Below are 109,870 nucleotides of genomic sequence, written 5' to 3' on the forward strand. Positions count from 1 at the left end.
ATCGACGACCGGGGCCAGACGATCATTCACCACAGGAATCAGGCACGATTGAACAGCGGGCACGGCTCTCTCACGATCATGGGACTTCGACAATCTCATGATCAACAGAGACCGTGCCCGCCCTGCAACCAGCCCACACGACTTTGCCGGAACCCTGCCCTCCCAAGGGGGGCGTCCCTGTTCCAGTTTACCGAGGTCAGCGGGCCGGAGACGGTGAGTACGGAATCTGTGGACAACTCGCGAATGGCGAGGGTGCCTGTGGATAAGTCAGGTGTAAGGGTGATGGCGCCGCGATCCGGGAGGGCCAAGGGATAAGTCGAATGGCGGCGCGTGGTGTCGGGGAGGGTCAGGCGGCGGCGATGCTGCCGCCGCCGTCGACGCGGAGGACTTGGCCGGTGATGTAGCTCGCCTCGGGGGTGAGGAGGAAGCGGATGGCGTGGGCGATTTCCTCGGGGCGGCCGAGGCGGCCGGCGGGGAGCTTTTGCAGGAAGCGGGCCTCGCGGTCGGAGCCAGTGGGGGTGTCGCGGCGGAAGAGCTCGGTTTCGGTGGGGCCGGGGGCGACGGCGTTGACCGTGATGCCGGTGTCGCCGAGTTCGCCGGCCCAGATGGCGGTGGCGGTTTCGAGCGCGGCTTTCGCGCCGCCGTAGGTGGTGCGGTGGGGGGTGCCCAGGGTGACCATGCTGGTGACGTTGACGATGCGCCCGTGGCCGGCCGCCAGCATGCCGGGCAGAACCGCCTGGGTCACCTGCACCGCGGTGCGGAAGTTGAGGTCGAAGGCGCGGTCGACGTCGTCGAGGTCGATCGAGCCGAGGGGGGCCAGGGTGGCGAAGCCGACGTTGTTCACCACGGCGTCGACGGGACCGTCGGCGAGGACTGTGTCGAGAGTGTGCGCGGTGGCGGCGCGGTCGCCGAGGTCGACGGCGTGGAAGGTGCCCGGGAAATCGCCCGGAGCGGAGCGCGCCAGTCCGATGGGGTGGTGGCCCTCGGCGGCCAGCCGGTCGGCGACCGTGCGGCCGATGCCCTTGGACGCCCCGGTGATCAGCACTCGCATTTCTGGTGACTCCTCCTGCTGGATTTTGTCCATGACGGTAATGTTCTTGCCGAGAAGCGACCAATGCCGTGAGTGTTATGGCGGTATGGCTCGGCGATCATGGCAGGAGATTTCATGACGACGTTGCAGCAGCTCAAGGTGCTCTTGGCCGTGGCCGACCACGGCGGCTTCACGGCCGCCGGTGAGCACCTGGGCATGGCGCAGCCCGCGGTGAGCCGGTCGGTGGCCGCGCTCGAGGGCGAGCTGGGCGCGCCGCTGCTCACGCGCCAGCGCACGGGCGTCGCTTTGACCGAAGCCGGTGAACGTGCCGTGCGGCGAGCCCGCGTGGCCGTGCGGCAGGTCGACCTCCTGCGCGCGGAGGTCGCCGAGGTGGCGGGGCAGATCACCGGCACGCTGCGCATCGCGAGCCTGCCCACCGCCACGGGAACGCGGCTGCCCGCCGAGCTGCGGGTGTTCACCGAGCGCCACCCGCTCGTCGCGGTGCGGCTGATCGAGGGCGTGGACCAAGAGGTGCGCGACTGGCTCGACCTGGGTGTCGCCGACGCGGCCGTGGTCACGCTGCCCGCGCCCGGGCTGCACACCGTGCTGCTCGACAGCCACGAGATGTGCGCCGTGCTGCCGGTCGGCCACCCGTTGGCCGAGCAGGACGAGGTGTCCTACGCGGAGCTCGCGCAGGAGCCATTCGTTCGCTCCACCGGCGGCTGCGCGCAGGTGTTCACCGCCGCCGCGGAGCGAGTCGGCGTGAAGCTCGAGGCGGACTTCGAGGCGCGCGAGATGTCGGCGGTGCTGGAGATGGTGCGGGCGCGCCTCGGTGTGAGCATCCTGCCGTCCGTGGGCGTGCCCCGGCTCGACGGCACCGTGCTGCGGCCGCTGGTTCCGCGGACCGAGCGCAGGGTCGCGGTGGCGGTGAGCGCGAGTGCGTCTCCGGCCGCGCGGGCGTTCCTGGCGCAGCTGGCCGAGCGGGCCTGACGTCCATTGTGGAGGGTCTCCTTCAGGTGGCGGTTGAGGGTGTGACGCGGTCGGCAGCCCGCTCGTCGACGTGAGGGTGTGCCGTCGGTGGCGGTGCCGGCCCCGCTGCACGGGACTTCGTCGGCCGCCGAGGCGACGGCGCCTCGACCACTGCGCTTGGCCCCGTTGCCGAGACGCCAGCCGCGTCGAGCCTTGTCCGTGAACCGCGCCACCGCCGAGTGGACGCGGCTCGCTGCGGCACGGCAAGGGTTGTGAACGCGAGCACGAGTTTGCGGCTCAGTGCACCGAGCACCGCAACAGGCCACACGCGTCTTCGAGAGCGGGCGGAGGTGAGGTGTGCTCTCCACAGCGTGGCAACCACACCGTCCACAATGGTCGAGACGGGAACAGGGGAACGAGGTGAAAGATCCATGTCCTCAAGCTACCCACTCGACTCGAACACATGCACGATATCGATTGGGTGAATCAACCCGCGCGCCGCAGCTCGCGAAAAATTCGTTCCGCCGCCACCGATGAGTTCGCTCGCCCCCGCCGGTAGGTACGGGTGTCGAGCCACCCGGCCGACGACGGAAACCGGATGAAGGAGTCCACCATGGGCGACCTGATCGTGATCGAGTTCGTGACACTGGACGGCGTGGTCGAGGACCCGGACGGGTCGGGTGGCACCCCCACCGGCGGCTGGGCCTTCCGCCACGGCCCGGAGGCCGTGGCCGGCGACAAGTTCGAGCTCGGCCCCCTGCTCGACACCGGCGTGATGCTGTTCGGCCGCACCACCTGGGAGCTGTTCGGCAAGATCTGGTCCAACCGCACCGACCCGTTCTCGGCGAAGCTCAACGCCATCCCGAAACTCGTCGCGTCGCAAACGCTCACCAGCACCGACGCGTGGCGGAACTCCTCACTGCTCAAGGGCGACGTGGCCGACGAGGTCCGCCGCCGCAAGGCCGAGCAGGACGTGATCGTGACCGGCAGCCTCAGCCTCGTCCACGCGCTGGGCGACCTCGTCGACGAGTACCGCCTGATGGTCTTCCCCACCGTCGCCGGCAGCGGTCGGCGCCTGTTTCCCGAGCAGGAAGCCCGGGATCTGCGCCTCACGTCGGTGGAACAGAAGGGCGCTGCGGCTCTGCTGCGGTACCGCCAGGCCGGCTGAGCTCAGCTGCGCACCGGAAACCCGGCAATCCCGTCGAGGATCACGGTGAGTGCCGGTAGCGACGCACAACCGTTGTCGCACACTACTTTTCCGGGCACGAGGTCTTGCCTGGCCGAACCCGTACAGCGATCAAAGTCTCACCCGGAACCCGCGGGTCGTCTGACGCTTTTGCCGGCACCCGGTGATCCTCGAAGATGGCGGCATGTCACGACGTGAGCTCGTGGTGCTCGGGTCGGCGAGCCAGACGCCGACCCGGCACCGCAACCACAACGGATACCTCCTGCGCTTCGACACCGACGGCGTGCTGTTCGACCCCGGGGAGGGCACGCAGCGGCAGATGACCCACGCCGGCGTCGCCGCCGCCGAGCTCACGCGCATCTGCATCACCCACTTCCACGGCGACCACAGCCTCGGCCTCTCGGCGGTGCTGCAACGCCTCTCGCTCGACGCCGTGCCGAGGCCCGTGCGCTGCCACTACCCGGCGTCCGGCCAGGCCTTTTTCGACCGCCTCCGCTACTCGACCGTCTACCACGAGCGCGCCGAGGTCGTCCCCGCGCCGGTGGATTCGCAGGACTGGACCGACGGCCCGATCTCCGCCCATCCCCTCGACCACCGCATCGACTGCTTCGGCTACCGCTACACCGAACCCGACGGCATCCGCATGCTCCCCGACCGCCTGAAGGCCGCCGGCGTCCACGGCCCCGACATCAGCCGTCTGCAACGCGAAGGCACCCTCTCGATCAACGGCCGCACCGTGCGCCTCGACGACGTGAGCGAGCGCCGCCCCGGCCAGGTCGTCGCCTTCGTCATGGACACCCGCCCCTGCGCCGGCGCCCTGGCCTGCGCCCGCGACGCCGACCTCCTCGTCGCCGAATCCACCTTCCGCGCCGCCGACGCCGACATCGCCACCCGCTACGGCCACCTCACCAGCACCGACGCCGCGCGCCTCGCCGCGGAGGCGGGGGTGCGCAAGCTGGTGCTCACGCACTTCTCGCAGCGTTATCCGTACGAGGAGGCGGATGCGTTCGGTGAGGAGGCCGCGGACGTGTTCGCCGGGGAGATCCACGTGGCCAGGGACTTCGATGTGATCCCGTTGCCTCGGCGCCGCTGAGCTGATGTTCGCCCTTGATGATGGTGCCGGCGCTGAGGGTGACCGGAGCGACGCCCGCGTAGGCGACCAGATGCCCGGAGGACTTGAACGCGGAGGCGTCACCGATCTCCAGCAGGGACGCGGGCTGTGGTCCTGGCCCCGATGCCGGGCATCGACATCAGGACCCGGCCAGAGGGTGCCCATCGAGCATCCCCTCGACCTGCTCGGCGACGGGTTTGCGTTGCTGAAGCACGCTTTTCAGGCTGTTCGCGAACCGGGGCAGCACGGTGTCTGCGGCGGCGGTGCCCGGGACGGGGGCGGGTTTGCTCATCGAGAGCGGTGCGTGTGCGGCGGCCGGCTTTGGCGATGCCGGCCGGTCAGCCGCAGCTGGAAGGATTTCCAGCACCGCGGAATGATCTTGGTCCGGTGGCGGGCTGGATGCCGGTGAGCGGGCCGCGTGGCCGGCTGGCTGGTCGACCACGACCAGCAGTGTTGTGCGAGGGGCGAGCTTGGCGAACAGCGCCCGCAGCTTCGGTTCGGTCCCCCGCCAGACCACACTGGTCCCCCAAACCCCGCCCCGGCGTGTCAACCCCATCCTCACCACCCCACCCCCACCTCCATGACAAACTTCCCCCCGATGTACACCCCCTCCGATCTCGCCGATCTCCTCGAGTGTGAACACCGGAGCGTCCTCAACCAGGCGCGAGCGGCCGGCCTCCCCGGCGCGCCGGAGCCGACGTCCAAGCCCGACCAGCTCGCCGTCAAGCACGGGCGTGCGCACGAGGAAGCCGCGCTGACCCGGCTTCGAAATGAACGCAAGGTCGTCGAGATCGACGAGCGGGATCCGGCCGTCGCCGCGAAGGCCACGGAGGAAGCGCTGCGGGCGGGGGCGCCGGTTGTCTACCAAGCGGTGTTCCACGACGACGAGTTCAGCGGCCGCGCCGATTTCCTGCTGCGCGACGACGAAGGCCGCTACGAGGTGTACGACACCAAGCTCGCGCGGCACGCCAAGCCGTCGGCCGTGGTGCAGCTCACGGCGTACGCGGATGCCCTGCGACGCAAGGGCTGGCCGACCGGGCCGAACATGCACCTGATGCTCGGCGACGGCACGACGAAAACCCTGCGCGTCGACGATTTTCTTCCGTTGCTGGACCGCCTCCGGTCAAGGCTGCAAGCGCGGCCCGCGCGGCTGCCGCTGCAGCTGTGGGCCGACGAGCGGCCGGCGTGCGGTGCGTGCAGCTTCGCGCAGCACTGCGCGACGGCGCGTGAGGCGGACCGTGACCTGTCTCTCGTCGCGGGCATGCGCGGGGATCAGCGGCGCAAGCTCGTGACGGCCGGCCTCGCCACGATCGACAAGCTCGCCGCCGCCGGGCCGGACGATCGGCCGCGCGACATGTCGGCCACCACGTACACCACGTTGCGGGCGCAGGCCGCCATCCAGGTGCGCCAGGACGAAACGGGCGAGCTGGCCTACGAGGTCATCGACCCCGTCGCGCTCGCCGAGCTGCCGGAGCCCAACGCCGGCGACGTCTTCTTCGACATGGAGGGCGACCCGTACGCGCTGGCGGGCACCGGGCTCGAGTACCTTTTCGGCGCCGTCACGCCGGATCAGCGCTTCATCCCCTTCTGGGCCCACAACCGCGCGCAGGAGAAGCGTGCGTTCGAGGAGTTCGTCGACTTCGCCCGCATGCGCCTGGCCGAGCACCCCGGCGCCCACATCTACCACTACGCGCCCTACGAGGTCACCGCCGTGAAGCGCCTCGCCGCGGTGCACGGCACGCGCGAGGAGGAAGTGGACGAGCTGCTGCGCGGCGGCGCGCTCGTGGACCTCTACGCCGTGGTGCGCAAGGCGTTGCGGGTCGGCCAGCGCTCGTACTCGATCAAGTACCTCGAGCCGCTCTACATGCCCGCCGCGCGCGAAGGCGATGTGAAGACGGCGGCGTCCAGCATCGAGGCCTACGAGGACTACCTCACGCTCACCGCCGCCGGCGAGACCGAGCGCGCGGCCGAAGTGCTCGACGGCATCGGCGAATACAACGAGTACGACTGCGTGTCCACCCTGCGGCTGCTCGAGTTCCTGCACGAAGTTCGCGAAGACGAAGGCATCGAGCTCGCCACGCCGGAGCCGGAGTCCGAAGTGGACGCGCTGCTGCGTGAGTCCGAGGAGGACGTTGCCGCACAGCGGCGGGCCGAGCGCGCGGCCGCCATGGCGGCGCTGGTCGATCCGCTCCTCGACGGTCTCCCCGACGATCCGGCCGACTTCACGCCCGACGACCACGCCCGCGCGCTGCTCGCCGCGTCCGTCGGCTACCACCGGCGCGAGACGAACCCGGCGTGGTGGGAGTTCTTCCGCCAGCTGGCCGCACCGCTCGGCGACCTGGAGGTCGACACGACGTGCGCCGTGCCCGTCGCGGTGTCGGCGGGTGAGTGGGTGCCCCCGTCCGGGCGGCTGCGCACGGCGAAGCGCACGCTCGTCGTCGCGTGTGACCCGGACCGGCCCCACCCGTTCGCGCCCGGCGACGACGTACGGCTGCGCTACGGCGCCGAAGCACGCGACGCGAAGGTGGTGGCATCGTCGGCCGTGGAGCTGACGCTGGAGGAGAGCAGCGCGCCCGACGCGACGTCGAACGACCGCCCGGCCGCGGTGCTGCCCGGCAGCCCGGTGCGGCCGTCGCCGAAGGACGAGGCCGTCGCGGAGCTCGCGCGCCTGGTCGGCGAATCGCTGCCGACGCTGCCGCAGCACCCGGGAGTCGACCTGCTGCGCCGCGAGGCGCCGCGTCTGCGGACCGGCGGGGCGCTGCCCGCCGCCGGCGCCGACCTGGTCGAGACGGTCATCGAGGCCGTCGATGCGCTCGACGGTTCGGTGCTCGCCGTGCAAGGTCCGCCGGGCGCGGGGAAGACGTACCTCGCGGGCAAGCTGATCGCGCACCTCGTGCGCTCCGGCAAGACGGTGGGGGTCACCTCCACCAGCCACAAGGCCGTGGAGAACGTGCTCTCGGCCGCGCTGGGCAACGATCCTTCGCTGGCGTGCGCCAAGCGTGCGAAGCGGACGCCGGATCCCGAGGCGCCGTGGGAACAGCCGAAGAACAACAACGCGCTCGTGCGCTGGCGCGAGGAACACGACACCGGGCACCTCGTGGGCGGCACGGCGTGGACGTTCGCCAACGCCGCCGTGCGCGCGGAACCGTTCGACGTGCTCGTGATCGACGAGGCCGGCCAGTTCGCCCTGGCCGACGCGCTGGCCGTGTCGACCTGCGCCAGGAACGTGGTGCTGCTCGGTGATCCGCAGCAGCTGCCGCAGGTGGTGCAGGGCACACACCCGGCGGGCGCGGAGGCGTCGGCGCTGGGGCACCTGATCGGCGGCGCCGACATCATGCCGCCCCACCTGGGCTACTTCCTCGACCAGACGCGGCGCATGCACCCGGACGTCTGCGCGCCCGTGTCCCGGTTGTCGTACGCTGGGCTGCTGCACTCGCACCCGTCGGCTTCGCGATCGGTCGACGGGTTCGCGTCGGGGCTGTACCTGGCGTCGGTGGAGCACCGCGGCAACACGACGCGTTCGGTGGAAGAGGCGGCCGAGGTCGTTTCGGTGATCTCGGCGCTGCACGGTCGAACGTGGGAGGGTCGCCCGCTCACCGACGCCGACTTCCTCGTGGTGGCGCCCTACAACCTCCAGGCCCGGGTGGTCACGCGCGCGCTGGCCGACGCCGGGTTCGGCGACGTCCGCGTGGGCACGGTCGACCGGTTCCAGGGCCAGGAGGCGCCGGTGGTGGTCACGACGATGACCTCGTCCTCGGCCGTCGACCTGCCGCGTGGGCTGGATTTCCTGCTCTCGCGCAACCGGCTCAACGTCGCGCTCTCTCGGGCGCAGTCCGTGGCGGTGCTGGTGTGCTCACCGCACCTGCTCGAGGCCGACATCCGCACCGTGGAACAAATGCGGCTGGTGTCCGGGATGCTCGGGCTGCTGCAGGACGCGCAGCCCTGGCCGGGCTCCGGATAAGGTCGTGCCCCCGTCCCGTCGCTGCGGAGGGGAGTCGCGCGGGCCGGGAGCGGGGGCACTGGTTCCCGCCTCTGCGCCGCGCCGGTGGGGGGATCGGCGGGGCGGGCGGGAGCTCTTCTTGTCGGTGCAGTGTCGTCGGTACGGGGGCCGCCTCTCGGCGAGTGGCACGACCCGGCGTCTTGCGACGGCCCGGGAAGGCAGTGGGTGAGGCCCGGGGGCACCGCCGTACCGACATCAGGTACAACGTCTGGGTCACGCCGATGTTCCGGCTTCCCCTGTGACGCGGATCGCCGCCTTTCATGATCCATTGTGGACAGTGGGATGCCCCCGCTCCCGCCGCGGCAGTGGGTTCCGGCGGCAGGAGCAGGGAGCACATGAGCCCACCCCGCGCGGCCTCGGGGGCAATTGCGGCGCAGCGGGGTGGGGTGGCTGGGGATGGGTGGCCGGTGCGGGGGTCGCCTCTCGGCGAAGTGGCACGACCCGGGGTCTCGCGACGGTCCGGGAGGGCAGTGGGTGGAGCCCGGGGACACCACCGCACCGGCAAGAGAGACAACTCTTCGTTCGGAGGCGATATTCCCTGTCCCGCACGAAGATCGAAGCTTCAAGATCCACAGTAGAGGGTGCTCCCGCTCCCGGCGCCGCCGGCTGGGGGCCCGGCGGGCGAGAGCAGGAGCACTGGCGCCCGTCCCGTGCCGCGTTGGGGGGAGCGCAGGGCAGCGGGGCGGGTGGTCCAGGGCGCCGGCACGGGGGTCGCCTCTCGGCGAGTGGCGCGACCCGGGGCCGGCGAACCGGCTGTCCGGGAGGGCGAGGTGTGAGGCCCGGGGACCCCTCCGTACCGACAGTGTGTACAACGCCAGGGGGCCGCGAATGTTCCGGCGGGTCCGAGTGACGTGGGTCGCGACCGTTCGGGTGACCTGCGTGCCGGTTCGGGAATTTTTCGGGGCCGGGTAAGCGGACTGGGTCGCGGGAGGAGAGGCCGGGGATCGTCGATGTCGCGTCGGTGCGCATCCGGACGCGGACGGTGTGGTGGCCTGGAAAGCGCCCCACGCCGTCCGTCAAGCGCCTGGCTCGTGGCCTGGCGGGTCCTTTTCGGACTCGTCCGAGCTCCCACCTCCGAGCGCCGTTGATCGAGGGGTGAGTTGAGTGGCCCCCTGGGCGCGGAAGGGGGACTACCAGGGGGCCTGGCCCGCTCGCCCGGTCGGGGGAATGTCGAGGCTGAGCGGGTTGTCGGAGACACTAGCGGTAGAAGTTGATCTAGGGGCAGTCCACGAAACGGTGAACTGGGCCCGGCGATCACCTACTCCCCGTGATCATCTCTGGTCGGGCCGGTTCGGCTCGCCGAACCACGCCGTGAGGGCCTCGCGCAGGGTGGCCGGGTCGGCCGGTGCGGCGGCGGACGCGGCCCACGCGACGTGGGCGTCCGGCCGGATGAGAAGGGCGTCGGCGGGGCGGAGGTCGGCCTTGCCGGGGTGGATTTCGACGTGGGGGGACCAGTTCTCGGCGACCGCGCGGAGGTCCGGGCGGTCGCCGAGGTCGAGGAACACCGGCCGAGCCTGGTGCAGCAGCGCGGAAAGACTGGTGGGGCCGTCGGCGGTGGTCAGGGCGAAGTCGGCGGCGAAGGTGCCCGCCAGGGCGTGGTCCGAGCCCGGCATCGGGTAGCGCAGGTCGGCGCCGCCGATGATCGCGGCGAGGCGGCGCGCCGGTTGTTCGTCGGACAGGAGCTCCTGGAACAGCGTGCGCAGCGCGTCGGCGGCGGGGTCGTGCCCGCGGCGCAGGGCGGCCTGCGCGCTGGTCTGCAGGAGCGCGCGGGCGCCGGCCGGGTGGCGTTCGGAGTGGTAGGTGTCGAGCAGGCCGGCGGGCGCCCGGCCGGTCACGGCCGCGGCGAGTTTCCACGCCAGGTTGACCGAGTCGAGCATCCCGAGGTTCAGCGACGCGCCCGAGGAGGCCAGCAGGTGCGCCGCATCACCGGCGAGGAAGACGCGTCCGGTGCGGTAGCGGTCCACCTGCCGGCCCTGCCACTGGTAACGCGACAGCCGTCGCACTTCGCCGAGGGGCAAGGGAGCGCCGAGCACGCGTGTGACGCTCCCCTGGAACTCGGCCTCGGTCATGGGGGAGTCGTCGTAGGTGGTCGACTCGTTCTCGACGGTGTTGATCATCAGGTGGTCCGAACCGATCGCCCCGAAGGAGAAGACGCCGGCCTCGGTGCGCGTGTAGCCGGGCTGTACCGGGCCCACGCCGGGCACGTCGAGGCCGCCGTCGGTTCGTCGCGGCGCAGTCGCTTCGACGAGCCGGTTCACCTCCGGGTACGTGGTGCCCGGGAAGTCCAGGCCCAGCAGGTCGCGGACCCGGCTGCGGCCGCCGTCGCAGCCGACGACGTAGCGCCCCGCGAGCCGGTACGGCCCGTCGGGACCGTGCACGTCCACGGTCACCGAGTCCGCGTCCTGGCGCAGGCCCACCACCTCGTGGCCCTCGCGGACCTGCGCGCCGAGCTCGGCCGCGTACTCGGCGAGGGTGCGTTCGAGCACCGGCTGCGGGATGGCGAGCGCGCAGAACGCCGGCTCGCTCAGGTGTGACAGGTCCAGGTGCACCCCGCCGAACGGCAGGCTCGGCGCCCGGTGCACCGCGGTCGCGGCGGCTTCAAGCCTTGCCAGCACGCCGCGGTGGCGCAGCAGGTCGAGGATCTGGCCGCCGAGCCCGTTGGCGCGCGGTACTTCGCGCCGCTTCGGCTGCCGTTCCAGCACCACCGGCGCCACACCGGCCAGCCGCAGCTCGGCCGCCAGGACCAGCCCGGCCGCGCCGGCGCCGACGATGATCACGTCTTGCATCGAGTTTCCCCCGGTTTCGGTCACGGCCGCAGATTCTGCGGCATGCCGGGGGTCTTGCGGCAAGCCCCGGGGTGCGCTATAGCTTGGGAGTGGGAGGACGACTCCGTCTTCTTTGGACGGAAGTCGCTCAGTCGGAGCCGCTCACGCCACTCGCGCCTCGACGCCGGCCTGGCGACAGCGCGCCGACGTGTCTTCGGGTGCCTCGGCATGGGTGACCTGCTCCGCAATAGTCGAGCACGAACATGTCGAAGCGACAGCGCCGCCAACGCGGCTTCATCGATGGCGCCGCCCATCGAGCTGTCATTCGCCGCCTCCGACGCCACTTTCCGCAGATCTCGGACGTCTCCAGCTCGCCGTTTCAGCCTGCCGACGGCGACACCGCCATCGCGCCTGAGCGGCCCGAGGATGCGTTCGTGCCGGGGTTGCCTCGGGCGGTTGCCGAGCCCGTGCGTTGTGATGGCGAACATGTTCGTCACGACCTTGTTCGTCACGAACATGTTCGTTACCGTGGTGTCATGACCGCACCACGCAGCCGCCGGGAGCGCCCGGCCAAGCCGGCCCTGACCAGGGCCGGGATCATCTCCGCCGCGCTCGCGATCCTGCGTGCGGAAGGCCTGTCCCGGCTCACGATGCGCCGGCTCGCGCAGGAGCTCGACACGGGCGCGGCGTCGCTGTATGTCTACGTCCGCAACACCGTGGAGCTGCACGCCGCGGTGCTCGACGAGCTGCTCGGCGAGGTCGAGCCGCCGCCGTCGACCGGTGCGTGGGCGCGGCGGCTGGAAGCGGTGCTCGGCTCGTACACGGCGGTGCTGTTCCGCTACCCCGGGCTGGCGCAGTCGGCGCTCGTCGCCCGGCCACGCGGCGATCACTACCTGCGGCTCGTGGACACGCTGCTGGCGTTGCTGGCTGAGGGCGACGTGCCTCGCGCGCAGGCTGCGTGGGGCGTCGACCTGCTGCTGCAGCTGGCCACGGCGACCGCGGCCGAGCACGCCGACGAGCGCCCCGAAGACGGCGAAGAGTGGCAGGCCCTCGCGGCCGTGATCCGCGCGGCGCCGCCCGAGCACTATCCGCACGTGGCCGCGGCCGGGCCCGAGCTGCTGTCCGGGGCGCCCGGCGAGCGGTTGTCCTGGGCGTTCCGCGCGGTGATCGCCGGAATCGCCCACACCCCGCGAACCTGAAGGAGAAGCCATGCAGATCACCATCGTCGGAGGCGGCCTCGGCGGGCTCACGCTCGCGGCCGTGCTCCACCGCAACGGCATCCAGGCCACCGTGCTGGACCTCGACACGTCGGCGTCGGCCCGCACGCAGGGCGGGATGCTCGACATCCACGAGGAAACCGGCCAGGCCGCATTGCGCGCGGCGGGGCTGTACGAGGCGTTCCTGCCACTGATCCACCCGGGCGGGGAGGCCACGCGCGTGCTCGACCGGCACGCGGTGGTGCGACTGTCCGAAGAGGACGACGGCACGGGCGGCCGGCCGGAGGTCGAGCGCGGTGCGTTGCGTGATCTGCTGCTGTCGTCACTGCCCGAGGGCACCGTTCGCTGGGACGCCAAGGTGGTCTCGGCCCGCCCACTGGGTGACGGGCGTCACGAGATCGCAATGGCCGACGGCACTTCTTCAGTGACGGACGTGCTCGTCGGGGCCGACGGCGCCTGGTCCCGGATCCGGCCGCTGGTGTCGGGCGAGGTGCCCGCGTACACCGGGCATTCGTTCGTGGAGCTGGACCTGCTCGACGTGGCCACGCGGCACCCGGAGGCCGCGGCGCTCGTCGGCGGGGGCATGTTCCTCGCGCTGGGGCCGGGGAAGGGGATTCTGGGGCACCGGGAGCCGGATGGCAGCGTGCACCTGTACGTCGCCCTCCAGATATCCGAATCCGCCGACTTCTCGTTGCGCGCTCAGTTCGCCGACTGGGCACCGGAACTGCGCGCCCTGATCGAGGCGGCCGACACCGCGCCCGTGCTCCGCCCGATCCACGCTTTGCCGGTCGGCCACGACTGGTCACGCGTGCCCGGCGTCACCTTGATCGGCGACGCGGCGCACGTGATGTCCCCCTTCGCCGGCGAGGGCGCCAACCTGGCCATGATCGACGGCGCCGACCTGGCCTCGGCTCTGGTTACCTCCGGTGGCGACGTCGAGGCAGCGCTGGCGCGGTACGAGGAGGCGATGTTCCCGCGCAGCTCGGAAGCCGCGCGGGGTTCGGCGGAGAACCTGGCGACGTCCTTCGCGGCCGACGCACCTGACGGCCTGCTGGCGGTTTTCGCGGGTCACTGAAGTTGCGTCGACTCTTGCCGTGAAGATCGTTGGGCTTGCCGGTTCTCGCGGGATGCGGAGCTGTGGTGGGGCGGTGCTGCTGGTGGCCCCGGTGGTCGACTCGGTGGGCAACGGTCTGTTCCAGCCGCTGTCGGTGCAGTTCTTCGCGAGGCTGACCACGGTTCCGCTGGCGCTCATCGACATCCTCCTCAACGCCCCGAACGCCCTTGCGCTGCCGATACTCCTGATCGTGGGCAGGGTGGCCGACCGGATCGGGCCGTGGGTGCTGGGCGGTCGACCACCGGCCACTCGCATCGCGGCTACAACTTAAGGATTACGCGGGTCGAGCCGTCGAGCCGATTCGCAGCCGCCGCGACCCTCGCATACTGGGCACATCGCGTCCGAAGTGGACCGACGAACCAGGGAGAGGACCGATGATCACCCCCACCGCGTTGGCCGCCGTCGCTCAGGACGGGCACCATGCCGCGAACATCGCCGTCGTCGGGGGGATCATTGCGTTGATCCTGATCCCGGTTGTCTTCTTCCTCGGCGCGCTGATCAGCGTGCTCGGCAGTCCGCTCGGCGGCGGGATGAAGCTGGTGTGGATCGTGTTCGCGTTCTGTGCGCCGTTCCTGGGGCCGCTGCTGTGGTTCCTCGTGGGGCGACGCAGCGCGGAAGCGTACCGATGAATCCATAGTGGACCAAGAGGCGGCGGACGGGCCCGAAAACCCGTCCGCCGCTTGCGGTCAGCTCACCTGCAGGTCGACGCAGGAGTAGAACGCGTTGGTCGTGTCGGCGATGTTCCAGATGGCCAGCACGGTCTGGCGGCCCGTGCGGTTGCCCAGGTTCACCGAGTGCGACACGGTGGCGGGCGGCACCTCGTTGTTGCCGCTGAAGCTCGCGATGCGGGTGTTGCCGATGTAGTACTCGTACGTGCTGGTCTTGTGCCGGGCGGTGAACGTCCAGTTGAACGTGACCGTGCGGCCCGTCGCGGTGGCGCGCCAGGGCTTGCTGTTGTCGTTGAGCTCGGCGAAGCGCGCGACGCCGCCGTTGCAGGTGCGCTGGCCCTTCTGGCCCTCCACGCTCTGCGGTTCCCACTTGATGTCGCCGCAGGACACGATGTTCTGCGCGCACTGCGCCTGCCGGCTCGCCGGGGCGTTGACGTAGCCGTGGGCGCTGGCCGTGCCCACGGGTCCGACCAGCACGATCACGGGCGCGATGGCGGCACCGGCCAGTGCGGCCACGAGCTTGCGGTTCGTTTTCATACCGGGCTCCTTCGAGCAGCTGGGCCCGCTCCCGGTTCACGGGCGCGTTCGAGCGACCGCGGGGGAGGTGCGCGGGCGGAAGGGGAGTGTGGTCTAGACCATAAGGCGATTCGGACGTTTCGGTCAAGAGATCGCAAACTTATGGAGTAATGAGCCGATCGACGTCAGGCCTAGTGCATACTGTATGCAATTTGGTACTCTGTGCTCGACCTCTTCAGCCGAGCACGGAGGCCCCTGCCGCGATGTACACCGTCACCGACCCGGCCACGGGTGAACTGATCGAGCAGATCGAGAACGCCACCGACGACCAGGTGCGCGACGCGATCGCCCGCGTCCACCGCGGTTACCTGGCGTGGCGGGAACGCCCGATCGCCGAACGCGCCGAGATCGTGGCGCGCGCGGCCGAGCTGTTCGCCGAACGATCCGACGAGCTCGCCGCCATCATGACCCAGGAGATGGGCAAACGCATCAACGAGGGCCGCGGCGAGGTCGGCATCGTCGTCGACATCTTCAGCTACTACGCCGAACACGGCCCGGCGCTGATCGCCGACGAGCCGCTCAAGATCAAGGGCGGCGACGCCGTCATCCGCAAGGAGCCCATCGGTGCGCTGCTGGGCGTGATGCCGTGGAACTTCCCCATGTACCAGGTCGCGCGCTTCGTGGCGCCGAACCTGGTGCTCGGCAACACGATCCTGCTGAAGCACGCGTCGATCTGCCCTCGCTCGGCCGTCGCGATCGAGTCGGTGCTGCGTGACGCCGGCGTCCCCGAAGACGCGTACGTGAACGTCTGGGCCTCCTCCCGCCAGGTGCCCTCGATCCTCGCCGACCCGCGCATCGTCGGCGTCTCCCTGACCGGCAGCGAACAGGCGGGCGTCTCCGTCGCCGCCGAGGCGGGTCGCAACCTGAAACGCTGCGTCCTCGAACTGGGCGGCTCGGACCCCCTCATCGTCCTCGACACCGACGACCTCGACGCGACGGTGAACACCGTCGCGACGGCCCGGTTGCGCAACTGCGGGCAGTCCTGCAACGCGCCCAAGCGGATCATCGTCGTCGGGGATCTGTACGAGTCCTTTGTGGAGAAGCTGACCGCGCGCGTGGCGTCGTACTACCTGCCGGGCGACCCCTCGGACCCCGCCACGACTTTGCCGCCGCTCGCTTCCGTGGCGGCCGCGGACGAGGTCGCGGACCAGGTCACCGCCGCCGTGGCCCAGGGCGCGGTGCTCCGCACGGGCGGCCACCGCGTCGACGGGCCAGGTGCGTACCTGGAGGCCACGGTCCTCACCGGCGTGACGCCCGAGATGGACGCCTACCGGGACGAGATCTTCGGGCCGGTCTTCCTGCTCTTCCCGGCCGCCACCGACGACGAAGCCATCTCCATCGCGAACGATTCGCCGTTCGGCCTGGGCGCCAGCGTCTTCGGCACCGACCCCGCCCGCATGCGCGCCGTGGCCAACCGGATCGAGTCGGGGATGGTGTACTTCAACAAATCCGGCGGGTCGCAGGCCGACCTGCCGTTCGGCGGGATCAAACGCTCGGGGATGGGACGGGAGCTGGGTCCGTTGGGGATCGAGGAGTTCATGAACAAGAAATCCATACGCCTCTGACCCTAGGTCTTGCCTTGTTTGGCCTTCTCAGGCCGTAAGCGGCAGGTGCTCGGCCACACCCGAAACGGCGAACGCGGAAGACGCCGGCCGTTGCAACCGGCGCCGATGCTGTCGTAGAGGGTCACTGCGGCGCCAACAACGAACCCAGCCAACCCGCCAACACCGTCTGAGTCTCGGCACGCACCGCTGCCGGGTCCGAAGCCGCGGCGATCATCCGCGCCGCCTCCATCACGGCGCTCAGCACCAGCTGGGCCAAGGTGCGCACGGGCAGGTCCACGATCAACCCGGCCTCGTGCGCCGAAGTCAGCGACGAAACCAGCAACCCCAGCCCGTACTCGCCCTCGATCTCGCGCCAGACGTCCCAGCCCAGCACCGCGGGGGCGTCGGTCAAGGAGATCCGCTGGACCTCCGGCCGCAGGCACGCGTCCAAGAACACGCCCAGCGCCGCGGTCATACCGATGAGAGGCGAAGCGTCCGACATCGCCGCCGAGACCTCCGCCGTCAGTTCGCGTTCGAGTTCCTCCACGACGGCGCGGAACAAGCCCAGTTTGTCGCCGAAGTGGTGGTACAGGGCGCCGCGGGTGACGCCGGCGGTGCGGGTGATCTCCTCGGCCGGCACGTCGTGGTAGCCGCGGGTGCCGAAAAGCCCGCGGGCGGCCGCGACGAGGGCCGCGCGGGTGGCGTCGGAGCGTTCCTGCTGGGTGCGTCTCACCCGGCCTAATCTGCCATGACCCGCGCGAACTCGACGATGTGCCCGGCCAGCACCTCGGGCTGGTCCTCGGGCACGAAGGTGTACGAGTCGGCGATCTCCACCACGCGTGCGTGGGGGAGCAGCTCCGCCAGGCGGTACGCGAAGCGCACGGGGAACAGCTTGTCTTCCGTCGCCCAGGCCAGCAGCACGGGCCGGTCGAACGTGCGCAGCTGCTCGGCCGCGGCCAGGGTCAACGCGGGGGAAACGGTCCGCAACAGCTTGCGCAGGTCCCGCCGGACGCCGGGGGATCGGTGCAGGCGCAGCAGGTACGACGAAGCCACCGCGGGGTCCAGCGGCTTCTTCACCACCCAGCCGAACAGCACCGGCAACGGCCACAGCGCCCGCACCCGCAGCAGCTGGCCCAACAACGCCATCGAGCCCGGCACGCGCGCAGCCACGGGCAGCGGCTTGAAGATCGGCGGGAAGAAGTACTCGAAGCTGTCCGACGGCGTCAACACCACCCGCCCGACGCGCGCCGGATGACGCGCGAGCAGGAGCTGTGTGATGGCGCCGCCGGTGTCGTTGGCCACCAGGGTCACGTCGTGCAGGTCGAGGACCTCGAGGAAGTCGCCCAGCAGGGTGGCCACGCCGGGCACGCTCAGGTCGGCGTCGGAGCGCATCGGTAGCTCGTGCGCGCCCAAGGGCAGATCCGGGGCCAGGCAACGGAAACCCGCGTCCGCCAGCAATGGCACCACCTTTCGCCACAAGAGGGCGTTGGTGAGCACGCCGTGCACGAAGACCACGGGCCGGCCCGTGCCGCGTTCGTGGTAACGCACCTCGCCCTGCGGCAGGCAAATGCGGTGGTCCGATCCGAGTGAGGTAGTCATATGAGCCACGATACATACATACAGTCTGTATGTAAACGAGGACAAAAGACTGGGCCCGCCGCACGAGGAGGTGCAGCGGGCCCAGGGGGATGGGTCAGGAAAGCTCGGCCGCCAGCTGGGCCACTCCCCAACGGAGGTCCTCTTCGGACACCACGAGCGGCGGCGCCAGCCGGATGGTGCTGCCATGGGCGTCCTTCGCCAGCACGCCACGGCGAAGCAGGCCTTCGCACACGTCCCGGCCCGTGCGGCCGCGCACGTCGATTCCCGCCCACAGACCACGCACGCGCACCGCTTCGACGGCGGACGAGGGCAACGAAGCAAGCAAACCAGCGAACACCTGGCCCAGCTCCGCGGCCCGCCGCTGCGGCTCACCGGTCTTCAGCTTCCGCACCACCGCCGTCGCCACCGCGCACGCGAGCGGGTTGCCGCCGAAGGTGCTGCCGTGCTCGCCGGGCCGGAACACGCCGAGCACCTCGCGGCGGGACACCACGGCCGACACCGGCAGGAGACCACCGCCCAACGCCTTGCCCAGCACGTACACGTCCGGCACCACGCCCTCGTGGTCGCACGCGAACGTGCGCCCGGTGCGCCCGAGCCCCGACTGGATCTCGTCGGCCACGAAGAGCACGTTGGACTCGGTGCACAGCGCCCGGACCTCGGCCAGGTACCCGTCGGGCGGCAGCACGACGCCGCCCTCACCCTGGATCGGTTCGATGAGCACGGCCACGGTGTCCTCGTCCACCGCGGCACGCAGCGCGGCCGCGTCGCCGAAGGGCACGCGCACGAAGCCCGGCGTGAACGGCCCGTGGTCGGCGGTGGCCTCGGGGTCGTCGGAGAACCCGACGATGGTCACCGTGCGCCCGTGGAAGTTGCCGCCCGCCACCACGATCTTCGCGCGCCCGGCCGGCACGCCCTTCACGCGGTAGCCCCACTTGCGCGCCGTTTTGATGGCCGTCTCCACGGCCTCGGCGCCGGTGTTCATCGGCAGCACCATCTCCATGCCGCACAGCTCGGCCAGCTCGGACGCGAACTCACCCAGCCGGTCGTGGTGGAACGCGCGGCTGGTCAGGGTCAGCCGGTCGAGCTGGGCGTGGGCGACGGCCAGCAGCTCGTCGTCGCCGTGGCCGAAGTTCAGGGCGCTGTAGCCGGCCAGCAGGTCGAGGTACCGCCGGCCTTCGACGTCGGTGACCCACGCGCCCTTGCCTTCCGTGAGCACCACGGGCAGCGGGTGGTAGTTGTGGGCCAGTGCGGCTTCGGCGCGTTCGATCTCTTCGCCGGTGATGGACATTTCGCTCCGCTTCAACAAGAAATCAGACGAGGGTCCCGGCCGGCTGCGAGGCCGCCGGTTCGGGTTCGGGCTCCGGGGCCGGCCGGTCCGGGCGGCGCTTGGGCTTCTTCGGCCGGTCGAGCAGCTCCGCGAGACGCGAGAGCCCGAAGTTGATGACGATGTAGATGACCGCGGTGAACGCGTAGGTCTGCAGGAAGTTGGCGTTGTACTCGCCGATCACCTGGCCGTCGCGCAGCAGCTCGGGGTAGCCGACGACGTAACCGAGGCTGGATTCCTTCAACGTGCGGATCACCTGGGTGACGAGCGCCGGGCGCAGCGACCGGAACACCTGGGGCAGCACGACCAGCACCATCGTCTGCCCGCGCCGCAGGCCGATCGCGGCCGCCGCGTCGAACTGGCCGCGGTCGAGCGAGTTCACACCCGCGCGAACGATTTCGGCGAACACGGCCCCGGCGTGCAGCACGATCGGGATGGTCAGGACCCAGAACGGCGGCAGGTTCGCCCCGAACATGGGCAGGCCGATGAGGAAGAAGTACACGAGCAGGATCAGCGGGATCGCGCGGAACAGCTCGATCAGGCCGGCGCACGGGATCGACAGCCACTTGTGCGTGGACAGCCGGCCGAGGCCGATCAGGGTGCCGAACACCAGCGAGATCGCGGCACCGGTCAGGCCGACCTCCAACGTGGTCAGCAGGCCTTGCAGCAGGTAACGGATGTTGGACCACTCGACGAGCGGTTCCCACAGGCGCGCGGTGAGCTGCTGCACGTGGGCGAGCTGGGCGATGGCACCGGCCACGATGCCGATCAGCGCGAGGACGGCCACGATGGTGGCGATCTTCAGCCGCTTCTGGCCGCGGGGACCGAGTTCGTCGAAAAGGGCAGGGGAGCGCGACTTCATCGTCGGATGCGAACCTTCCGTTCGACGACGCCGGTCAGCTGGCCGATCGTCAGGGTGATCAGGAGGTAGCCGATGACCGCGGCGATGAAAGTCGGGATCGGCTGGGCGAAGTCGAGGTTGAACTGGCGGGCCGAACCGGTGAGCTCCTGCACGCCGACGGCCGCGCCGAGTGCCGAACCGAGGCACACGTTGATCAGGATGTTGCCCAGCGGCTGCACCATCGACCGGAACGCCTGCGGCAGCACGACCTGCCGCAGGACGCCCGAGAAGGTGAGGCCGATGGCGCGGGCGGCCTCGATCTGGCCGAGTGGCACGCCGGCGATGCCGGAGCGGACCGTCTCGCAGATGTAGGCGCCGAAGTACAGGCCCAGCCCCAGCACGACCGACCCGAAGAGCGGGACGGTCGCGCCGAGGTAGGGCAGGCCGAAGACCACCATGACCATCACGAGCAGCATCGGCGAGTTGCGCAGGCAGTGCACGTAGAACCCGGCGGCCGCCCGCAGCGGCCCGATCGGGCTGACGCGGCAGACACCCAGCAGGGTGCCGATCACCAGCGCCAGCGGAAACGCGATCGCGGCCAGCTCGAGGGTCGTCAGCAGACCGGTCAGCAGCTCACCGAGGTGCGCGAAGAGCACGGACATGGGGTCTCCGATTTCGGGGTGCGGCTCAGACGCCGGGGACGGAGCCGAGCTTCGGCGGGGCGGGCGGCGCGGTCTTCAGCAGCTTGCCGACGGTGCCCTGCCAGAGCTTGGTCCAGGTGCCGTCGGTCTCGATCTTCTGCAGGAACTCGTCCACGACCTGCTTGAACACCGGGTCGTCCTTGGGCTCGCCGATGCCGAAGGGGTTGGAGCTGAAGGTCGCGTCGAGCAGTTTCACGTCCGAGCGCGTCTGGATCGCCCCGAGCAGCGACGCGTTGTTCAGCGTCACGGCCTCGGCGCGGCCCTGCTCCACGGCCGCGATGCACTGCGCGGTGGTGTCGAACAGCACCGGCTTCGCGGTGGGCACCTCGGTGACCAGAGCGGTCTTCGCCGCGCCGGACTCCGTCGCCACGTTCTTGCCCGCCAGGTCCTTGGCGGTCTTGATGGTGGTGTTGTCGGCCTTCACCACGATGCCGCTGGCGGCCATGTAGTACGGGCCGGAGAAGTTCACGAGCTTCGCGCGCTCGGGCGTCATCGTGTACGTCTGGATCGCGACGTCGATGGTGTGGTTGCCGAGCAGGCCCTCGCGGGTGTCGGAGCCACCGCTCTGCATCTTCGCCGAAGGCTTGCCCAGCAGGTACTTCGCGAGCAGGTCGGCCATGCCGGCGTCGAAGCCGGAGATCTTGCCGGTGGCCGGGTCGAGCTGCGAGAAGCCGAGCGTGTTGCGGCTGCCGGCCCACACGAGCTGGCCGCGCTGGCGGATCTTGTCCAGCACCGGGGAGCTGGGCAGGTTCTGGCCCACCGGGCCGGCCGCGACGGCGTCGTCCTGGCTGATCATCTTGGCGACATCGGCGGCCGCCGGCTTGGCGGCGGCACCACCCGGAGCCGTTGCCGGGGCACTGCCGCACGCGGCGAGCAGCGCACCCGTGACGACCACCGCGCCGACGGCGGCGGTGATTCTGGTCAGCTTCATTGCTTTCTCCTTGTCACGGTGGGGAATTTCAGTGCTGGAGGGGACTAGTGCTGGAGGACTTTGGACAGGAAGTCCCGCGCCCGGGCCGTGCCGGTGCGGTCGAAGAACTCTTCGGGGGTGCCTTGTTCGGCGATGCGGCCTTCGCTCATGAAGACCACGCGGTGGGCCGCGCGGCGCGCGAAGCCCATTTCATGCGTGACCACGACCATCGTGGTGCCCTCGGCCGCGAGTGAGGTCATCACGTCGAGCACCTCGCTCACCATCTCGGGGTCGAGCGCGCTGGTCGGTTCGTCGAACAGCACGATCTTGGGGTTCATCGCGAGCGCCCTGGCGATGGCGACGCGCTGCTGCTGGCCGCCCGAGAGCTCGGCGGGCAGCTTGTCGGCCTGGTCGGCCACCCCGACGCGGTCGAGCAGCCGCCGGGCGGTCGCTTCGGCTTCACGCCGGGAAATCCCGCGCACGCGGATCGGCCCGAGTGTCACGTTCTCGAGCACGCTGCGGTGCGCGAAGAGGTTGAACGACTGGAAGACCATGCCGACGTCGGCCCTCAGCCGCGCCAGCTCCTTGCCCTCGGCGGGCAGGGGTTTGCCGTCGAGGGTGATGGTGCCGGAGTTGATCTTCTCGAGCCGGTTGATGCAGCGGCACAGCGTCGACTTGCCCGACCCGGAGGGGCCGAGGATCACCACGACCTCACCCTGGTGGATGTCGAGGTCGACGTCGTGCAGCACCTGCACTTCGCCGTAGCTCTTGTTGACACCGCGCAGGCTGGCGAGCACGGGTCCGGTCATCATTGACCTCCGGGGCCGTCGTAGAGCTGCCAGGGCAGCAGTTCGTAGTCGTTCTCACAGGGGTTGCCGATCGCCACGCGGTACTCGCCGCTGGTCAGGTCGACCAGGCTCGAGGCGATCGTCTTGTAGCGCTTGAGCGGCGGCACGCGGTCGTCCACGTGGGCGCAGACGCCGTCGGGGTGTCCGGTGTGGTCGCTCATCGTCTGCGCGACGACCTTGCGCACCTCGGCCGAGCCGGACGCGGTGCGCGCGGCTTTGAGTCCACGCTCGATCACCTGCACGCGGTAGAGCGAGTCGACCGGCGAGAGGCGGTAGACGTCCTTGAGGGGACCGGGCAGACCGTACTGGTAGTGGTTGCCGTGCACCAGGATCCCGTCTTCCGGGGTGCCCCAGCCGTGCACGAGCGGTGTGGTCTCGAGGTCGACGGCGACGCCGCCGCGGTGGGTCACGAGCAGGTTGGTCGCGATGTGCTGGCGCACGTCGAACGGCACCTGCAGTGCGGCCTTGAGGTGGTCGTTGTCGAGGATCATGCGGCGCAGCACGGGTTGCGGGAGCCCGAGTGGTGTGCCGAAGCGGCCGCCGAGCCCGTTGGCGTTGAGCGCGATGCCGGCGGAATTGGCGCCGTGGCGGCCGATCTGGCCCGCTTCGACCTGCATGATGATCGTGGGCTTGGGCGGCTGCACGATCCGCACCAGCACCACCGAGTCCTGTGTGCCCTCGCGCCAGTCCCAGTTCTGTCCACAGTAGACGTGGCCGTCGCCGGTGGCTTCGGGCAGCAGGGCGAAGGAGGAGCAGCCGTCGGCAGGGGCTTCCGGGTTGAAACCGCTCTCGCTGTTGCGCACGATCTCGCCGCGGGCGTTGAGCGCCAGGATTTCGTCGGGGTGCACCCCGGCGCCGTCGGCGATCGCGTCCATCTCCTCGAGCAGGTGCGGCGCGACGGCGGTGATCGGTTCGCGCCAGCGCCGGGCCGAGGCCAACACGTCCGTCCACTCCAGACCCGAAGCGAGCCGGAACGCCTCGCGGTAGTAGGCGATCGACGTGCGGATCTCCGCCCTGGCGGCCTCTCCGTAGGCGAGCCCCCGTTCACGGGGGCCACCTTCGATCTGGACCAACCGGACTGCCATGAATACCTCTTTCCCGGTGCTGGCGATTCGTTGAGGGTTTGCGCTACATTCATCAGGAACTTGTAGTGGCAGCTACGGATAAGATAGACCGTGCTACGAAGTTGTCAACACCTGTCGTCGTTACTACATGGTTACGGCGGGCAGGACGGTCCCACGCCATGCCAAGGAGATCCGCTCCATGACGAGCCCCCAAGCGACGCCCGACTCCGCGCGAGTCCTCGACCCCACGGAGTTCTACTACGGCGGTCCGACGCCGTTTTTCGCGCTGCAGAGCGACCAGCGCTTCTCGTACTGCCTCTACGTGCCCAGCGCCCACCGCACTTCCGAGACGCCGCTGCCGCTGCTCGTCCTGATGCACGGCACCCAGCGCACCGCGGAGCGCTACCGCAACGAGTACCGCGAGTTCGCCGAGAAGAACGACACCGTGGTGCTGGCGCCGCTGTTCCCGGCCGGCATCGCGCAGCCCGGTGACCTGCACGGCTTCAAGCGCCTGAGCTTCGAGGGCATCCGCTACGACCTCGTGCTGCTCGACATGATCGCCGAGGTCGGTGCCCGCTTCCGCGTGGATGCCGAGCACTTCTACCTGCACGGCTTTTCCGGCGGCGGCCAGTTCGCGCACCGCTTCGCCTACCTGCACGCCGACCGCCTGGCCGCGCTGTCGATCGGCGCGCCGGGCCGCGTCACGCGGATCGACCCGGACGTGCCTTGGTGGCTCGGCACCGCCGACGTGCGCGAACTGTTCGGCACCGACGTGCAGCTGGAGACGCTGCGCAAGCTGCCGGTGCAGATGATCGTGGGCGGCGCGGACACCGACACCTGGGAGATCGCGGAGCCCGGCATCGACGCCGGCGGGGACACGCGGATCGAGCGGCTCACCACGTTGTACAAGAATTTCGAGAGCAACGGCATCGACGTGCGCTTCGACGTGGTGCCGGGGGTGGCTCACCGGGGGATGCTGATCCAGCCGGTGGTGCAGGAGTTCATCGCCGGCGAGCTGGGGCGCCGACCGTAGCGTGGCGTGTTCACGGGGCCGGCCGCACGGTGGCGGCCTTCCCGTGGGCACGGGGAATCGAGGGTGGGGAATGGACGACGACGGACAGTCGCTGCGCGCGCGGATCTCGCGGTGCCTGCCGAAGATGTCGCGGGCCGAACGGACGGTCGCGGAGTACCTGCGCGACCACGGCCGCTACGCGATCTTCGCGACGGCCGAGCAGATCGGCGTCGCGACGGGCACCAGCGACGCGACCGTGGTGCGCACCGCGAAATCACTGGGGTTCGCGGGGTTGATGGACCTTCGGCGCAGCCTCGCGCGCGAGGTCGCGCTGGAGACCAGCCCCTCGCACCGGCTGCTCACCGAGCTGCCCGACCGCGCGACCGCCGGCGACGCCGTGGTGGACAAGGTCTTCACCGACGCGACAGAGCGCCTGGCCGCCACCTGGCGGCTCGTGCAGTCCGAGGAGTTCCTGCACGCCGTGGACCTGCTCGACGGGGCGCGTGAGGTCCTCGCCTTCGGGCTGGGGCCTTCGGGGCTGCTCGCGCGGTACCTGTGCATGCGACTGGCGCGCATGGGCCGCCGCGCCCGCGCCACGGGCGCCACGGGCTTCCAGCTGGCCGACGACCTGCTCGCCCTGTGTTCCGAAGACGTCGTGGTGCTCTACATCCCCGGCCGCATCCTCGGGGAGATCGAGGTGCTGCTCGACCACGCCGTGGAGGTCGGGGCGCGCGTGGTGCTCGTGTCCAGCTCCCTGGGGCCGCTGTACGGGCCGCGGGTGGACGTGTCGCTCACGGCCCCGCAGAGCGCCAGCAACTTCACCGGGGAGATGCTGAGCGCCGAGGTCCTCACCGACGCGTTGGTGCTGCGCCTGGCCTCCCGCGACGAGAACCGCGCGACGAAGACTTCGGAGCTGCTGACTTCGCTGCGGTCGGATTTGATCAACGGTGATCTGCGGGCGCCGCGGTTGCCGCGTGGTGATGGGGTGGCTTAGGCGGGGGTTGTTGGTTTCTCGGCGCCAGTGTTGCTCGGGTGCCGGCGAGTGGTGCGTGGCCGGGTCGGGTGGGGGGCCGCGGGTGGGCGGCGCAGGCTGTCCCGGCAAGCGCGGCGGCCGGCGGTAGGCGGCGCGCTCCGCGGTTACCGCCGGGAAGACGGCGGCTTAGACCGGCCCCGTCGTTTTCTCCACGCCGACCGTGCTCAGATGCCGGCGCAAGTACTCCGCCGCCTCCGTGGTGTGGCCGGCGAGGAGGAGGTCGGCGATCTCCACGTGCTCGCGGCAGCGCACGGCCGCCCGGTCGCGCGGCAGGGTGCGGCGGTACTCGATCAGGCGGCGCAGGTTGTCCACCCGGCGCAGCGAGTCGATGAAAAACGTGTTGTGGCTGCACGCCACCACGGCCTCGTGGAAGGCACGGTTGCGCGCGAACAGTTCGGTGTTGGCCACGGAAAGCGCGGCACCCGAGGCGAGCTCCAGCTGTTGCGCGCGCACGGCTTCGATGGCCGCCCGGTCCACGGCGAAGCCGGGTTCCAGCACGGCCGCGGGCTCCAGCGCGAGCCGGAAGCGGTAGCTGTCCTCATAGGACTCCTGCGACGTCAGCATCGGCTGGAACTCCCAGCCGTAGCCGGGCAGGCGCTCGATCCAGCCCTCGGCGGAGATGCGCCGCAGGACGGCCGTGACCTGGGCCGGGGTGAGGGCGTAGCGGCGGGCGAGCTCGCTCTCGCTCACGCGGTCGGGCAGCTCGCCGTCGAGGCGGTCGGACGCGATGCGCAGGTACTGCTCTTCGTCCTCGGCTTCGGCCTCGACGGTGAGCTCCGTGACCGCGCGCGCCACGGTGTGGCCGCCGCCGGGCTCGGCGACGGCCACCACCCCTTCGTCCGCGAGCAGGCGCAGCGCAGCGCGCACGGGTGAGCGCGAAACTCGCAGGTGCGCGGCCAGCGTGCGTTCCACCAGCCGCGTGCCCGGCTCGGCCGCCGTCTCGCGGATGTAGCCCACGATGCGGGCCGCGACCTGCCGGGTGAGCGGGGTCGGGGTCTGTTCCACCGCTCCAGGCTAGCCCCGGTGCTCGGCATCCACCCGGGTGGTCGTGCCGGTGGCGACGATCGTGCGCGTGGCCTCCACCGAGGCGTAGGTCCACAGGATCCGCATCGGCTCGGTGGCCGAGGCGTTGCGGAACCGGTGCGGCACGCCCGCGTCCACGTACGTGGTGTCCCAAGTGGACAGGTGGTGCTCGGCACCGTCGATCTCCACGATCGCCTCGCCCTGCAGGATCACCACGCTCTCGGGGCAGTTGTGCGTGTGCAGCGGGATGCCCGCGCCGCCGTCGAAGAGCGTCTGGCCGTTGAGGAACACCTCGGCGCCCAAGGTCTTGCTCACCAGCGGGATCGTGCGCGCGCCGCCGCCGCGGTCGGCCGCCGTCAGCTCGGCCGGGCGCAGCACCACCGAAGCGAAGGGTTTCATCGCGTTCCTCCGAACACCACAGTCTTCACGTTCACGAACTCGCGGATCCCGTCCGCGCCCAGCTCCCGGCCGTAACCGGACTTCTTGATGCCGCCGAACGGCAGCCGCGGGTCGGAGGCGACCATGCTGTTCACGAACACCGCCCCGGCCTGCAGGTCCCGCGCGAACCGCTGCGCGCGCTCGGAAGACCGCGTCCACACGGCCGCGCCGAGGCCGAACTCGGTGTCGTTGGCCAGCGCCAGGGCCTCGTCATCCCCCGAGACACGCACGATGGCCGCGACGGGGCCGAACGTCTCCTCGTCGAACGCCGCCATGCCCGGCTTCACGTGGTCGAGCACCGTCGGCGCGTAGAAGTACCCCGGTCCGGCCACGGGCTCGCCGCCGGTCCGCAGCACGCCACCGGCGGCGACGGTGCGGCGCACCTGGTCGTCGAGCCCGGCCCGCAGGTCCTCGCGCGCGAGCGGCCCGACGGTGGTGCCGGCCTCGGCCGGATCGCCCACGGTCAGCCGCTCGACCGCCGCGGTGAACGCGGAAGCGAACTCGTCGGCCACGGCCTCGGCCACGATGAACCGCTTGGCGTTGACGCAGCTCTGGCCGTTGTTCAGGAACCGCGCGCGCACGGCCGTCTCGGCGGCGGCCGGCACATCGGCGTCGGCGAGGACCACGAACGGGTCGGATCCGCCGAGCTCCAGCACCTGCTTCTTCAACGCCGCCCCGGCCTGGCTCGCCACGAGCGCACCGACCCGGGTCGAACCCGTGAGCGTGACGGCGGCGATGCGGTCGTCGGCGATGAGCTTGGCGACCTCGCCGACGTCGACGAGCAGCGCGCGCACCAGCCCCGCGGGCGCGGAAGCCTTGCGGAACACGTCCTCGATGGCGAGCGCGCAGCCCGGCACGTTGGTGGCGTGCTTGAGGATCGCGCCGTTGCCCGCGGCCAGCGCCGGGGCGGCGAACCGGAAGAACTGCCAGAACGGGTAGTTCCACGGCATCACGGCCAGCACCACGCCCAGCGGTTCGGCCACCACGGACGCCTCCGCGAGCACCGGGCGTTCGGCCAGGTACTCCGCGGCGTGCTCGGCGTAGTGGTCGCAGTTGAGCGCGCACTTGTCGATCTCGGCCTCGGCCTCGGCGAGCGGCTTGCCCATCTCCGCGGTGATCAGCCGCGCGTATTCGGCGCGCCCGGCACGCAGCACCGAAGCCAGTTCGCGAAGCAGCTCCACGCGCTCGGCAAGCGGTTTCTCACGCCACCGTGCCTGCGCGGCAACGGCGGAATCCAGTGCGGCGTCGACTTCTTCGGCCGAGTGCAGGTCGTATGTGGACAGTGCCTTGCCCGTCGCCGGGTTCACGGACTCGATCATCGCGTGGCCACTCCCAGTTCGTCGATCGATGCGGCGACCGCGCCGGCGAACGCCTCGGTGCCGAGCGTGCCGCCGACGTCGGCCGTGCGGGTGGCCGGGTTGTCGAGCACCGAATCCACCGCGCGGGTCACGAGGTCCGCCCCCGCCACGAGCGCTTCGTTGTCGTCTCGGCGCCCGCGCCAGTCGAGCAGCATCGCGGCGGACAGGATGAGCGAAGCCGGGTTCGCCACGCCCCGGCCCGCGATGTCGGGCGCGGAACCGTGCTGCGCCTGGCCGACGCAGATGTCGTGCCCGGCGTTGATGGAGCCGCCGAGCCCGAGGCTGCCCGACAGCTCGGAAGCCTCGTCGGACAGAATGTCGCCGAACATGTTGGTGGTCACCAGCACGTCGAAGCGCTGCGGGTCGCGGATCAGCAGCGCCGAGGCGGCGTCCACGATCAGCTCTTCCAGCTGCACGTCGGGGAACTCCTGCGCGACCGCGCGCACCTCGCGCAGGAAGAGGCCGTCGGACAGCTTCAGCACGTTGGCCTTGTGCACCGCGGTCACCTTGCCGCGGCGCCCGCGCGCGAGCTCGAACGCGGCCCGAGCGACGCGAGCGGAGCCCCGCGCGGTCACCTTGCGCACGGACAGCGCGAGATCGGGATCGGGCATGAACTCGCCGGAGCCGGCGAACATGTTGCGGTCGGAGTAGAACCCCTCGGTGTTCTCGCGCACGATCACGAGGTCCATCGGCTTGCGCAGGATGCTCAGGCCCTCCCGCGAGCGGCACGGCCGCACGTTGGCGAACAGCTCGAACGTGGTCCGCAGCGCGGCCGAGGGGTTGATGCCGCCCTGTTCGCGCGGGGGGTACTCGTAGTGCGACACCGGGCCGAGGAGGGTGCCGTCGACCTCGGGCACGCGCTCGAGAACGGCCTCGGGCAGCGTCGTGCCATCGGTCGCGAGCGAGGCCAGGCCGATGTCGCGCACCTCGAAGCTCAGGCCGAGCCCGAGCCGCCGGTCCGCGGCCCCGAGCACGTCCAAGGTCGCCGCCGTGATCTCGGGGCCGATGCCGTCGCCGGGGAGGACAAGGACTTTCACGAACACTCCTTCCGCCTGCGGATGTTCCGACTCTGGTTTTTCACTCTATCAATATACCATCTATGTAGTGGATGCTTCAGTCTTCACATTCGTTGTAGGATCAGCTACCTTTCACCGCCGAAGAGCCTCCCCGCCTGTCCGGCTCAGGTCCCCCCGATCGAGGAGATGGCTGACAATGTCGTTGCTGCTCACCCAGGCCGTGTCCGCGGCCGAAGCGAATCCGACCCCCGAGGTATGGCGGGTCATCACGAAGATGGCGTACTTCGCCGGTCTGATCGGGTCGATCGGCGGCTGCATGCTGTACCTGATCGTGCTGCGCCCGGTGCTGCGCCGCCCGTCGGTCGACCCCGCCGACCGCGCTGTGCTGCAGCGCCGGGCCGGTGTCTACTACGGCATCGTCGGCACGTGGTTCCTGGTGGCGCTCTACTTCCAGATCGCGGGCAAGGGCGCCCGGGTGAAGGGCAAGGAGATCCCGTTCGGAGACGCGCTTTCGCCCGCCGCGATCGGCCGCTTCGTGTCGGTGCCGGGCAAGAAGGGCGACTGGATCTCCAGCGGCACCGAGGCGTTGATCCAGTACTCCCTGTGGGGTGTCGCCGCGATCCTGCTGATGCTGGCGTTCTCGCCCAAGCTGCGGGAGAAGCTCGGCCTGCTCACGCTGGCGTCGCTCATCGTGAACTTCATCGCCTACCAGGTCACGCTGCTGCCGACCAACTTCTCCAAGGCCACCGGCGACACCATCGGCAATTCGCTGCTCGACCACCTGCACGTCTTCTCCATCTCGACGTGGGTCGGCGGCATCGCGGGCCTGGTGATCCTGGCCTTCTCGCGCAAGAAGCTCAGCCGCGGCGCGGGCGACACGTTCGCGCAGATCTGGACGCGGTTCTCGACGCTGGCGATGGTCGCCGTCGGCTGCATCCTCGTGACCGGCCTGTACCTGGCCTATTCGCTGATCGGCAGCCCGTCGGAGCTGTTCACCACGAGCTTCGGGCGCTTCCTCGTCATCAAGGTCTCGCTGGTCCTCACGATGATCTGCATCGGTGCGGCCAACGAGTTCGTGATGATGCCGCGCATCGCCCGCGCTCGGGCGGCCGGCGCCGAGGGTTCGGTGTTCCGCCTGGCGTTGCGCGTGTTCCCGGTGCTGGTGACGGTGGAGGTCGTGCTCGCGATCGGGGTGCTGTTCGTGCTCTCGTTCCTCACCGGCTCGGCGCGCGCCGAGGCCGGTGACATCGCCGACCCGACGTTGAGCGGCAGCGTGATCGGCATCGGCGTGGTGCTGGCGATCCTGATCGCGGTTTCCTTTGTCACCACCGCGAAGGTGTCCGACCGGCTGTCGCGCTCGGCGGCGCGGGCCGACGAGGTCGAGCAGCGCGAGACGGTGGCCGCCGAGAGCTGAGCGGCACGCGGGCCCTGGCGTCGTGCTACGTCAGGGCTTTGCCGTTCCTGCGCATGAAGTCACGCAGCGCCGCGAACGCGGGCTTGGGTGAGTAGTCGTCGCGCAGGAGCCCGAAGCCGCTCGTCCACCCGGCGTCGCTGCGGCTGTCGCGCAGACCGAAGAACTCATACGCCGCAACGCCGACGTCGGAGTCCACGATGGCCTCGGCGAAAATATCCGGCAGGAGATCACTCGCTGTCACTCTCTACCACACCAGGCCGCTCCCTGGTTGTCAGAAACTCATGCAGGCCGCGGCGCACGATGGTCATCGGGACTTCCACGCCGGCGGGCACTTCGCTGTGGTTGCCCATGTAGGTGTAGGCGACCATCGCGTTCGGGTCGCCGTCGCCGACCGTCCAGCCACCTTCCGTTCGTGACGTGTATCCGATGAAGCCCTTCTCCTGACTGAGTCCGACCTCAAGGGCAGGCGAGCGCCGCACCCCGGAAAGTGCAACTTGGATCATCGGCGGGGCGACGTGGTCGGCGGTCTCGCTGATGATGCGGTCGAGAAGCTCGTCCAGTTCAGCCGCAGTGGTCACCCGGATGACGACGTTGCCGTCATCATCTTTTGGCGTCTGGTCGTACCAGATGTCGAGCGCTACCACTGCTCGCCTCCTTCAAACGTTGTCTTGTAGTCATCGGGACCGTACACGGTGACGCTGTACCCCTCCGGCAACAGCACGGGTAGCAAGGAATCGCAGCCCAACGGGCCGAGGCAAGGCCGATTGTTCAGCACGAGCTCGGCATGCCGCTGACCGTTCTGAATCATCGACGTTGCCACCTTTGCTTCGACGTGCGTCGTGATGACCGGTTTTCTGTTCGGCGGAAGCCCCGCAGCTTGAAGCCGCTTCCACGCTGCGTCCGCTTGGGCATCTTCGCCACTCACTGTCCGCTGTACATTGCCCTGAGCATCACGCCATTGACCGTGTGTCTTCTTGTTCTCCGGGTTGGGCTTTGGGACCGATAGCGGAAGCTCAGCCTGCTGCCTGGTTACCAATCCCTGAAGAGCTTCTCCGAGCAGCCCAAGAGCTTGTTCGGCCTCTTGCGCGTGCGCGTCCCGCAACGCTTGGGCGAGCGCTTGTTGCGCCTCTTGGAGCGATGATTCGGCCTGGTTCAAACTTGCGGGTGGAAGGACGGTAAGGATGCTGTTCACAGTTTGCCGAAGCTCGTCAACTGACACGTCACCCCCAAGTGAAGATCGTCCGCGGCAAGAGAAGCACCCTCTGGCTTGCGGGACCAGAGCCCACTACCTGCTCTCGCGGCTGAACCACGACGTCGAGTGGCTCGAGCGCACGGCCGCGCGCATCGGCGGGGGTGAGCTCGCCTGGCCTCAGTGAGTGGTCAGCTCGATCGTGCGGTCGGTGTGCGCGGCCAGCAGCGGATCGTGGCTGGCCACGAGCACGGCGGCACCCGCGTCGGCCGCGGTGCGCAAGCGCGCGAGCACGACCTCGGCGTGGGTGCGGTCCTGGTGTGACGTCGGTTCGTCGGCCAGGACGAGCGCCGGTGCGGTCGCCAGCGCACGCCCGACGGCGGCGCGCTGCTGCTCGCCGCGCGAGATCTCCGTGGGCAGGCGGTCGGCGAACTTGGCGAGGTCGAGCGTTTCCAGCAGCTTCGCCAGGTCGGCCCCGGTGTCGGTGGTGCGGGCGGCGAAGGCGAGGTTTTCGGTGACGGTCAGCTCGTCGAACAACCCGATCGACTGCGGCACGAAACCCAGGTGCTGCCAAGGCATCCGCGCCATCGCGACGGTGGGCAGCGGCGGGCCGGGCGTGACCGCGCCGGTGTCCGGGGTCTCCCAGCCGCCGGCGATCATCAGCAGGGTGCTCTTCCCGGAACCCGACGGGCCGGTCAGCGCGACGAGCTCACCCGCGTGCAGCTCGAAGCTGATCGGGCGCAGCACCTGCGTCCCGCGGTAGCTCTTCGACACGTCGGCGAGCGTCAGCGCGGGCGGCGTGGGCAGTGTGGTCATCGGATGCGTCCGTCCACGAGTTCCACCACGTCGTCGGCCACGGAGACCAGCTCCGGGTCGTGGGTCGCGACCACCACGGCGTGCCCGAGCGAGGCCAGCCGCCGCACGGCGCCGCCGACGAGGTGGGCCGAGGCGCGGTCGAGCTGCGCCGTCGGCTCGTCGGCGAGCAGCGCCGCCGGGTCGCCCGCGGCGGCGAAGGCGAGCGCGACGCGTTGCTGCTCGCCGCCGGAGAGGCCGCTGGGTTTGCTGGCGCCGCGGTGTCCGAGCCCGAGCGTCGCGAGCAGTTCACCCGACGGGCGGCCGGCGCCCCGCAACCGGGCGGCGAGCTCGAGGTGCTCGTCGACGGTCAGGTAACCGAGCAGGTTGTCCACGGGGTTCTGGAAGACGTAGCCCAGCCGCCGCCGGCGCAACCCGCGGCGCCCGCGCGCGGACAACGCGGTCGCGTCGACGCCGTCGATCTCCACCCGGCCCCGCTCGGGCCGTTCCAGGCAGGCGAGGATCCGCAGCAGCGTCGACTTCCCGGAGCCCGACGGCCCGACCAGCGCGGTCACCCGGCCCCGCGCCGCGGACACCGAAACCTCTTGCAGCGCCACGACTTCGTGTGTCGCGGTCTGGTAGGTCTGGTGCACGTCCTCGCAGCGCAGCGCCTCAGTTGGTGTCACGCAGGACCTCCGACGGTCGGGCGCGCGAAACCGCGCGCTGGGCGGCGAGCGTGGCGAGTACGGCGGCCAGCAGCGTCGCGGCGGCGAGGCTCGCGGTGAGTGACCACGGCGTGGAGATCAGCGTGCCCGGTGCGGCGGCCGGGTCGAGGTCGTAACCGGTGCTCGTCACGGCCACCGCGATCACCGCGAACCCGAGGCCCGCGGCGAAGCCCGTGGCCAGCAGGCCGCCGACCTCGTACAGCAGCGCCCGCCAGTGTGCCCGGGGCCCGATGTCCATGCGCCGCAGCAACAAGTACGCGCTGCGCCGTGCCCGCGCCCGCGAGTTCAAGTACAGCAACAGTCCCACGAGCACGATCGTGCCCGCCAGCACGGAAATCGCGGTGAGGAACTGGAAGGTGTAGGCGATCGCCGCGTAGACGCCGTTGCCGGTCACGTCGTGGGCCTCGCTCAGGGTGCCGACCGGCACGTGGCCGGCCGACAGCGCAGGCACGATCCGCGCCGGGTCGCCGCGCAGCCACAGCTCGTGGTGCAGGTTCTCGCCGGCGAGCTTCGCCAGCACGTCGCGGCGCACGAACATCAGCGGGAACCCGGCGCTCTTGCCGGGCAGCTGCGCGACGCTCGTGACCGAGAACCTGACCGTCTGCCCGTTGATCTCCACGTTCGTCGGGCCGTTCGTGCCGGGAATCCCGGCCAGAACACCGGAAGGTGCGCCGGGTGCGCCGAGCCCGGCGATCAGGTCGTCGAGTGTCGGGCCGGGCAACGCGTTGTCCCAGAAGGCGGTCTCGGTGAACGTCGCCGGGTCGACGCCGATCACGTTCACGGTGGTGTGGGCGATCGCGGCGGAGTCGTAGCGGTCGGTGAAGCTCGTCGTGAACCCGGGGGGCGGCTGCGCGGGCCCGGTCAGGTCGACGACGACGTCGGTGCCGACCACGAGCTGGCCCTCGGCGTGCAGCGTGCGGTCGACCGACTCGGTGACCGTCGTTGCATACACCGACAGCGCGATCGGGATGGCCGTCGCGGCGATGAGCACGGCCGCGGCCGCCGGCGCGGACGCGAGCCGCCGCCACGAAAGGAAGGCCACGGCCCGGGCGAGCGACACCGGCCGCACGCGCACCACCGTGAACCGCACGACCCGCGCGGCCAGCAGCGCCAGCCCGATGACCAGCAGCAGCGGCACCACGATCAGCCGCGGCGGGATCCGCGCGACGCTGCCCGCCGCGCCCGCGCCCGCTTCGGGATCGTCGCCGAGCACGAAGTAGCAGACGAGCGCCGCACCGAGCGGCAGCAGCTCCCACGGCCAGTTGCGGCGGCGGGTGGTGCGCGCGTCGAACAACGCGGTGATCCGGCGGCCGCTCGCCAGCGCGATCGTGCCCAGCGTGACCAGCAGCCCGGCGGCCGCGCCGAGCAGGGACGCCGTTACGGCGCCCGGGGTGACGAGCGGGCTCGGGCCCAGCTCCGCCACGAGGTACCGCGCGACGAACCAGCCCACGGCGCTGCCGAGCACCACGATCGTGCCGACCTCCAGCACCGCCTTCCCGACCAGCGCGGCCGGCCCTACGCCGCGGGAGGACAGCACTGCCAGCTCCGCGCGGCGCCGGTCCACCCAGAACGACCCGGCGGCGGCCGCGATCACGAGCCCGGCCAGCGCGCCCACCGCGCCCATCGGCACGACGGTGGTGGCCAGCTGCGCCGTGACCTGATCGGCGCGGGTCACCATGCCGCCCAGGGAAGACGTGTATTCGGTGCTGCGGCTGAACGCCTGTCCCAGCGGGTCGGCGGGGTTCTCGGTGCGGGCCCGCACGTGCTCCAGCCCGGCCACCACGGGCGGGGCGCTCGCGGTGGTCATCCCCGTGGTGTCGACGGAGCTCTCCACCAGGTTCTGCACGCCGGAAAACGGCGTGGCGATGCGGAAGAAGTCATCCGGTGTCACCAGCGCCACCGGGTACGTGCCGGTGTTGGCGAGCGGGCTGCCGCGGTAGATGCCGACGAGGCTGCACCAGTACTGCTGGTCGGGCAGCGAACGCAGGTCGCGGTAGATCCCGGCGACGCGCATCGTCGAGGTGCTGCCGCCGTCGGGTGAGCTGGCTTTGCCACTCGGCCGCAAGTCGTTGCGCGACCCGCCGCGGACCGTCACGAGGTCGCCGGCGTGCAGGTTCTTGAGTGCCGCGAACTGGTCCGGCAGCCAGACACCCGGACCGCTGCTGCGTTGGATCACCTCCACGTGGTCGAGGAAATCGGTGCGCGAGACCAGGTTGACGACGGTCTGCTCCGGGTGTACCGGGCTGCGCGTCGCGGTCTCCACGCCCGCGCCCGACACCAGCGTGGACACCGGCGGCGACGCTTTCGGCACCTGCGTGCTGGCCTGGCTCGCGAGCTTCGCGCGCGTGTCGTAGAGCGATCGGCCGACCTGCTCGCTCTCGCCGGGATCACTTCGCTGCATCGGCAGCCCGCCCTGCCACTGCGCGCCGACGGCCCACTCGCAAGCCAGCGAAGTCTGTTGCTGCAGCGTCGCGTTGCCCGCGGCCGAAAGGAACAGCGCGACGGCTGCGGCGGGCAGCGCCACGAGCACCGCGGCCGCCGCGACGGCGATCACCACCGCCGGGTTGCGCCACCCCGTCCACACGGCACGCGACCACGGCGTGGCCAACCCCCTCCTCGGCATGCCGAGGAGTTTCACACAAGCGCTCGTGCCTGGGCGGGCGCCGAGATCGATTCGAGACGGCACGCTGGCCGACCGCACCCGAGCGACGACGGGGTGTGGCGGAATCCCGCTCAGCGGGCCGGTTCGGGGTGCGCGTGCCCGTCGGGGGCGCAGCGCGAGCAGACGCCGGTGCGGATCGGGGAGTCCTCACCCGTGCCGAGGATGTCGAGCCGGCCGCAGTTCGAGCACAGCAGGTGACCGTGGGCGGGCCCGGTCAGCTCGTAGCGCTGCGCGACGCCGACGGTGTCGAAGCGCCGGACGAGCCCGGCGGAAACGCCGGTGGCGAGCACGTCGTGCACCGCCCGCGTGGACGCGAACCGGAGGCGGTGGCGCACGTGGGGGAGCAGCTCGGCAACCGTGGTGTGCGGCTGCTCGGCGAGGGTTTCGAGCACGACCTGGCGGGCGGTGGTCACGCGCAGGCCGGCCCGGCGCAGGCGGGCGCCGGCGTCGAGGTGGCCGTGTTGGGGAACCGCGGGAGTCGTGGGCACACGACCTTTGTAGTCCCCAGAGTTGATGGAGTCAATTGTCTGAGGCAGTCAAGTGTGGCCCTGGCCGGGATGTCGCCCCAGGTGGAGTGCTGTTCAGGATGGTCGGCTGTGAGCTACTGCACGCCAGAGTTGATGCAGTCCATTCTGGGGTACGCTGCCGGAATGGACGGATTCGGGGTGCGGTTGCGCGACAAGGGCCTGCGCAACACGCCGCAGCGGCGCGCGGTGCTGGCCGCCGTCGAGCGGCACCCGCACTCCACGGCAGCCGAGCTCGCCGTGGCTCTCGAAGCCGACGGCGCCGCCGGCGGGCTTTCCCGCCAGGGCCTGTACAACGTCCTCGAAGACCTCATCGCCGCCGACCTCCTGCGTTCGCTGGAGCCCGCGGGCTCACCCGCGCGCTTCGAACCGCAGCGGCACGACAACCACCACCACCTCGTGTGCCGCGGCTGCGGCGCGATCCAGGACGTGCCGTGCGCCGTCGGCGCCCCGCCGTGCCTGCACCCGGTCACCGCGCCCGGCTTCCGCGTCGACGAGGCCGAGGTGACGTGGTGGGGCATGTGCGACGCGTGCGCTGCGCATTCGCCCGTACGGGACTGAAGGCCGCCGGGCCGGACGCCGCAATTCGGCGCCGGCCCGGTGGTGGTTTTCAGGTAACCCGGGTTCCTGGGATTCCGGCGGTCACCAGTTGATCGGCTGCTCGTTGCCGGCGTAAATGTCGCAGCTCTGGAAGTCCGGGTCGGCCTGGGCGCGGTTCTTGAGGTCGTTCGCCGTGTTCCGGAGCGAATCGGCGGTGGCGTTGTCGCCGTTCTGCTGAGCCGTCGTGGCTTCATTCATCAACCGGAGGTACTGTTCGTGCTCGTCGTTATAGCGTTGAAGGGCTGCGGAGCAGTCGACGACCTGACTCGGTGCCGCACTGGTCGCTGGGCTCGCCTGGGCCACTCCGCCGAAGGCCAGGCTGCCGCCGATGGCGGCGGCCGCGATGCTCAACGTGACTGCCCTGGAGAACATTTTCTTCGACATAACCATGCTTTCGTCCGTGTGAGGAGCTCGCTGTCCCGGTTTTCGGGACAGCGGATGAGGGCACCGGAAACTCCCTGCACTTCCGGTTACTTTCTCACCATTCAATGCTGCATCATGTTGATCAACCTTTCCACGCGTCGGAAGATCAACTTTCATCGCGATCGGTTCAGCGCTGTGGCCGACGCCACGAAGATCAACAGCCGGGCCGGCCGCTAGTCCTCCGGGTGCGCCCGCAGGTGCCGGCGCAACGTCTCGTCGCTGCCCAGGCCACTGCGCCGGGCCGCGGCTGCCACGGTCTCGCCGCTCAGCACCAGTGCGACGGCCGCTTCCCGGCGCACCGCGGCGACGTAGGTGGCCGGTGTCTGGCCCGTGCCTTCCTTGAACAGCCGCGAGAGGTGGCGGGTGCTGAGGCCGGCCCGCTGGGCCATGCTCGTGAGGCAGTGGTTGCCGGCCGGATCGGCGGCCACCTCGTCGCACAGGGTGCGGACGAGGTCGCGGCGGGGCCGGGGGGTGCGGGCCGGCACGGAAAGCTGGGGCTGGGCGCCGCGGCGGCGCATGAACACCACCAGCTCGCGCGCGATCTCGTGGGCCAGCACGTCGCCGGCGTCCTCCTCGACCAGCGCGAGCGCGAGGTCGATGCCGGAGCTGACGCCGGCGGAGGTGAGCACGCGGCCGTCGCGCACGTAGATGGCCTCGGCGTCGACCTCGACGGCCGGATACCGGTCCTGCAGCGTGTCGGCGTGGCGCCAGTGGGTGGTGGCGCGGCGGCCGTCGAGCATCCCCGCGGCGCCGAGCGCGAAGGCGCCCGCGCACACCGACGTGACGCGCCGCGCGCCGCGGGACAGGTGGCGGATCGCGGTGAGCAGCTCGTCGTCGGCGCCGGGTTTCACCAGGCACTCGCCACCGGGCACCACGAGCGTGTCGACGGCGGACACGTCGGCCGCCGCGCGGTCGACGCCCAGGCGCAGACCACTCGACGTGGTGATGTCGCGGCCGTCGGGGGAACACACGGTCACCACGTACCCGGTGCCCAGCTCGGCGGCGACGTCGAAGACTTCCAGCGGGCCGGTGACGTCGAGCAGCCGGACGCCGTCGAACACGAGCACGGCGACCGGGACACGCGGTGTCGACAGGCCCACCCTGGGAATCTACGACGGCCCCCGGTCATGGGAAAGGGCCGGATGTGTGGGCTGCGTGTCCGCTGTCGTTCGGTTACGCGGTGTTAGCTTCGTGGTCGACGCGAAGGCGGTGTCCGGGATGAAGCTGCAGCACGGTCTCGGTGGTCTCGAGGGCCTCGAAGGGTTCCCGTTGGACTACGAGAAGCGGGTTTTCGTCGAAGACTGGGAGAAGCGCATCTTCGGCATCCACGCGGCGATGATGGGGTTGAGCGCCTCACTGCGCGAATCCGTCGCCGGCTACGACCTCGACGCGGTGCCCACCACGTTCCGCACCACGTGGACGTGGGCGCACCTGCGTTCGGGCGCCGAGGCGATGCACCCGTTCGAGTACTTCAAGTTCCGCTACTACGAGAAGTGGCTGGGGAGGAGCTCGACGCCGCCACGCAGCGTTTCCGCGAGCAGCCGCAGGCCGAGCTGCCGCAAGCGCAGGCCGACGAGGTCGACGACCAGGTGCTCGACTACCTGCGTCGCGGTGACACCCCGAGGCGCGGCCCGGCGACCCCGGCGTTCGCGGTGGGCGACGAGGTCGTGGTGAAGAACCCGCCGGCCACCGACCACACCCGGCTGCCCGGCTACCTGCGAGGGCACCGCGGCCGCGTGGAGCGGGTGTTCGAGGGCAACTACTCGTACTTCGTGTCGACCGGCGGAGACGGGCTCGGGGAGCCGATGGCGGTGTACATCGTGCGGTTCGAGCCCGGCGAGCTGTGGGGCGAGGAAACCGAACGCGCGGCCGGCCCGCTGTACGCGGAGCTGTACGAGACCTACCTGACCAGGGATGGCAACCGATGAGCGAACTGTTCTCCTACCCCGCGGACCGCGAGGAGGCGAGCGCCGCGCAGGTGAAGGCGCTCGAAGCGCTGCTGATCGAGAAGGGCGTGATCACCGGGTCCACTGTGGACAAGGTGCTCGGCTACTTCGAGTCGGAGATGACACCGCTCAACGGCAAGAAGATCGTGGCGCGCGCGTGGGTCGACCCGCAGTTCGCGCGGCTGCTGGCCACGGACACCCCGCGGGCGATCGCGCAGCTCGACCTGCCCGAGGGCATGGCCGGCGCCGAGGGCGAGCACATCGCGGCCGTGATCAACGAGCCCGGCGTGCACAACCTGGTGATCTGCTCGCTGTGCTCGTGCTTCCCGTGGCCGGTGCTGGGCCTGCCGCCCTACTGGTACAAGGACCCGGTGTTCCGCGCTCGCGCGGCGCGCGAGCCGCGAGTTGTGCTGGGCGAGCTGGGGGTGGAGCTCGACGACGACACCGAGGTGCGCGTGTGGGACTCGAGCGGGCATTCGCGGTGGTTCGTCGTGCCCGCGCGGCCCGCGGGCACCGAGGGCTGGAGCGAGGAACAGCTCGCGGAACTCGTGACGACCGAGTCGATGATCGGCGTCGCCCTCGCGAGTCAGGCGGTGTGAAGTGATCGACATCGGCACGCTGGACTACGACGAGTCCGGCCACGTCAAGTTCCACTCGTCCTGCTCCACCGACCTCGGCCAGCCCGTGTTCGACGCCGAGTGGCAGCGCCGCGCGTTCGGCCTCGCGGTGGCCCTGTCGGAGTTCGGCCACTACGCGTGGGAGGACTTCCAGCGCGAGCTCGTCGCGGCCATCGGCTCCTGGCAGTCGGCACCCGAGGACACGAAGGGCCGCTGGGAGTACTACCGGCACTGGGTCACCGCGCTCGACACCGTCGTGCGCCGCCACGGTTTGCTCGAAGACGGCTACGTCAACCCCGAGGACCGTGACTGACCGTTCGCCTAGACTCCCTCTTCACCGGTCAGCGGGACCCCGCCGCCGGACGACGCGGAGGAGGCGGCAGGGTTGGTCAGCCGGGCCGAGAAGAACGAATCGCACCCCGACCTGGGCGTCCTCGCGGGCCGGCTGCTGTTCGCCGTGCAGCGCGAACTCTTCACCTCGCTCGCCGCCCAGGGCTTCTCCGACCTCCACCCCCGCCACGGCGCCGTGATGGCCTACCTCGACCCCGAGGGCGTGCGCGCCACCGAGCTCTCCCGCCTTTCGGGCCAGCACAAACAGGTCATCGGCACCATGATCGACGAACTGGAGTCCCTCGGCTACGTCCAGCGCCGCCCCGACCCCGTCGACCGCCGCGCCAAGCTCATCTGCCCCACCGAACGCGGCCTCGCCGAGATGCGCGCCGCCGACCGCATCATGGCGGCCATGCAGGAACGCCACGCCCGGAGGTTGGGGCGTGAGGTGTACACGCAGTTCAAGACGATTCTGCTGGATGTGGTGGAGCACCAGCGCAAACGCGGTGGTTGAGGGCTAACCGCGCAACGCGTCCTGCAACGCGGCCAACCCCACCGGACCCACCCCCAACGCATCGTGATGCCACTGCCGCAACGAGAACTCCGGGCGGGAAGCCGCTTCGGCGCGCGCGGCCAGCCACGAGCGTTCCCCCAGCTTGTACGCGATCGCCTGCCCCGGCCAGCCGAAGTAGCGGACGACTTCCGCGTGGACGCGGTGTTCCGCCGCGAGGCCGCGTTCGTGGAGGACGCGGCAGGCGGTGTCGAAGTCCCAGCGGGAGCCGTCGGGCAGCGGGAGGTCCAAGTGGGCACCGATGTCGATCACCACGCGGGCGGCGCGCATGGCGGAACCCGCGAGCATACCCAGGCGGGTGCCGGGCTCGGTGTACCAGCCGAGTTCGTCCGCGAGGCGTTCGGCGTAGAGGGCCCAGCCCTCGGCGTGGCCGCTGACCGAGTGCACGCGCGCGAAGCGGCTGACGCGGTCGGCGGCGAGCTTCGCGGTGCCGATCTGCAGGTGGTGGCCCGGCACACCCTCGTGGAACACGGTGGTCAGCTCGGACCAGACGGCGAAGCGCGAGCGCCCGCCCAGCGGCCACCACGTGCGGCCCGGGCGGGAACCGTCTTCGCTGGGGCCGGTGTAGTAGGGCGCGCCGGACGCCGAGCCGTGGGCGAGGGTCACGTCGATCGCGCGCAGGGGCTCCGGGATGTCGAAGTGCGCGGTGGCGTCGGCCATCGCGCGGTCGTGGGCGGCGCGCAGCCAGTCCACATAGGCCGGTTCACCGTCCACGAAGTACTGTTCGTCGAGCAGAGCCATGGCCTCGGCCACGGAAGCGCCCGCACGCACCTGGGCCGCCTCCGCCGCGAGCTCCTGCTCGATGCGCGCCAGCTCCGCCCAGCCCCACTCGTACGCCTCGGCGAGGTCGATGTCCGCACCCAGGCTCAGCCGCGCGCCGGCCGCGTACCGTTGCGCGCCGACGCCCTCGACGGAGGTCGCACGCGGGGCGTAGTCCTCGCGCAGGAAACGGGCCAGTTCGGCGTAACCGCGGTGGGCGGCGTCGGCGGCCGAGCGCAGGTCGGCCGCCAGCGGGCCGTCGCCGTAGGCCGCCACGAGCGACTCGTGCACGCCGGCGAACCGGTCGGCCTGCGAAGCGGCTTCCAGGGCCTGCCGGCGCGCCGCGACGAGACCGCGGTCGAGACCCGCGCGCAGTGACGTCTGCCAGGCCGCCAGCATCGTCTCGACCCCGGCCAGGCGCACGCCGATCACGTGCCAGTCGTCGTCGCCGGTGCGCGGGAGCATGTCCACGGTGTCGCGCAACGAAGTCAGCACGCCGAACTGCGCCTTGACCGTGCGCAGCGGCTCGCCGAGGTCGTGCCACGCGAGCTGCGCCTCGAGCCGTTCCTTCAGGTGCGCGCCGGCGATGCGGTCCTCGGCCGACTCGGGAGCGAGCGTGGCCAGGGTCGCGAGCGTCCGGCGCGCGAGGTCGGCGCGCGCCTCGAAACCGTCGGGGGAGAAGTCGGTGAGCGTGGCGGGATCGGGGGTGGTGATCCCGCGCATCGTCGCCGCCACGGGGTCGAGGGCGGCTTCCGCGGTCACGTGCTCGTCGGAGAGCTGGAAGATCGGCGTCACGCCGTTCACGCTATACCCGCTGAGCGAAGCCGGTGTGAACTCCGGGAAGTCACACTGCAGGGCGAGCTGTTGGCGAGAACACCGGTGACCACTAGAATCCCGCCATGCACTCCGTGGTGATCCTCGCCCTGGACAAGGTCGTGCCCTTCGACCTGGCCACGCCCATCGAGGTGTTCACGCGCACGCGCCTGGCCGACGGCCGCGCCGCCTACCGCGTGCGCGTCTGCGGGCCAGCGCCGGTGATCGAGGCCGGCGCGTTCACGATCCAGCCGCACCACGGCCTCGAAGCGCTCGCCGAAGCGGACACGATCATCGTGCCCGGGCGCGACGAGCTCGAAGACGTGCCGGCCGACGTGATCGCCGCCCTGCGCACGGCCGCCGCGAAGGGCACGCGCATCGCCTCGATCTGTTCCGGCGCGTTCGTCCTCGCCGCCACCGGCCTGCTCGACGGCCGACGCGCCACCACGCACTGGGCCGCCGCGCCGGAGCTCGCCGCGCGGCACCCGGAGATCGAGGTCGACGCCGACGTCCTCTACGTCGACAACGGCACCATCCTCACCTCGGCGGGCGCCGCCGCCGGGCTCGACCTCTGCCTGCACCTGATCCGCCGCGACCACGGCTCCGCGGTGGCCGCCGACGCCGCGCGCCTTTCGGTGATGCCGCTCGAACGCGAGGGCGGCCAGGCGCAGTTCATCGTCCACGACCAGCCGCCCACGCCCCGCGGCTCCTTGCTGGAGCCGGTGCTGCGCTGGCTCGACGAGAACTGCGCGAAAGACCTCACGCTCGACGACATCGCCGCCCACGCCGGCATGAGCGGCCGCACGCTCAACCGCCGCTTCCGCGAGCAGACCGGCACCAGCCCGTTGCAGTGGCTGCTGCGCGCCCGCATCCGCCGGGCGCAGCACCTGCTGGAAGCCACCGACCACGGCGTCGACCGCATCGCGGGCGAGGTCGGGTTCGGCTCGCCGACCTCGTTTCGCGACCGCTTCAAGCGCGTGGTCGGCACGAGCCCGCAGGCCTATCGCGGCAATTTCCGGTGAAGGGCCGCCGGGAAAGCGGCCCTCCACCGGCCGATCAAGCGTGCAGCAGCCCGGTCAGCTCGGACAGATCGCCCAGACCGGCCAGCCCGTAGGTGAGCTCCGTGATCCGATCCGCCGCCGACTCGGTGACCACCCGCGTGGCGTTCAGCCGGAACTTCGTCGCCAGCTCCTCGGCCGACAGCGGGTTCTCCGGTCCGCCGCGGTTCACGTCCACGCGCTCTTCCAGCTCCGTCCCGTCGGTCAGCCGCGCGCGCAGCACGGCCGGGAACTGGTGCGGGAAGATCTCGTCGCAGCGCTCGTCCGGGACACAGTGGACCTTCGCCGCCAGCGCGAGCCGCTCGGGGCTCGCGGCGGCCTTGTCGGTGAAGTCCTCGTGGAACACGCCGAGCCCGCCGCCGCCGAGGAACGCCGCCGCGACCGTGTAAGGACCGGAAAACGCCGCGTGGTAACCGGACTTCGGGTGGACCTTGTCCTCACGCGGCTCGGCGATGGTGCGCAGCACGGCCGTCGGCGCGCCGAGCTCCAACCGGGCAACGGTGGCCGGATCCACGCCGCGGGCCCGCAGCCGGCGTGCGGCGTCGATGCCCGCGTGCGTGAAGTGGTTGCAGGGATACGGTTTGAAGAAGATCCCCGGCAGTTCCCACTGGGTGCCGAGCCCGTCGACGATCGCGTCCACGTGAGCCTGGTCACCGCAGAACGCCTGCAGGAACCCGAACCGGCCCTCCAGCACGGTCGGCGGACCCGTGATGCCGTGGCGCGCCATGCCGGCGGCGGTCACCGCGGCGTGCGCGGCCCAGCCGCAGTGCACGCGCTTCACAGTGCCGCCCGTGCGGTTGGCCTCCAGCAGACCGGAGCCCATGCTGGCCGCGATGCCGAGGGCGTCGGCGATGCCGGATTCGTCCACATCGGACAACATGGCCGCCGAAGCCGCCGCACCGAGCGCGCCGCAGATGGCGGTGGCGTGCAGGCCGTGCTCGAAGAACACCGAGTTGCCGAGTTCCTCGTCGTAGCCCGCCATCCCGAGGCGCACGGTGATCTCGACCCCGACGCCGATCGCGTCGAGCAGCTGCGCGCCCGTGGCACCGCGCGACTCCGCGACGGCCAGCGCGGCCGGCACGACCGAGGCCGACGGGTGCAGCACCGAGGGCAGGTGCGTGTCGTCGAAGTCGAGTGAATGCGCGAGTGTGCCGTTGAGCAGGGCCGCACTCGGGTCGGGCAGCTTCTCCCCGAGCCCGATGGCCGTGGCCCGGCCGGACCCGCCCCACTCCCGCACCAGCGCGCCGACCGCCTGGGCCGGCCGCTCGGAGGTGGCGGCGAGACTGTTGCCCAGCACGTCGAGCACGCGCCGCGCGGCGTCGTCGCGCAGCTCGGCGGGCAATCCCTTGGCCCGCACCGAAGCGGCGAACTCGGCGACGCGCCCGACGATGGTCTGCGTCATGCCGACACCGCCGCGAGCGGTCGGACGGGGGAGCCGGTGCCGCCGACGATCCGCAACGGCGCCAGCACGAACACGAACTCCGACAGCCCTTCTTCGGCCACGGCTTCGAGGTTCAGGTGTTCCATGATGAAGATCCCCGACTGCACCAGGAGGATCCGGTGCACCGGCAGCACAGCGTGGCCGGCACCGGCCGGGATCTGCTCGTAGGCGGTGGTGTCCGCGCCCGTCGCGGCGATCTTGCGCTCCGCCAGCCACTCGGCCGCCGACGTCGCGGCACCCGGCACACCCGTGTCCTTGCCCAGGTACGCCGTGGTGTCTCCGAAGTTGCGCGCCCAGCCGGTGCGGATCAGCGCGACGTCACCGGGACCCGGCTCGGTACCCGCGTGCTTCGCCGCGGCGTCCAGGTCCTCGGCCGTGACGCCGTAACCCGGTTCCAGTGTGGGGACGCCGTGAACTGCGGCGACGTCCAGCAGCACCGCGCGGCGCAGCAGACCGGGCAGGTGCTCGGCGCCGTGAGAACGGAACACCCCGCCCTGCTGGGCCTCGGCCGCGTCGATGCCGCCGTGCAGCTCGCCGTCGTGGCTGACGTGCGAAAGCGCGTCGATGTGGGTGCCGACGTGCCCGCCGGTCACGATGATCTCGTTGGCGGCCGATCCGCCGTCCGGCCGGCGCATGTCGCCGTGGCGGCGGATCAGGGTCATCCGGAACCCGGGATGGTTCGGCGAGCAGGGCATCCCGGTGAAGAACGGCTGACCGAGCTCGATCAGCCGGACCCCGCCGGAAACCGCCGCCAGCAACGGATCCTGGGTACGTGTCATGAGTGCGTGCCTTCCTCACTGTGCTTTTTTCCCGACTCCGCGCTCTCCAGCACCCGCCGGGCGCGGGCCACGATCGCGGCGTCGACGAACTGTCCGTGGTCATCGATCCAGGCGCCCTCGCCCGAAGCCTCGAGCCGGCCGAGCAGCTCACGCGCCCACGCCGTCTCGGCCGGATCGGGTGCGCACACCTCGTGCACCACGGGAATCTGGGCCGGGTGGATCACCGACCGGCCGAAGAACCCGGCGCGGCGGCCCGCTTCGGTGCTCGCGCGCAACCCGTCGAGGTCACGCACGGCCGTCCACACGCTCTGCACCGGGCTCGGCAGCCCGGCCGCTCGCGCGGCCACGACGACGCGTGATCGCGGCCACACCAACGCGTCCCCGCCCGCCACCCGCAGGTCCGCGGCGAGATCGGCTTCCCCGAGGGAGATCCCGGCGACCAGCGGGTGCGCGGTGGCCAGCACCAGCGCGTTCTCCACCCCCAGCGCCGATTCCAGAGTCGGGTACAGCGGAACCCCGAGCAGGTCGGCGACGCGCCGCAGCTCGTCGTGGTCCTCGGCCTTGGGCACCCGCACCCCGGCGGGCTTGGCGTCCGAAGCCGCCAGCGCGGCGAGATCCGCCTCGCCGGCGTCGGTCCCGGGGGCGTTGATGCGCACGAAGAACGACGCACCTTCGGCCAGCGTCTTCACCATCGTCCGGCGGGCCTCGTCCTTGGCCGCCACCGCGACGGCGTCCTCCAGGTCCACGATCACGGCGTCGGCCGGGCCCGCGAGTGCCTTGGCGATCCGGTCGGGCCGGTCGCCGGGCACGTACAGCCAGGAGCGGATCACTTGATCACGCCTTTTTCGCGCAACGAAGCCAGTTCCGGCTCCCCGAAGCCGTAGCGGCCGAGGACCTCCGCGGTGTGCGCGCCGAGCGGCGCGCCGGCCGACGTGATCGCGCCGGGTGTCTCGGAGAGGCGGAACAGCACGTTCTGCATCTTCACCGGGCCGAGCTCCTCGTCGTCGACGGTCGTGATGCTGCCGAGTGCCGCGAACTGCGGGTCGGTCATCACGTCGGCGGCTGTGTAGATCGGGGCGACGGCGGCCTGGGCTTCCTCGAACGCCTTCACCACGTCGTCGCGGTCGCGCTCGGCGATCCAGGAACCCACGGCATCGTCGAGTTCGTCGGCGTGCTTCGCGCGCTCGGCACCGCTGGCGAACCACGGCTCGTCGACCAGCTCGGGGCGTCCGACCAGGCGCATCACGCGTTCGGCGATCGACTGGGCGCTCGTGGAGATCGCGACCCAGCTGCCGTCGCGGGTGCGGTAGGTGTTGCGTGGCGCGTTGTTCGTGGACCGGTTGCCGGTGCGCGGCTGCAGGGTGCCGAGCTGGTCGTAGGCGATGATCTGCGGCCCGAGCAGCGTGAGGATCGGCTCGATGATGGCCAGGTCCACGACCTGGCCGCGGCCGGTCTGCTCACGGGCCCGCAGCGCCGTCATCACGGCGAACGCCGTGGTCAGCGCGGCGATGCCGTCGGCGAGACCGAACGGCGGCAGGGTGGGCGGGCCGTCGGGCTCGCCGGTGATGGCGGCGAACCCGCTCATCGCCTCGGCGAGCGTGCCGAAGCCCGGGCGCTTGGCGTACGGGCCGACCTGGCCGAACCCGGTCACGCGCGTGAGCACCAGGCCGGGGTTGATCCTGCTCAGCTCGTCGTAACCGAGGCCCCAGCGCTCGAGCGTGCCCGGCCGGAAGTTCTCCACGACGACGTCGGCGTCGGCCACCAGCTTGCGGAAGACCTCCTGGCCCTCGGGGGAGCCGAGGTAGAGCGTCATGGCCTTCTTGCCGCGGCCGAGCATCTTCCACCACAGGCCGACGCCGTCACGCTGCGCGCCGTGGCTGCGAACCGGGTCGCCGTTCGGGTGCTCGATCTTGATCACCTCGGCGCCGTAGTCACCCAGCAGCGTCGCGGCCAGCGGGCCGGCGAACAGGGTGGCGGTGTCGAGAACCCGGATCCCGGACAAAGGGCCCGTCATGCGGCCTACCTGCCTTTCTCGTCCGGCGGCCCGAGGATTTCGCTCATCGTTTCGCCGGGAGGAACAACTGTGAACGCGATGTTTCCAGCCCGCGTCGAGGACTGGTTACCAAATTCGCACTGATCACAACGTTCCGTCAAGCTATGCGCAGATATTGACCTGACGTGGAGGCCGGTGTCACGATGTCCGGCAACAATCCCGGTGTTTCTTCTAGCGGAACGCCGAAGCTGTCAGCGGGAAGAGGCTTCCATTGGGAAGAGGTGACATGTCCGCGCGAAAGCTCACCGCCGTGCTCAGCGCGTGCGCCCTGTTCGCGGCGGCCGGGTGCGGAGGTTCGGCCCCGGCCGGGGCCGGTGGCGCGGCCGCGGGCCGGGACGAGGGCCCGGTGAAGATCGGGGCCCTGCACCCGGTCAGCGGATCGAACGCGGCCGATGGGCTGCAGATGCGCCGCGGCGCGCAGATGGCGGTCGACGCGATCAACGCGGCCGGCGGCATCAAGTCGCTCGGCGGCCGCAAGGTCGAGCTGATCACGGGAGACACGCAGGGCAAGGCCGACATCGGCCAGAGCGAGGCCCAGCGGCTGATCTCCGCCGGTGCCGTGAGCCTCGTCGGCACCTACCAGAGCGCGGTGAGCACCAACGTCGCCGTCGTCGCGGAACGCAACCGGGTCCCGTTCGTCATGGACGTGACCGCTTCGGACGCGATCTTCGGCCACGGCTACCGGTACTCGTTCCGCGTGCAGCCCGGTAGCAAGGCGATCGCCACCGCTGCCGCCCAGTACCTCAAGGAGGTTTCGGAGCAGGCCGGGAAACCGGTGCACAAGGTGGCGTTCCTGCACGAGCAGAGCGATTTCGGCAGCGGCGCGGCCGACGCGTTCAACGCCGCGGCGCAGCAGCTCGGCATGGCCGTCGGGCCGAACATCAGCTACGACGCCACCACCGTCAGCGACCTCACGGCCCAGATCACGCAGGTCAAGGCCTCGGGTGCCGACGTGCTGGCCATCGCGGGCTACTACCGCGACAGCTTGCTGGCCGCGAAGGCCATCGACTCGGTGAAACCCGCGCTCAACGCGGTGTGGGGTGTCTCCGACGGCGCCTTCGACCAGCCGAAGTTCGTGACCGACGCCGGCAAGCTCGGCGCGCTCTACTTCAGCGCCAACTACCACTACGACGCCACCAACGCAAAGACCGTCGCGTTGCGTGCCCAGTACCAGCGCCAGTTCGGAGACCCGATGCGCACCGGCGCAGTGCTGTCCTACGACGCGGTCGACGTGATCGCACAAGCGGTCGAGAAGGCCGCGAGCACCGATCCGGAGAAGGTCCGCGACGCGATCGCCGCGTCGCAAGTCGCGCCACTGACCGTGGGCCACGGGCCGATCTCCTTCGCCGCCAACGGCGACAACCGCAATGCGTTCCCCGTCCTGATGCAGGTTCAGGACGGTCAGGTCAAGCAGGTCTTCCCCCCGGACAAAGCCGAATCCCGGCCCGACTACACGGTGAACTGGCGGCCATGAGCGAACTCTCCCCCGGGGCGGCACTCGCCCCCGAATTCTCCCCTCCGGACGACACCAGAGCTCAGCAGCGCAAGGCTTTCCTCGGCCGTGCCGGCGTGGTGGCCGTGGTGCTCGTGATCGCGATCGTCGTCGCGCTCCTGCAGTCGGGCAGCGGCCTGGTGGTGTGGCAGTCGGTGGTCACCGGCATCCTCACCGGCGGGCTCTACGGCCTGATCGCGATGGGGCTGACGCTGATCTTCGGCGTGCTCGACATCGTGAACTTCGCCCACGGTGCACTGCTGGCCGTCGCGATGTTCATCTCCTTCGGCATGATCCAGGGCACGGGCATGCACCCGTACCTCACGCTGATCGTGGCGGTGCCCGCGTTGTTCCTCATCGGCGCCGCCGTGCACCGCGGCCTGCTCTCGGGGTCCGCGAGCAAGACGCTGGAGAACCAGCTGCTCATCACGCTCGGTCTCTCACTGCTGCTGGAAAACCTGCTGCTGATGTTCTTCGGCGCCGAACCCAAGAGCATCTCGCTGCCGGGCGACTTCCAGCTGTCGGTGCTGGGCGCGGTCATCGCGGGTTCGCGGCTGTACGCGTTCCTCGGTGCGATCCTGCTCGGTGCCGTGCTGTTCTGGCTGTTGCGCCGCACCCGCCTGGGCACGGCGATCCGCGCGGTCGCGGCCCACGGCCCGGGTGCGGAACTCGTCGGCATCAACGTGAAGCGCATCCACACCGTCACCTTCGCGATCGGCACGGCCTGCGCCGGCGCCGCCGCGGCGCTGGCGGGACCGCTCGTGACTGTGACCCCGACGCTGGGCGAGCAGTTCAACATCACCGCGTTCGTGGTGGTGGTGCTCGGCGGGATGGGCAACGTCGTGGGCGCGCTCGTCGGCGGCCTGCTGATCGGGCTCGTCGAGCAGCTCACCACGATCTACCTCGGTGGCCAGAGCTCGCTGCTCGGCGTGTTCGTGGTGTTCGTGCTCGTGCTGTTCCTCCGTCCGCAGGGCCTGTTCGGGAGGCGAGCATGACTGCCATCACCATTGCGCCGCCGGCGTCGAAAGAGACCGTCAAGGCGCCCCCGCTGCGTCCGCAGAACCGGCAGTACGCGATCCTCGCGCTGCTCGTGCTCATCGCGATCCCGCTGCCGCTGATCCTGCCGGCGGCGCAGGGCGCCGTGGCCGTGCGCATCCTGATCTTCCTGCTCATGGCCGTGGGCTGGAACATCATGAGCGGCTTCGGCGGGATGTTCAGCTTCGGCCACGCCGCGTACTTCGGGCTCGGCGCCTACACCAGCGCGTACCTGCTGGTGAAGCAGAACGTGTCGCCGTGGATCGGGATGCTGGCCGGGATGGCGGTGGCCGCCGCGGTCGCCGTGCTGATCGGGTACTTCTCGTTCCGCTACAAGCTGCAGGGCGCGTATTTCGCGCTGGCGACCTTCGCGTTCGCGGAGATGCTGCGGCTGATCGTCACGAGCAGCGCGTTCGCCAACAAGTCGGTGGGCTTCAGCGTGCCGCTGATCCAGGGCTCGTCGCTGTGGAAGATCCAGTTCCCGGCCGACTCACCCGCGTACTTCTGGGTGGCGCTCGTGCTGGCCGGGGCCGCGGTCGCCGTGAGCATCGGGTTCCTGCACTCGCGCGCCGGCCGCTACGTCACCGCGATCCGCGACGACGAGCTGGCGGCTTCGTCGCTCGGTGCGCCCGTGATGCGGCACAAGCTGATGACCGTGGCGCTCTCGGCCGCGATCACCGCCGTGGCCGGTGCGTTTTACACGCAGTACTACCTGTTCGTGAACCCCGATCTCGGGTTCGGTTCCGCGATCTCGATCCAGGCGATCGTGCCCGTGGTCATCGGCGGCATCGGCACGATCTGGGGTCCGGTGGTGGGCGCGATCATCGTCGGCTCGCTCACCGACGTCACCGCGACGCTGCTGCGCACCCCGCCCGGGTTCCTCGGGTTCCTGCAGGGCCGCAGCGGCCTCGACGTCGTGCTGTACGCCGTGCTGCTGATCCTCATCGTGCGACTGCTGCCGAAGGGCATCGTCGGAACGCTGGCTGCGAGGTGGCGGCGATGAACCTGGTTCAGGTCGAGGGTGTCGGCAAGTCCTTCCGCGGCTTGCACGCACTGTCCGATGTGGACTTCGAGGTGGCGGAGGGGGAGATCCTCGGCATCATCGGGCCCAACGGCGCGGGCAAGACCACGCTGTTCAACGTGGTGTCGGGCGCGCTGCGGCCCGACACCGGCCGCGTGCACCTCGAAGGCGCCGACGTGACGGGCAGCTCGCCGGACCGCATCGCGAGGGCCGGCATGGTGCGCACGTTTCAGCTGATGCGGCCGTTCTCGAGCATGACCGTGCTGGAGAACGTGAGCCTCGCCGCCCAGCACCACCGCTTCGCGGCGAAGGACCTGCGCAAACACGCGCTCGACGTCGTCGAGCGCGTGGGGCTCGGGCCGTGGGCGCACCGTCCGGCGCCGGACCTGCCCACCGCGGGCCTCAAGCGTCTGGAGCTGGCCCGCACGCTCGCGATGCGGCCGAAGGTGCTGCTGCTCGACGAGGTCCTCGCCGGGCTCGTGCCGGCCGAGCGTGAGCCCGTGCTCGACCTGCTCGCCACGCTGCGCGAGCAGGAAGGCGTGACGCTGGTGTTCATCGAGCACATCATGGCCGCGGTGATGCGCCTGGCCGATCGTGTGCTCGTGCTCGACCAGGGCCGCGTGCTCGCCGTCGGCTCGCCCGAAGAGGTCACCAGCGACCCCCGGGTGATCGACGCCTACCTCGGGGAGGAGCCGACCCGTGCTGAAGCTTGACAAGGTCTGCGCCGGTTACGGGCGCATGCGCATCCTGCACGACGTGGACCTGGAGTTGCGGCAAGGCGAGATCGTGGCGCTCGTCGGGGCCAACGGCGCCGGCAAGACGACCACCCTGCGCAGCATCTGCGGCCAGCTGAAACCGATGTCGGGCACCATCACGCTCGACGGTTCGCCGACCGCGGGCCGGCGGCCCGACCAGCTCGTGCGCGACGGTCTCGTGCACGTGCCCGAGGACCGCGCGCTGTTCGGCACGCTCACCGTGGAGGAGAACCTCCGCATGGGCGCGTGGACCCGCACCGCGGCGCAGGCCGCGCAGTCGCTGAAGGAGGTCTACGACCTGTTCCCGGTGCTCGCCGAGCGCCGGTCGACGGTCGCGCAGACGTTCAGCGGCGGGCAGCAGCAGATGCTCGCGATCGCGCGGGCGCTGATGGCCGGGCCGCGGCTGCTGATGCTCGACGAACCGTCGACCGGGCTGTCGCCGAAGCTCACGTGGACGATGCTGGAGGCGGTGCAACGGATCCGCGACGCCGGCGTGGCGGTGCTGCTGGTGGAGCAGAACGCCAAGCAGGCGCTGGCCATCGCCGACCGGGCGTACGTTCTGGAGAGCGGGTCGAGCGTGCTGAGCGGAACGGGCACGGAGCTCGCGAACGACAACCGTGTCAGGAAGGCGTACTTGGGACTGTGAGTACCGAACAGGCCGCCGAATCCGCCACAGCCACCGCGGCGCTCGGCGCATGGGTGTCCGAAGTGGACGTCGCGTCCGTGCCGGCCGCCGTCCTCGACCGGCTCGCCCTCGTGCTGCTCGACGTCGTCGGAGTCACGGCGGTCGGGGCTCGCCTGCCCGAACAGCGGGCGCTCGTCACCGCGTGGCGGGCGCCCGCCGGGGCGGCGCCGTTGATCGGAGCCGGGCGGCTGGTCACGACGGACGCCGCCGCGTGGCTCAACGCGATGGCGCTCGTCTCGCTCGAACTCGACGAGGGGAACAAGTACGCCAAGGGCCACCCCGCGGCCCACGGGTTCCCCGCGGTGCTCGCGCTGGCCGCCGAGCTGGACAGCACGGGCGCCGACACCGCCGCGGCACTGCTGGCCGCGTACGAGGTGGCGTCGCGCTTCGGCCGCGCGACCTCGTTGCGGCCAGGCGCGCACCCGCACGGCAGCTGGGGTGTGCCCGGCGCCGCGGCCGGGTGCGCGCGGCTGCTGGGCCTCGCGCCCGGCGCGGCCGCGGCGGCCATCGACACCGCGGCCGGTATGGCGATCGCCGGGCACTTCGACTCGGCCACGCAGGGCAACCCGGTGCGCAACGCATGGCTGGGTGCTTCGGCGATGTCGGGGCTCGCCGCCGTGCGGATGGCGTCGGCGGGTCTTGCGCGGACGACCGGCACGGCCGCGCTGTCGCTGGGCACGGTGCTCGGCTCGTTCGACCCGGCCGAGCTGACCACTGACCTCGGCACGAGGTGGGACATCACCCGGGGCTACTTCAAGCGCCACGCGTCGTGCTCGTTCACCCACCCGGCGGCCGACGCCGTGCTCCAGCTGCGAGGTCTGCCGGAGTTCCGGTCCGAGGACATTACGAAGATCGTTGTGGAGAGCCATGTGCTGGGCGCCGGACTGTCCGGAGTGGACTGGTCCAACCGGCTCTCGGCAATGTTCTCCACGCCGTTCGTGGTGGCGACGGCCGCGCTGACCGGCGAGGTCGGGCCGGGTTCGCCCGTCGACGAGCCCGCCGTGCGCGCGCTGGCCCGGCGCGTGCGGCTGGTGGAAGCCCCCGACCTCACCGCGCGCCTGCCCGACGAGCGTGCGACCCGCGTGCAGGTTTCCTTCGACGACGGCGCCACGCTCACGAGCGAGGTGCCCAACCCGGTCGGCGACGCCGACCACCACCCGCTGACCGAGCCGGACGTGCTCGGCCTGCTCAACACGTGGCTGCCGCGGCAGCCCGCACTCGTGGACCGGGCCGCGGCCCTGGGCCACGACCTGCCCGGCCTGCCCCGCGTCGGCGCGGCGCTGCGCGAACTGGCCGGGACCGACGAGAAGGAGCTGAACTGATGCGTGCCCTCGCGGTGACGCCCATCCACCTGCCGCCCGAAGAGCTCATCCGGCGTCAGGACCGCTACGACCGGCTCTCGCCGCCGGGCCTCGAGATCGAGCTGCGCAACGTCGGCCCGGCCGCACCGGCCACTTTGGACACCGCCGCGTCGATGCGGGAGTCCGAGCGGGAAGTCGCCGCGGTGCTGAAGGAGGCCGACGGGTTCGACCTCGCGTTCCCGGACTGCGTGCTGGACCCGGCGGTGCCCGACGCCGTCGCCGAGCCGGCTCTGCCGGTGCACGGCATCCTCAAGCTGTCGGCGACGCACCTGGCCGGCAAGGGCGTGCGGTTCGGTGCGGTCGTGCGCAACGAGGCCATCCGGGACGAGTTCGCGCTCCGGATCTCCGCCTACGGGCTGGGGGAGTACCTCGCCGGGATCCGCGTGCTCGACCTGCCGTTCTCCGCGATCGCCGAGACCGAGGTGTGGAACGCCGCGCTGGGCGAGGCCGTGCGGGAGCTCGCCGACCTGGGTGCGACGGCGGTGATCAACGGCTGCTCGGCCGTCGACGTCGAGCAGGCCGATCTGGCCGCGCGGGTCGTCGACCCGACGGAGCTGGCGATGCGGCTGCTGGCCGTCGAGGCGCAGCGGTGAGCGACGGACCGGACCTCGTCGTCGCCGGTGCCGGCGGTGGGCTCGCGGGTGCGCTGCGGGCGGCCGAGCTGGGGCTGAGCGTGCTCGTCGTCGAGGCGAGTGAGCACTTCCGGCGGGGCAACAACACGTCGATGTCCACGGCCATGTTCCCGGGCGCGGGTTCGCGCTGGCAGGCGGAAGCGGGCGTCGAGGACTCTCCGGAGCAGTTCGTGGCCGACATCATGGCCAAGACGAAGGGCCAGGCCGATCCCCGCTTGGCCCGCACGCTGGCGGAGGTGAGCGCGCCGCTCGTCGAGTGGCTCGCCGATTCGGCCGGGCTGCCGCTCGACCTGGTCACGGACTTCAACTACCCCGGCCACGCCGTCACGCGCTGCCACTCGATCCCCGGCCGCCACGGCTCTGGCGTGATCGACCACCTCGCGCGCCGCGTCACCGAGCACGAGAACATCGAGCTTCTGGTACCCGGCAAGCTCATCGAGGTGCTGTCCGGTCCGGACGGTGTGCGTGCGGTCGTGGTGCGCTATCCGGACGGGATCGAGGAAGAAATTCCGACACGCGCGGTGCTGCTGGCCACCAACGGTTTCGGCGCCGACAAGGACCTCGTGGCCCAGCACCTGCCCGAGATCTCGGGCGCACTGTACCAGGGCAGCGACCAGTCGCTCGGCGACGCGCTGCGCATCGGCGAAAAGCTCGGTGCCGCCACGGGTTTCCTCGACGCGTACCAGGGCCACGGCGCGGTCGCGGCCAACGCGGGCACCCTCGTCGGCTGGGCGACGATCATCCACGGCGCGTTCCTCGTCGACCTCGGCGGCCGCCGGTTCGGCGACGAGACGCGCGGCTACTCCGAGTACGCCGCGGAGCTGGCGGCCCGTCCCGGCGCGACTGGCTGGATCGTGCTCGACGAGACCGTTTTCGAGCAGTGCCAGCCGTTCCAGGACTTCCGGGACACGGTCGCCTCGGGCGCACTGGTGTGGGCCGACGACGCGGCCGGCCTAGCCGGGGTCACGGGTCTTCCGGCGGAGGCGCTCACAGACGAAATTTCTGTCGTCGGCGCGATCGCTCGCGGTGAGCGTGCCGACGAGTTCGGCCGGATCAACTGGGAACGCCCACTCTCGGGTCGGCTTGCCGCGGTGCGCGTCGTGCCCGCCCTGTTCCACACCCAGGGTGGCTTGCTGGTCGACGAAAACGCGGCTGTGCTCGACGCGCGGGGTGACGTGATCCGCGGCCTGTACGCCGCCGGCGGCGCGGCCGCGAGCATCTCCGGCCACGGCGCCGCGGGTTATCTGCCGGGCAACGGCCTGCTGCCCGCGTTCGGCCTCGCCTACTTGGCGGCGACCGACGTCGCTCGCCGCCACCACTGATTGTTGTTGCACCGCACGGAGGAGAAGAATGGCAACCACGGAACTGCTCGTGAAGAACGTCCGGGTCGTCCGGCCCGACGACCCCGAGGGGTCGCAGCCGGAGCTGCTGGACATCGCCGTCGCGGACGGCAAGATCACGCGGGTGGCGCCGAACCTGCCCGAGGACGACGCCGCCCGGGTGGTCGACGGCCGCGGCCTGCTGGCGTTCCCCGGCGTCGTCGACGCGCACCAGCACTGGGGCATCTACAACGAACTCGCCACCGACACCCGCACCGAAAGCCGCGCGAGCGCCCAGGGCGGCGTGACGACGTCGCTCACCTACATGCGCACGGGCCAGTACTACCTCAACAAGGGCGGCAGCTACCGCGACTTCTTCCCCGAGGTCCTCTTGGCTTCACAGGGCAACGCGTACGTGGACTACGCGTTCCACCTCGCACCGATGAGCTCCGCGCACATCTCGGAGATCCCGTACCTCGTCGAGGAACACGGCGTCACGTCGTTCAAGATCTTCATGTTCTACGGAAGCCACGGCCTGCACGGCCGCTCGACCAGCCAGAGCGACTTCCTCATGATCCCGCCCGACGAGCGCTACGACATCGCGCACTTCGAGTTCGTGATGCGCGGTGTGCAGAACGCACGCGAGATCCTCACCGAGTACGCTCCGCACCTGTCACTCTCGCTGCACTGCGAGACGGCCGAGATCATGACCGCGTACACGAAACTGGTCGAGCAGGACGGTTCCCTTTCGGGCCTGCGCGCCTACAGTGCTTCCCGGCCGCCGCACTCCGAGGGGCTCGCCGTCACCATCGCGTCGTACCTCGCGCACGAGACCGGCCTGCCGAACATCAACTTGCTGCACCTGTCTTCGGAAAAGGCACTCTCGGCGGCCTTGACGATGGCCTCGGCCTTCCCCCACATCGACTTCCGCCGCGAAGTCACCATCGGCCACCTCCTCGCCGACGTCGACACCGCGTCCGGCATCGGCGGCAAGGTCAACCCACCGCTGCGCGAACGCGAAGACGTCGAAGCGCTCTGGCGCCACGTCCTCGCCGGCGAAGTCGACTGGGTCGTCTCCGATCACGCCTGCTGCCGCGACGAACTCAAATTCGGCTCCGACCGCGACGACGTCTTCCTCGCCAAATCCGGCTTCGGCGGCGCCGAGTACCTGCTCCCGGGCCTGGTCGGCGAGGGCACAAAACGCGGCCTTTCCCTGCAGCGCATCGCCCAGCTGACCTCCACCAACCCGGCCCGCCGCTACGGCCTCCTCACCAAGGGCACCATCGCCGAAGGCTACGACGCCGACCTCGCCCTGGTCGACCCGAACGTCGACTGGACCGTCCACGCCGCCGATTCGGAGTCCACCCAGGAATACACGCCGTTCGAAGGCTTCCCCATGACCGCCCAAGTCACCGACACCTTCGTCCGCGGCCACCACGTCTACGCCGACGGCAAAATCACCGGCACCCCCATCGGCCACTACCTCAAACGCGGCCGCTGACAACAACGGGTGGGCCTTCCGCATCCGCGGAAGACCCACCCGTCAAAGCACTCTGTCCCCGCAGACCAACCCAAGTCGGCTTTTCCCACTCACCAACCCAAGCGAGCTCACCACCGGAACTACAGCCAGACCCACCCCCGCACCCCGATCCGAAGCCTTCACACACTCCAGCTTCGGGGTGCTAATCCCTCGCGACACGCCCTGCGAGGAACACAAGAACTCACCGAGCATCCCCACCAGACTCCCTCAACCACTCCCAACTCCCCCTGATCTCCACCGCAGCCTCCCGCACCAACCTCCGATATCTCCCCACAACCTCTGGAGTGAACCGATACTCCGGCCCACAAACACTGATCGCCCCATGTACCTCCCCATCCGGCCCGAACAACGGCGCCGCCACCGACCCGGCCCCAGGCTGCCGTTCCCCCAACGACACGGCCACCCCCTCCCGAGCCGTCTCCGCCAAGGCCACCTTCAACTCATCCGCGCGGGTGATCGTCTTCTCCGTCAAAGCCGACAACTGCTTCCCCAACAAGACCTCCCGCCGATCCTCCGGCAAAAACGCGAGGATCACCTTTCCCGATGACCCGGCGTGCAACGGAAACCGACGTCCGATCTCGACAGTCATCTTGATCTCCCGAGGACTCTCGAACTGATCAAGATAAACCCGCTCATCCCCGACGAGCCCGGAAAGCGTCGTGGTCTCCCCAGTCTCATCCCTCAACCGCCGCAACACCGGTGTGGCGACCGTCCGCGCGTCGAACCGACGCAACGCACTCGCTCCCAACGCCACCGCCGCCGGCCCCAGCCGATACCCGGCCACCCCCGGATCCGTCGCCAACATCTCCCGGGACACCAGCGATTGCAGGATCCGGTGCACGACGGCCTTGGCCAGCCCGAGCTCCCGGCTGATCGCACTGACCCCCAGATACCGGGGCCCACCCGTGAACAGCAACAGCACATCGGCGACCCGCGCGGCAGCCTCCGTGCCTGCGTTGTCAGTCGAAGCTGCGGGCTTGCGCCCGGCGGTACCCTGGGTGCTCAAACTGGTAATCCTCGAAATCCTGAGTCATGTTCCGCTGGTAGGAACGCGGCGGAATGCCACGCTTGCCTTCACTTTACCGTTTCCGAGGCTTTTTCGGGACCTCTCCGTTCCGGTCAGCGATACGAACTACCGCAGTACCCGCGCCAGCGCTTCCACCGCACTGACCGGATCCGCACCGGCCGGGATGAACACCACCTGACCGGCCCCGGCCTCCGCCAGCTCGCGCAGGCGGGCCCGCACCCGAGCCGGCTTCCCGATCAGGGCCAGCCGGTCCACCCACTCATCCGGCAACGCGGCCGCGAATTCCTCTCGCGACCCAGCCGCCTTACGCAGCTGCGCGAGCTCCCCGGCGAACGGCAACGGTACGAGGTGCGGCGCCCAATCCGGCTCGCCGATCGCGCTCAACGCCCGCCGCGCCCACCGTCGCGCCCGCTCGGGGGAGTCGTCGACCGCCCCGACGTTGTAGGCCACCAGCTCGTGCCGAGCCCCCACGATCTCCCGCACCGCCCGCAAGTACTCCGGTGTCACGGGCTCGGCCAGGATCGTCCCGTCCGCCACCTCCGCCGCGAGCGCCAGCGATTTCGGCCCCCGCACCCCGGCGTACAACGGCGGCACCACTTTGGGTGGGCTCTCCAGCTGCACGTCCCTCAGCCGCACCGCGGCACCGTCGAAACTCACGCGCTCGCCACCGAGGATCGCCCGCACCGTGGTGAAGTACTCCCGCAGCAACGTCAACGGACTCGCCGGCCACGCCCCGACCTGCCGCAGCCACCCCGGCATCCCGTGTCCGATGCCGACACTCAACCGTCCGGGAAACATCCCCGCCAGCGTCGCCAGCTCCATCCCGGCGAACGCGACATTGCGTGCCGCTGCCGGCAACACCCCGATCCCGACGCGGATCCGCTCGGTTCGCGCCAGCGCCACCGCCGCCTGCGCGATGCCCCCGCGGAAGAAGCAGTCCTCGACCAGCCACAGCTCGTCGAACCCGAGGCGCTCGGCCCGTTGCGCGTACGAGGCGAACTGCGTGACGTCGAGATCCGGCGGCGCGACGAGACCGATCTGCACAGTGGTTCCTCCCGGACGCATCTCCTTGCGGGGCACCAAGAAGATACTGTCGTCAGGACGGTTCGTCGGCCGGTGGCTCGTCGGGCCAGTCCAGCCCGGTCTCGGTGATCAGGGTGTCGAAGATCGGCGTGTCCGGCTGGGTCATCTCGGCGCCACCACGTCGATGATCGCGTCGGACCGGACCCACTCCGGCAGGGCGTCGTGCGTGCCGTCGGCCTGCACGGGGACCCAGGTGACGTCGGTGTCGGTGTCGAGCACGGGCGGGCCGGTCACGATGCCGCGCCGGCACAGGCGTTGCGGGCCGGGCTTGCGCTTGCCCGGCAGGTAGGTGACGCGGTGGCCGCGCACCAGTGGTTCTTCGTTCACGGTTCCCCTCCTCGTGGTGTTCCCCTGCTTCCCCTCAGGCCGGAAGTTCGTCGTTCACCTCCGTGAGCCCGGCCGTCACGACCCGGCACGGCGCGCAGGTCGCGACGTGCCCGCCGATCACAGTCGAGCGCCGCCGCGACAGCCCACCGCGCACCCACGCACCCAGGTTGCGGCGCGCTTCGGCGCAGTTCGGATCTTCCGCGTGCGGCACCTGCACCTGCAGGTACGCCTGGCGCAGGCCCTCCCGTGCCCGCCCGGCGAGCACGGCGGCGCCGTTCGGCGAGACGCCCAGCAGCAGCGCGGCTTCCGCGGTCGAATCCCCCTCCGCGGTGGTGCGCCACAGGACCGTTCGCCACCGGCCGGGCAACGTGCAGTAGGCCGACCAGACCAGGTCGACCTCGGATCGCAGCAGCGCCTCTTCCTCGGCCACCGACCGCGCACCGGCCGGCTCGGGCACCGTCTCGCACAGGTCCACGCGGTTGTGGTGCCGGCTCCAGCGCGCGGCGAGGTTCCGCATCGTGACGATCAGGTACGGCCGGGCGTCCTCACGCGGCCCGCCGCCCGCTCGCACGATGGTGATCACCCGGGTGAACGCCTCCGCGACGAGGTCTTCGCACTCCGCCGGCTGGTGGCGCCAGCGCGCGGCGGTGCGTCGCATCGGCTCGACGTGGCGGCGGAAGAGCGCCCCGCTCGCGCGAAGATCACCGGCGCGCACGGCCGCGAGCAGCACCGGGTCGGGCAGCTCGTCGTCCCCGGAATCGCTCACCGCGCCAGTCCCCACCGCGTTTCCCCAGGTCGTGTGGACACTCTTCGTGTTCAATTGCGTGCTCTACGGGCACCCAAAGTAACAGGTACAGAAGTGTACCCGACAACTCGCCGAGCGCTACACTTCCCGCCGATGACCTCCCCGCGCACCCCCCAGAAGGCAGACGGCCGGGCCGCGCGCTGGGCGGGCCAGCGGGAACGCCGCCGCCGCGAGTTCGTGGAGGCCGGCCTGCGCGCCATCGCGCGGCACGGCCCGGACGTGTCCACCGAGCAGATCGCCGAAGAAGCGGGCGTCGCGCGCACCCGCCTGTACAAGCACTTCGCCGACGCCACCGACTTGCAGTGCGCCATCGCTGACCGCGCGGGCGAACTGATCACCGCCGAGTTCACCCCACTGTGGGACCCGCCCGGCACCCCCATGCAGATGATCCGCGGCGCGATCGGCGCCCACACCCGCTGGCTGGCCGACCACGCCCACCTCTACCACTACCTGACGCGCCACTCGCTCTCCGGCCGCCCCGGCGCCCGCGACGTGGTCGCCGACGTGAAGACCGCCATCGCCCGCCAGCTGACCGTGCTGTTCGAGCACTACCTCGCCGCGTACGCCATGGACACCCGCGTGGCCGAGACCATCGCCTTCGCCCTGGTCGGCCTCGTCGAATCCAGCACCGCCCGCTGGCTCGAAAACCCCCGCGGCCTCGACCAGGCCGCCCTGGCCACCCTCCTGGCCCGCTGGACCTGGCACATCCTCGACGACGCCCTGCGCGCCGGCGGCATCACCCTCGACCCGGACGGGCCCCTGCCGCCGGGCCCACCGCCGGCTGCTCCGGGTGTCCTCTGACGACCGCGCCGACTTCCATGGCGTTCCTGCCCGGCTCCGCGCTCGAACCACTGCGGCGCGTGGGGCTCGACCCCATGCCGTCGCGGGGGAGCGCCGGGCAGATGTGCCGATCAGCAAGCTCGACTTGCCGTTGGGCATGAACGGGTGGCTCGTGACCGGAGAGGGCGTTCCGATGCCGGACGACGAGTGAGTCCGTTGTGGACTCGCGCGGTGTTCGGTCCAGCCGCCGGAGCGCGACCAGCGATCACCTGACCCCCTCGCCTTGCCCAGCGTGAACGCCAGAATCTGCGCCGTTCACGCCAACCGCTTCCGCCAGTCCACCTCCACCCGGATCCGCTCATCCGGCGACCCGTCCCACGTCACCGAAAGATCCTGCGCCCGCAACGCCTCGACCACCGCCTGCCCCACCTGCGCCGTCCCCTGCGCCGTCCCCTCCGCCGTCCCCGACGCGGCCCGTACGACAGCATCAGCTCTCCACCCTCTGCGACCTGAGCCGTGTCCTGGCTGTGGAAGAACACGAACCCCCGATCCCCGGGAGCGGCTTCCGCGCCGATCTCCGTCAGCCCGCAGTTCTGGCAGCACGTGAAGTCCGCCCGCGCGACCACGCCACTCGCGGACAGGGCCGAAAACGCGGCCAGCACCCGATCGGCATCCGTGATCGCCGGCCAGGTGCGTTGCTCGTCGAGCCGCTCCTGCCACAGCCGGTCGACGATGGCCCGCGCCTGATCCAGCGACACCGCGCCCGGGTCGAGGTACTCCGTGATCCCGACCGCCACGTCTTCGGGCGTGCTGAAGCCACCGTGTACCAGTGTCCGCGCGAAGTCCTCGGCGTTGGCCAGCGTGTCGGCAGTAACAGTGTCGTCGGCAACGGCGTCGGCAACAACGGCGTCGGCAACAACAGCGTCGGCGGCCGGGTTCTTGCGCTTGCGTCCCCACATGGCGCACATGCTGCCACCCACCACCGACAGAATCGCCCGGACTTCCCTGCCCCCGAACCGCTCAGCCGTGCAGCCGCCGGTACCCCGTCGGCGTCGTGCCCACCTCGCGGCGGAAGATCACGCGGAAGTTCGCCGCCGTGCCGAAACCCGTGGCCGAGGCGATGCGTTCCACCGGCCAGTCGGAGGTTTCCAGCAGCCGCCGCGCGCTGAGGATGCGGTGGCTCACGACCCAGCGCATCGGCGACATGCCGGTCTCCAGCTCGAAGCGCCGGATGAACGTGCGGCGTGGCAGGTTGGCGCGCTCGGCCATGCGCCCGACCGTGATCGGGTCGCCGATGTGCGCCATGACCCAGCTGCGCGTGTCCGACAGGTTCGTGCGCGGCGCCGTGAGCACGTCGACGTACTGCGGCTGCGCGCCGTCGCGGGCGGGGGAGGCGACGATCTCCTTGCCCGCCGCGTAGGCGGCCGCCTCGCCGAAATCGGCGCGGATGAGGTGCAGGCACGCGTCGATGCCCGCGCCGGCACCCGCGGACGTGAGGATTTTTCCGTCCTCCACGAACAGCTGGTTCTCGAGCACCCGCACCGACGGGTACCGCGCGCGCAACGCGGCGAGGTAACGCCAGTGCGTGGTCGCGTTGCGGCCGTCGAGCACGCCGCTCTCCGCGAGCGCGAACGCGCCGGTGCAGATCGCCACCACGCGCGCGCCCCGATCGGCGGCCAGCCGGATCGCGTCGAGGAAGTCCTCGTCCAGCGGTGCTTCCGGTTCGTCGTACCCGGGCACGATCACGATGTCGGCGTCCGGCACCTCGGCCAGCGAGTGCGTGGGCGTGATGCCCAGCGGTGACCCCGTGGTCGCCTCGGCACCGCACACGAGCACGCGGTATCCGGACTGCCCACCGAGGATGTGCGCGGGAATGCTGAAGTCGAGCCCCATCACCCGGGGCACGGCGAGCAACGCGACGACCAGCTGCGCAGGCGACACGGCCTTCTCCTCGAAATCTGAAACCCTGCCGCCAGGCTACCCCGCCGTGGCACGATCCTTGCCCAATCTGGCATCGAACCGGCTGGTGAGGCGGGTGCGCGCGCTCGTAGTGTTCGGTCTTGATCACGTGCCGGAAGGGAAAACTCATGACCAAGCCGACCGAGCGGTCCACGGAGAACTTCGGGGTGCCGTGGGAGAGCGCCTACGGTTACGTCCAGGCCGTGCAACACGGCGACACCATCTACGTGTCCGGCCAGCTGTCGCACGAGGGCGACCGGCTCGTGGCGCCCGCGTCCGTGAACGCCGACGGTGCCGTCACGGACTTCTCGGCCATGGAAGAGCAGATGCGCCGCTCGTACGTGAACGCGGCCGAACTGCTCGGCCGCTTCGGTGCCACGCTCGCCGACGTCGTCGAGGAAGTGCTCTACGTGCTCGACATCGACGCGGCCTTCGCCGTGGCGGGTCCCGTGCGCAAGGCGGCCTACGGACGGGAAGACCCGCAGGTCGCCAGCACCTTGGTCGGCACGCCGCGGCTCGCCTTCCCCGAGCAGCTCGTGGAGATCAAGCTGATCGCCCGGGTCTGACGCGTCCGCTCAGTCTTTGTCCGAAGTGGACGCCTGGTCGAGCTGCAGCTGCTTCGCGGCCGTCCATCGAGGCGGCATGGCGCCGATTGCGCCGCGCGCATCACCGGGTTCGCGTGGTCGCCCGCCGCCGCGGCGCGGGCTTCTTCTCCAGCGCCGGCCAGAGCACGGAAACGACGGCCTCGGGGATCTCCGTTGTGGCTTCCCCGCGGTAGAACGCGGCGAAGTAGCTGCCGAAGCACATCGTCGCGATGGTGTGCTTGTCGATGTCGTCGCGCACGGCCCCGCGGTCCTGCAGCTGGGTCAGCACGCTCTCCACGAGCTCGATGCGCGGCTCGACCGAATGCTTGCGCAGGATGTCGAGCAGTTCGGGGGTGCGGATCGCCTCGCCCGCGAAGTTGGCCATGAGCACCATGGCGTCGGGGTTGAAGTACGCCGGGTCGAGCCGGCGCACCGCCTCCGTGAGCGCCTCGCGCGGCTCGAGCCCGCCGAGGTCGAACGCGTACATGTCGCGCTGCTTGCGGAACCCGTAGTCGAGCGCGTCGACGACCAGCTCGAACTTCGTGGCCCACCGCCGGTACAGCGTGGGGCGGCTGACTTTCGCGTCGGTGGCGATGTCGCCGATCGTCATGCGGGAATAGCCGTCGAGCACGAGCCGGCGGCGGGTCGCGAGGATGATCGCCTCGTCGAGGGCGGCGTCGCGCGGGCGCCCACCCGGCCGCGGTCCGTCTTCGGTGCCGGCCGGCTCGACGTGCTCGTCCGCTGCCGCTTCGCGTGCCCGTGCCATGGCTCCACCTCGCCGAGAGTGCCGTCGCGCGGAGCATATCGGATCTGTTACACGACGGTGTTGTCATCCGGGCATTACGGCTGGTCGCCGTAACGGATGTTTCGTTACAGCTCTTGACTGTAATTGAACGCGGTCGTACGGTCGAAGAACCACAGCGGACCGAACGGAGTCGACGATGACCACGCCCCAGCAGCTGATCGACCGCAGCATCCCGTTTCTCGACGAGGTCAAGAACCGCACAGCGGGTGGGGAACTGGAGACCTGGCTCAACACCCGCTACGGCCCGGACAGTGAGCTCTACCGGGACCTCGCCCGCATGATCACCGAGGGCGTCGAGGCCGGCTGGGCCGCGAACATCGAGGTCGAAGGCCGGAAGTACCGGCGCAGCCGCATCGCCGACCCGGCGGACGTGCTCAACTACTTCAGCATCACGGCTGTGTACATGGACAGCGTCGAGCCCTTCCGTGGTCAGTACCACCAGCACCCGTACGGCGAGCTCAACCTCGTCGTGCCGCTCGACGAGGGCGCGCAGCTGATGGGGCCCAATGGCTGGTGCTCCAAGGGCTGGACGGCGCCTGGCCCCGGCAGCCACCACTACCCGGAGGTCAGGGGCGGCGCGCTGATCGCGTTGTTCTACCTGCCCGCGGGGCGGATCTCCTACGACATCCAGCCGCCCGCGGCCTGAGCCGGGAGCCCCGCGCCATGAACCCGGCGTCCACGATCGAGGAAGCGATGGCGACGCGGCGCAGCTGCCGGGCGTTCCTGCCGACGCCCGTGCCGCGCGCGGAGGTCGAGCGGCTGCTCGCGCTGGCGTCGTCCTCGGCCAGCAATTCCAACAGCCAGCCGTGGCAGGTCCACGTGCTCACGGGTGCCGCCAAACGCGCGCTGACGGCGGACCTGTTGTGCGCACACGACGAAGGCCGTCGCGCCATCGGTGAATTCCCTTACCAGCCGGCGGCGGACGCCTGGCCCGAGCCGTTCCGCACGCGCCGCCACCGCTTCGGTGAGGGCCTGTACTCCGAGACGCTCGGCATCGCACCCGACGACGCCGCCGGCCGCCGCGGCCACCACCGGCGCAACTACGACTTCTTCGGCGCCCCGGTGGGGCTCGTGCTCACCGTGAGCCGGGCCCCGCTGCACGGCGCCCTGGTCGACGCCGGCCTGTTCCTCCAGGGCCTCATGCTCGCCGCCCGCGGCGCCGGCCTGCACACTTGCGCACAAGCTTCGTTCATCGATTACCACCCGGTGTTGCGCCGCCACCTCACGATCCCTGACGACCACCTCGTCGTGTGCGGAATCGCGCTCGGGTATGCCGATGACGCACACCGGCTTGGTGGACATCGCACAACCCGCGAGCCGGTGGCGTCGTTCACCACGTTCTACGACTCCGCCGTGGCCCACCAGGGGGAGCCGGCCTAGCGGTCCGGTGTGAACCTCCGGTCACCACGGCGCTTGGCGTGTTCGGGAATGTACAAACCTCGATGTTTCGTTACATGTCAATAATGTATTGAAACAGGCGTGAGGAGAGCACCATGACCGTCACCCCGACCGTCGAGCACTGGTTCGATTTCCTGTGCCCGTTCTGCTACGTCGCTCAGGACCGGAACCGGGTGTTGCGCGAGCACGGTGTGGTGGTTCTCGAACATCCGTTGCAGATCCACCCCGAGATCGGCCCGGGCGGCAGCCCGGTCGGGCCGCGGGTCGGGCCGACGTACGACTTCCTCGCGCGCGAAGCCGAGGCCGCCGGTCTGCCGCTCACCTGGACCGACCGCATCGCGTACTCGCTGCCAGCGCTGGGTGCGTACGCGTCGCTCGACGACACCGCCGTCGCCGAGCGGTTCGCCGCCTCGGTGTTCAACGCGTACTTCGGCGAAGGCAGGGACATCGAGTCACGTTCGCTGCTCCTCTCACTCGCCGAGGCAGCCGGCGGCGACCCCTCGGCGGTGCGCGCGGCCTGGGAATCGGGGGAGGCGGACCGGGCCGTGGGTCGGTCCGCCCTCCGCGCCGCCGAGCATGGCGTGCAGGGCACTCCCGCCTGGGTCGCGGGCGGTGGGAGCGTGGTCGGTCTGCGGCCGCGTGAATGGTTCGAGACCTGGGCGCGTTCGATCGCGGAGCCGGACCATTCCTGAGCCGGACCATTCCTGAGCCGGACCACGCCCGAACCGGGGCCATGCCTGATTCCGGACCAACCCTCAACCGAGCCTGGCGATCCACCGCCTGCGCATCCACCACAAACCCATGACAGTCGAAGCGCTCACACATTTTCCTGTCCGGCACCGATCCACATCCCTAGGTTCAACCACCGTGACCGGCTGGGAATGGGACGACTCGCTGTACGCGGGAAGCGCGCCGTACTACGTCCGCGGCCGCGTTGCCTACCCCGCCGAGCTCGCGCGGCGCCTCGCCGAAACACTGCACCTCGACGGATCCGGCCGCCTGCTCGACGTCGGCTGCGGCCCGGGTTCACTCACGCTGCTGCTGGCCTCCCACTTCGCGGCAACCGTCGGCCTCGACGCCGACCAGGGCATGCTCGACGAAGCCGCCCGGCTGGCCGCCGAAGCCGGGGTCACCGCCTCCTCGTGGGTGCGCGAGCGGGCCGAGCGGCTGCCGGTCGGGCTGGGGACGTTCCTGCTCGTCACGTTCGCGCAGTCGTTCCACTGGCTCGACCGGCCCCGCGTCGCCGCGGGGCGTGCTCGAACACGGCGGAGCCTGCGTCCGCGTGCACGCCGCCACCCACCGCGGCGCGCCCGCCGGGTCGGCCCCGCCCCACGACGAAATCGCCGAGCTCGTCCGCCGCTACCTCGGCTCGACCCGGCGCGCGGGCCGCGGCGTCCTCCCCGAAGGCACGGCCGGGGGAGAGGGCGAGATCTACCGGGCCGCCGGGTTCACCGGCCCCGAGCGGATCGCCGTGCCCGGCCCGGCCGTGGTCCGCGACATCGACGACGTCGTCGCCACGGTGTTCTCCTTGTCGAGTTCCGCACGGCACCTCTCCGGCGCCCGGCGCACCGCTTTCGAAGCCGGATTGCGGGCACTTCTCGCCGTCGCGAGCCCTTCCGGAAAGTTCGGTGAGCAGATGCGCGAGCTCGCCATCGATGTCTGGCGGCCGTGAAATCGGGCTCGGTTGTCACACCAACGGGTGGTTTATTCGACGATCACTCCGCGGCGCACCGCGTGTCTGCGCGGCAGCCGCCAGGATCCACGCCGCACAGCCGAAGCAGCCGAAACCGGCCACACCGCGCTGACCACGGCCGATCGGCGCGGAAACGGGAAATTCCCTAGTCCCCCTAACGGGGCAGGGGCCGAAATCCCTAATGCCGGTGTGCCGAACCCCCGGGGTGGCCCCCGATGGCCGCCGAACGGCCGAGCCCTATCTTCGTCGGCGAACCCCTTCGACTTCGCGGCATGCCAGCGACGGCCGAATCAATCAGTGCACAGGAGACAACAGACTATGGACGCGGTGCAGAACCTGCACGAATTCGCCATGACCCTGCTGAGCGACCCGCAGGCCGCGGCCGCCTACGCCGCCAACCCGCAGGGCCTGCTCGACGCCGCCGGCCTGGCCGACGTGTCGCCGGCCGACGTGCAGGACATCATGCCGCTGCTGGCCGACACGGCCCCGCTGGCCGCCGCCCCGAGCCTGCCGGTCTTCGGCAACGTGCTCGCCCACGCGACCGGCGAGCGCGCCGACCTGCCGAACGTCACCGGCATCGCCAGTGGCCTGCCGAACCTGAGCGGTGTGTTCGAGACCGTCAGCGACTTCGCGGACGAGACCGGCCTCAACACCCTCACGCACTCCACCCTCGGCACCGCCTCCGACGTCGTCGACCACGTCGCCGTCGCGGTCGACGGTGTCCCGGTCGCGGGCCCGGTCGTGGCCGCCGGTGCGATCGACCTCGAGAACACCGTCAGCGCGGTGGGCGACCACGTCTTCGACGGCAAGCTCGTGGGCTCCGCGGTCGACGCCGCCACCAACCACCTGGGCGACGCCCTCATGCCGAAGGCCGCCGTGGCCGCGCTGAACGACGTGCCGCTCGTCGGTGGCACCGCGTCCGGTCTCGTCGAGGACGTCCGCGTGACCGGCGCCGGTCTGCTGGCGAACGTGAACGACGCCATCGGCTCGACCCCGGTCGGCGTCCACGGCGACGAGCGCGCCGACTTCGGTGCCGCGGGCGACCTGTCGCACACGCTGGACCACGTCATCCCGGCCGCCGCCGCCGTGCCGGCGCTGCCCGCCCTCCCGGCCGTCCCGGGTGTCCCGGCCGTGCCCGCCGTCCCGGCGGTCCCGAACGTGGCCGGCACCGTCGGCTCCGTCACCCACACCCTGTCGGCCGCCGCGCCGCAGGCCCCGGTCGTGGGCGACACCGTGCACCACGTGCTCGACACCGTCGGCCAGGCCGACACCGCGGGCATCCAGCACACCCCGATCGCCGACGTCGCCGACGCGACCCACACCGGCTCGCCGCTGGGTGGCCTCGAGTCCCACGCGCAGGACCTGACCCACGGTCTCGACCTGCACACCGCGACCGACGCGCTCGGCCACCTGCCGCTGCTCGGTCACTGAGTTCGGCCAGCCACACCGAAACAGGCCCGGACCGCTTGGTCCGGGCCTGTTTTTCGTCCTACGAAGCTGCGTGCGTCCGCCGGTAGTGGCGCGCGACCCGCGCCCGGTTGCCGCAGATGTTGCCGGTGCACCACTGCCGCCGCTTCGTCTCGGCGACGAACAGCATCGAGCACGTGGGGTTCGCGCAGCGGCGCAGTTTCTCCAGCCGCGCCGGCGACGACAGCAGCTCGATCGTCTCCGTGGCGATCGACGCCAGCGCCGCGTTGCCGCCGTGCTCGGTGTGCCAGCGCGTGGCGGCGGTCAGCACGCCCCCGTCGCCCTCGGTCAGGCGCAGGCTGCGCGGCACGGCCGAAGCGAACGCGTTGACGTCCTCCACCGAGACCGCCTGCGGCACCCGGTTCTCCAGGTGCGACTCCAACAGCTCGCGGATCGCCGCGCGCAGCCGCCGGGTCGCCGCCGCGGTGGGCACGCTCGCCTCGGGCAGCCGGGGCAGCTGCAACCGCCACCAGGTCTCGAACCCGTCCGTCGGCTCGATCAGGTCGACGGCGGGGTCCACGGCTGTCATGAGGGTGTCGGCCAGGTCGAGGGCCACGAGCGGCTCGCCGCCCATGGGGAACCCCGCTGCCTGCACGTCCTCGAGGGTCGGTCCGGCGGTCATGGGCTCCACGATATCCGTCACGTCGTCGCGGGGTGGCCAGGGCGCTGTTGGTCACCCGTAGTGAGATCATCGAGACGCTGCACCCGCCGCGAGCCCGTGGGCCCGTGTCGGCGCTGCGGTGCGCGCGGTCGGCCGGGGAGCCTCGCCGTCGGCACGTGTGTCGTCGAGGCTCGCGGTTGCCGCCCTCGACGCCGTCGCAGCGCGACCAGCACTGTCTACTGTGGATCTGTCACTCGAGGGTTGTGCGGCGACGGCACCACTCCCGAAGCGTGCACCGGCACGCCCGCCCGCACCACCACCCGCGCGGGGTGGAAACGCACGCGCCGACCCGTCGCGTCGTCCTCCCCGGCGGTGCCGGGGGTGACCCATTCGAGCGCGGCGGTGCCCGTGAGCTGGAGGGTGGTGCCGGTGGTGAAGTCGAGGAACAGCAGCGCCGCCTCGGGGGCGCTGGTGATGTTGCCGAGGCTGTTGAACATGTTGTTGCCCGCGTAGTCGGGCCACCAGAGGTCACCGCCGTCGACCCGGACGAAGCCGGGCTCGCCGCCCTTGTGGGAGGTGTCGGCGCCGCGCGTGGGGTGGCTCGTGCCGAGGAAAAACGTGTCCGCGCGCCGGATGAGGGCGCGGTGTGAATCGGTGAGGGAATCCGAACGTTCGACGGTGGGCGCGTCCGGCGCGTGGTCGATTTCCACCATCCGTTGCTGGATGTACGACGGGCAGTTGCCGTAGGCCTGTTCCACGTCGAGCAGAAACCCGCCTTCGGCCGCGGCCACGACCGTGCCGTTCACACGCAGCCTTCGCCGTGTCGCGAATTCGACGGCGATCAGGCCGACCGGCTCGCCGGACGGCAAGTCCCGCAAGGGATCCCCGGGGCCGGGGCGGGTGTGCACGACCAGCGTCGTGTCGAACCCCTCCAGGAAACCGGCCGGCCCGAGCAGGGGAGAGGTCCACAGTGTCCCGTCGGCGTCGCGCGCGGTCACGGCCGCGAACTCGCGCTGCGCCAGGAAACCCGCGGCACCGCGGCTCAGCTGTGCGGGCGCGAGCATGCCGACGAGCCGCGCTGCCTCGGACTCGAGCCCGGCGTGACGCTGCACGCTGAGCTCACCACTGTGGAACCCGGCGACGGTGGTCATGGTGTGCCCTCTCATCCGGCTTGCTGTTCGTGGGTTCGGCGGTAGTGACGGGCGACGCGCACGCGGTTCCCGCAGACGTTGCCCGCGCACCACTGCCGGCGCCGGTTCGTGGCGAGGAACAACATCGTGCAGTCGGGGTTCGCGCAGCGGCGCAGCCGGGCGAGGCGGGCGGGATCGGCGAACAGCTCGATCGTCTCCCGCGCGATGGCCGCGAGCGCGACGTTGCCGCCGTGCTCGCTGTGCCAGCGGGTGGACGTCTCCCAGCCCTCGCGTGCCTCGAGCCGCGGGCTCGTGGGCACCGCCGCCGCGACGGCATTCACCTCCTCGAGCGACGCCGGCGCGGGCCCGCGTCCGTCGAGGTGGGCTTCCAGCAGGTCACGGATGGCTGCCCGCAGCCGGCGTGTGCGCACGACGTCGGGTGCTGCCTCGCCGGGCAGCCGCGACAGCTCCAGGCCCCACCAGGCCGCGTTGCGTTCGGGGGAGGCGAGCAGGTCGCCGTTGCCCGCCTCCGTCTCGGCCTCGAGCGTGTCGGCGAGGTCCAGTGCGACGAGCGGCTCACCACCCATGGGGAAGCCGGCCCGTTGCATGTCCTCCAGGCTGACGCTACTGCTCATTCGGCCAGTGTACCCATTAGCTAGAAGCTTGAGCAAACTTTTGACTGGGACTTGTGTCGCGGTGGCTAACTTGTATAGATTCTCGTTACTCATTAGCTGAGAGAAGGCGGACACCATGGGACTGGCATGGCAGCAAGGCCCCCTTTCGACCAGGTCGGTCGGCAAGTTCCTCACCCCGGAGCCGTTGCCCGAGCGGCTGCTCTTCGCCGAGCCGCTGCGCCGGCGGATGCGCGTGCGCTTCGGTGGCGACTGGATCGTCGACAGCGAAGACGTGGTTCTCCTGCACGAACCCGGCCACTACCCGGTGGCTTACTTCCCGAAGAGCGCCGTCGCCGACGGTGTGCTGGAGCCGGGCAACCGCGTGACGAAGCACCGCGAGCTGGGCGACACCACCTGGTACACCGTCACTTCCGGTGAGGGCCGGGCCGAGCGGGCGGCCTGGGAGTACACCGGCCTGCCGGAGTACGCCGACGTGCTGAAGGACCGCGTCGCGTTCGCGTGGCGGGCGATGGAGGCGTTCTACGAGGAGGACGACCGGATCGTCGGCCACGCCGCCGACCTGTACCACCGCAACGACATCCGGAACACCTCGCGCCACCTCGTCGTCCGCGACGGCGACCGCGTCGTCGCCGACACCCACCGCCCGGTGGTGCTGTACGAATCCGGTTTCGCGCCGCGCTGGTACGTGCCGCGCGAGGACATCGCCGCGGATGCCCTCACCCCCGTCGAGGGCCAGACGTTCTGCCCCTACAAGGGTCTCGCCAGCTACTACGACATCGGCTCCCACGCCGGCGCCGCGTGGTCGTACGAGCAGGCCTGGACCGAGGTCGAGCGCGTGTCCGGGATGGTGTCGTTCGAACCGGACAAGATCGAGGTCTACCTCGACGGTGTGCGCCAGGCGCTCGCGCCCGGCCAGACGGTGATCCCCCACGGGGTCGATCGTGGCCTCGACACCGACGAGATCAAGCGAACTGTCTGAACGTCCGACCAAGACGGTGTGGACGGACCGTGTTCGAGCCGGGGAATCCGGTGGGAATCGTGGCACAGTGGTACGTCGTCACGCCGCAGGAGGTGCAGGTATGACAGCAACGGTTCTGGCCGTGAACGTCGGCATGCCCAAGAACGTGTCCTGGCAGGGCAAGACCGTCCACACGGGAGTGTTCAAGCACCCCGTCGAGGGCCCGGCCATGGTCCGCCGGCTCAACATCGACGGCGACGGCCAGGGTGACAAAGCCGGCCACGGCGGCGAGCAACGAGCCGTGTTCGTCTACCAGCTCGACTCCTACCGGCACTGGGAGCGGCACTTCGGCCGCGCCGACCTCGAATACGGCTCCTTCGGCGAGAACTTCACCGTCGACGGCCTGCCCGACGACGAGGTCTGCATCGGCGACCGCTACCGCATCGGCGAGGCCGAGTTCGAGGTCACGCAGCCGCGGGTCACGTGCTACCGCGTCGGCATCCGGCTCGGGGAGCCGGAGCTGCCCGCGCTGCTCGTGAGCCACCACCGGCCCGGGTTCTACTTCCGGGTCATCCGCGAGGGCCACGTCGCGGCGGGCGACGCGATCGTGAAGACACGCACCGGGCCGGGCGCGCTGAGCGTGGCCGACACCGACGCGCTGCTGTACCTCCCGGGCAAGGACGAGGAGAAACTGCGGGTCGCGGCGGGGATTCCCGCGCTGAGCCCGGGGTGGCGGCAGTCGTTCGAGGAGCTGCTCGGCACCGCGGCGGCCGACGCCGCGCCGGCGTGGGAGGGGTTCCGGCCCCTGCGCGTCACGGCGGTGCGGCCCGAGAGCACCACGGTCACGTCGGTGTACTTCGCGGCCGAGGACGGCGCCGCGCTGCCCGACGCGCTGCCCGGCCAGTACCTCACCATCCGGGTCCCGGGCGCCGCCACGCCCGCGCCGGTGCGCAGCTACTCGATCTCTTCGCCGCAGGGCACCGGCGGCTACCGCATCAGCGTGAAGCGCGACGGCGTGGCCAGCACGTACCTCACGACGCACCTCGCCGAGGGTGCGGTGCTCGACGTGGCCGCACCTCGCGGCGACTTCGTCCTCGGCGACGGCGTGGACCCGGTGCTGCTGGTGTCCGCCGGGATCGGCGTCACGCCGGTGCTGGCGATGCTGCACCGGCTGGCCGCGCAGGGGAGTGCCCGCCCGGTGTGGTGGATCCACGGTGCTCGCGGTCCGGCGGAGCACCCGCTGGCCGAGGAAGCTCGGCAGCTGCTCGCCACCCTGCCCTCCGGGCGGGCAGACATCTTCTTCAGCGCCGCGACGCCCGCCGAACGCGCCTCCGCGCACGCCCACGCGGGGCGGCTCACGAAGGACGCGCTGGTGCAGCTCGGCGTCCCCACCGACGCTTCCGCCTACATCTGCGGCCCGGCGGCCTTCATGACCGACATGACCGCCGCCCTCACCTCGGCCGGCCTCGACGCGTCGCGCATCCACACCGAGCTGTTCGGCGCGCTGGACGCCATCAACCCCGGCCTGGTCGGGCAGGTCGCCCGCCCGCCGCACCCACCGGCGGGTCCGCCCGGAACCGGCCCCACCGTGACGTTCGCGCGCAGCGGCATCTCCGCGCCGTTCCCCGGCGGCACCCTGCTGGAGTTCGCCGAGGCGTGTGACGTGCCCGCGCGGTGGGCTTGCCGCACCGGTGTGTGCCACACGTGCGTGACGCCGGTGCTGTCCGGCTCCGTCGACTACTCGCCCTCGCCCCTGGAGCCACCGGCGGCCGGCCAGACCCTGGTGTGTTGCGCGACTCCGCACACCGATCTCGTCCTGGACATGTGAAAGGAACACCACCGATGAACTGGGCTCTCGAGGTCCTCACCCTGGCTGTGACCGATGTCGACAAATCGCTGAAGTTCTACACCGACCAGCTCGGCTTCTCCCTCGACGTCGACTACCACCCCAACGAGCGTTACCGCGTCGTCCAGCTGACCCCGCCCGGCTCGGCGTGCTCGATCCAGCTCGGCGTCGGCCTCACGGACGCCACCCCCGGCGCGGCGCGCACCACCTACCTCGTCGTCGCCGACCTCGCGGCCGCCCACCGCGACCTCACGGCCAGGGGCGTGGCGGTCGGCGACTTCCGCCACAAGGACAACCTCGCCGACTGGCAGGGCGACTGGGCCCCGGGCCTGCATCCCGAGCGCGTCGACTACGCGAGTGCGTTCGACTTCGCCGACCCGGACGGGAACACGTGGGTGGTGCAGGAGGTCGGGTACCGCGGCTGAGGGTGTGAGGGGAACTGTCGGACGCCGTGCGGGAAGTTACCGTGTGCGTGAGGAGGTTCTCGCACAGTGTCCGATTGTTGCCAGCCGTCGCGGTCTTCCCGAGCACCCGCGGCGCGTGAAGTCACGGCCGGACCGGCGGTCGATGCCGAAGGCCTGATCACCCTCCCCGGCGGCACGTTCCGCATGGGCACCGACGACACCGACGGCTTCCCCGACGATCGGGAGGGGCCGGTGCGTGAGGTGACCGTCGCGCCGTTCGCGATCGCGGCGACGGCGGTCACCAACGCGAGTTTCGCGGAGTTCGTCGAGGCCACCGGGCACCGCACCGAGGCCGAGGAGTTCGGCTGGACCTACGTGTTCGCGAAGTTCGTCCCGGGTCCGCTGCGCCGGACGTCGCCACGACCGGAAGAAGCGCCGTGGTGGTGCGGCGTGGCCGGGGCGTACTGGCGGGCACCCGAAGGCCCCGGCAGCAGCGTCGAAGACCGCTGGGACCACCCCGTCGTCCACGTGTCCTGGCACGACGCCCTCGCCTACTGCGCCTGGGCCGGCCGCCGGTTGCCGACCGAGGCGGAGTGGGAGTACGCGGCGCGCGGCGGGCTCGACCAGGCCCGCTTCCCGTGGGGCGACGAACTCACCCCCGGCGGCGAACACCGCTGCAACATCTGGCAAGGCCGCTTCCCCGTCCACAACACCGCAGAAGACGGCCACCTCGGCACCGCACCCGCCGACGCCTTCCCGCCCAACGGATTCGGCCTGTACAACGTGGCCGGCAACGTCTGGGAGTGGTGTGCGGACGCGTTCGATTCCGCGCACCGCGCCATGCGCGGCGGCTCCTACCTGTGCCACGAGTCCTACTGCAACCGCTACCGCGTCGCCGCCCGCACCGGCAACACCCCCGACAGCTCCAGCGGCAACACCGGCTTCCGCACTGCCGCCGACGTCTGACTCACACCAGCAGGTCCAGCACGTCGGCGGGTTCCGCGGCGAACTGCACGAGATCGGCCAACGGCAACGGCAGGAACCGGTCGTCCTCCATCCGGCGCAGCTGCAGGATCAGGCCGTCGTAGTAGCCGTCGGTGTTGAGCAGCACGATCGGCTTGTGGTGCAGCCCGTGCTTCTTCAGCTCGAGCACCTCGGTGACCTCGTCGAGCGTGCCGAGACCGCCGGCCAGCACCACCACGGCCTCGGAGCGCGACAGCAGCAGTGCCTTGCGCTCGGCCAGATCCGCCGTGATCACCATCTCGTCGGCATCTTCGCGGGCGGCGCCGCGCAGCAGCTCCACCGAGATGCCCACGAGCCGCCCACCCGACTCCCGCACCCCGTCGGCCACGACCTTCATCAGGCCGCGGTCCGATCCGCCCCACACCAGCGTGTGGCCGGCCTTGCCGACGAGCCGAGCGAACTCGCGCGCCGGTGCGGTGTAGCGCTCGTCGAGGTCGGCGGCGGAGAGGAAGACGCAGATGTTCATGAGCGGACTATAAGGTGTCGATCGTTACCAATCCGACCACAGTCACGGCCGAATGACTTCGTGGCAACGGTTACCTGCCACAAGCGGGTCGGCCTACTTCTGGTCGGATTGGTAAGTCAGCCCACGCGGTACCGGGCGACCGCTTCGGCATCCCACTCGAGGCCGTTGCCGGGTCGCTCGGGCGGCGTCGCGTGACCACCGATGATCGGCAGCGGCTCACGCAGCACCGGCGCCGCCCAGTCGACGTACTCGAGCCAGTGCGCGGTCGGCGATGCGGCCAGCAGGTGCACGCTGACCTCGGGAAACAGGTGTGACGACAGCGGAACACCCCGAGCGTCGGCCAGTGCCGCGGCGGCGCGCCAGCCGCTGACGCCGCCGATGCGGTCGAGGTCCGGCATCACCAGGTTGCTCGCGTCGGCCTCCAGCGCGGTGGCCATCGCGCGCGGCCCCTCGAAGTTCTCGCCGATCTGAACGGGCGTGCGCAGCACCGCGGTGAGCTGCGCGCCGGCCGCGTAGTCGTCGTGGCGCACCGGTTCTTCGATCCACGCCAGGCCTTCGTCATCCAGCGCCCGGCAGCGCACGAAGGCGTCCGGCAACGAGAGAGCCTGGTTGTAGTCGGACATCACCTCGACGTCGGCACCGACCGCCGCCCGCACGGCCCGCACCGCCGCCAGATCGTCCGCCGGGGCGCGCCCGAGCCGCATCTTCACGGCCCGGAAACCTTCCGCGACGAGCTCGCACGCCTCGTCCGCCGCGGCCGCGGGCTCGATCAGCCCGAGGCCGTTGCTGTTGTACGCGGGGATCGGCCGCAGCGGCGCGCCCAGCAGCCGCGCGAGAGGCAGCCCGGCCGCCAGCGCCAGTGCGTCCCAGCACGCGGTGTCCACAAGCGACAGGACCGTGGCGACGAGGCCGCGCACGCCCAGCAGCTTGAACCGGCCCTCGAGCACCGCCCGCGCGGCCGCCGGATCGGCCGCGGTCCCGGCCAGCGTCTCGTCGGCCTCCCGGACCAGCGCGGCCGTCGCGTGCCCGGCGGCTTCGAGATAGCAGAACGAGTACGCCCGCCCGGTCACGCCTTCCTCGGTGTGCAGGTCGAGCAGCAGCAACGGCGCGGCGGTGACCCGCGCGGCGCTGGTCCCGAGGGGCCGGCGCATCGGTACCAGCACCAGGGTGGCCTCGACCGACCGGATCGTGAGACCCATCAGCGGCGGCCCTCGCTGTGCACGGCCAGGATGTCGGTGATCGCGCGGTTGCACGGCGTCAACACGCCGAGCGCCTTGCCGCGCTCCACGACGTCGCCACTGAGCCACGTGACCTCGAGCCGGTTGCCGCGGTCGAGGTCGTGGTGCATCGAGGACGTCATGCCTTCGGGCACGGTGTCGGTGAACGCGAGCCGGTCGTCGGCGTAGCCGGCGGGCAGCGCGACCCCCTGGGCGCGGGCGACGTCGACCACCTCGGCCATCACGTCACGCAGGAACGCGCGCGAACGCGGGTTGGTCCGGATCGGGCCGATCGTGGTGCGCGCGGTGCTCGTGGTACCGGACAGGCCGACGAGGAACACGAACTTCTCCCAGATCGCCTGCTCGATCCGGTTGCTGATTTCCGCGTCGATGGTGCTTTCCGCACACGCGTCGTGAAACGCCCGCACCCGGGCCGACGTGGTGCCGTCGTACTCGCCGAACACCAGCTTCTGCAGCGTGCCGGTGTGGCGGATCACGCCCGGCTCGGCGATCGTCGCGGCGATGTAGCAGACGCCGCCGATCACGTGCTCGGGCCCGAGGACGCGGCGCAGGATGTCGTCCTTGACCACACCGTTCTGAAAGGAGACCACCGCGGTCTGTTCGGTCAGCAACGGTTTGATGAGCTCGGCCGACGCTTCGGTGTCCCACAGCTTCACACCGAACAACACGACGTCGGCGGGCGCGAGCCGCGTGGGGTCGTCGGTCACGTCGATCTTCGGCAGGTGCACGTCGCCGACCGGGCTCTCGACCCGCAACCCGTTGGCGCGCAACGCCTCCAAGTGCTTGCCGCGGGCGATGAAGCTCACGTCGTGGCCGCCTTGGGCCAACCGGGCCCCGAAGTAGCCGCCCACTCCGCCGGTGCCCATCACCACGACCCGCATGCGCTCTCCTTGATTGAGTACCCGTCCAAGTTAGGTGTGGTGGAGTTCTACCACGTCGAGCACATTGTCGTCGATATTCTTGAACGCTTACCCTACTATTACGTCGTGGGAAGAACACGCACTTTCGACGTCGGGGAAGCCCTTGACGTCGCCCTCGACACCTTCTGGCAGCGTGGTTACGACGCCACGTCGATCCAGGCGCTGTGCCAGGCCATGGACCTCCAGCCCGGCAGTGTGTACGCCGCGTTCGGAAACAAACGCGACCTGTTCGTTTCCGCACTGCGTGCCTACGCGGAAACGGTGTCGGCCGAGGCGATCGAACGCCTCAACACCGCCCCGAGCGGCCTGCAGGGCCTGCGCGACTACTTCGCCCACCTCGTCGACGCCATGGTGGACGGCCGCCGCCGCTGGGGCTGTCTCGTCACCAATTCGCTCGTCGAGCTCACCGATCGCGACCCCGCGCTCGCCGTGATGTTCGAACACCACCTCGCCAACCTGCGCACCAGCCTCGCCGGCGCCCTCACGCGCGCCCGCGCCGCCGGTGAGCTCCGTCCCGGCGCCGGCCCCGAGTCGGCGCCCCTGCTCGTGGCCGTCGTGCAGGGCATGAACGTGCTCGCCAAGACGAACCCCGGCCGCGCCACCCTCCAATCGATCGTGGACGGCGCCCTGGCCGGGCTGGTCGCACCGCCCCCTCGAGCGTGAGGTTTTCGACCGCGCCGAGCCAGGCCCGTTCGACCCCGTGACCGCGCCCACTCAACCGGACAGAACTGTCACATCCCACGCCGCTGTCTTGTCTCCCTTGTGCAAGCGAGGAAACGAGGAGCGAAATGCGCAGGATCCTGGTGGTCGGTGGCGGGTATGCGGGTTTCTACGCGGCCTGGGGACTCGAGAAGCGGTTGAAGCCGGCGGAGGCCGAGCTGACCGTGGTTGATCCGCGGCCGTACATGACGTACCAGCCGTTCCTCCCCGAAGTTGCGGCCGGTTCGATCGAGGCGCGCCACGCCGCGGTGTCGTTGCGGCGGCACCTGCGGCGCACGCGGGTGGTGGCCGGGGAGGTCACCGAGGTCGACCACGCCCACCGCAAGGTGGCGGTGCTCCCGGCGGAAGGGCCGGAGTTCGAGCTCGAGTACGACGAGATCGTGGTCACGGCCGGTGCGGTCACGCGCAAGTTCCCCGTGCCGGGCATCGCCGAGCAGGCGATCGGGATGAAGCACGTGGAGGAGGCCGTCGCGATCCGCGACCGGTTGCTGACCTCGTTCGACCGCGCGTCGGCGCTGGAACCGGGGCCGGCGCGGCGGAAGCTGCTCACGGTGACGTTCGTCGGCGGCGGCTTCTCCGGCGTCGAGGGCTTCGCGGAGCTGCTCTCGCTGGCGACGGCGCTGCTGAAGCCGTACCCGGAGATCAGCCGCGACGAGCTGAGCTTCCACCTCGTGGAGGCGGCGGGCCGGATCCTGCCCGAGGTCACGGACGAGCCGGGTCGCTGGGTGGTGCGCTCGCTCGAACAACGCGGCGCCCACGTGCACCTCGACACGCAGCTCAAGTCGGCCGTCGACGGGCACGTGGTGCTCTCGACCGGCGAGGAGTTCGATTCCGCGCTCATCGTGTGGACGGCCGGCAACGCCGCCAACCCCGTGGTGCACAGCCACACCGACCTGCCGATCGACGAACGCGGCCTGCTGGTCGTGCGCGCCGACCTGCGCGTGGGCACCGAGACGGACCCGGTGCCGGGCGCGTGGGGAGCGGGTGACGACGCCGCGGTACCCGACCTCGCGTCGCCGGTCCCGGGTGCGCGAACGGTGCCGAACGCACAGCACGCGGTCCGCCAGGGCAAGCTGCTCGCTCGAAATCTCACAGCACATGTTCGTGGCCGCGCACCGAAGCGGTACGTGCACCACAGCCTGGGTTCGGTCGCGACGCTGGGCATCGGCAAGGGCATCTTCCAGTACCGCCGGATCGTGATCACGGGCCTGCTCGCGTGGCTCATGCACCGCGGCTACCACGTGCTCGCGGTGCCGAGCTGGGAACGCAAGGTGCGCGTGCTGGCCATCTGGCTCACGGCGGCGTTCTTCGGCCGCGACATCGTGTCGCTCGCGTCGGTGGAGCACCCGCGCGACGCGTTCGTGTCGGGTGGCGACCCGATCAGGTGATTCGCGGCGGCTCTGTCACAGATCCGCGGCCCGTCTTGTCGAGGCTGGTGCGAAGTCCCCGGGCCGGCCGGGGACCCTCGGCGAAAGGCGCATCATGAGGATTGTCGTCATCGGCGGTACCGGTCTGATCGGCTCGCGGGTCGTGAGCCTGCTGACGGAGCACGGCCACGAAGCGGTGCCGGCGTCGCCCGGCTCCGGCGTGAACACGGTCACGGGCGAAGGTGTCAAGGAAGTACTGCAGGGCGCCGACGTGGTGGTGGACGTCTCGAACTCGCCGTCGTTCGCCGACGAGGACGTGATGGCGTTCTTCCGCGCGGCAACCACGAACCTGACCGAGGCCGGCAAGGAGGCGGGCGTAGGCCACTTCGTGGCGCTGTCGGTGATCGGCAGCGACCGGCTGCCCGGATCCGGTTACCTGCGCGCGAAGGTCGCCCAGGAGGAGCTGATCAAGGCCTCCGGCCTGCCTTACTCCATCGTGCGCGCCACGCAGTTCTTCGAGTTCGCCGGCGCGATCGCCGACGCCGGCACGGAGGACGGCGTCGTGAAGCTGCCCGACGCCGGCATCCAGCCGATCGCGGCCGCCGAGGTCTCCGCGGCCGTCGCGAAGGTCGCCGCCGGCACCCCCCTGAACGGGATGACCGAGCTCGGCGGCCCCGAGGTGTTCACCATGGCCGGCTGGGTGCGCGAGGCCCTCGCGTTCCGCAACGACCCGCGTGAGGTGACCGTCGACCCCGACGCCCGCTACTTCGGCGAGAAGCCGGGCCCGAAGGGGCTGCTGCCCGACGAGGGCGCACAGCTCGGGCAGATCAAGTTCGCGGACTGGCTCCCCGCCAACCCGCCCAGGAAGTGACTCCCGCAGCGGGTGGCCCGGGTCCCGGAGCCACCCGCGCCGCGGGCGTCGGAAGGGAATTTCGATGACAGAACAGCAGATCGCGACGTCGGTACTGGTGATCGGCACGGGCGGGTCCGGGTTGCGCGCCGCGATCGAGCTGGCCGAGCGGGGCGTCGATGTGCTCGTGGTCGGCAAGCGGGCCAAGTCCGACGCCCACACCACGCTGGCCGCCGGCGGCATCAACGCCGCACTGTCCACCATGGACCCGGCCGACAGCTGGCAGCAGCACGCCGCCGACACCATCAAGGAGAGCTACCTCCTCGCGCACCCCGACACCGTGCGGGTCGTGGCGCAGAACGCCGCGCGGGGCATCGAGGACCTCGAACGCTGGGGCATGCCGTTCGCCCGCGAGGCCGACGGCCGGATCTCCCAGCGCTTCTTCGGCGCACACACCTACCGGCGCACCGCGTTCGCGGGTGACTACACCGGACTCGAGATCCAGCGCACGCTCGTGAACCGCGCGGCGCAGCTCGACGTCCGGGTGCTCGAGAACGTCTACCTCACCCGGATCCTGGTGCGCGACAACGTGGTTTTCGGCGCCTACGGCTTCGACCTCGACACCGGCACCCGCTACCTGATCCACGCCGACGCGGTGATCCTCGCCGCCGGCGGCCACACGCGCATCTGGCGCCGCACGTCCTCGCGGCGCGATGAGAACACGGGCGACTCGTTCCGCCTCGCCGTGCTGGCCGGCGGCCGCATCCGGGACCCGGAGCTGGTGCAGTTCCACCCGTCCGGGCTGCTCGAACCGGAGAACGCGGCGGGCACGCTGGTGTCGGAAGCCGCGCGCGGCGAGGGTGGGCAGCTGCGCAACGCGCTCGGTGAACGGTTCATGGCGAACTACGACCCGGAACGGATGGAACTGTCCACTCGCGACCGCGTGGCGCTCGCCGCGTACACGGAGATCAAGGCCGGGCGCGGCACCCCGAACGGTGGCGTGTGGCTCGACGTGTCGCACCTGCCACGCGAGACGATCATGAAGCGGCTGCCGCGGGTGTACCAGACGTTGCTTGAACTGCAGATGCTCGACATCACGAAGAGCGCCATCGAGATCGCGCCCACCGCGCACTACTCGATGGGCGGTGTCTGGGTGCGTTCTTCCGACCACGGCACGGGCGTCGAAGGCTTGTACGCGATCGGCGAGGCCGCGAGCGGTCTGCACGGCGCCAACCGGCTCGGCGGCAACTCGCTGATCGAACTGCTGGTGTACGGCCGGATCGTCGGCGAGGCCGCGGCCGAATACTCCGCTTCGTTGTCCGCGCAACGTCGTTCGGCCGCCGCCGTGGCGCAGGCGCGCGGCGAGCTCGACGAGCTGCTGGCGGCCGACGGGCCCGAGAACGTGCGGGCCCTGCAGCGTGCCCTGCGCAACACCATGACCGAACACGCGGGTGTCGTCCGCGACGAGGAGGGTCTGCTCGCGGGACTGTCCGAACTGGACGAGCTCGAGGACCGGATGAAAAACGTCGGCGTCCACCCGGATCTCGCCGGGTTCCAGGACCTGGCGCACGCGTTCGACCTGAAGTCCCCGGCGCTGGCCGGCCGGGCGACGCTCGAGGCCGCCCTGGAACGCCGCGAGACGCGGGGCTGCCACAACCGGTCGGACCACCCGGCGCTCGACGAGTCGATGCGGGTGAACCTGGTGTGGTCCGGGCCCGGGCGCATCGAGCGGGAAGCGCTGCCGCCGGTGCCGGCCGAGATCGCCGCGCTGATGCGCGACGTTTCCACGGAAGGCAAGCTGGTCGAGTGAAGCCGTGGGGCGCTCCCGGCGGCCGGGTGCGCCCCACGGTTCACCGGGACGAGCACGGTGGTCTTGCCGCCTCCGTACTCGTTCTCTGTGTCACGGGCGAGGCGCACGCAGGTGCTTGCGTTCCTCGAGCTCCTCGTCGCTCACCGGGATCAGCATCGGCTGGCCCGGCGCGCAGAACATGGTGACGACGAACTGCGACTCGGCGTCGTCGAGGTTGTTGCCGTCCTGGTAGTGGATCACGTCGAAACCGGGCTCCCAGAACGATTCCCCGGCCTTCACGACCCGCTGCGGGTCACCCTCCAATTCGAACACGATCTCGCCTTTGACCACGTACCCGAACGCCGGCCCCGAATGCCGGTGCGGCGGCGCGCCGTCGCACCCGGGTGGCAGCGTGACCAGGATCGTCATCGGCACGGCACCCTCGGGCGCCGCCGGAGCCCCCTCCGCCGTCCCCACCACCTCGATCTTCGGCGGCGGCGCGGACGATTCGGGGTTGGGCAGATGGTGTGAATGGTCCATGCTCATAAGCTTCCTTCGGGCGTCGGTTGACCTTCCGCGAGCTGAGACAAGGCGGCGCCGCGATGTGTGACAGGTTTGCCGTCGGGCAGGCTCCGCGCGGGCGCCCGGAACCGTTTGCGACCTGGGACTCAGACGCACCCGTGCGTATACTGCCCTCGTGCGAAGAGCGACCTTGAAGGACGTGGCCGCGCGCGCCGGGGTCCACGTCGCGACCGCGTCGAGGGCCCTCAACGGGACCAGCCGCCACCTGGTGAACAGCGCGACGCTCGACCGGGTGCTCCGCGCCGCCGCCGACCTCGGGTACTCGGGCAACCTCAGCGCCCGCACGCTCCGCACCGCCCGGTCGATGGCGATCGGCATCCTGCTGCCGGACCTCACGAACCCGATCTTCCCGCCGATCGTCCGCGGTGCCGAGGACATCCTGCGCGAACGCGGCTACAGCACGTGGATCGCCAACACCGACGACGACCCGAAGATCACCGCCGCCTCGATCGACGCGTTCCTCGCGCGCGGCGTCGACGGTTTCATCTCCGCCGGCTCCCGCCTCCACGACGGCACCACCGAGCAGATGGCCGCCCAGGGCCACCCGCTCGTGCTGGTGAACCGCACCGTCGACCGCGGCGACATTCCCTCCGTCACGGCCGACGACGACCACGGCGTCCGGCTCGCGCTCAGCCACTTCGTGGAATCCGGCCACCGCAGGATCGTGCACCTCGCGGGGCCGCAGGACCTGTCGACCGGTGTGCACCGCAAGCGCGCCTTTGTGCAGGGGCTCGCCGATCACGGTCTCGACCGCGAACCAGAACGCGTGGCGCAGTGCGAAGCCTGGTCCCAGCGCGAGGGTCATCGTGTCCTCAGTGGACTCCTGCGTGACGGGGACGTCGACTTCACCGCCATCGTCGCCGGCAACGACCTCATCGCGCTCGGCTGCTACGACGCGTTGCGCGAACACGGCCTGACCTGCCCCCACGACGTGAGCATCATCGGCTTCAACGACACGCCTTTCATGGACCACGTGTCCCCGCCGATGACCACCATCCGCATCCCGCAGTACGACCTGGGCCGCGAAGCCGCGAAACTGCTCGTCGACATGCTCGAGGACCCCGACGGCGGGCCGCGGTCGATCGTGTTGCCGGTGGAGCTGGTCAACCGCCGGTCCACGGCACCGCTGCGCGCTCGGCAGGCGCCGGCCGGCCGCCGAGAGGCCTAGGCTCGGTCCGAGGCGATGCGCTCCACGCGGGCGGCGCCGGTCGCCACGGACCTGTGGCTCGGCAAGGGTGGCGTCGCGGAAACGGTGGGTGGCGCGGTGGGGGCGGTTCACCCGGCCCGAGGAGGTGGCGGACCTCGTCACGTTCCTGGCGAGCGACCGGGCCGGAAACCTCACGGGCACCGACGTCGTGGTCGACGGCGGGATGACGCAGACGATGTAGGACGCCCCCGCTGACCTGGGGTAACATCGCGCGGATGACGCCCGAGGAGCACCTGCGGGCGGCCGATCCGATACTCGGCCGGGTGGTGGACGAGGTCGTCGGCCGGCCGCCGGTGGCCGACCCGGACGTGCCGGAGGACCACTACGGCGTGCTCGTGCGCGCGATCGTCAGCCAGAACATCTCGATCCACGCGTCGCGCGCGATCTTCCGCAAACTGAAGGACCGCTTCGGCGGCCACGTGCCGACGCCGGAGGAACTGCTGGCCGACGATCCCGAGGAGCTGCGTCCGGCAGCGGGGTTGTCGCGCGCGAAGACGGTGTCGCTGCGCTCGCTCGCCGAGTGCGTCCTGTCGGGTGAGCTCGATCTCGACGCGCTGGACGCGCTGCCCGACGAGGACGTGATCGCGCAGCTCGACGTGGTCAAGGGCATCGGCGTGTGGACCGCCCAGATGTTCCTGATGTTTCACCTCCACCGTCCCGACGTGCTGCCGGTCGGTGACCTCGAGCTGCGCCGCACCGTCGCGCAGGTCTACGGCTTGCCCGAGCGCCCGACGCCAGCCGAGCTCACGCGGCTGGCCGAGCGGTGGCGCCCCTACCGGACGCTGGCGTGCCGGTACCTGTGGCAACTGGCCGAGCAGGCACCGCGGTTGTGATCACCGATCCGACCAAAGAAGGCCGACCCCCACGCAGCACGTAACCGTTGCCACGAAGCCATTCGGCCGTGACTGTGGTCGGATCGGTAACGATCGGCACAGTAAGCTGGTGCCACAGGACTTTCGCGCAAAGGAGGAACCCGTGGAGGGTGTCGACCCCACCGTGGCGCCGAGTGGCACCGGCTGCGCCGACTGCGAAGCGGCGAGCCCGCAGGGCTGGTGGTTCCACTTGCGCCGCTGCGCGCAGTGCGGCCACATCGGCTGCTGCGACTCGTCGCCGAACCAGCACGCGACCGCGCACGCCGCGGCGTCCGGGCACCGCCTGGTCCGCAGCTTCGAACCGGGCGAGGAGTGGTTCTGGGACTACGTCGAGGAAGTGATGTACGAACGCGGCCCCGAGCTGGCCGCCCCGGCGCACCGCCCGCTCGACCAGGCCGCGCCCGGGCCGGCCGACCGGCTGCCGGCCGACTGGGCCCAGAAGCTCCACTAGCGGGCTCCGAGCCGCTCGGCCGTGTCGTGCGGCCGGGCGGCCAGTACCTTCGACGCCATGACCAGCTCACGTCCGACTCCCGCCGAGGTGGCGGGTGCGTTGTTCGAATTCTCCCTTCGGCCATCACAGGTGGCGGCGGCCGAAGCGGTCGCGGCGGGGCGGGACACGTTGGCGGTGCTGCCCACCGGCAGCGGGAAAAGTGCCATCTACCAGGTCGCGGGCCTTGCCCGCGGTGGGCTGACGCTGGTCATCTCGCCGCTCATCGCCCTGCAGCGCGACCAGCTGCGGTCGATCGAGGGCCGGGCGTTCGGCGACCGCACGATCCGCGCCGCGTTGCTCAACTCGAGCCAGAAGGTGCACGAGCGGCGCGAGACGTTGGCCCGGCTGGAGAAGGGCGAGCTCGACTTCGTCTACCTCGGGCCCGAGCAGCTCACCAACGCCGAGACGCGCGCGGCCATCGGCAACGTGACGTTGTTCGTGGTGGACGAAGCACATCTGGTGAGCGAATGGGGACAGGAGTTCCGGCCCGAGTACCTGCGCCTCGGCGATGCGATCGAGGAGTTCGGCCGGCCGCCCATCCTCGCGCTCACGGCCACGGCGTCGCCGCCGGTGCAGGCCGACATCACGCGGCGGCTGGGGATGCGCGACCCGCAGGTGGTGGTGGCCGATTTCGACCGGCCCAACATCGCGCTGTCGATGCGGCCGACGCAGCCCAGCAAGCCCGAGTCACGCGCCGTCGACGACCGGTGCGTGGACGTGCTCATCCAGCACGAGACCCCGGCGCTGGTCTACGCGCTGACCCACGCCCGGTGCGAGTCGCTGGCCGAACGGCTGCGGCTCGATGCGTTCCGGTCGGCGCCCTACCACGGCGGGATGACGGCGGCCGCCCGCGCGCAGGTGCAGGACGATTTCTTCGCGGGGAAGCTGGACGTCGTCGTGGCCACGAGCGCGTTCGGCATGGGCATCGACAAGTCCGACATCCGCACGGTCGTGCACGCGGGGGTGCCCGCGAGCATCGACGACTACTACCAGGAGATCGGGCGCGCCGGCCGCGACGGGGAGCCCGCCGTGGCGGTGCTGGTGCACGATCCGCGCACCATCCGGATCCCGCGCCTGCTGGCCGCCCGCACGCACCTGGGCGAGGACACCGTGCACGCGGTCGTCGACGCGATCGAGAACGCGCCGGGGCACACCACGTTCACGGACCTGACCACCGCGGCGGGAGTGCCTGTGCACTCGGTCGAGCGGGTGGTCAACGAGCTCGCCGAGCTGGGGTTCGTGGGCGTCACGGGCTCGGGCCACCACCGTGTGGTGGAATGCGAACAGGAACTCACCCCGCCGGCCGAGCTCGCCGACCAGTTGGTGGACCTCGATCGGCGCCGGCAGGCCGTGCTGACGAGCCGCCTCGAAGCCGCGCGGGGGTACGCCGAGAGCACGCGTTGCCGTCGTGCGGAACTTCTCGCCTATTTCGGTGAGACCTACACACCGCCCTGTCAAAACTGCGACAACGACCGAGCGTCGGGCACCAGCGAACGTTCGCGCGCCAGCGTCACCGGCGGCGCCCCCGTCCACCACCGCCTGTGGGGCGACGGCCAGCTGCTGAGCCGCGACGACCACGAGCTGCTGGTGTACTTCCCGAGCGTCGGCTACAAGCACCTCACGGCGTCGTCGATCTCGTCCGGGATCCTTGAGCCGCGCTGAACAAGGCGCGGCGGGCTCACCTGGTAGTTTCCCCGCGCGGGCGCGAGACTAAGGGCGCCCCGAGAGAGGAGCCGTTCGTGGACGACGACATCGAGGACAACGCCGACACCGGCGTGCTCGACCCCGAAGACACCCTCGAGGACGGCGACCCGTACGACGAGGGTTACTCGCCGCCGGAGCGGCCGTACGAGGTCGACGAGTTCGGCACCACGCCCGAGGAGGAACGCGAGGGCGAGAGCTGGGAGGGCCGCCTGTCCCGCGAGCTGCCCGACGTCCGGCCCGACGAGGGCGACGACCTGGGCGACACCGAGGACACCGACGGCGAGCTCCTGGACGAAGAACTCGGCGACTTCCGCGCGGGCCGCCTCGTCGCCGCCAACGAGGGCACCGGCGAGGACACCGACGACGAGCTGTACGCCACCGACATCGGCATCGACGGCGGCGCGGCTTCGGCGGAGGAAGCGGCCATCCACGTGGTCGACGATCCCGAGGACTACTGAGCGCCTCGGCTTGACCAGGGGGTGGCGCGGGGTTTCTCTGCGCCACCCTTGGGGGTTTGCCGCGGTTCGCCGCGGTCTCTGGATCGCGGGCCGGCAGGCGTTCCCCGCCGCCGACGGCGGGGGATCTCACGCCCTGCGGGCGATCTCCTGCAGCCACCCGGTGACCTTCGCGCAAATCGTGGCCTCGCCGCCGCGGGTGTGTTCGACCAGCTTGTCCTGGGACCACAGCATGGCGGCGATGACTCCGTGGCGGACGGGCGTCAGACCGATCTGCCAGGAGCCGTGGTGCCATTCGGCGGTGCTCCACTGGCCGGTCGTGGCGCTGCGCTCGACCGTCCAGGCGGGGCCGGCCGCCAGTTCTGCCACCGTTTTCGGCGCGCGCCACTGCCCCACGGTGTTGTTGTCGGTGCTCATCGGGAATCCTCGGGGTCGCACGGGAACAGGGCGTGTCGCGAGAGCGGCGGTGCGGCCGCGAGAACGGGATGTCAGCGCACGGTGGCAACCCTTTCGTTCAACTCCCGTTCACTTTACCGGCCGGTGAGGTGAGTCTGCGCCACCTTGCGGAAAGCCGTGACCAGACGGCCGCGATCGTCGGCGCGGGTGGCGAGCACGACGTGCGCCGGTTCGACGTCCTCCAGTACCACCGAAGTGAGGTCCGGGCGCAGGAACCGCACGTCGTGACCGGCGGAGATGACCACGGCCTGCCCGGCGGCGACGACCTCGAACTTGTCCTCCAGCGCGTCGATCACGGGCCCGTCGGGGATCGGCCGGCCGTCGGGTCGCGGCTCGACGCGCCAGTACGCGCTCCACGCCGGATCGGAGTCGCGCATACGAGGCAGTGGCTCGTCGGCGATGTCGTTGATGCTCACCGACTCCTTGCCCGCCAGCCGGTGATCGAGGGGGAGAATGACCACCCGCGGTTGGTCGTAGAGCACCGTGACGTGCAGGCCGTCGGTCGGAAACGGCAGCCGGCTCACCACGGCGTCGAGGCGGTGCTCCAGCAGCGAGGCCGGTACGTCGTCGAAGGCCACGTGCAGCGTCTGCACCTCGGCGTCCGGGAAGCGGTGGCGCATCTCGCGCACGGCCGGCGTGACGATGAGCCCGCCCGCGTACCCGACGGCCAGCCGGCTGGGCTGCGCGGCCGCCCGCGTCCGGCCGATTGCCTGCGCCGCCGTCCGCAGCAACGCCTTGGCCTGCGGCAGGAACACCTCGCCGGCCTCCGTGAGCCGGCTGCCCTGCGGGGTGCGATCCAGCAGCCGCGCGCCGAGCTGCTGCTCGAGCCGGCGGATCTGGCGGCTCAGCGAAGGCTGCGTCACGTGCAGGGCCTCGGCCGCGCGGCCGAAGTGCCGGTGCTCCGCGACGACCGTGAAGCAGTGCACCAGCCGGAGGTCGAGATCGACGGACTGTTCGGGCATGTCGACAATCCTAGCTGCGGTGATGCGCGAAACGTATTGCGCGATACGAAGGTTTCATTGGCGAGGGTGCGGGATCCGGCGGCAGGCTGAAAGAACCAGAACATCCCTTGTTGGAGGATCACCATCATGCGTGTGTTTGTCACCGGTGCGACCGGATTCGTCGGCGCCGCGGTCGTGCGCGAGCTGCTCGAATTCGGCCACCAAGTGTCGGGTCTCGCACGCTCGGACGCTTCCGCCGCCAAGCTCGCGGCCCTCGGCGCCGACGTCCACCGCGGCAGCCTCGAAGACCTCGACAGCCTCCGCGCCGGCGCCGCCACGGCCGACGGCGTGATCCACACCGCGTTCATCCACGACTTCAGCGACTTCGCCCGCTCGGTCGGCGCCGACCGCCTCGCGGTCGAGACCCTCGGCGAAGCCCTGGCCGGCACCGGCCGTCCCTTCGTGATCACCTCGGGCACCCCGGGCGCGCCAGGAGCCGTCGCGACGGAAGACACCGTGCCCGAGGCCGGTTCGCTCGCCGCCGGGCGCATCGCCACCGAAGACGTCGTGGTGGCGCTGGCACCACGGCGGGTCCGCGGCTCCGTCGTGCGCCTGCCGCGTTCGGTCCACAGCGCCGAAGACCGGCACGGCTTCGTCCCACTGCTCATCGAAACCGCCCGCAAACACGGCGTCTCGGCCTACCCCGGTGACGGCGCGAACGCCTGGCCCGCCGTCCACGGCCTCGACGCCGCGCGGCTCTACCGCCTGGCCCTGGAACACGCGCCGGCCGGCACCCGCCTGCACGCCGTCGGCGACGAGGGCATCCCCGTGCGCGAGATCGCCGAACGCATCGGCAAGAACCTCGGCCTGCCGATCGAGTCGATCCCCGTCGAGCGGGCCGCCGAGCACTTCGGCTGGCTGGGGCCGATCTTCGCCGCGGACATGCCGGCGTCGAGCGCCCGCACCCAGGACCTGATGGACTGGCGGCCGGCCCACCCCGGCCTGCTGTCCGATTTGGACGCCGGCCACTACTTCGCCCGCTGATGGCCGCGTCCCCCGCCGGTCCGCTCGGTGTGTGCCTGCCGGTCACCTTCACCAGCACCCCCTCGGCGGACGACCAACGCACCGCCGCCCGCAGACTGGAGAGCGCCGGGTTCGGCGCGGTGTGGACCAACGAGGTCATCGGCAAAGACGCGCTCGCGCAACTCGCCGTGCTCCTGGGCGCGACCGAGACGTTGGCGTTCGGCACCTGCGTCGCCAACATCTGGGCCCGGCCACCCCAGACCGCCCACGCCGCGGCGGCCTTCCTGGCGCAGGCGTTCCCCGGCCGGTTCACTCTCGGCCTCGGGGTCGGTTACCCGCAGCAGGCGTCGAGTGTGGACCGTCCCTTCGGGACTCCGCTGGCCACCATGAGGTCCTATCTGGACGGAATGGCGGCGGAAACCCGGCCGCCCGCACCGGACGTGCCGTACCCGGTCATCCTGGGTGCCAACGGCCCCAAGATGCTCGCCCTCGGCGCCGAGCGGGCAGACGGTGCCCTGCCCGCCGGCCTGCCGCCCGAGCACACGGCGTTCGCTCGCCGGGTGCTCGGCCCGGACAAGCTGCTCGTCGTCGCCCAGCCCATCGCCGACTCGCTCGAGACGGCCCGCCACACCGTCTCGACCTGGCTCGACCGCGCGGCGTTCCGCACGATCCTCACGGCCCTCGGCCATCCCACGGAACCCACCGACGACCTGGTGCGCGCTCTGGTTCCCTTCGCCGGCCCGGACGCCGTCGCCGCCGCCGTCCAATCCCACCTCGACGCCGGAGCCGACCACGTCACCCTGCTGCTTCCGGTGGGTACGGAGTGCGGCCCGGGGATCGACCAGCTGGTGTCGCTGGCCCCGGCACTGCGGTGATCACAACGACGGGCGCGGAGCTCACAGCCGGTCGAAGATCGTCTTCGCGAGAGTGGCGTAACCGTCGGGGTGGTCGACGTCAACTGGCATTCCCGACGACACGATCGCGATGCGCATCTGCCGGTGGCTGAGTTTGGTGACCACGAGGTCGGTGCCGTCGCTGTTGTTCGCTGCGTCGATGCAGTAGTACGCGTTGTCACCGAGGTAATGCGGCTTGGCGCTGCACGATTTCGCCGAGACCTCGAGTGATGCCTTCACCGACGTCTCCCCTGTCGCGAAGACGTAGAGGTACGCCGAGGCCGTCGAGTGGCTGCTGGTGAAAAGGAAGTCGCACGTGTACGAGGTGATGCCGTTGCTGTGGTCCGGCGGCTCTTCCTTCGTGACCAAATCCTGGTTCACGTCGAACGTCCGCTGGTACTCGGCGATGTCCAGGAACGGACACGCGGAACTCAGCTTCGCGGGGGACGCCGCCGGCACGAACGTCGAGGCGGTCGACGGCGGGGCACTGGCCCCCGTATTCGCGTGGGCACCGACCGGTTCACGCAGCGTGCCGGCAGTGACAACGGGTTCTGTCGCCGCGGGGACCGAGCACCCCGCGGCAGCCGCCACCACGAAGGCGGCGGCGATGAGTCTTCCGGGCCAGTGCAAGTTCTGATTCCTCACAGCCGGTCCGAGAGGGTTTTCGCGATGGCGGCGTAGGCCTCCGGATGCGTGAAATCGGGCGGCGGCCCCGCGGTCACTGCCGCGAACCGCGGCTGACCGTGCGAGACCTTGGTGACCACCAGGTACGTGTTCTTGAGCGTGTCCGCGTTTTCTGTGCAGTAGAAAGCGTTGCCGCTGAGGTACTTCGGCTTGTCGGCGCAGCCCTGGACCGCGCTCGTGAGCCAAGTCTTCGCGGACGTCCCCGCGGGCGACGCGGCAACCTCCAGCTGGCCGGACTTCGTCTGGTGGCTGCTGGCGAAGAGGAAGGTGCACGTGTACCAGGAGGTGCCGTCGCTGTGGCCCGGTGGTTCTTCCCTCGTGGCCAATTCCTGGGGTACGACGAACGCCTGCTTGTACTCGTCGAGGTCCAAGAACGGACACGCCGCACTCAACTTCGCCGGTGATGCCGCCGGCACGAACGTCGATGCCGTCGTCGGCGGGGCACTGGTCTCCGTTGCCGCCTCCGCCGTGACCGGTTCGCGCACCGTGATCGCGGCCGCAGCGGGTTCCGTCGCCGCGGGGACCGAGCACCCCGCGGCAGCCGCCACCACGAAGGCGGCGGCGATGAGTCTTCCGGGCAAGAGCATGCCCCGCATCCTGCCCGACATTCCGCTGGATCCCGGTCTCGGAAACTCACTCGTGATCATCCGAATCACCCGTTTTATGCAATCTTGTCGCGAAATGTGCACGCCGGGGTGATCCAGGCCTCGCGTCGGGAGGCCTGGATCACCCGCGTGGTCAGGCCTTCGGCTTCGTCAGCCCACAACCCGCCAGCGAAAGGTCCACCGTCGACCCGGCCGTGAGGCAAGCGGGGATCCCGGCGGTCTGCTGACCGTAGGCACGTCCCATGTGGACGGTCACCACCCCGCGGTCGTCGACCTCGCAAGGGTTGCTCGCGGTGCACACCCCGCCGAGATCGTTCGACGTGTTGTGGATGCCCACCACCTGGCCCGTGTGCGGGTCGAGCACGGGGGAGCCTGAGTCACCGCTGCTGGGGAGGCAGGCCTCGTTGTACTGGATCGCGTGCTGCTGGGTGTAGCCGCCTTCGCGGAGCTCCGGGATGATGTTCGCCACGGCGCACGACCAGGCCTTGCGGTGCGTGCCCGAGAGCACGTCGATCTGGTCGGCCTGCTGGGGTTCGTGCGTGGCGAGTTCGAAGACCTTCGCACCGGCGACCGCGAGCTGGGCGTACGTCTTGTCGACCTGGTACAGGGCGATGTCGGTGCCGGTCATGGTGGCGTACAGGAGTTTGGTGGTGTGCAGGCTCGTCTTCACCGTGCCCGCGGCGGTCAGCACCGCGACGTCGCGGGCCTCCGCGCGGTCGGTCACCGCGGAGCCGACGGCGGGGTGGTCGCCGGCGATGCAGTGGCCGTTGGTGAGCAGCAGGCCCGGGTCGTCCGGGCGGGCGCCGGCCTTGCGGACCAGCGAACCGGCGCACGAGCCGAGGTTCACCGCGCCCTCCAGGGTCGGGTGGCGTTCGGTGATCGTCTCGCGGACCCAGTCGGCGTAGGCGGGCACGTTGGTGTAGATGCCCGGCGAGGGGCCGTCGCCACCGCTGACGACGCCGGCCAGCGTCCACCGGCCGCCTTCCTTCACGAGCGCCGGGCCGCCGGAGTCCATGTTGGTCGGCGCGATCTTGCCGTCGAGGGCGCCGATGCACAGGTCGCTGAGCGAAACCGGGCACGTCGACGACGGCTGCACCGTCGTGTCGGCCTCGCGCAGGTGGTCGGGGTAACACTGCGGCGCGGCCTGGTCACACGTCACTCCCCAGCCCATGATGCGCGCGCCGGTGCCCGGCGCCGGGACCTGGGAAGCGATTTTGATCGGCGTGGCCTTCGAAGGTCGGGCCAGCTTCAGCAGTGCGATGTCCTTGCCGAAGATGTTCGGCAGGATGCCGTTCGAACGGCGCACGAACTTCTCGACCGGGATCACCTCGCCACCCGACGAGGCGCTCACCGAACCCAGCCGCACCGACCAGTCGTGCGGGTACCCGACCTGGGTCTCGAGATCGTTGCGCGCGCAGTGCGACGCCGTCACCACCCACTGCGGCGCCACCAGCGTCACCCCGCACACGTGCCCGTCTGGCCGGGGCGAATCGGCCGGCCGGTTGAGCGACCCGGTGAACGGATACGCACGCGGCGCTGGGGCCCCGCCGACAATCGCTGTTGCCGGAGCAACACCCAACGCCGTCACGGACAACGCGGCCACCACCACGGCCGCCACACTTCGGAGTTTCAACGGGATCCCTCTCGCTCGAGGACTACGGAACCCCGCCCAGGGTGCTCACTCTGTGTGCGTGGACCGCGATCGGACCATCACAACCCTGTGACAACGCGGTCACCGACGCGTCGATGTCGGGCAACGGCAGGCTCGCGAAGAACCCGAACCGTCCGGGGTGGTTTCCCCTAGCCGGACGGCTTCTTCGTTCACCAGTCGGGCGAGTTCCGCGGCGCGGACGTCGTCTCCGAAGTGGACACCGGGGGTGGAGATGGACAGCATCGACGTCCGCACGCCGAGCCGGTCCATCGTGGACAGTGCGAGGTCCTCGCTCCACTCGGGAATGGCCTTGATGCCATCGGGCCGGGTGATCCCGGCGGCGATCAGGGCCTCGCGTTAGAACTCGGGCACGTAGTGGGCGTGCAGGTCCACGTGCGCGGCGGTCATGGTGGGTCCTTCCGTGGTCAGCGAGCGGGCAGGTCGAGCTCCAGGTCGGTCGGCAGCCAGGCGTGGCCGTCGCCGTCGCGCTTGAGGTGACACGCCACCCTCGTCCTCTCCGACACCGACCTCGACGTCGCGGCCGACCAGATCGCGTTCGCCGCCTTCGCCAACTCGGGCCAGGTCTGCATGGTGACCGACCGCGTCCTCGTCGCGGCCCCGCTGTTCGACGCACTGACCGAACGGCTTGTCGCACGGGCCGCGGCCCTGCCGGTGGGCGACCCGCGGCACGACGACGTCGCCGTGGGACCCCTCATCACCGACGCTTCCGCGGCCCGCTTCGCCGACCTGATCTCCGACGCATCAGCGCACGGCGCCCGTGTCCTCACCAGCGGCACGGCCGACGGCCGCTCCGCGAAACCGACCGTGCTGACCGGTGTTTCCCCGAGTTGCCGGCTGTCTGCCGAGGAAGCCTTCGCGGCGGTCGTCAGCATCGAGGCCCACCCCGATGACGCGGCCCTCGTCGCGGCCGCCACCGACAGCGCTTGTGGCCTCACCGCTTCCGTCGTGGCCGGCGACCCGTCCCGTGCGTGGGATTTCGCCCGCCGGCTCCGCTGCGGCGCGGTGCACGTGAACGCACCTTCCGTGGGCGACGAGCCCCACGTCCCCTTCGGCGGGCTGGCGGCCTCGGGCTACGGCCGGCTCGGCGGCGCGGAGTCCGTGCAGACGTTCACGGAGCAGCCCACGTTCTCCCTGCACGGCACCAGCGTCCTCCCAGCCGTGACCCGCTCATGGTGAACCTCAAGATCGCGTACGACGAGGTGGCGAACGCCGCCTACGTGTACTTCGCCGACCCGGCGACCGAGCCGCGGTCCGTGCACACCTACCCGTGTGACCCCGTCGAGGTGAGCGGCACGATCAACCTCGACTTCCTGGCCGACGGCCGCGTTCTGGGCATCGAGGTGCTGGGCGCTCGCAGCAAGTTGCCGTCGTTCCTGCTCGACGCCGCCGAAGGGGTCGAGCACCCACCGCGGCCGGCGCGGACCGAGAGCTCCCGTGCGGCTCGGCCGGTGCGCGCGACGACGGAATCACTCAACGGTAGCGAGATCAAGCTGATCGAGGTCGACGCCGTGACCGCGGGTGAGCGGGCCGTCTCGTTCCCCGCGCCGACCTGGCACGAGGACGCGTTCGTCCTTGTCGTGTCCCTGCCCCGTGACCACCCGTTCGCCGGCGCGACCGTGACCGTGCACCCGCATCGCGACGCCGTGCCCGCGGCTTTCCTGACGTGGGCGATGGGAGTCGCCGAACGCCGGCTGACCGGGAAGGGCGCTTCGTGCACACCGGCCTAGCCGAATACACCCGGCGGCGGTCATCACTTGGTGTGGTTGTGGTCGGGCAAGCGCGGTCAGCGTTCACCCGTGATCATCTTTGTGACTACCATCTCACTGGATGCGAGAACGCGACCGTGCTGAGCGGTCGGTCTCGCCGTGCACTGTCCGCCGGCTTGTTGTCCGCGCTGGTCAGGCTGGTGCTGGTGCCACTCGGTCGACCTTGCCGCGCGCGTCGATTCACTTGAACGGGTCCACCCTCTAGTCTGGACACGTTCAAGAAAGCATGGTCTGATGCCCTCGTGCCGGCCGACTGATGAGCCTCGCCGGCACCGACACCGACTGTCCACCACCCGCAAGGAGACATAGTGCCTTTCGAAGAGAACACCAAACCGCTGACGACGGCGGCGGGTGCGCCGGTCGTGGACAACCAGAACAGCGTCACCGCCGGCCCCCGCGGCCCGGTGCTGCTGCAGGACCTGTGGCTCATCGAAAAGCTCGCGCACTTCGACCGCGAGGTGATCCCGGAGCGGCGCATGCACGCCAAGGGATCCGGCGCTTGGGGCACTTTCCGGGTCACACACGACATTTCGCGGTACACGAAGGCCGCGATCTTCGCCGAGGTCGGCAACGAGTGCGAGATGTTCGCACGGTTCTCGAGCGTCGCGGGTGAGCGTGGCGCGGCCGACGCCGAGCGCGACATCCGTGGTTTCGCGCTGCGGTTCTACACCGAAGAGGGCAACTGGGACGTCGTCGGCAACAACACCCCGGTGTTCTTCCACCGCGACCCGCTGAAGTTTCCCGACCTCAACCGCGCGGTGAAGCGCGACCCGCGCACCAATCTGCGGGACCCGGAGAACAACTGGGGTTACTGGACGAACCTGCCTGAGTCCCTGCACCAGGTCACGATCGTCATGTCCGACCGCGGCATCCCCAAGTCCTACCGGCACATGCACGGTTTCGGCTCACACACCTACAGCTTCATCAACGCCGCCGGCGAGCGGAACTGGGTCAAGTTCCACTTCCGCACCCAGCAGGGCATCGAGAACCTGACCGACGAGGAGGCGGGCGCCGTCATCGCGGCGGACCGCGAGTCGAACCAGCGCGACCTCTTCGACGCCATCGAGCGCGGCGACTTCCCGAAGTGGAAGCTGTTCGTGCAGATCATGCCGGAGGCCGACGCCGCGACGTACCGGTTCCACCCGTTCGACCTCACGAAGGTGTGGAGCAAGAAGGACTACCCGCTGATCGAGGTCGGCGAGTTCGAGCTGAACCGCAACCCGGACAACTACTTCGCCGACGTCGAGCAGGCCGCCTTCACCCCGGCGAACCTGATCCCCGGCATCTCGTTCAGCCCGGACAAGATGCTGCAGGGCCGCCTGTTCTCCTACGGTGACGCCGCGCGTTACCGCGTGGGCGTGAACCACCACCAGATCCCGGTCAACTACCCCCGCGGTGCGAAGGTGGTCAACACTTACCACCGCGACGGTGCCATGCGCGTCGACGGCAACCAGGGCGGCGTGCCCGGCGTCGAGCCGAACAACTTCGGACGCTGGCAGGAACAGCCTTCCTACGCCGACCCGGCGCAGGCCATCGGCTCGACCGCGGACCACTTCGACTTCCGCGAAGACGACCACGACTACTTCACCCAGCCAGGTAACCTCTTCCGCCTGCTGTCGGCTGAGGAGCAGCAGCGCCTGTTCGAGAACACCGCTCGCGCGATCAAGGGTGCGCGCAAGGAAACCGTTCAGCGCCACATCGCCAACTGCGCCCAGGCCGACCCGGCTTACGGTGAAGGTGTTCAGAAGGCCTGCGAGGCACTGGGCGCTCTGTAGTCCTTTGTGGTGAGTCCCTTTGCAGTCTGCCCCGCCGCGAACAATGCGGCGGGGCAGACTGTTTCGCGTTCCCGTTCGGCGGCGCGAGCCCTCGGTGTGGTGCCCTCGAGCGTCAGAGGGTCTGGCCGAACATCTTCGCGGCTTCGCGCGCGCTCGGGGTTCCGGCGTCCAGGTCCGCGCCGGCCTTTTTCAGGGCCGCCACGATCTCCGTCTCGCCCTTGAACAGGGCGCCCGCGATCGGGGATTGGTTGCGGGCGTTGCAGATGTCGGGGTCGGCGCCGTGGTCGAGCAAGTAGGTCACCGTGTCGGTGCGGCCGTGGTAGGCGGCGAGCATCAGGAGCGAGTTGCCGGACTCGTCGAGTGAGTTCACGTCCAGGCCGTGGTCGATGAAGTCCGCGAGTTCTTCGGTGTTGCCTTCGCGGGCCAGGTCCGCCATGACGGTGCGGGCTCGGCTCTGGAGATCCTCGGGGGAGGGCTGCGGGTTTTCGCTCGCGGGCATGCCCGAATTTTACCAGCGCGTGGTCGAATTCGGACGGTTGTCGCTGCCCTGCGCGGGGCCGCGCGACGCCGTGGTGGGGCGGTCGCGCGGCCCGCGGCCGGGGTCAGCGCAGCGGTTCGAGCGCCTTCGCCAGCGGCTCCAGCACCGCGGGGGTGTGGGGTGGCGGCAGGTAGACGATCGCGAGGTCGAGGCCGGCCTCGCCGAGGCCTTCGGCCTGCTTGGCGACCGAGGCGTAGTCCAGGTCGGGCCCGAGGCGCACGTGCGAGGAGAGCGTGATCTCCTTCGGGTCGCGGCCGATGTCGGCGCAGTGGCGGTGCAGGACCGAGACCTTGTGGGCGAACTCCTCGGGCGTGCCGCCGGTGAAGTTCCAGTGGTGGGCGTACTTCGCGGCGGTGCGCAGCGTGCGCTTTTCACCACTGCCGCCGATGCAGATGGGCGGGTGGGGCTTCTGCACGCCCTTCGGCTCGTTGCGGGCGTCGGTGAGCTCGTAGTGCGTGCCCTTGAACGTGGTGGTTTCCTGCGTCAGCAGGCTGAGGAGCACTTCACACCCTTCCTCGAAGCGGTCACTGCGCTCCTTGATGGTGCCGAGCTCCATGCCGTACGCGCCGGACTCCTCTTCGTTCCACCCGGCGCCGATGCCGATCTCCAGCCGGCCACCGGAGACGATGTCGAGCGTCGCGGCCATGTTCGCGAGCAGGGCGGGGTGCCGGTAGTGCATGCCGCTGACGAGCGTGCCCAGCCGCAGCCGCTTGGTGGCCTGCGCGAGCGCGGTCAGTGTGACCCAGCCCTCCATGCAGGGGCCGGTCGAATCGGAGAAAATGGGATAGAAGTGGTCGAAAGTCCAGCCGGACTCGAACAGCTCGATCTCGTCGGCCGCCTGCCAGACCGCGAGCATGTCCTGCCAGACGGTGTTCTGCGGGGAAGTCTTGATGGCGAATCGCATGCCCGTGAGCGTAAACCTGGAGTTACCCCAGCTGCCAACACCGGTGATCAGGGCCCATTGTCCGTCCAATGTAGACGTTCGGTCGGGTGGAAAATTCCAGGTCGGCAACGAGGACTTGAATTTTCAAGTCATGCGGTAGGCTGGCACGCATGACGCCCCGGCAGGCCGCTCCGCGCTGGCTGGACTCGGAAGAGCTGCAGACGTGGCGCTCGTTCACCTACCTGCTGCACCTGCTGCCGACCGCGCTGGAGAAACAGCTGCGCGACGACGCCCAGCTCGGCTACGTCGAGTACTACGTGCTGGCGGCGCTGTCGGAAGCACCCGACCGGCGCATGCGCCTGAGCGAGCTGGCGATCCTGACCAACGCGGAGCTGTCGCGCCTGTCGCACCTCATCAGCCGGCTGGAGAAGCGCGGGTTCCTGCACCGCGAGCCCGACCCCGCGGACGGCCGCTACACCCGTGCCGTGATGACCGACGCCGGCTACGCGCACGTGCTCGAATCCGCTCCCGGCCACGTCGCGCGCGTGCGCGAGCTGGTGTACGACGTGTTGTCCGACGATGAGCTGCGCACCCTTCGCGCGGTCGCGGACAAGATCACCCGGCGCATCGAAGCCGGTGACGGAGGGTCCGCACCGCGGGGAACGGCACGCGACCGTGGCGCGTGACCTGCGCCTCGACCGTTTGAGATCGGCGTGGACGTGATCGCGCTCGGCGAGCACCACCGGCCCGAGTACTCGATCACCACCCTGGAGACGGTGCTGGCCGGCATCGCCACCCGCACGTCGCGGATCCACCTGTCCTCGGGTGTCACCGTGCTCGGTTCCGACGTTCCGGTGCGGGTCTTCCCACGTTCGCGGGTTCGGGCGCGCCGGAGCTCACCGGGGAAGTCCTCGCACCCGGCGCCATCGCCACGACGCAGGCCGAGGCGGCTTCGGCCGACATCGTGGTCCTGGCCCTGCCGCTGGGCAAGTACCGCACCATCCGCGCGGCGCAGCTCGACGGCAAACTCGTGATCGACGCCATGAACTACTGGTGGGAGGTCGACGGGCGTCGCGCCGACCTGGAAGTGTCCACGAGTGAGACGGTGCAACGGTTCCTGCCCGGCGCGCGCGTCGTGAAGGCCTTCAACCACATGGGTTACCACGACCTGGAGGACGAGGCCCGCCCCGCCGGCACGCGCGGCCGCAAGGCCATCGCCGTCGCGGGCGACGACCCCGCGGACGTCAAGGCCGTGTCCACTGTGGTCGACGCACTCGGCTTCGATCCACTGGCGGCTGGTGGTCTGGCCGACGGCGTGCGGCTCGAGCCGGGTGCGGAGACGTTCGGGGCCGATGTGGACATTGCGGAGCTGAGGACGATGCTGGAGCGGTTTCCGGAGTCGGAACGGGGGTCGGATGCTCAGCGGCCGCGAACCGCGGTAGGGCTCACCGTTCGCGGCCGGTGACGGCGTTGCCGGCGGTGTGCGACAGCCGGATGGCGGCGACGAAGGGGATCACCAGCAGCACGGCCAGCAGGACGAGCGCCACGCGGAACGGGCCGGGCGCGTCGGTGGTGAACAGGCCGCCGGCGCGGATGAGGAGGGCGCCGATGGCCACCCCGAGGCCGGCGCCGAGTTCCTGGAGGGTGGACAGCAGGGTGTTGGCGTGGTTCATGAGGGGCGCGTCGACGTCGGCGAAGGCGACGCTGTTGTAAGCCGTGAAGCCGGTGGAACGGGCGATGCCGCTGACGAGCAGGAGGGTGAGCAGCTCCGGCAGCGGGGTGTCTGCCCGCACGAAGGCCAGGCCGACGAGGCACGCGGCGCCGACGACGATCGACGCGAGCAGCACCGTGCGGATGCCGAAGGCGCGCATGAGGGGTGTGGTGGCGGGTTTGATGCCGACGTTGCCGACGAACAGCGCGATCACGACCAGGCCGGCGCGCGCGGCGGTCCAGCCGAAGCCGAGCTGGAAGAACAGGGGCAGGACGAAGGGGATGGCGGTGATCACACCGCGGTAGATCGAGCCCGTGGCCGCGGTGATGCGGTAGGTCGCGACGCGCAGGATCCGCAGGTCGAGCAGGGGATTGGGGGCGCGCAGCAGGTGGCGGATCGCCCAGCCGAGACCGACGGCTGCCACCGCCAGGGCCACGGCGGTCACCGGACCGAAGCCCGAACCGAGGCCTTCGAGCGCGACGACGAGCGCGGCCGTGCCCACGGCGACCCAGGCGAACCCGGCGCGGTCGAACGGCGCGGGCTTCTCCGCGCGCAGATCGGGCACGATCGCCCACGCCACGACGAGCGCCGCGAGGCCCAGCGGCAGGTTGATCACGAAGATCCACCGCCACGACGCGTACTGCGCCAGCAACCCCCCGACGACCGGCGCCACCACCGGTGCGAGCAACGCCGGCCACGTCAGGTAGGCGACCGCGCGCACCAGGTCCTTCTTCGGCGTGCCACGGAGCACCACGAGCCGGCCGACGGGCACCATCATCGCTCCGCCGATGCCTTGCACCACACGGGCTGTTGTCAGCAGCACAAGGTTGGGTGCGAAAGCGCAGGCCAGTGACGACAACGTGAACAGGACGAGTGCGGTCGCGAACACCCGGCGCGCGCCGAAGCGGTCGGTGAGCCAGCCGCTGATCGGGATGAGGACGCCGAGGGTGAGGACGTAGGCCGTGATGGTGACGTTCACGTCCACCGAGCTCACCCCGAGGTCCGCCGCCATCGCCGGCGCCGCGGGCGCGATGATCGTCGCGTCGACGATCTCCATGAAGAGAGTGGCGGCCACGAGCAGCGCCAACCCCCGCCGAAACCCCATGACGACGGACCTTACTGGCCTGATCGCGCCGGTTGGGGGCTCGCGATGGGGATCACACGGCCGTGGTGGGGTGTGGGAGTGCGGGCTCGGCCGGTTGCCGTAGTCGGCCGCGTCGCGACAGCCGGTGCCGCGGCCACACCGGACGGCGGAGTCAGCTGTGGCAATCGGCCGTGCCGGGCGGCGGTCACCACGGCTTACGACCGAGCCTCCTCGAACCTCAGACCAGCGAAGCGAGAGCCTTCGCCAACCTCTGGTTGCGGTCCTTGCGCGCCAGCAGTGCCGTGTCCAGGTCGACCGGACGGAAGTGGGTTCTGGTGCCCGGCGCGGCGCGGGCCACGAGGTCCATGTCGGCGCTGATGACGGTGGCGACCATGGCGTAGCCGCCGCCCGAGACGGCGTCGCGGTGCAGGACGATGGGTTGGGTGCCGCCGGGGATCTGGATGGAGCCGACGGCGTAGCCCGCGTCCACGATGTTGGAGGGGTCGGAGCCGGCGCCGAAGGGCTGGACGCGGTCGCGCCATTCGACGCCCGGGCCGTCGTAGCGCAGGCCCGCGCGGTCGGCGACCGGCGTCAGGGTCCATTCCTCCTCGACGAGGTTCGCGAGGCCGCGTTCGGTGAGGCGGTGGTCGTAGAGGCCGAGCAGGACGCGAACATCCTGGTGCGGGGAAAACACCGGGCGGTGTTCGGGATCCACCACCGAGCCGGCCGGTTCCTCCGAAGCGGGAACACCGATCGGCACCACGTCCCCCGCCTCGAGTTTGCGGCCCTGGAAGCCGCCGAGGGCACCCAGGACGTAGGTCGAGCGGCTGCCCAGCACGGCCGGCACGTCGATCCCGCCGGCGAACGCCAGGTAGTAGCGGGAGCCGCCCTGTATGTAGCCGAAGGAGAGCTCGTCGCCCGCAGCCAGGGACAGACGGGTCCACTGTGGACGATCGACGCCGTTGACCTGCACCGGAACCGGAGCGCCGGTGACCGCGACGGACACCGGCGCCAGCGCGCGCAGCACCGGGCCCAGGTAAGTGCATTCGAGCAGGGCTTCGCCGGAGACGTTGCCCACCAGCGCGTTCGCCAGCTCGGCCGAGTACTGGTCCAGCGCCCCGCCCTGGGGGATGCCGAGGTCGTAGTACCCGATCCGCCCGCGGTCCTGCACCGTGGTCGCCAACCCGGGCTTGCCGATCTCGATCGCGCGCTCACTCGCCACGGAGCACCTCCAGCAGGGTGGCGTTGTAGGCCTCGGGGTCGGCCACGGCCCGTTCGGTGTCGAACTCGACCGGCACGATCCGGTAGCGGAACGTGCCCGAGGAGACCTCCGCCGAGATCCGGTGGTACTCCTCTTCCGACACCGGGGTGAACTTCACGATGTCACCGGGTCGGAAGAACACCAGGGACTCCGCGAAATCCGGCAGCTTCCGCGCCGGGTCGAAAATCGGCGCCGCCGCGATGCCGAACATCTGGTAGCCACCGGCCCCGCGCACGGAGTAGATGCAGGCGAAACACCCGCCGTGCCCCACGGTCAGCTTCGGGGTGTCCGTGCGGGGACTCAGGTACTTCGGCACTTCCAGCTGCTGCGAACGTTCGACCAGCTGGAACAGGAACGGCAACCCGGCGACGAACCCCACCATCGACACGATCCACGGCTGCGTGTGGTGGCGGTGGATGAACTCCGCGGCGTCGGACAGGCCGTTGATCCGCGCCGCGTAGTCGAGGTCGGTGCCGCTGGGGTCCTGGTGGTAACCCTCGCGGAACCGGGCCCCGACCTCGCGCGTGTACGGATCGTCGTACCACACCGGCACTTCCACGATCCGGGTCGACAACACGGTTTTGGTTTCTTCCCGGGTTCGCACTTCCAGCTCGCGCACCGTGCGCTCCAGCTCCGCCGGCGCCAGCACGTCCGGGTCGAAGCGGATGAGCAGCGACGCGTTGGCCGGGCAGATGTCCACGATCCCGTCGAGCGCCGCGGCGGCGAGGCCGCGGGCGATGCCCATGGCCCGCAGGTTGCCCGGCAGGCTCATCTCCTCGGAGATCTCCACGAACAGGAACTCGTCGCCGCCCCAGGTGTAGCGGGCCGTGGCGGGCAGGGTCTGCGGTGCGCTCACGCCGTCTCCTTCAGCAGTCCGGGAGTCGTCTCGATGAACTTCGTGTGGTGCTCCACCGCGGCGAGCTCGGGCCGCGCGAACAGGTCCAGCTGCAGCCCGACGGTCGTCGCGATGCCGGTGATCCCGACACCCCGCAGCGCTTCCGCCATTCGTCCGATCGCGACAGTCCGATCAGGACCGTGCACGATCAGCTTCGCGATCATCGAGTCGTAGTACGGCGCCACCGCGTCTCCCGCGGCCACCCCGCTGTCCACGCGCACGCCGGGCCCCGTTGGCCACGTCAACGCCGAGATCGTGCCGGGACTGGGCAGAAAACCCCGATCCGGGTCCTCGGCGTTGATCCGCGACTCGAACGCGTGCCCGGAAAACGTCACGTCCTCCTGCGCCAGCCCCAACGGCTCACCCCGCGCGATCCGCAGCTGCTGCTCGACGAGATCGATCCCCGTCACCAGCTCCGTCACGGGGTGCTCCACCTGCAGCCGCGTGTTCATCTCGATGAACGCCGCCTCTTCGCGCACCGGGTCGTACAGGAACTCCACCGTGCCCACCCCGCGGTAGGCGCAGGCCCGGGCGAGATCGACCGACGAGCCGCGGATCCGGTCCCGCACCGCGTCGGGCAGCGAGGGCGCCGGCGCCTCCTCCAGCACCTTCTGCGACCGCCGCTGCATCGAACAGTCGCGGTCGCCCAGGTGGATCACGCGCTCGCCGTCGCCGAGCACCTGCACCTCGACGTGGCGGGCGCGTTCGACGAAACGCTCCAGGTACATCGTGTCGTCGCCGAAGCTCGCCCGCGCCTCCGAACGCGTGACGTCGAGCGCGGCGAGGAAGTCCGCGGGACCGGTGACGAGCCGGATGCCCCGCCCGCCACCGCCGGCGGAAGCCTTGAGCACCAACGGAAAACCGACCGCCCGCGCCACCGCGAGCGGGTCGCCCGCCACGTCCAACGGACCGTCCGACCCGGCGAGCACCGGCACCCCGGCCGCCCGCGCCGCTTCGCGCGCCGCCACTTTGTCGCCCATCAGCCGGATCGCGGACGGATCCGGCCCGACCCACGTCAGCCCGGCGTCGAGCACGAGTTGCGCGAACTCGGCGTTCTCCGAGAGGAAACCGAAGCCCGGGTGCACGGCGTCGGCGCCGGTGTCCAGCGCCGCCTGCACGACGGCGGGACCGTTGAGGTAGCTGTCCCGCGCGGGCGGCGGCCCGATGACCACGGCCTCACCCGCGGTCCGCGCCGCGAGCGAATCGCGGTCGGCCTCGCTGCACACGACGACGGTGGCCAGGTCCAGGGCGTGCGCGGTGCGCAGGATCCGCACGGCGATCTCACCCCGGTTGGCGATGAGCAGTTTCCGCACTAGTCCTCCACCACGACGAGGACTTCGCCCGGGGTGACGGTGCCTCCGTCCGCGACGTTGATCGACACGACCGTGCCCGCGGACTCCGCGCGGATCTCGGTGAACTGCTTCATCACCTCGACGATGCCGACGGCGGCACCGGCCTCGATGCGGTCGCCGGGCTGCACGAAGGGTTCCTTGTCGGGCCCGGGCCGGGTGTAGAAGATGCCCGGGAGCGGGGAGAGGATGTCGGACACGGACCTGCCTTCCTCAGCGTTGACGGTCGAGCACGGCACGGACGGCCGCGGCCACTTCGGGGGAGTTGGGAGCGTCGGAGTGCACGCAGACGCTGTCGAACCGCAGGTCGAGCTCGGTGCCGTCGGCGGCGAGCACCGGTTTGCCCTCCGCCGCCCGGGCGACCCGGTCGGCCGCCGCCGCGGGATCGGTGCGCGCGGGGCGGCGCAGGATGATCAGATTCCCTTCGCCGTCGTAGTCGAGGTCGACGTAGAGCTCGGCCACGAAGTCCACGCCGAGCTCGGCGCACACCGTTTCGTGTGCGCTGCCGGGGATGCCGAAGAACGGCACCCCGTACTGCTTGGCCACGCGCGCCGCGCCGGTCATGAGCGCCGGGTCGCCGGCGAGCATCCCGTAGAGGGCGCCGTGGGGTTTGACGTGGTTGAGTGGTGCGCCGTGTTTGCCGAGGAACGCGGTGAGGGCGCCGACCTGGTAGAGCATGATCGTCTCGACCTCTTCGGCGGTCAGGACCATGCGCCGCCGACCGAAGCCGGTGAGGTCGGGCAGGCCGGGGTGTGCGCCGATGCGCACGTCGTGTGCGACCGCGGCCGCGACGGTGGCGTCCATGACGTCCGGGTCGCCCGCGTGGAAGCCGCAGGCCAGGTTGATCACGTCGACGAGATCGAGCAGCGCTTCGTCGTTGCCGAAGCTGTGCAGGCCGAGTCCTTCGCCCATGTCGGAATTCAGGGTCGCGGTCATGGTTGGTCACCCTAGGCATCGAGTGGCGCCCGGCACATTGGTCAGAGTGACCCAAACGTCTGCCCGCGGTTGTGCGAAGTGCTTTAAGCTCGACGCGTGCGTGTCGCCGACCTGCTCGAAGACCCCGTGCTCGAGGGGGACGTGATCGAGGACCGCCGGCGTCGCATCGAGGTCAGCGTCGCCGGGCCGCCCGGGGCGCTGGAGCGGCCGATCACGTGGTGCGCGCCGACCGAGTCGATCGACCCGTCGCCGTTCCTCACCCCGGGCGCGGTGATGCTGACGTCCGGGATGGCGCTCAACGTGACCGACGTCCGGATCTGGGACGCGTACGTGGAACGGCTCGCCGACGTCCCCATCGCCGCGCTCGCCTTCGGCCTCGGGCTCGCGCACGCGACGCTGCCCGAAGGCCTGGTGGTGGCGTGCCGCAACCACGGCGTGCCGCTGCTGGTCGTGCCGGACGACATGCCGTTCGTGCTGGTCCAGCGCGACGTGCAGGACCGCCTTTCCGCCGAACGCTACGAAGCCCTGCGCCGCGGCTCCGAGCTCGCCGACGACTGCACGCGCATCGCCGCCGACCAGGGCACGATGCAGGACGTGCTGCACCGGATCAGCGAGGCCGCGGGCGCCCGGGTGTCCATTCAGGACTCGACGGGCGCGACGCTGCTGTCGGCCGGCGACCAGGGCGGGTTCGCCACTCGCACCGAGTTCACCCTGCCCGGCAACAACCGCGACCGCTTCCGGCTCGTGGTCGAGGAGACCGTGGCCCAGCCCGCGATCCGCACGTTGCTCGCACCGGTGGCCGCCGTCGTGTCCATGCAGCTGAGCACCACGCTCGGCTCGGCCGGCGTCGCGCACTCGCGCAACGCCGGGCGGCTCACCGAGGCGGTCTACGGCAACGACGCCGTGCCCACCGCCGAGCTCATCGCCCTGGCCCGCGACGCCGAACTGGAGCCCTACCAGCGCACCGGCGTCGTCGTGCTGCAGGCCGAGGCCGGGATGTCCACGACCTACCTGCGCACGGTGTCGTGGCGGGCCCGCGTGGTCCTCGCCGGCGAGTTCTCGGCCATGCGGTTCGTCGAGGAGCCGGACCTGTCGACCATCCTGCTGCAGAGCGAGGCCCTCGACCCCGGCCACCTCGTCACGGCGACGCGCGACGCCCTCGGGCCCGCGCGATCGGTGTCGGCGGTCGTCGCCACGGCTGAGAACGCGGCGGAACTGGGCCTGGTCCTGCGGATGTGCCGCCGCGCGCTGGGTGAGCCGGGGGTGCACGCGGCGCCGAGCCTGGACTTCGACGCGGTGATCGACACCCTGCGTCACCCCGGGGCGATCAGCCTGGCCCAGCGCCTCGTCGCGCCCCTGTCCCGCTCCGAGGACCGCACGCTGCTGACCACCCTCGAGTGCTACCTCCGCCACAGCGGCGCGACGCCCGCGATCTGCGCGGAGCTGTTCATCCACCGCAACACCCTCGCCTACCGCCTCAAGCGCATCCGCGAGCTTCTCGCGCTCGACCTGCAGGACGGCCGCGTCCGCGCCACACTGCTCATGGCGCTGCGGCTGGCCTGACCCGCACGTCCGGTTTGGGCTGGGTGCACAGTCCGCGGTGTGATGAGGGGGCAATGTGCTCGGGCGGACGATTCCCCGAATGTTCACCTCGGATGCTTGAAGTGGCTCCGTTCGGGGTATGAAGACGCTGATCGAGCCTGAGTTGCCGAAGGAGCCCTGACCGCTGGTGGACTTTCCTGCGCCCTCGAGCCGGATGCGGCGATGACGGCCCTGCCGCTGAGCGGCGCCGGAGCTGAGCTGCACCAGGTGCGGCGCTGGACGCGTGAGCACCTGGCCGACGTCGCGCCCGATGTGCTGATGGACGTGGTGCAGGTGGTCGACGAGCTGGCCGCCAACGCCGTCGCCCACGGCGGGCCGCCGCGCTGCGTACGGCTGCTGCGGTTGCCGGGGCTGGTGCGGGTGGAGGTCGACGACAGCACACCTGAGCGCGCGACGCCCCGGCCGCCGGACGACCACGGCGGCCGTGGCCTGCACCTCATCGCGGCCGTGTGCGCCGCGTGGGGCCAGCAGGTGACCGAGACCGGGAAGACGGTGTGGGCCGAACTCACGGTGGGTACGGATCGGTGACGGCGCACAGTCCACTGTGAACGGTCGCCGCTGATCCTCATGGCAGGGGCGCCATTGTTCAACCGGGGCTCAAGTGTTCCGGAGCTATCGTGGGTTCATGGCAGGTGACGCGGATCTCGCCCGGCTCGGATTTCTCCTGTCCGACCGCAACCGCGCGGCGATGCTGTTGCTGCTGCTCGACGGGCGGCCTCAGCCGGTCT

116 protein-coding genes and 3 pseudogenes (1 of these 119 cut by a window edge) are annotated in these 109,870 nt (G+C 70.6%); 60 read left to right on the forward strand and 59 right to left on the reverse strand.

What is annotated here, in order from left to right; translation table 11 throughout:
• Window positions 1-346: 346 nt before the first annotated feature.
• Complete coding sequence (locus tag ACWEOE_RS14025) at window positions 347-1,051, reverse strand: SDR family oxidoreductase (RefSeq protein ID WP_452008239.1); 705 nt, start codon at window positions 1,049-1,051, stop codon at window positions 347-349.
• Between the two features lie 114 nt (window positions 1,052-1,165).
• Between ACWEOE_RS14025 and ACWEOE_RS14030 the strand changes: the two genes are divergently transcribed.
• From ACWEOE_RS14030 to ACWEOE_RS14040, 3 genes are all read left to right on the forward strand, one after another.
• Entirely contained in the window at window positions 1,166-2,020 is an 855-nt protein-coding gene (locus ACWEOE_RS14030; RefSeq protein ID WP_452008242.1) for a LysR family transcriptional regulator, read from the forward strand.
• 592 nt (window positions 2,021-2,612) lie between these two features.
• The gene (locus ACWEOE_RS14035) at window positions 2,613-3,167 is read left to right on the forward strand and encodes a dihydrofolate reductase family protein (protein ID WP_452008245.1); all 555 of its coding nucleotides are present in this window, start codon (window positions 2,613-2,615) and stop codon (window positions 3,165-3,167) included.
• Window positions 3,168-3,369: 202 nt separating this feature from the next.
• Window positions 3,370-4,278 carry a ribonuclease Z gene (locus ACWEOE_RS14040; RefSeq protein WP_452008247.1) on the forward strand — a complete coding sequence of 303 codons (909 nt, stop codon included), beginning with the start codon at window positions 3,370-3,372 and terminating at the stop codon, window positions 4,276-4,278.
• A 4-nt stretch (window positions 4,279-4,282) separates the two neighbouring features.
• On the opposite strand, the pseudogene ACWEOE_RS14045 reads toward ACWEOE_RS14040, so the two are convergent.
• A pseudogene (locus ACWEOE_RS14045) lies at window positions 4,283-4,733 on the reverse strand (transposase); the annotation flags it as partial.
• Between the two features lie 161 nt (window positions 4,734-4,894).
• Between ACWEOE_RS14045 and ACWEOE_RS14050 the strand changes: the two are divergent.
• Window positions 4,895-8,257 carry a TM0106 family RecB-like putative nuclease gene (locus ACWEOE_RS14050; RefSeq protein ID WP_452008249.1) on the forward strand — a complete coding sequence of 1,121 codons (3,363 nt, stop codon included), beginning with the start codon at window positions 4,895-4,897 and terminating at the stop codon, window positions 8,255-8,257.
• Between the two features lie 1,310 nt (window positions 8,258-9,567).
• Here the strand turns inward: ACWEOE_RS14050 and ACWEOE_RS14055 are convergent.
• The gene (locus ACWEOE_RS14055; protein ID WP_452008252.1) at window positions 9,568-11,106 is read right to left on the reverse strand and encodes an FAD-dependent monooxygenase; all 1,539 of its coding nucleotides are present in this window, start codon (window positions 11,104-11,106) and stop codon (window positions 9,568-9,570) included.
• Window positions 11,107-11,597: 491 nt separating this feature from the next.
• Here ACWEOE_RS14055 and ACWEOE_RS14060 point away from each other — a divergent pair, with 491 nt between their 5' ends.
• The 4 genes from ACWEOE_RS14060 to ACWEOE_RS14075 all read left to right on the forward strand — a co-directional run bounded on the left by ACWEOE_RS14060 (window position 11,598) and on the right by ACWEOE_RS14075 (window position 14,021).
• Window positions 11,598-12,260 (forward strand): TetR/AcrR family transcriptional regulator, encoded by a 663-nt coding sequence (locus ACWEOE_RS14060; RefSeq protein ID WP_452008254.1) that lies wholly within the window; start codon window positions 11,598-11,600, stop codon window positions 12,258-12,260.
• Window positions 12,261-12,270: 10 nt separating this feature from the next.
• Entirely contained in the window at window positions 12,271-13,353 is a 1,083-nt protein-coding gene (locus tag ACWEOE_RS14065; RefSeq protein ID WP_452008256.1) for an FAD-dependent oxidoreductase, read from the forward strand.
• 73 nt (window positions 13,354-13,426) lie between these two features.
• Window positions 13,427-13,663, forward strand: a complete 237-nt coding sequence (locus tag ACWEOE_RS14070; protein WP_452008259.1) for a hypothetical protein — start codon at window positions 13,427-13,429, stop codon at window positions 13,661-13,663.
• Window positions 13,664-13,766: 103 nt separating this feature from the next.
• The gene (locus tag ACWEOE_RS14075; protein ID WP_452008261.1) at window positions 13,767-14,021 is read left to right on the forward strand and encodes a PLD nuclease N-terminal domain-containing protein; all 255 of its coding nucleotides are present in this window, start codon (window positions 13,767-13,769) and stop codon (window positions 14,019-14,021) included.
• 57 nt (window positions 14,022-14,078) lie between these two features.
• On the opposite strand, the gene ACWEOE_RS14080 is transcribed toward ACWEOE_RS14075, so the two are convergent.
• Window positions 14,079-14,597: a lytic polysaccharide monooxygenase auxiliary activity family 9 protein gene (locus tag ACWEOE_RS14080; protein ID WP_452008263.1), complete on the reverse strand. Its 519-nt coding sequence runs from the start codon at window positions 14,595-14,597 to the stop codon at window positions 14,079-14,081.
• Between the two features lie 242 nt (window positions 14,598-14,839).
• Here ACWEOE_RS14080 and ACWEOE_RS14085 point away from each other — a divergent pair, with 242 nt between their 5' ends.
• Complete coding sequence (locus tag ACWEOE_RS14085) at window positions 14,840-16,201, forward strand: NAD-dependent succinate-semialdehyde dehydrogenase (protein ID WP_452008265.1); 1,362 nt, start codon at window positions 14,840-14,842, stop codon at window positions 16,199-16,201.
• Between the two features lie 121 nt (window positions 16,202-16,322).
• On the opposite strand, the gene ACWEOE_RS14090 is transcribed toward ACWEOE_RS14085, so the two are convergent.
• The 8 genes from ACWEOE_RS14090 to ACWEOE_RS14125 all read right to left on the reverse strand — a co-directional run bounded on the left by ACWEOE_RS14090 (window position 16,323) and on the right by ACWEOE_RS14125 (window position 23,488).
• Window positions 16,323-16,913: a TetR/AcrR family transcriptional regulator gene (locus ACWEOE_RS14090; protein ID WP_452008267.1), complete on the reverse strand. Its 591-nt coding sequence runs from the start codon at window positions 16,911-16,913 to the stop codon at window positions 16,323-16,325.
• A 5-nt stretch (window positions 16,914-16,918) separates the two neighbouring features.
• Window positions 16,919-17,779, reverse strand: coding sequence for an alpha/beta fold hydrolase (locus ACWEOE_RS14095; protein ID WP_452008269.1), 861 nt, complete (start codon window positions 17,777-17,779; stop codon window positions 16,919-16,921).
• 94 nt (window positions 17,780-17,873) lie between these two features.
• Window positions 17,874-19,067 carry an ornithine--oxo-acid transaminase gene (rocD, locus tag ACWEOE_RS14100; protein WP_452008271.1) on the reverse strand — a complete coding sequence of 398 codons (1,194 nt, stop codon included), beginning with the start codon at window positions 19,065-19,067 and terminating at the stop codon, window positions 17,874-17,876.
• Window positions 19,068-19,089: 22 nt separating this feature from the next.
• Entirely contained in the window at window positions 19,090-19,965 is an 876-nt protein-coding gene (locus ACWEOE_RS14105) for an amino acid ABC transporter permease (RefSeq protein ID WP_452008274.1), read from the reverse strand.
• On the reverse strand, window positions 19,962-20,606 hold the full coding sequence (locus ACWEOE_RS14110) for an amino acid ABC transporter permease (RefSeq protein WP_220243445.1): 645 nt from the start codon (window positions 20,604-20,606) through the stop codon (window positions 19,962-19,964). The genes ACWEOE_RS14105 and ACWEOE_RS14110 overlap by 4 nt, the downstream gene beginning before the upstream one ends.
• 25 nt (window positions 20,607-20,631) lie before the next feature.
• Window positions 20,632-21,576, reverse strand: coding sequence for a transporter substrate-binding domain-containing protein (locus ACWEOE_RS14115; protein WP_452008277.1), 945 nt, complete (start codon window positions 21,574-21,576; stop codon window positions 20,632-20,634).
• 44 nt (window positions 21,577-21,620) lie between these two features.
• Window positions 21,621-22,364: an amino acid ABC transporter ATP-binding protein gene (locus ACWEOE_RS14120; RefSeq protein ID WP_452008279.1), complete on the reverse strand. Its 744-nt coding sequence runs from the start codon at window positions 22,362-22,364 to the stop codon at window positions 21,621-21,623.
• On the reverse strand, window positions 22,364-23,488 hold the full coding sequence (locus ACWEOE_RS14125; RefSeq protein ID WP_452008281.1) for a C45 family autoproteolytic acyltransferase/hydolase: 1,125 nt from the start codon (window positions 23,486-23,488) through the stop codon (window positions 22,364-22,366). The genes ACWEOE_RS14120 and ACWEOE_RS14125 overlap by 1 nt, the downstream gene beginning before the upstream one ends.
• 178 nt (window positions 23,489-23,666) lie before the next feature.
• Here ACWEOE_RS14125 and ACWEOE_RS14130 point away from each other — a divergent pair, with 178 nt between their 5' ends.
• Together ACWEOE_RS14130 and ACWEOE_RS14135 are read left to right on the forward strand one after the other, a co-directional pair.
• Window positions 23,667-24,500: an alpha/beta hydrolase gene (locus tag ACWEOE_RS14130; RefSeq protein WP_452008284.1), complete on the forward strand. Its 834-nt coding sequence runs from the start codon at window positions 23,667-23,669 to the stop codon at window positions 24,498-24,500.
• Window positions 24,501-24,570: 70 nt separating this feature from the next.
• Window positions 24,571-25,473 carry a MurR/RpiR family transcriptional regulator gene (locus ACWEOE_RS14135; protein ID WP_452008286.1) on the forward strand — a complete coding sequence of 301 codons (903 nt, stop codon included), beginning with the start codon at window positions 24,571-24,573 and terminating at the stop codon, window positions 25,471-25,473.
• A gap of 165 nt (window positions 25,474-25,638) precedes the next feature.
• Here the strand turns inward: ACWEOE_RS14135 and ACWEOE_RS14140 are convergent, their stop codons facing one another.
• From ACWEOE_RS14140 to ACWEOE_RS14155, 4 genes are read right to left on the reverse strand one after another with little or no spacing between them, the layout of a single operon-like run.
• Entirely contained in the window at window positions 25,639-26,517 is an 879-nt protein-coding gene (locus tag ACWEOE_RS14140; RefSeq protein WP_452008289.1) for a GntR family transcriptional regulator, read from the reverse strand.
• Between the two features lie 9 nt (window positions 26,518-26,526).
• Complete coding sequence (locus ACWEOE_RS14145) at window positions 26,527-26,934, reverse strand: cupin domain-containing protein (RefSeq protein WP_452008291.1); 408 nt, start codon at window positions 26,932-26,934, stop codon at window positions 26,527-26,529.
• A complete protein-coding gene (locus ACWEOE_RS14150) occupies window positions 26,931-28,292 on the reverse strand; it encodes an NAD-dependent succinate-semialdehyde dehydrogenase (RefSeq protein WP_452008294.1) in 1,362 nt (453 codons plus the stop codon). The genes ACWEOE_RS14145 and ACWEOE_RS14150 overlap by 4 nt, the downstream gene beginning before the upstream one ends.
• Entirely contained in the window at window positions 28,289-29,368 is a 1,080-nt protein-coding gene (locus tag ACWEOE_RS14155) for an isocitrate/isopropylmalate dehydrogenase family protein (RefSeq protein ID WP_452008296.1), read from the reverse strand. Before ACWEOE_RS14155 ends, ACWEOE_RS14150 begins: the two co-directional genes overlap by 4 nt.
• 175 nt (window positions 29,369-29,543) lie before the next feature.
• Between ACWEOE_RS14155 and ACWEOE_RS14160 the strand changes: the two genes are divergently transcribed.
• Entirely contained in the window at window positions 29,544-30,761 is a 1,218-nt protein-coding gene (locus ACWEOE_RS14160) for a copper resistance D family protein (RefSeq protein WP_452008298.1), read from the forward strand.
• A gap of 25 nt (window positions 30,762-30,786) precedes the next feature.
• Here ACWEOE_RS14160 and ACWEOE_RS14165 read toward each other — a convergent pair whose 3' ends face one another.
• The 7 genes from ACWEOE_RS14165 to ACWEOE_RS14195 form a co-directional block, all read right to left on the reverse strand.
• Window positions 30,787-31,002 (reverse strand): hypothetical protein, encoded by a 216-nt coding sequence (locus ACWEOE_RS14165; protein ID WP_452008300.1) that lies wholly within the window; start codon window positions 31,000-31,002, stop codon window positions 30,787-30,789.
• The gene (locus ACWEOE_RS14170) at window positions 30,989-31,405 is read right to left on the reverse strand and encodes an Imm1 family immunity protein (RefSeq protein ID WP_452008302.1); all 417 of its coding nucleotides are present in this window, start codon (window positions 31,403-31,405) and stop codon (window positions 30,989-30,991) included. Before ACWEOE_RS14170 ends, ACWEOE_RS14165 begins: the two co-directional genes overlap by 14 nt.
• Window positions 31,399-31,980 carry a DddA-like double-stranded DNA deaminase toxin gene (locus ACWEOE_RS14175; protein ID WP_452008305.1) on the reverse strand — a complete coding sequence of 194 codons (582 nt, stop codon included), beginning with the start codon at window positions 31,978-31,980 and terminating at the stop codon, window positions 31,399-31,401. Before ACWEOE_RS14175 ends, ACWEOE_RS14170 begins: the two co-directional genes overlap by 7 nt.
• Window positions 31,981-32,130: 150 nt before the next feature.
• Window positions 32,131-32,766 carry an ABC transporter ATP-binding protein gene (locus tag ACWEOE_RS14180; RefSeq protein WP_452008308.1) on the reverse strand — a complete coding sequence of 212 codons (636 nt, stop codon included), beginning with the start codon at window positions 32,764-32,766 and terminating at the stop codon, window positions 32,131-32,133.
• Complete coding sequence (locus tag ACWEOE_RS14185; RefSeq protein ID WP_452008311.1) at window positions 32,763-33,428, reverse strand: ABC transporter ATP-binding protein; 666 nt, start codon at window positions 33,426-33,428, stop codon at window positions 32,763-32,765. Before ACWEOE_RS14185 ends, ACWEOE_RS14180 begins: the two co-directional genes overlap by 4 nt.
• Window positions 33,415-36,090 (reverse strand): ABC transporter permease, encoded by a 2,676-nt coding sequence (locus tag ACWEOE_RS14190; protein WP_452008313.1) that lies wholly within the window; start codon window positions 36,088-36,090, stop codon window positions 33,415-33,417. Before ACWEOE_RS14190 ends, ACWEOE_RS14185 begins: the two co-directional genes overlap by 14 nt.
• A gap of 110 nt (window positions 36,091-36,200) precedes the next feature.
• Window positions 36,201-36,617 (reverse strand): Fur family transcriptional regulator, encoded by a 417-nt coding sequence (locus ACWEOE_RS14195; RefSeq protein WP_452008316.1) that lies wholly within the window; start codon window positions 36,615-36,617, stop codon window positions 36,201-36,203.
• 162 nt (window positions 36,618-36,779) lie between these two features.
• Between ACWEOE_RS14195 and ACWEOE_RS14200 the strand changes: the two genes are divergently transcribed.
• Window positions 36,780-37,214 (forward strand): Fur family transcriptional regulator, encoded by a 435-nt coding sequence (locus ACWEOE_RS14200; protein ID WP_452008319.1) that lies wholly within the window; start codon window positions 36,780-36,782, stop codon window positions 37,212-37,214.
• A gap of 81 nt (window positions 37,215-37,295) precedes the next feature.
• On the opposite strand, the gene ACWEOE_RS14205 is transcribed toward ACWEOE_RS14200, so the two are convergent.
• Both ACWEOE_RS14205 and ACWEOE_RS14210 read right to left on the reverse strand, forming a co-directional pair.
• Window positions 37,296-37,643: a hypothetical protein gene (locus tag ACWEOE_RS14205; RefSeq protein WP_452008322.1), complete on the reverse strand. Its 348-nt coding sequence runs from the start codon at window positions 37,641-37,643 to the stop codon at window positions 37,296-37,298.
• A gap of 206 nt (window positions 37,644-37,849) precedes the next feature.
• Window positions 37,850-38,776, reverse strand: coding sequence for a GlxA family transcriptional regulator (locus ACWEOE_RS14210; protein WP_452008325.1), 927 nt, complete (start codon window positions 38,774-38,776; stop codon window positions 37,850-37,852).
• Window positions 38,777-38,894: 118 nt separating this feature from the next.
• Here ACWEOE_RS14210 and ACWEOE_RS14215 point away from each other — a divergent pair.
• From ACWEOE_RS14215 to ACWEOE_RS14235, 5 genes and pseudogenes are all read left to right on the forward strand, one after another.
• Window positions 38,895-39,119: pseudogene (locus ACWEOE_RS14215) on the forward strand (nitrile hydratase subunit beta); the annotation flags it as partial.
• A gap of 50 nt (window positions 39,120-39,169) precedes the next feature.
• Window positions 39,170-39,604: an SH3-like domain-containing protein gene (locus tag ACWEOE_RS14220; RefSeq protein WP_452008817.1), complete on the forward strand. Its 435-nt coding sequence runs from the start codon at window positions 39,170-39,172 to the stop codon at window positions 39,602-39,604.
• The gene (gene nthA / locus ACWEOE_RS14225) at window positions 39,601-40,221 is read left to right on the forward strand and encodes a nitrile hydratase subunit alpha (RefSeq protein WP_452008328.1); all 621 of its coding nucleotides are present in this window, start codon (window positions 39,601-39,603) and stop codon (window positions 40,219-40,221) included. Before ACWEOE_RS14220 ends, nthA begins: the two co-directional genes overlap by 4 nt.
• A 1-nt stretch (window position 40,222) precedes the next feature.
• Window positions 40,223-40,552, forward strand: coding sequence for a nitrile hydratase accessory protein (locus tag ACWEOE_RS14230; protein WP_452008330.1), 330 nt, complete (start codon window positions 40,223-40,225; stop codon window positions 40,550-40,552).
• 72 nt (window positions 40,553-40,624) lie between these two features.
• The gene (locus tag ACWEOE_RS14235; protein WP_452008332.1) at window positions 40,625-41,083 is read left to right on the forward strand and encodes a MarR family winged helix-turn-helix transcriptional regulator; all 459 of its coding nucleotides are present in this window, start codon (window positions 40,625-40,627) and stop codon (window positions 41,081-41,083) included.
• A 3-nt stretch (window positions 41,084-41,086) separates the two neighbouring features.
• Here the strand turns inward: ACWEOE_RS14235 and ACWEOE_RS14240 are convergent, their stop codons facing one another.
• Complete coding sequence (locus tag ACWEOE_RS14240; RefSeq protein ID WP_452008334.1) at window positions 41,087-42,694, reverse strand: DUF885 domain-containing protein; 1,608 nt, start codon at window positions 42,692-42,694, stop codon at window positions 41,087-41,089.
• Window positions 42,695-42,798: 104 nt separating this feature from the next.
• On the opposite strand from ACWEOE_RS14240, the gene ACWEOE_RS14245 reads away from it, so the two are divergent.
• Window positions 42,799-43,734 carry a GlxA family transcriptional regulator gene (locus tag ACWEOE_RS14245; protein ID WP_452008337.1) on the forward strand — a complete coding sequence of 312 codons (936 nt, stop codon included), beginning with the start codon at window positions 42,799-42,801 and terminating at the stop codon, window positions 43,732-43,734.
• 34 nt (window positions 43,735-43,768) lie between these two features.
• Here the strand turns inward: ACWEOE_RS14245 and ACWEOE_RS14250 are convergent, their stop codons facing one another.
• From ACWEOE_RS14250 to ACWEOE_RS14265, 4 genes are read right to left on the reverse strand one after another with little or no spacing between them, the layout of a single operon-like run.
• The gene (locus ACWEOE_RS14250) at window positions 43,769-45,172 is read right to left on the reverse strand and encodes an MmgE/PrpD family protein (protein ID WP_452008339.1); all 1,404 of its coding nucleotides are present in this window, start codon (window positions 45,170-45,172) and stop codon (window positions 43,769-43,771) included.
• Window positions 45,169-45,990, reverse strand: coding sequence for a cyclase family protein (locus tag ACWEOE_RS14255; RefSeq protein ID WP_452008342.1), 822 nt, complete (start codon window positions 45,988-45,990; stop codon window positions 45,169-45,171). The genes ACWEOE_RS14250 and ACWEOE_RS14255 overlap by 4 nt, the downstream gene beginning before the upstream one ends.
• Window positions 45,987-46,820, reverse strand: coding sequence for an HpcH/HpaI aldolase/citrate lyase family protein (locus ACWEOE_RS14260; RefSeq protein WP_452008344.1), 834 nt, complete (start codon window positions 46,818-46,820; stop codon window positions 45,987-45,989). Before ACWEOE_RS14260 ends, ACWEOE_RS14255 begins: the two co-directional genes overlap by 4 nt.
• On the reverse strand, window positions 46,817-48,004 hold the full coding sequence (locus ACWEOE_RS14265) for a CaiB/BaiF CoA transferase family protein (RefSeq protein ID WP_452008346.1): 1,188 nt from the start codon (window positions 48,002-48,004) through the stop codon (window positions 46,817-46,819). Before ACWEOE_RS14265 ends, ACWEOE_RS14260 begins: the two co-directional genes overlap by 4 nt.
• Window positions 48,005-48,269: 265 nt before the next feature.
• On the opposite strand from ACWEOE_RS14265, the gene ACWEOE_RS14270 reads away from it, so the two are divergent.
• From ACWEOE_RS14270 to ACWEOE_RS14310, 9 genes are read left to right on the forward strand one after another with little or no spacing between them, the layout of a single operon-like run.
• On the forward strand, window positions 48,270-49,517 hold the full coding sequence (locus ACWEOE_RS14270; protein WP_452008348.1) for an ABC transporter substrate-binding protein: 1,248 nt from the start codon (window positions 48,270-48,272) through the stop codon (window positions 49,515-49,517).
• Window positions 49,514-50,530, forward strand: coding sequence for a branched-chain amino acid ABC transporter permease (locus tag ACWEOE_RS14275; protein ID WP_452008350.1), 1,017 nt, complete (start codon window positions 49,514-49,516; stop codon window positions 50,528-50,530). The genes ACWEOE_RS14270 and ACWEOE_RS14275 overlap by 4 nt, the downstream gene beginning before the upstream one ends.
• Window positions 50,527-51,573 carry a branched-chain amino acid ABC transporter permease gene (locus tag ACWEOE_RS14280; protein ID WP_452008353.1) on the forward strand — a complete coding sequence of 349 codons (1,047 nt, stop codon included), beginning with the start codon at window positions 50,527-50,529 and terminating at the stop codon, window positions 51,571-51,573. The genes ACWEOE_RS14275 and ACWEOE_RS14280 overlap by 4 nt, the downstream gene beginning before the upstream one ends.
• Window positions 51,570-52,304, forward strand: coding sequence for an ABC transporter ATP-binding protein (locus ACWEOE_RS14285; RefSeq protein ID WP_452008355.1), 735 nt, complete (start codon window positions 51,570-51,572; stop codon window positions 52,302-52,304). Before ACWEOE_RS14280 ends, ACWEOE_RS14285 begins: the two co-directional genes overlap by 4 nt.
• Window positions 52,291-52,992: an ABC transporter ATP-binding protein gene (locus ACWEOE_RS14290; RefSeq protein WP_452008358.1), complete on the forward strand. Its 702-nt coding sequence runs from the start codon at window positions 52,291-52,293 to the stop codon at window positions 52,990-52,992. The genes ACWEOE_RS14285 and ACWEOE_RS14290 overlap by 14 nt, the downstream gene beginning before the upstream one ends.
• Window positions 52,989-54,353, forward strand: a complete 1,365-nt coding sequence (locus tag ACWEOE_RS14295) for an MmgE/PrpD family protein (protein ID WP_452008360.1) — start codon at window positions 52,989-52,991, stop codon at window positions 54,351-54,353. Before ACWEOE_RS14290 ends, ACWEOE_RS14295 begins: the two co-directional genes overlap by 4 nt.
• The gene (locus ACWEOE_RS14300; protein ID WP_452008363.1) at window positions 54,353-54,985 is read left to right on the forward strand and encodes an aspartate/glutamate racemase family protein; all 633 of its coding nucleotides are present in this window, start codon (window positions 54,353-54,355) and stop codon (window positions 54,983-54,985) included. The genes ACWEOE_RS14295 and ACWEOE_RS14300 overlap by 1 nt, the downstream gene beginning before the upstream one ends.
• On the forward strand, window positions 54,982-56,346 hold the full coding sequence (locus ACWEOE_RS14305; protein ID WP_452008366.1) for an FAD-dependent oxidoreductase: 1,365 nt from the start codon (window positions 54,982-54,984) through the stop codon (window positions 56,344-56,346). Before ACWEOE_RS14300 ends, ACWEOE_RS14305 begins: the two co-directional genes overlap by 4 nt.
• Before the next feature lie 28 nt (window positions 56,347-56,374).
• Window positions 56,375-57,844 (forward strand): dihydroorotase, encoded by a 1,470-nt coding sequence (locus ACWEOE_RS14310; RefSeq protein WP_452008368.1) that lies wholly within the window; start codon window positions 56,375-56,377, stop codon window positions 57,842-57,844.
• A gap of 220 nt (window positions 57,845-58,064) precedes the next feature.
• Here the strand turns inward: ACWEOE_RS14310 and ACWEOE_RS14315 are convergent, their stop codons facing one another.
• From ACWEOE_RS14315 to ACWEOE_RS14330, 4 genes are all read right to left on the reverse strand, one after another.
• Entirely contained in the window at window positions 58,065-58,889 is an 825-nt protein-coding gene (locus tag ACWEOE_RS14315; RefSeq protein ID WP_452008371.1) for an IclR family transcriptional regulator, read from the reverse strand.
• Window positions 58,890-59,015: 126 nt separating this feature from the next.
• A complete protein-coding gene (locus tag ACWEOE_RS14320) occupies window positions 59,016-59,954 on the reverse strand; it encodes an LLM class flavin-dependent oxidoreductase (protein WP_452008373.1) in 939 nt (312 codons plus the stop codon).
• Between the two features lie 141 nt (window positions 59,955-60,095).
• Window positions 60,096-60,320, reverse strand: coding sequence for a hypothetical protein (locus tag ACWEOE_RS14325; protein WP_452008375.1), 225 nt, complete (start codon window positions 60,318-60,320; stop codon window positions 60,096-60,098).
• Between the two features lie 34 nt (window positions 60,321-60,354).
• Complete coding sequence (locus ACWEOE_RS14330; protein WP_452008378.1) at window positions 60,355-61,086, reverse strand: sigma-70 family RNA polymerase sigma factor; 732 nt, start codon at window positions 61,084-61,086, stop codon at window positions 60,355-60,357.
• 132 nt (window positions 61,087-61,218) lie between these two features.
• On the opposite strand from ACWEOE_RS14330, the gene ACWEOE_RS14335 reads away from it, so the two are divergent.
• Complete coding sequence (locus ACWEOE_RS14335) at window positions 61,219-61,926, forward strand: TetR/AcrR family transcriptional regulator (protein WP_452008380.1); 708 nt, start codon at window positions 61,219-61,221, stop codon at window positions 61,924-61,926.
• 294 nt (window positions 61,927-62,220) lie between these two features.
• On the opposite strand, the gene ACWEOE_RS14340 is transcribed toward ACWEOE_RS14335, so the two are convergent.
• The 3 genes from ACWEOE_RS14340 to ACWEOE_RS14350 all read right to left on the reverse strand — a co-directional run bounded on the left by ACWEOE_RS14340 (window position 62,221) and on the right by ACWEOE_RS14350 (window position 63,846).
• Complete coding sequence (locus ACWEOE_RS14340) at window positions 62,221-62,334, reverse strand: DUF6891 domain-containing protein (RefSeq protein ID WP_452008383.1); 114 nt, start codon at window positions 62,332-62,334, stop codon at window positions 62,221-62,223.
• Window positions 62,286-62,864 (reverse strand): DUF6891 domain-containing protein, encoded by a 579-nt coding sequence (locus ACWEOE_RS14345; protein ID WP_452008385.1) that lies wholly within the window; start codon window positions 62,862-62,864, stop codon window positions 62,286-62,288. The genes ACWEOE_RS14340 and ACWEOE_RS14345 overlap by 49 nt, the downstream gene beginning before the upstream one ends.
• 61 nt (window positions 62,865-62,925) lie before the next feature.
• Window positions 62,926-63,846, reverse strand: coding sequence for a GlxA family transcriptional regulator (locus tag ACWEOE_RS14350; protein ID WP_452008387.1), 921 nt, complete (start codon window positions 63,844-63,846; stop codon window positions 62,926-62,928).
• Window positions 63,847-63,992: 146 nt separating this feature from the next.
• Between ACWEOE_RS14350 and ACWEOE_RS14355 the strand changes: the two genes are divergently transcribed.
• Complete coding sequence (locus ACWEOE_RS14355; protein ID WP_452008389.1) at window positions 63,993-64,430, forward strand: Rid family hydrolase; 438 nt, start codon at window positions 63,993-63,995, stop codon at window positions 64,428-64,430.
• 100 nt (window positions 64,431-64,530) lie between these two features.
• Here the strand turns inward: ACWEOE_RS14355 and ACWEOE_RS14360 are convergent, their stop codons facing one another.
• A complete protein-coding gene (locus tag ACWEOE_RS14360; RefSeq protein ID WP_452008391.1) occupies window positions 64,531-65,214 on the reverse strand; it encodes a TetR/AcrR family transcriptional regulator in 684 nt (227 codons plus the stop codon).
• A gap of 175 nt (window positions 65,215-65,389) precedes the next feature.
• On the opposite strand from ACWEOE_RS14360, the gene ACWEOE_RS14365 reads away from it, so the two are divergent.
• From ACWEOE_RS14365 to ACWEOE_RS14390, 6 genes and pseudogenes are all read left to right on the forward strand, one after another.
• On the forward strand, window positions 65,390-65,899 hold the full coding sequence (locus tag ACWEOE_RS14365) for a DUF4863 family protein (RefSeq protein ID WP_452008394.1): 510 nt from the start codon (window positions 65,390-65,392) through the stop codon (window positions 65,897-65,899).
• Window positions 65,900-65,916: 17 nt separating this feature from the next.
• The gene (locus tag ACWEOE_RS14370; protein WP_452008396.1) at window positions 65,917-66,633 is read left to right on the forward strand and encodes a nitroreductase; all 717 of its coding nucleotides are present in this window, start codon (window positions 65,917-65,919) and stop codon (window positions 66,631-66,633) included.
• Window positions 66,634-66,746: 113 nt separating this feature from the next.
• Window positions 66,747-67,343: a DsbA family oxidoreductase gene (locus tag ACWEOE_RS14375; RefSeq protein ID WP_452008398.1), complete on the forward strand. Its 597-nt coding sequence runs from the start codon at window positions 66,747-66,749 to the stop codon at window positions 67,341-67,343.
• Between the two features lie 109 nt (window positions 67,344-67,452).
• Window positions 67,453-67,878: pseudogene (locus ACWEOE_RS14380) on the forward strand (class I SAM-dependent methyltransferase); the annotation flags it as partial.
• Between the two features lie 55 nt (window positions 67,879-67,933).
• Window positions 67,934-68,323, forward strand: coding sequence for a hypothetical protein (locus ACWEOE_RS14385; protein WP_452008838.1), 390 nt, complete (start codon window positions 67,934-67,936; stop codon window positions 68,321-68,323).
• Between the two features lie 339 nt (window positions 68,324-68,662).
• Complete coding sequence (locus ACWEOE_RS14390; protein ID WP_452008401.1) at window positions 68,663-69,775, forward strand: IniB N-terminal domain-containing protein; 1,113 nt, start codon at window positions 68,663-68,665, stop codon at window positions 69,773-69,775.
• Between the two features lie 58 nt (window positions 69,776-69,833).
• Here ACWEOE_RS14390 and ACWEOE_RS14395 read toward each other — a convergent pair whose 3' ends face one another.
• The 3 genes from ACWEOE_RS14395 to ACWEOE_RS14405 all read right to left on the reverse strand — a co-directional run bounded on the left by ACWEOE_RS14395 (window position 69,834) and on the right by ACWEOE_RS14405 (window position 72,177).
• Window positions 69,834-70,433 (reverse strand): CGNR zinc finger domain-containing protein, encoded by a 600-nt coding sequence (locus ACWEOE_RS14395; RefSeq protein ID WP_452008404.1) that lies wholly within the window; start codon window positions 70,431-70,433, stop codon window positions 69,834-69,836.
• Window positions 70,434-70,648: 215 nt separating this feature from the next.
• Window positions 70,649-71,563, reverse strand: a complete 915-nt coding sequence (locus ACWEOE_RS14400) for a pyridoxamine 5'-phosphate oxidase family protein (protein WP_452008406.1) — start codon at window positions 71,561-71,563, stop codon at window positions 70,649-70,651.
• 11 nt (window positions 71,564-71,574) lie between these two features.
• The gene (locus ACWEOE_RS14405) at window positions 71,575-72,177 is read right to left on the reverse strand and encodes a CGNR zinc finger domain-containing protein (RefSeq protein WP_452008408.1); all 603 of its coding nucleotides are present in this window, start codon (window positions 72,175-72,177) and stop codon (window positions 71,575-71,577) included.
• A 115-nt stretch (window positions 72,178-72,292) separates the two neighbouring features.
• Here ACWEOE_RS14405 and ACWEOE_RS14410 point away from each other — a divergent pair, with 115 nt between their 5' ends.
• The 4 genes from ACWEOE_RS14410 to ACWEOE_RS14425 all read left to right on the forward strand — a co-directional run bounded on the left by ACWEOE_RS14410 (window position 72,293) and on the right by ACWEOE_RS14425 (window position 76,351).
• The gene (locus ACWEOE_RS14410; RefSeq protein ID WP_452008410.1) at window positions 72,293-73,156 is read left to right on the forward strand and encodes a DUF427 domain-containing protein; all 864 of its coding nucleotides are present in this window, start codon (window positions 72,293-72,295) and stop codon (window positions 73,154-73,156) included.
• Window positions 73,157-73,256: 100 nt separating this feature from the next.
• Complete coding sequence (locus ACWEOE_RS14415) at window positions 73,257-74,963, forward strand: MOSC domain-containing protein (RefSeq protein ID WP_452008413.1); 1,707 nt, start codon at window positions 73,257-73,259, stop codon at window positions 74,961-74,963.
• Window positions 74,964-74,977: 14 nt separating this feature from the next.
• Window positions 74,978-75,406 carry a VOC family protein gene (locus ACWEOE_RS14420; RefSeq protein ID WP_452008415.1) on the forward strand — a complete coding sequence of 143 codons (429 nt, stop codon included), beginning with the start codon at window positions 74,978-74,980 and terminating at the stop codon, window positions 75,404-75,406.
• 66 nt (window positions 75,407-75,472) lie between these two features.
• Window positions 75,473-76,351, forward strand: a complete 879-nt coding sequence (locus tag ACWEOE_RS14425; protein WP_452008417.1) for a formylglycine-generating enzyme family protein — start codon at window positions 75,473-75,475, stop codon at window positions 76,349-76,351.
• A gap of 1 nt (window position 76,352) precedes the next feature.
• Here the strand turns inward: ACWEOE_RS14425 and ACWEOE_RS14430 are convergent, their stop codons facing one another.
• The 3 genes from ACWEOE_RS14430 to ACWEOE_RS14440 form a co-directional block, all read right to left on the reverse strand.
• On the reverse strand, window positions 76,353-76,874 hold the full coding sequence (locus ACWEOE_RS14430; RefSeq protein ID WP_452008419.1) for an LOG family protein: 522 nt from the start codon (window positions 76,872-76,874) through the stop codon (window positions 76,353-76,355).
• Between the two features lie 116 nt (window positions 76,875-76,990).
• On the reverse strand, window positions 76,991-78,073 hold the full coding sequence (locus ACWEOE_RS14435; RefSeq protein WP_452008421.1) for an enolase C-terminal domain-like protein: 1,083 nt from the start codon (window positions 78,071-78,073) through the stop codon (window positions 76,991-76,993).
• Window positions 78,073-78,993 (reverse strand): ketopantoate reductase family protein, encoded by a 921-nt coding sequence (locus ACWEOE_RS14440; RefSeq protein WP_452008423.1) that lies wholly within the window; start codon window positions 78,991-78,993, stop codon window positions 78,073-78,075. Before ACWEOE_RS14440 ends, ACWEOE_RS14435 begins: the two co-directional genes overlap by 1 nt.
• A gap of 105 nt (window positions 78,994-79,098) precedes the next feature.
• Here ACWEOE_RS14440 and ACWEOE_RS14445 point away from each other — a divergent pair, with 105 nt between their 5' ends.
• The 4 genes from ACWEOE_RS14445 to ACWEOE_RS14460 all read left to right on the forward strand — a co-directional run bounded on the left by ACWEOE_RS14445 (window position 79,099) and on the right by ACWEOE_RS14460 (window position 83,779).
• On the forward strand, window positions 79,099-79,695 hold the full coding sequence (locus ACWEOE_RS14445; RefSeq protein ID WP_452008426.1) for a TetR/AcrR family transcriptional regulator: 597 nt from the start codon (window positions 79,099-79,101) through the stop codon (window positions 79,693-79,695).
• A gap of 125 nt (window positions 79,696-79,820) precedes the next feature.
• Window positions 79,821-81,140: an NAD(P)/FAD-dependent oxidoreductase gene (locus ACWEOE_RS14450; RefSeq protein ID WP_452008428.1), complete on the forward strand. Its 1,320-nt coding sequence runs from the start codon at window positions 79,821-79,823 to the stop codon at window positions 81,138-81,140.
• A gap of 94 nt (window positions 81,141-81,234) precedes the next feature.
• Entirely contained in the window at window positions 81,235-81,990 is a 756-nt protein-coding gene (locus ACWEOE_RS14455; protein ID WP_452008431.1) for an SDR family oxidoreductase, read from the forward strand.
• 64 nt (window positions 81,991-82,054) lie between these two features.
• Window positions 82,055-83,779 (forward strand): L-aspartate oxidase, encoded by a 1,725-nt coding sequence (locus ACWEOE_RS14460; RefSeq protein WP_452008434.1) that lies wholly within the window; start codon window positions 82,055-82,057, stop codon window positions 83,777-83,779.
• Between the two features lie 90 nt (window positions 83,780-83,869).
• On the opposite strand, the gene ACWEOE_RS14465 is transcribed toward ACWEOE_RS14460, so the two are convergent.
• Window positions 83,870-84,298 (reverse strand): cupin domain-containing protein, encoded by a 429-nt coding sequence (locus ACWEOE_RS14465; RefSeq protein WP_452008436.1) that lies wholly within the window; start codon window positions 84,296-84,298, stop codon window positions 83,870-83,872.
• Window positions 84,299-84,455: 157 nt separating this feature from the next.
• Between ACWEOE_RS14465 and ACWEOE_RS14470 the strand changes: the two genes are divergently transcribed.
• The 6 genes from ACWEOE_RS14470 (at window position 84,456) to ACWEOE_RS14495 (ending at window position 89,071) form a co-directional block, all read left to right on the forward strand.
• Complete coding sequence (locus ACWEOE_RS14470) at window positions 84,456-85,508, forward strand: LacI family DNA-binding transcriptional regulator (RefSeq protein WP_452008438.1); 1,053 nt, start codon at window positions 84,456-84,458, stop codon at window positions 85,506-85,508.
• An 88-nt stretch (window positions 85,509-85,596) separates the two neighbouring features.
• A complete protein-coding gene (locus ACWEOE_RS14475; RefSeq protein ID WP_452008441.1) occupies window positions 85,597-85,728 on the forward strand; it encodes an SDR family oxidoreductase in 132 nt (43 codons plus the stop codon).
• 34 nt (window positions 85,729-85,762) lie between these two features.
• Entirely contained in the window at window positions 85,763-86,380 is a 618-nt protein-coding gene (locus ACWEOE_RS14480; protein ID WP_452008444.1) for a DNA-3-methyladenine glycosylase family protein, read from the forward strand.
• A gap of 142 nt (window positions 86,381-86,522) precedes the next feature.
• Entirely contained in the window at window positions 86,523-86,870 is a 348-nt protein-coding gene (locus ACWEOE_RS14485) for a UBP-type zinc finger domain-containing protein (protein WP_452008446.1), read from the forward strand.
• 57 nt (window positions 86,871-86,927) lie between these two features.
• Window positions 86,928-88,571, forward strand: a complete 1,644-nt coding sequence (locus tag ACWEOE_RS14490; protein WP_452008449.1) for a RecQ family ATP-dependent DNA helicase — start codon at window positions 86,928-86,930, stop codon at window positions 88,569-88,571.
• 77 nt (window positions 88,572-88,648) lie between these two features.
• Complete coding sequence (locus tag ACWEOE_RS14495; RefSeq protein WP_452008452.1) at window positions 88,649-89,071, forward strand: DUF5709 domain-containing protein; 423 nt, start codon at window positions 88,649-88,651, stop codon at window positions 89,069-89,071.
• A 126-nt stretch (window positions 89,072-89,197) separates the two neighbouring features.
• Here ACWEOE_RS14495 and ACWEOE_RS14500 read toward each other — a convergent pair whose 3' ends face one another.
• Window positions 89,198-89,485, reverse strand: coding sequence for a hypothetical protein (locus ACWEOE_RS14500; protein WP_452008455.1), 288 nt, complete (start codon window positions 89,483-89,485; stop codon window positions 89,198-89,200).
• A 113-nt stretch (window positions 89,486-89,598) separates the two neighbouring features.
• Entirely contained in the window at window positions 89,599-90,486 is an 888-nt protein-coding gene (locus ACWEOE_RS14505; RefSeq protein ID WP_452008457.1) for a LysR family transcriptional regulator, read from the reverse strand.
• A gap of 126 nt (window positions 90,487-90,612) precedes the next feature.
• Here ACWEOE_RS14505 and ACWEOE_RS14510 point away from each other — a divergent pair, with 126 nt between their 5' ends.
• Complete coding sequence (locus tag ACWEOE_RS14510) at window positions 90,613-91,509, forward strand: SDR family oxidoreductase (RefSeq protein WP_452008460.1); 897 nt, start codon at window positions 90,613-90,615, stop codon at window positions 91,507-91,509.
• The gene (locus tag ACWEOE_RS14515) at window positions 91,509-92,363 is read left to right on the forward strand and encodes an LLM class flavin-dependent oxidoreductase (protein WP_452008462.1); all 855 of its coding nucleotides are present in this window, start codon (window positions 91,509-91,511) and stop codon (window positions 92,361-92,363) included. The genes ACWEOE_RS14510 and ACWEOE_RS14515 overlap by 1 nt, the downstream gene beginning before the upstream one ends.
• Before the next feature lie 21 nt (window positions 92,364-92,384).
• Here the strand turns inward: ACWEOE_RS14515 and ACWEOE_RS14520 are convergent, their stop codons facing one another.
• The 4 genes from ACWEOE_RS14520 to ACWEOE_RS14535 all read right to left on the reverse strand — a co-directional run bounded on the left by ACWEOE_RS14520 (window position 92,385) and on the right by ACWEOE_RS14535 (window position 95,911).
• Window positions 92,385-93,011 carry a hypothetical protein gene (locus ACWEOE_RS14520; RefSeq protein ID WP_452008464.1) on the reverse strand — a complete coding sequence of 209 codons (627 nt, stop codon included), beginning with the start codon at window positions 93,009-93,011 and terminating at the stop codon, window positions 92,385-92,387.
• A gap of 11 nt (window positions 93,012-93,022) precedes the next feature.
• Complete coding sequence (locus ACWEOE_RS14525; RefSeq protein ID WP_452008466.1) at window positions 93,023-93,652, reverse strand: hypothetical protein; 630 nt, start codon at window positions 93,650-93,652, stop codon at window positions 93,023-93,025.
• 151 nt (window positions 93,653-93,803) lie between these two features.
• On the reverse strand, window positions 93,804-95,288 hold the full coding sequence (locus ACWEOE_RS14530) for a trypsin-like serine protease (RefSeq protein WP_452008469.1): 1,485 nt from the start codon (window positions 95,286-95,288) through the stop codon (window positions 93,804-93,806).
• A 458-nt stretch (window positions 95,289-95,746) separates the two neighbouring features.
• Window positions 95,747-95,911 carry a hypothetical protein gene (locus ACWEOE_RS14535; RefSeq protein WP_452008471.1) on the reverse strand — a complete coding sequence of 55 codons (165 nt, stop codon included), beginning with the start codon at window positions 95,909-95,911 and terminating at the stop codon, window positions 95,747-95,749.
• On the opposite strand from ACWEOE_RS14535, the gene ACWEOE_RS14540 reads away from it, so the two are divergent.
• From ACWEOE_RS14540 to ACWEOE_RS14550, 3 genes are all read left to right on the forward strand, one after another.
• Window positions 95,871-96,518, forward strand: a complete 648-nt coding sequence (locus ACWEOE_RS14540) for an aldehyde dehydrogenase family protein (protein WP_452008819.1) — start codon at window positions 95,871-95,873, stop codon at window positions 96,516-96,518. The two genes, ACWEOE_RS14535 and ACWEOE_RS14540, sit on opposite strands and share 41 nt — an antisense overlap.
• A complete protein-coding gene (locus tag ACWEOE_RS14545) occupies window positions 96,512-97,069 on the forward strand; it encodes a DUF2283 domain-containing protein (protein WP_452008474.1) in 558 nt (185 codons plus the stop codon). Before ACWEOE_RS14540 ends, ACWEOE_RS14545 begins: the two co-directional genes overlap by 7 nt.
• 347 nt (window positions 97,070-97,416) lie before the next feature.
• Window positions 97,417-98,883, forward strand: a complete 1,467-nt coding sequence (locus ACWEOE_RS14550; protein ID WP_452008477.1) for a catalase — start codon at window positions 97,417-97,419, stop codon at window positions 98,881-98,883.
• Window positions 98,884-98,995: 112 nt separating this feature from the next.
• Here ACWEOE_RS14550 and ACWEOE_RS14555 read toward each other — a convergent pair whose 3' ends face one another.
• Complete coding sequence (locus tag ACWEOE_RS14555) at window positions 98,996-99,319, reverse strand: ankyrin repeat domain-containing protein (RefSeq protein WP_452008821.1); 324 nt, start codon at window positions 99,317-99,319, stop codon at window positions 98,996-98,998.
• A gap of 166 nt (window positions 99,320-99,485) precedes the next feature.
• On the reverse strand, window positions 99,486-100,325 hold the full coding sequence (locus ACWEOE_RS14560) for an LLM class F420-dependent oxidoreductase (RefSeq protein WP_452008479.1): 840 nt from the start codon (window positions 100,323-100,325) through the stop codon (window positions 99,486-99,488).
• A gap of 149 nt (window positions 100,326-100,474) precedes the next feature.
• On the opposite strand from ACWEOE_RS14560, the gene ACWEOE_RS14565 reads away from it, so the two are divergent.
• Together ACWEOE_RS14565 and ACWEOE_RS14570 are read left to right on the forward strand one after the other, a co-directional pair.
• A complete protein-coding gene (locus ACWEOE_RS14565; RefSeq protein WP_452008482.1) occupies window positions 100,475-100,990 on the forward strand; it encodes a MarR family winged helix-turn-helix transcriptional regulator in 516 nt (171 codons plus the stop codon).
• Between the two features lie 239 nt (window positions 100,991-101,229).
• Window positions 101,230-101,769, forward strand: a complete 540-nt coding sequence (locus ACWEOE_RS14570) for an NADPH-dependent F420 reductase (RefSeq protein WP_452008823.1) — start codon at window positions 101,230-101,232, stop codon at window positions 101,767-101,769.
• On the opposite strand, the gene ACWEOE_RS14575 is transcribed toward ACWEOE_RS14570, so the two are convergent.
• The 6 genes from ACWEOE_RS14575 to pxpA form a co-directional block, all read right to left on the reverse strand.
• Window positions 101,750-103,120: an MFS transporter gene (locus tag ACWEOE_RS14575; RefSeq protein ID WP_452008484.1), complete on the reverse strand. Its 1,371-nt coding sequence runs from the start codon at window positions 103,118-103,120 to the stop codon at window positions 101,750-101,752. The two genes, ACWEOE_RS14570 and ACWEOE_RS14575, sit on opposite strands and share 20 nt — an antisense overlap.
• A gap of 217 nt (window positions 103,121-103,337) precedes the next feature.
• Entirely contained in the window at window positions 103,338-104,321 is a 984-nt protein-coding gene (locus ACWEOE_RS14580; RefSeq protein ID WP_452008486.1) for a 5-oxoprolinase subunit C family protein, read from the reverse strand.
• Window positions 104,311-105,216: a 5-oxoprolinase subunit B family protein gene (locus ACWEOE_RS14585; RefSeq protein ID WP_452008489.1), complete on the reverse strand. Its 906-nt coding sequence runs from the start codon at window positions 105,214-105,216 to the stop codon at window positions 104,311-104,313. The genes ACWEOE_RS14580 and ACWEOE_RS14585 overlap by 11 nt, the downstream gene beginning before the upstream one ends.
• Window positions 105,213-106,568: an acetyl-CoA carboxylase biotin carboxylase subunit gene (locus tag ACWEOE_RS14590; RefSeq protein ID WP_452008492.1), complete on the reverse strand. Its 1,356-nt coding sequence runs from the start codon at window positions 106,566-106,568 to the stop codon at window positions 105,213-105,215. The genes ACWEOE_RS14585 and ACWEOE_RS14590 overlap by 4 nt, the downstream gene beginning before the upstream one ends.
• On the reverse strand, window positions 106,568-106,804 hold the full coding sequence (locus ACWEOE_RS14595) for an acetyl-CoA carboxylase (RefSeq protein ID WP_452008495.1): 237 nt from the start codon (window positions 106,802-106,804) through the stop codon (window positions 106,568-106,570). Before ACWEOE_RS14595 ends, ACWEOE_RS14590 begins: the two co-directional genes overlap by 1 nt.
• Window positions 106,805-106,817: 13 nt before the next feature.
• Window positions 106,818-107,540, reverse strand: coding sequence for a 5-oxoprolinase subunit PxpA (gene pxpA, locus ACWEOE_RS14600; protein WP_452008498.1), 723 nt, complete (start codon window positions 107,538-107,540; stop codon window positions 106,818-106,820).
• A 96-nt stretch (window positions 107,541-107,636) separates the two neighbouring features.
• On the opposite strand from pxpA, the gene ACWEOE_RS14605 reads away from it, so the two are divergent.
• From ACWEOE_RS14605 to ACWEOE_RS14615, 3 genes are all read left to right on the forward strand, one after another.
• Window positions 107,637-109,103: a PucR family transcriptional regulator gene (locus tag ACWEOE_RS14605; protein ID WP_452008500.1), complete on the forward strand. Its 1,467-nt coding sequence runs from the start codon at window positions 107,637-107,639 to the stop codon at window positions 109,101-109,103.
• Between the two features lie 201 nt (window positions 109,104-109,304).
• Complete coding sequence (locus ACWEOE_RS14610) at window positions 109,305-109,670, forward strand: ATP-binding protein (protein WP_452008502.1); 366 nt, start codon at window positions 109,305-109,307, stop codon at window positions 109,668-109,670.
• Between the two features lie 97 nt (window positions 109,671-109,767).
• Window positions 109,768-109,870 carry the start of an ArsR/SmtB family transcription factor gene (locus tag ACWEOE_RS14615; RefSeq protein ID WP_452008504.1) on the forward strand. Its footprint extends 608 nt past the window's final position, so 103 of the gene's 711 nt are visible here — the first part of the coding sequence; the start codon lies at window positions 109,768-109,770; the stop codon falls past the right edge of the window.

The organism is Amycolatopsis sp. NPDC004368 (assembly GCF_053602515.1).

Excerpts from the sequence above, each read along its gene's own strand:
- ACWEOE_RS14025 (WP_452008239.1), bottom strand. The coding sequence starts at position 1,051 with ATGCGAGTGCTGATCACCGGGGCGTCCAAGGGCATCGGCCGCACGGTC.
- ACWEOE_RS14030 (WP_452008242.1), top strand. The coding sequence starts at position 1,166 with ATGACGACGTTGCAGCAGCTCAAGGTGCTCTTGGCCGTGGCCGACCAC.
- ACWEOE_RS14035 (WP_452008245.1), top strand. The coding sequence starts at position 2,613 with ATGGGCGACCTGATCGTGATCGAGTTCGTGACACTGGACGGCGTGGTC.
- ACWEOE_RS14040 (WP_452008247.1), top strand. The coding sequence starts at position 3,370 with ATGTCACGACGTGAGCTCGTGGTGCTCGGGTCGGCGAGCCAGACGCCG.
- ACWEOE_RS14050 (WP_452008249.1), top strand. The coding sequence starts at position 4,895 with ATGTACACCCCCTCCGATCTCGCCGATCTCCTCGAGTGTGAACACCGG.
- ACWEOE_RS14060 (WP_452008254.1), top strand. The coding sequence starts at position 11,598 with ATGACCGCACCACGCAGCCGCCGGGAGCGCCCGGCCAAGCCGGCCCTG.
- ACWEOE_RS14065 (WP_452008256.1), top strand. The coding sequence starts at position 12,271 with ATGCAGATCACCATCGTCGGAGGCGGCCTCGGCGGGCTCACGCTCGCG.
- ACWEOE_RS14075 (WP_452008261.1), top strand. The coding sequence starts at position 13,767 with ATGATCACCCCCACCGCGTTGGCCGCCGTCGCTCAGGACGGGCACCAT.
- ACWEOE_RS14080 (WP_452008263.1), bottom strand. The coding sequence starts at position 14,597 with ATGAAAACGAACCGCAAGCTCGTGGCCGCACTGGCCGGTGCCGCCATC.
- ACWEOE_RS14085 (WP_452008265.1), top strand. The coding sequence starts at position 14,840 with ATGTACACCGTCACCGACCCGGCCACGGGTGAACTGATCGAGCAGATC.
- ACWEOE_RS14095 (WP_452008269.1), bottom strand. The coding sequence starts at position 17,779 with ATGACTACCTCACTCGGATCGGACCACCGCATTTGCCTGCCGCAGGGC.
- rocD (WP_452008271.1), bottom strand. The coding sequence starts at position 19,067 with ATGTCCATCACCGGCGAAGAGATCGAACGCGCCGAAGCCGCACTGGCC.
- ACWEOE_RS14105 (WP_452008274.1), bottom strand. The coding sequence starts at position 19,965 with ATGAAGTCGCGCTCCCCTGCCCTTTTCGACGAACTCGGTCCCCGCGGC.
- ACWEOE_RS14110 (WP_220243445.1), bottom strand. The coding sequence starts at position 20,606 with ATGTCCGTGCTCTTCGCGCACCTCGGTGAGCTGCTGACCGGTCTGCTG.
- ACWEOE_RS14115 (WP_452008277.1), bottom strand. The coding sequence starts at position 21,576 with ATGAAGCTGACCAGAATCACCGCCGCCGTCGGCGCGGTGGTCGTCACG.
- ACWEOE_RS14120 (WP_452008279.1), bottom strand. The coding sequence starts at position 22,364 with ATGACCGGACCCGTGCTCGCCAGCCTGCGCGGTGTCAACAAGAGCTAC.
- ACWEOE_RS14125 (WP_452008281.1), bottom strand. The coding sequence starts at position 23,488 with ATGGCAGTCCGGTTGGTCCAGATCGAAGGTGGCCCCCGTGAACGGGGG.
- ACWEOE_RS14130 (WP_452008284.1), top strand. The coding sequence starts at position 23,667 with ATGACGAGCCCCCAAGCGACGCCCGACTCCGCGCGAGTCCTCGACCCC.
- ACWEOE_RS14135 (WP_452008286.1), top strand. The coding sequence starts at position 24,571 with ATGGACGACGACGGACAGTCGCTGCGCGCGCGGATCTCGCGGTGCCTG.
- ACWEOE_RS14145 (WP_452008291.1), bottom strand. The coding sequence starts at position 26,934 with ATGAAACCCTTCGCTTCGGTGGTGCTGCGCCCGGCCGAGCTGACGGCG.
- ACWEOE_RS14150 (WP_452008294.1), bottom strand. The coding sequence starts at position 28,292 with ATGATCGAGTCCGTGAACCCGGCGACGGGCAAGGCACTGTCCACATAC.
- ACWEOE_RS14160 (WP_452008298.1), top strand. The coding sequence starts at position 29,544 with ATGTCGTTGCTGCTCACCCAGGCCGTGTCCGCGGCCGAAGCGAATCCG.
- ACWEOE_RS14180 (WP_452008308.1), bottom strand. The coding sequence starts at position 32,766 with ATGACCACACTGCCCACGCCGCCCGCGCTGACGCTCGCCGACGTGTCG.
- ACWEOE_RS14190 (WP_452008313.1), bottom strand. The coding sequence starts at position 36,090 with ATGCCGAGGAGGGGGTTGGCCACGCCGTGGTCGCGTGCCGTGTGGACG.
- ACWEOE_RS14200 (WP_452008319.1), top strand. The coding sequence starts at position 36,780 with ATGGACGGATTCGGGGTGCGGTTGCGCGACAAGGGCCTGCGCAACACG.
- ACWEOE_RS14205 (WP_452008322.1), bottom strand. The coding sequence starts at position 37,643 with ATGGTTATGTCGAAGAAAATGTTCTCCAGGGCAGTCACGTTGAGCATC.
- nthA (WP_452008328.1), top strand. The coding sequence starts at position 39,601 with ATGAGCGAACTGTTCTCCTACCCCGCGGACCGCGAGGAGGCGAGCGCC.
- ACWEOE_RS14245 (WP_452008337.1), top strand. The coding sequence starts at position 42,799 with ATGCACTCCGTGGTGATCCTCGCCCTGGACAAGGTCGTGCCCTTCGAC.
- ACWEOE_RS14250 (WP_452008339.1), bottom strand. The coding sequence starts at position 45,172 with ATGACGCAGACCATCGTCGGGCGCGTCGCCGAGTTCGCCGCTTCGGTG.
- ACWEOE_RS14255 (WP_452008342.1), bottom strand. The coding sequence starts at position 45,990 with ATGACACGTACCCAGGATCCGTTGCTGGCGGCGGTTTCCGGCGGGGTC.
- ACWEOE_RS14265 (WP_452008346.1), bottom strand. The coding sequence starts at position 48,004 with ATGACGGGCCCTTTGTCCGGGATCCGGGTTCTCGACACCGCCACCCTG.
- ACWEOE_RS14270 (WP_452008348.1), top strand. The coding sequence starts at position 48,270 with ATGTCCGCGCGAAAGCTCACCGCCGTGCTCAGCGCGTGCGCCCTGTTC.
- ACWEOE_RS14275 (WP_452008350.1), top strand. The coding sequence starts at position 49,514 with ATGAGCGAACTCTCCCCCGGGGCGGCACTCGCCCCCGAATTCTCCCCT.
- ACWEOE_RS14280 (WP_452008353.1), top strand. The coding sequence starts at position 50,527 with ATGACTGCCATCACCATTGCGCCGCCGGCGTCGAAAGAGACCGTCAAG.
- ACWEOE_RS14285 (WP_452008355.1), top strand. The coding sequence starts at position 51,570 with ATGAACCTGGTTCAGGTCGAGGGTGTCGGCAAGTCCTTCCGCGGCTTG.
- ACWEOE_RS14300 (WP_452008363.1), top strand. The coding sequence starts at position 54,353 with ATGCGTGCCCTCGCGGTGACGCCCATCCACCTGCCGCCCGAAGAGCTC.
- ACWEOE_RS14310 (WP_452008368.1), top strand. The coding sequence starts at position 56,375 with ATGGCAACCACGGAACTGCTCGTGAAGAACGTCCGGGTCGTCCGGCCC.
- ACWEOE_RS14335 (WP_452008380.1), top strand. The coding sequence starts at position 61,219 with ATGACCTCCCCGCGCACCCCCCAGAAGGCAGACGGCCGGGCCGCGCGC.
- ACWEOE_RS14345 (WP_452008385.1), bottom strand. The coding sequence starts at position 62,864 with ATGTGGGGACGCAAGCGCAAGAACCCGGCCGCCGACGCTGTTGTTGCC.
- ACWEOE_RS14355 (WP_452008389.1), top strand. The coding sequence starts at position 63,993 with ATGACCAAGCCGACCGAGCGGTCCACGGAGAACTTCGGGGTGCCGTGG.
- ACWEOE_RS14360 (WP_452008391.1), bottom strand. The coding sequence starts at position 65,214 with ATGGCACGGGCACGCGAAGCGGCAGCGGACGAGCACGTCGAGCCGGCC.
- ACWEOE_RS14365 (WP_452008394.1), top strand. The coding sequence starts at position 65,390 with ATGACCACGCCCCAGCAGCTGATCGACCGCAGCATCCCGTTTCTCGAC.
- ACWEOE_RS14370 (WP_452008396.1), top strand. The coding sequence starts at position 65,917 with ATGAACCCGGCGTCCACGATCGAGGAAGCGATGGCGACGCGGCGCAGC.
- ACWEOE_RS14375 (WP_452008398.1), top strand. The coding sequence starts at position 66,747 with ATGACCGTCACCCCGACCGTCGAGCACTGGTTCGATTTCCTGTGCCCG.
- ACWEOE_RS14390 (WP_452008401.1), top strand. The coding sequence starts at position 68,663 with ATGGACGCGGTGCAGAACCTGCACGAATTCGCCATGACCCTGCTGAGC.
- ACWEOE_RS14395 (WP_452008404.1), bottom strand. The coding sequence starts at position 70,433 with ATGACCGCCGGACCGACCCTCGAGGACGTGCAGGCAGCGGGGTTCCCC.
- ACWEOE_RS14400 (WP_452008406.1), bottom strand. The coding sequence starts at position 71,563 with ATGACCACCGTCGCCGGGTTCCACAGTGGTGAGCTCAGCGTGCAGCGT.
- ACWEOE_RS14405 (WP_452008408.1), bottom strand. The coding sequence starts at position 72,177 with ATGAGCAGTAGCGTCAGCCTGGAGGACATGCAACGGGCCGGCTTCCCC.
- ACWEOE_RS14410 (WP_452008410.1), top strand. The coding sequence starts at position 72,293 with ATGGGACTGGCATGGCAGCAAGGCCCCCTTTCGACCAGGTCGGTCGGC.
- ACWEOE_RS14415 (WP_452008413.1), top strand. The coding sequence starts at position 73,257 with ATGACAGCAACGGTTCTGGCCGTGAACGTCGGCATGCCCAAGAACGTG.
- ACWEOE_RS14420 (WP_452008415.1), top strand. The coding sequence starts at position 74,978 with ATGAACTGGGCTCTCGAGGTCCTCACCCTGGCTGTGACCGATGTCGAC.
- ACWEOE_RS14430 (WP_452008419.1), bottom strand. The coding sequence starts at position 76,874 with ATGAACATCTGCGTCTTCCTCTCCGCCGCCGACCTCGACGAGCGCTAC.
- ACWEOE_RS14435 (WP_452008421.1), bottom strand. The coding sequence starts at position 78,073 with ATGGGTCTCACGATCCGGTCGGTCGAGGCCACCCTGGTGCTGGTACCG.
- ACWEOE_RS14440 (WP_452008423.1), bottom strand. The coding sequence starts at position 78,993 with ATGCGGGTCGTGGTGATGGGCACCGGCGGAGTGGGCGGCTACTTCGGG.
- ACWEOE_RS14450 (WP_452008428.1), top strand. The coding sequence starts at position 79,821 with ATGCGCAGGATCCTGGTGGTCGGTGGCGGGTATGCGGGTTTCTACGCG.
- ACWEOE_RS14455 (WP_452008431.1), top strand. The coding sequence starts at position 81,235 with ATGAGGATTGTCGTCATCGGCGGTACCGGTCTGATCGGCTCGCGGGTC.
- ACWEOE_RS14460 (WP_452008434.1), top strand. The coding sequence starts at position 82,055 with ATGACAGAACAGCAGATCGCGACGTCGGTACTGGTGATCGGCACGGGC.
- ACWEOE_RS14465 (WP_452008436.1), bottom strand. The coding sequence starts at position 84,298 with ATGGACCATTCACACCATCTGCCCAACCCCGAATCGTCCGCGCCGCCG.
- ACWEOE_RS14480 (WP_452008444.1), top strand. The coding sequence starts at position 85,763 with ATGACGCCCGAGGAGCACCTGCGGGCGGCCGATCCGATACTCGGCCGG.
- ACWEOE_RS14490 (WP_452008449.1), top strand. The coding sequence starts at position 86,928 with ATGACCAGCTCACGTCCGACTCCCGCCGAGGTGGCGGGTGCGTTGTTC.
- ACWEOE_RS14500 (WP_452008455.1), bottom strand. The coding sequence starts at position 89,485 with ATGAGCACCGACAACAACACCGTGGGGCAGTGGCGCGCGCCGAAAACG.
- ACWEOE_RS14505 (WP_452008457.1), bottom strand. The coding sequence starts at position 90,486 with ATGCCCGAACAGTCCGTCGATCTCGACCTCCGGCTGGTGCACTGCTTC.
- ACWEOE_RS14510 (WP_452008460.1), top strand. The coding sequence starts at position 90,613 with ATGCGTGTGTTTGTCACCGGTGCGACCGGATTCGTCGGCGCCGCGGTC.
- ACWEOE_RS14515 (WP_452008462.1), top strand. The coding sequence starts at position 91,509 with ATGGCCGCGTCCCCCGCCGGTCCGCTCGGTGTGTGCCTGCCGGTCACC.
- ACWEOE_RS14525 (WP_452008466.1), bottom strand. The coding sequence starts at position 93,652 with ATGCTCTTGCCCGGAAGACTCATCGCCGCCGCCTTCGTGGTGGCGGCT.
- ACWEOE_RS14535 (WP_452008471.1), bottom strand. The coding sequence starts at position 95,911 with ATGCAGACCTGGCCCGAGTTGGCGAAGGCGGCGAACGCGATCTGGTCG.
- ACWEOE_RS14545 (WP_452008474.1), top strand. The coding sequence starts at position 96,512 with ATGGTGAACCTCAAGATCGCGTACGACGAGGTGGCGAACGCCGCCTAC.
- ACWEOE_RS14555 (WP_452008821.1), bottom strand. The coding sequence starts at position 99,319 with ATGGCGGACCTGGCCCGCGAAGGCAACACCGAAGAACTCGCGGACTTC.
- ACWEOE_RS14560 (WP_452008479.1), bottom strand. The coding sequence starts at position 100,325 with ATGCGATTCGCCATCAAGACTTCCCCGCAGAACACCGTCTGGCAGGAC.
- ACWEOE_RS14565 (WP_452008482.1), top strand. The coding sequence starts at position 100,475 with ATGACGCCCCGGCAGGCCGCTCCGCGCTGGCTGGACTCGGAAGAGCTG.
- ACWEOE_RS14575 (WP_452008484.1), bottom strand. The coding sequence starts at position 103,120 with ATGGGGTTTCGGCGGGGGTTGGCGCTGCTCGTGGCCGCCACTCTCTTC.
- pxpA (WP_452008498.1), bottom strand. The coding sequence starts at position 107,540 with ATGACCGCGACCCTGAATTCCGACATGGGCGAAGGACTCGGCCTGCAC.
- ACWEOE_RS14610 (WP_452008502.1), top strand. The coding sequence starts at position 109,305 with ATGACGGCCCTGCCGCTGAGCGGCGCCGGAGCTGAGCTGCACCAGGTG.